The organism is Thiobacillus thioparus DSM 505, assembly GCF_000373385.1.
Lineage (GTDB): Bacteria > Pseudomonadota > Gammaproteobacteria > Burkholderiales > Thiobacillaceae > Thiobacillus > Thiobacillus thioparus.
The window spans coordinates 849892-965234 of record NZ_KB891316.1; the positions used below are offsets into that span (position 1 = coordinate 849892).

106 protein-coding genes (2 of these 106 only partly in view) are annotated in these 115343 nt (G+C 63.4%); 61 read left to right on the plus strand and 45 right to left on the minus strand.

Annotation, left to right across the window (positions count from 1 at the left end; translation table 11 throughout):
* The 4 genes from dapF to B058_RS17235 form a co-directional block, all read left to right on the plus strand.
* Nucleotides 1-241: the end of a diaminopimelate epimerase gene (gene dapF, locus B058_RS0104355; RefSeq protein WP_018507259.1), read on the plus strand. 608 nt of this gene lie to the left of the window's left edge; 241 of the gene's 849 nt are visible here — the last part of the coding sequence; its start codon lies off the left edge, out of view; its stop codon occupies nt 239-241.
* Between the two features lie 5 nt (nt 242-246).
* On the plus strand, nt 247-903 hold the full coding sequence (locus B058_RS0104360; RefSeq protein WP_026240632.1) for a DUF484 family protein: 657 nt from the start codon (nt 247-249) through the stop codon (nt 901-903).
* Nucleotides 900-1790 (plus strand): tyrosine recombinase XerC, encoded by an 891-nt coding sequence (xerC, locus tag B058_RS0104365; protein ID WP_018507261.1) that lies wholly within the window; start codon nt 900-902, stop codon nt 1788-1790. Before B058_RS0104360 ends, xerC begins: the two co-directional genes overlap by 4 nt.
* A gap of 92 nt (nt 1791-1882) precedes the next feature.
* The gene (locus B058_RS17235; RefSeq protein ID WP_018507262.1) at nt 1883-4702 is read left to right on the plus strand and encodes an EAL domain-containing protein; all 2820 of its coding nucleotides are present in this window, start codon (nt 1883-1885) and stop codon (nt 4700-4702) included.
* A gap of 54 nt (nt 4703-4756) precedes the next feature.
* Here B058_RS17235 and B058_RS0104375 read toward each other — a convergent pair whose 3' ends face one another.
* From B058_RS0104375 to B058_RS0104385, 3 genes are read right to left on the minus strand one after another with little or no spacing between them, the layout of a single operon-like run.
* Nucleotides 4757-5305, minus strand: a complete 549-nt coding sequence (locus B058_RS0104375; RefSeq protein WP_018507263.1) for a hypothetical protein — start codon at nt 5303-5305, stop codon at nt 4757-4759.
* Between the two features lie 26 nt (nt 5306-5331).
* Entirely contained in the window at nt 5332-8400 is a 3069-nt protein-coding gene (locus tag B058_RS0104380; protein ID WP_018507264.1) for an efflux RND transporter permease subunit, read from the minus strand.
* Nucleotides 8397-9473 carry an efflux RND transporter periplasmic adaptor subunit gene (locus B058_RS0104385; RefSeq protein ID WP_018507265.1) on the minus strand — a complete coding sequence of 359 codons (1077 nt, stop codon included), beginning with the start codon at nt 9471-9473 and terminating at the stop codon, nt 8397-8399. The genes B058_RS0104380 and B058_RS0104385 overlap by 4 nt, the downstream gene beginning before the upstream one ends.
* A 190-nt stretch (nt 9474-9663) precedes the next feature.
* Between B058_RS0104385 and dksA the strand changes: the two genes are divergently transcribed.
* The 14 genes from dksA (at nt 9664) to B058_RS0104455 (ending at nt 22402) form a co-directional block, all read left to right on the plus strand.
* The gene (gene dksA, locus B058_RS0104390; RefSeq protein WP_018507266.1) at nt 9664-10083 is read left to right on the plus strand and encodes an RNA polymerase-binding protein DksA; all 420 of its coding nucleotides are present in this window, start codon (nt 9664-9666) and stop codon (nt 10081-10083) included.
* Between the two features lie 87 nt (nt 10084-10170).
* Nucleotides 10171-10602 carry a Fur family transcriptional regulator gene (locus B058_RS0104395; protein WP_018507267.1) on the plus strand — a complete coding sequence of 144 codons (432 nt, stop codon included), beginning with the start codon at nt 10171-10173 and terminating at the stop codon, nt 10600-10602.
* 177 nt (nt 10603-10779) lie between these two features.
* Nucleotides 10780-11844, plus strand: a complete 1065-nt coding sequence (locus B058_RS0104400) for a CobW family GTP-binding protein (RefSeq protein WP_018507268.1) — start codon at nt 10780-10782, stop codon at nt 11842-11844.
* Entirely contained in the window at nt 11841-12080 is a 240-nt protein-coding gene (gene yidD, locus B058_RS0104405) for a membrane protein insertion efficiency factor YidD (RefSeq protein WP_018507269.1), read from the plus strand. The genes B058_RS0104400 and yidD overlap by 4 nt, the downstream gene beginning before the upstream one ends.
* 10 nt (nt 12081-12090) lie before the next feature.
* The gene (locus B058_RS0104410) at nt 12091-12387 is read left to right on the plus strand and encodes a hypothetical protein (RefSeq protein ID WP_018507270.1); all 297 of its coding nucleotides are present in this window, start codon (nt 12091-12093) and stop codon (nt 12385-12387) included.
* A 62-nt stretch (nt 12388-12449) separates the two neighbouring features.
* The gene (locus tag B058_RS0104415) at nt 12450-13796 is read left to right on the plus strand and encodes a TonB-dependent receptor (protein ID WP_018507271.1); all 1347 of its coding nucleotides are present in this window, start codon (nt 12450-12452) and stop codon (nt 13794-13796) included.
* 11 nt (nt 13797-13807) lie between these two features.
* A complete protein-coding gene (locus B058_RS0104420; RefSeq protein ID WP_018507272.1) occupies nt 13808-14707 on the plus strand; it encodes a metal ABC transporter substrate-binding protein in 900 nt (299 codons plus the stop codon).
* On the plus strand, nt 14704-15489 hold the full coding sequence (locus tag B058_RS16440) for a metal ABC transporter permease (protein WP_018507273.1): 786 nt from the start codon (nt 14704-14706) through the stop codon (nt 15487-15489). Before B058_RS0104420 ends, B058_RS16440 begins: the two co-directional genes overlap by 4 nt.
* 24 nt (nt 15490-15513) lie before the next feature.
* Nucleotides 15514-16626 carry an STAS domain-containing protein gene (locus B058_RS0104430; protein WP_018507274.1) on the plus strand — a complete coding sequence of 371 codons (1113 nt, stop codon included), beginning with the start codon at nt 15514-15516 and terminating at the stop codon, nt 16624-16626.
* 149 nt (nt 16627-16775) lie between these two features.
* A complete protein-coding gene (hslV, locus tag B058_RS0104435; RefSeq protein ID WP_018507275.1) occupies nt 16776-17309 on the plus strand; it encodes an ATP-dependent protease subunit HslV in 534 nt (177 codons plus the stop codon).
* A 43-nt stretch (nt 17310-17352) separates the two neighbouring features.
* Nucleotides 17353-18675 (plus strand): ATP-dependent protease ATPase subunit HslU, encoded by a 1323-nt coding sequence (gene hslU / locus B058_RS0104440; RefSeq protein ID WP_018507276.1) that lies wholly within the window; start codon nt 17353-17355, stop codon nt 18673-18675.
* Nucleotides 18676-18730: 55 nt separating this feature from the next.
* Nucleotides 18731-19264 carry a TIGR00645 family protein gene (locus B058_RS0104445; RefSeq protein ID WP_018507277.1) on the plus strand — a complete coding sequence of 178 codons (534 nt, stop codon included), beginning with the start codon at nt 18731-18733 and terminating at the stop codon, nt 19262-19264.
* 132 nt (nt 19265-19396) lie between these two features.
* On the plus strand, nt 19397-21229 hold the full coding sequence (locus B058_RS0104450) for a tetratricopeptide repeat protein (RefSeq protein ID WP_018507278.1): 1833 nt from the start codon (nt 19397-19399) through the stop codon (nt 21227-21229).
* 120 nt (nt 21230-21349) lie between these two features.
* Nucleotides 21350-22402 carry an Sfum_1244 family protein gene (locus B058_RS0104455; protein ID WP_018507279.1) on the plus strand — a complete coding sequence of 351 codons (1053 nt, stop codon included), beginning with the start codon at nt 21350-21352 and terminating at the stop codon, nt 22400-22402.
* Between the two features lie 46 nt (nt 22403-22448).
* Here B058_RS0104455 and B058_RS18315 read toward each other — a convergent pair whose 3' ends face one another.
* From B058_RS18315 to B058_RS0104490, 7 genes are all read right to left on the minus strand, one after another.
* On the minus strand, nt 22449-28556 hold the full coding sequence (locus B058_RS18315) for an Hpt domain-containing protein (RefSeq protein WP_018507280.1): 6108 nt from the start codon (nt 28554-28556) through the stop codon (nt 22449-22451).
* A gap of 69 nt (nt 28557-28625) precedes the next feature.
* Entirely contained in the window at nt 28626-30728 is a 2103-nt protein-coding gene (locus B058_RS0104465; protein ID WP_245539247.1) for a methyl-accepting chemotaxis protein, read from the minus strand.
* Nucleotides 30729-30788: 60 nt separating this feature from the next.
* Nucleotides 30789-31310 carry a chemotaxis protein CheW gene (locus B058_RS0104470; RefSeq protein WP_018507282.1) on the minus strand — a complete coding sequence of 174 codons (522 nt, stop codon included), beginning with the start codon at nt 31308-31310 and terminating at the stop codon, nt 30789-30791.
* A gap of 10 nt (nt 31311-31320) precedes the next feature.
* Nucleotides 31321-31686 carry a response regulator transcription factor gene (locus tag B058_RS0104475; protein ID WP_018507283.1) on the minus strand — a complete coding sequence of 122 codons (366 nt, stop codon included), beginning with the start codon at nt 31684-31686 and terminating at the stop codon, nt 31321-31323.
* Nucleotides 31687-31707: 21 nt separating this feature from the next.
* Nucleotides 31708-32121 carry a response regulator gene (locus tag B058_RS0104480; protein ID WP_018507284.1) on the minus strand — a complete coding sequence of 138 codons (414 nt, stop codon included), beginning with the start codon at nt 32119-32121 and terminating at the stop codon, nt 31708-31710.
* Nucleotides 32122-32271: 150 nt separating this feature from the next.
* Nucleotides 32272-33162, minus strand: coding sequence for a hypothetical protein (locus tag B058_RS0104485; protein WP_245539248.1), 891 nt, complete (start codon nt 33160-33162; stop codon nt 32272-32274).
* Nucleotides 33163-33339: 177 nt separating this feature from the next.
* On the minus strand, nt 33340-33522 hold the full coding sequence (locus tag B058_RS0104490) for a rubredoxin (protein ID WP_018507286.1): 183 nt from the start codon (nt 33520-33522) through the stop codon (nt 33340-33342).
* Nucleotides 33523-33818: 296 nt separating this feature from the next.
* On the opposite strand from B058_RS0104490, the gene thiD reads away from it, so the two are divergent.
* From thiD to B058_RS0104510, 4 genes are read left to right on the plus strand one after another with little or no spacing between them, the layout of a single operon-like run.
* Entirely contained in the window at nt 33819-34661 is an 843-nt protein-coding gene (gene thiD / locus B058_RS0104495) for a bifunctional hydroxymethylpyrimidine kinase/phosphomethylpyrimidine kinase (protein ID WP_018507287.1), read from the plus strand.
* An 8-nt stretch (nt 34662-34669) separates the two neighbouring features.
* Entirely contained in the window at nt 34670-35305 is a 636-nt protein-coding gene (gene thiE / locus B058_RS0104500) for a thiamine phosphate synthase (protein ID WP_018507288.1), read from the plus strand.
* A gap of 22 nt (nt 35306-35327) precedes the next feature.
* Complete coding sequence (gene hemL / locus B058_RS0104505) at nt 35328-36605, plus strand: glutamate-1-semialdehyde 2,1-aminomutase (protein WP_018507289.1); 1278 nt, start codon at nt 35328-35330, stop codon at nt 36603-36605.
* The gene (locus tag B058_RS0104510) at nt 36602-37669 is read left to right on the plus strand and encodes a hypothetical protein (protein WP_018507290.1); all 1068 of its coding nucleotides are present in this window, start codon (nt 36602-36604) and stop codon (nt 37667-37669) included. Before hemL ends, B058_RS0104510 begins: the two co-directional genes overlap by 4 nt.
* Nucleotides 37670-37719: 50 nt before the next feature.
* Here the strand turns inward: B058_RS0104510 and B058_RS0104515 are convergent, their stop codons facing one another.
* The gene (locus tag B058_RS0104515) at nt 37720-40023 is read right to left on the minus strand and encodes a protein-disulfide reductase DsbD (protein ID WP_026240636.1); all 2304 of its coding nucleotides are present in this window, start codon (nt 40021-40023) and stop codon (nt 37720-37722) included.
* Nucleotides 40016-40339, minus strand: coding sequence for a divalent-cation tolerance protein CutA (cutA, locus tag B058_RS0104520; RefSeq protein ID WP_026240637.1), 324 nt, complete (start codon nt 40337-40339; stop codon nt 40016-40018). The genes B058_RS0104515 and cutA overlap by 8 nt, the downstream gene beginning before the upstream one ends.
* A 3-nt stretch (nt 40340-40342) precedes the next feature.
* Here cutA and B058_RS0104525 point away from each other — a divergent pair, with 3 nt between their 5' ends.
* Nucleotides 40343-40750, plus strand: coding sequence for an FxsA family protein (locus B058_RS0104525; protein WP_018507293.1), 408 nt, complete (start codon nt 40343-40345; stop codon nt 40748-40750).
* A 10-nt stretch (nt 40751-40760) separates the two neighbouring features.
* On the opposite strand, the gene B058_RS0104530 is transcribed toward B058_RS0104525, so the two are convergent.
* Nucleotides 40761-41648: an SDR family oxidoreductase gene (locus tag B058_RS0104530; RefSeq protein ID WP_018507294.1), complete on the minus strand. Its 888-nt coding sequence runs from the start codon at nt 41646-41648 to the stop codon at nt 40761-40763.
* Nucleotides 41649-41742: 94 nt separating this feature from the next.
* Between B058_RS0104530 and B058_RS0104535 the strand changes: the two genes are divergently transcribed.
* Nucleotides 41743-42780, plus strand: coding sequence for a CDP-6-deoxy-delta-3,4-glucoseen reductase (locus B058_RS0104535; RefSeq protein ID WP_018507295.1), 1038 nt, complete (start codon nt 41743-41745; stop codon nt 42778-42780).
* A gap of 76 nt (nt 42781-42856) precedes the next feature.
* Here B058_RS0104535 and B058_RS0104540 read toward each other — a convergent pair whose 3' ends face one another.
* The 5 genes from B058_RS0104540 to hemC all read right to left on the minus strand — a co-directional run bounded on the left by B058_RS0104540 (nt 42857) and on the right by hemC (nt 47367).
* Entirely contained in the window at nt 42857-43378 is a 522-nt protein-coding gene (locus tag B058_RS0104540; protein ID WP_018507296.1) for a DUF302 domain-containing protein, read from the minus strand.
* A 93-nt stretch (nt 43379-43471) separates the two neighbouring features.
* Nucleotides 43472-44644 carry a heme biosynthesis protein HemY gene (locus B058_RS0104545; RefSeq protein WP_018507297.1) on the minus strand — a complete coding sequence of 391 codons (1173 nt, stop codon included), beginning with the start codon at nt 44642-44644 and terminating at the stop codon, nt 43472-43474.
* The gene (locus tag B058_RS0104550) at nt 44644-45672 is read right to left on the minus strand and encodes a uroporphyrinogen-III C-methyltransferase (protein ID WP_018507298.1); all 1029 of its coding nucleotides are present in this window, start codon (nt 45670-45672) and stop codon (nt 44644-44646) included. Before B058_RS0104550 ends, B058_RS0104545 begins: the two co-directional genes overlap by 1 nt.
* Nucleotides 45665-46447: a uroporphyrinogen-III synthase gene (locus tag B058_RS0104555; RefSeq protein ID WP_018507299.1), complete on the minus strand. Its 783-nt coding sequence runs from the start codon at nt 46445-46447 to the stop codon at nt 45665-45667. Before B058_RS0104555 ends, B058_RS0104550 begins: the two co-directional genes overlap by 8 nt.
* On the minus strand, nt 46444-47367 hold the full coding sequence (hemC, locus tag B058_RS0104560) for a hydroxymethylbilane synthase (RefSeq protein ID WP_018507300.1): 924 nt from the start codon (nt 47365-47367) through the stop codon (nt 46444-46446). The genes B058_RS0104555 and hemC overlap by 4 nt, the downstream gene beginning before the upstream one ends.
* Nucleotides 47368-47448: 81 nt before the next feature.
* On the opposite strand from hemC, the gene B058_RS0104565 reads away from it, so the two are divergent.
* From B058_RS0104565 to B058_RS0104585, 5 genes are all read left to right on the plus strand, one after another.
* The gene (locus B058_RS0104565; protein WP_018507301.1) at nt 47449-47940 is read left to right on the plus strand and encodes a SoxW family protein; all 492 of its coding nucleotides are present in this window, start codon (nt 47449-47451) and stop codon (nt 47938-47940) included.
* Between the two features lie 104 nt (nt 47941-48044).
* Complete coding sequence (locus tag B058_RS0104570) at nt 48045-48686, plus strand: response regulator (RefSeq protein ID WP_018507302.1); 642 nt, start codon at nt 48045-48047, stop codon at nt 48684-48686.
* Nucleotides 48683-50599, plus strand: coding sequence for an ATP-binding response regulator (locus tag B058_RS0104575; protein WP_018507303.1), 1917 nt, complete (start codon nt 48683-48685; stop codon nt 50597-50599). The genes B058_RS0104570 and B058_RS0104575 overlap by 4 nt, the downstream gene beginning before the upstream one ends.
* Nucleotides 50600-50640: 41 nt before the next feature.
* Nucleotides 50641-52041, plus strand: coding sequence for a UDP-N-acetylmuramate:L-alanyl-gamma-D-glutamyl-meso-diaminopimelate ligase (gene mpl, locus B058_RS0104580; protein ID WP_018507304.1), 1401 nt, complete (start codon nt 50641-50643; stop codon nt 52039-52041).
* Between the two features lie 362 nt (nt 52042-52403).
* Nucleotides 52404-52856 carry a hypothetical protein gene (locus tag B058_RS0104585; RefSeq protein WP_157265507.1) on the plus strand — a complete coding sequence of 151 codons (453 nt, stop codon included), beginning with the start codon at nt 52404-52406 and terminating at the stop codon, nt 52854-52856.
* A 388-nt stretch (nt 52857-53244) separates the two neighbouring features.
* On the opposite strand, the gene B058_RS0104590 is transcribed toward B058_RS0104585, so the two are convergent.
* Nucleotides 53245-54144: a LysR family transcriptional regulator gene (locus B058_RS0104590; protein WP_018507306.1), complete on the minus strand. Its 900-nt coding sequence runs from the start codon at nt 54142-54144 to the stop codon at nt 53245-53247.
* A 111-nt stretch (nt 54145-54255) separates the two neighbouring features.
* On the opposite strand from B058_RS0104590, the gene B058_RS0104595 reads away from it, so the two are divergent.
* From B058_RS0104595 to B058_RS0104640, 10 genes are all read left to right on the plus strand, one after another.
* Entirely contained in the window at nt 54256-55200 is a 945-nt protein-coding gene (locus B058_RS0104595; protein ID WP_018507307.1) for a DMT family transporter, read from the plus strand.
* Nucleotides 55201-55362: 162 nt separating this feature from the next.
* Nucleotides 55363-58029: a putative bifunctional diguanylate cyclase/phosphodiesterase gene (locus tag B058_RS0104600; protein ID WP_018507308.1), complete on the plus strand. Its 2667-nt coding sequence runs from the start codon at nt 55363-55365 to the stop codon at nt 58027-58029.
* 73 nt (nt 58030-58102) lie between these two features.
* Nucleotides 58103-58435, plus strand: a complete 333-nt coding sequence (locus B058_RS0104605) for a hypothetical protein (protein WP_018507309.1) — start codon at nt 58103-58105, stop codon at nt 58433-58435.
* Nucleotides 58432-58821: a DUF302 domain-containing protein gene (locus tag B058_RS0104610; protein ID WP_018507310.1), complete on the plus strand. Its 390-nt coding sequence runs from the start codon at nt 58432-58434 to the stop codon at nt 58819-58821. Before B058_RS0104605 ends, B058_RS0104610 begins: the two co-directional genes overlap by 4 nt.
* Nucleotides 58818-59030, plus strand: a complete 213-nt coding sequence (locus B058_RS16445) for a rubredoxin (RefSeq protein WP_018507311.1) — start codon at nt 58818-58820, stop codon at nt 59028-59030. The genes B058_RS0104610 and B058_RS16445 overlap by 4 nt, the downstream gene beginning before the upstream one ends.
* Before the next feature lie 53 nt (nt 59031-59083).
* Nucleotides 59084-59641 (plus strand): YqiA/YcfP family alpha/beta fold hydrolase, encoded by a 558-nt coding sequence (locus tag B058_RS0104620; protein WP_018507312.1) that lies wholly within the window; start codon nt 59084-59086, stop codon nt 59639-59641.
* 6 nt (nt 59642-59647) lie between these two features.
* Entirely contained in the window at nt 59648-61516 is a 1869-nt protein-coding gene (locus B058_RS0104625) for a ribonuclease catalytic domain-containing protein (RefSeq protein WP_018507313.1), read from the plus strand.
* Nucleotides 61517-61608: 92 nt separating this feature from the next.
* On the plus strand, nt 61609-62445 hold the full coding sequence (locus tag B058_RS0104630; RefSeq protein WP_018507314.1) for an energy transducer TonB: 837 nt from the start codon (nt 61609-61611) through the stop codon (nt 62443-62445).
* A gap of 184 nt (nt 62446-62629) precedes the next feature.
* Nucleotides 62630-63325, plus strand: a complete 696-nt coding sequence (locus tag B058_RS0104635) for a PEP-CTERM sorting domain-containing protein (protein ID WP_018507315.1) — start codon at nt 62630-62632, stop codon at nt 63323-63325.
* Between the two features lie 161 nt (nt 63326-63486).
* A complete protein-coding gene (locus tag B058_RS0104640; protein WP_018507316.1) occupies nt 63487-64500 on the plus strand; it encodes a class 1 fructose-bisphosphatase in 1014 nt (337 codons plus the stop codon).
* A 189-nt stretch (nt 64501-64689) separates the two neighbouring features.
* On the opposite strand, the gene B058_RS0104645 is transcribed toward B058_RS0104640, so the two are convergent.
* The 3 genes from B058_RS0104645 to B058_RS0104655 all read right to left on the minus strand — a co-directional run bounded on the left by B058_RS0104645 (nt 64690) and on the right by B058_RS0104655 (nt 71385).
* Nucleotides 64690-66795 (minus strand): putative bifunctional diguanylate cyclase/phosphodiesterase, encoded by a 2106-nt coding sequence (locus B058_RS0104645; RefSeq protein ID WP_018507317.1) that lies wholly within the window; start codon nt 66793-66795, stop codon nt 64690-64692.
* Between the two features lie 183 nt (nt 66796-66978).
* Nucleotides 66979-70173 carry an efflux RND transporter permease subunit gene (locus tag B058_RS0104650; protein ID WP_018507318.1) on the minus strand — a complete coding sequence of 1065 codons (3195 nt, stop codon included), beginning with the start codon at nt 70171-70173 and terminating at the stop codon, nt 66979-66981.
* Nucleotides 70174-70182: 9 nt separating this feature from the next.
* Nucleotides 70183-71385 (minus strand): efflux RND transporter periplasmic adaptor subunit, encoded by a 1203-nt coding sequence (locus tag B058_RS0104655; protein WP_040723294.1) that lies wholly within the window; start codon nt 71383-71385, stop codon nt 70183-70185.
* A 96-nt stretch (nt 71386-71481) separates the two neighbouring features.
* On the opposite strand from B058_RS0104655, the gene B058_RS16450 reads away from it, so the two are divergent.
* Nucleotides 71482-72126 (plus strand): TetR family transcriptional regulator, encoded by a 645-nt coding sequence (locus B058_RS16450; RefSeq protein WP_018507320.1) that lies wholly within the window; start codon nt 71482-71484, stop codon nt 72124-72126.
* Here B058_RS16450 and B058_RS0104665 read toward each other — a convergent pair.
* Nucleotides 72123-73559: a cryptochrome/photolyase family protein gene (locus tag B058_RS0104665; RefSeq protein WP_018507321.1), complete on the minus strand. Its 1437-nt coding sequence runs from the start codon at nt 73557-73559 to the stop codon at nt 72123-72125. The genes B058_RS16450 and B058_RS0104665 overlap by 4 nt on opposite strands.
* An 87-nt stretch (nt 73560-73646) precedes the next feature.
* Between B058_RS0104665 and B058_RS0104670 the strand changes: the two genes are divergently transcribed.
* From B058_RS0104670 to lnt, 6 genes are read left to right on the plus strand one after another with little or no spacing between them, the layout of a single operon-like run.
* A complete protein-coding gene (locus B058_RS0104670; RefSeq protein WP_026240640.1) occupies nt 73647-74204 on the plus strand; it encodes a YqgE/AlgH family protein in 558 nt (185 codons plus the stop codon).
* The gene (gene ruvX, locus B058_RS0104675) at nt 74201-74638 is read left to right on the plus strand and encodes a Holliday junction resolvase RuvX (RefSeq protein ID WP_018507323.1); all 438 of its coding nucleotides are present in this window, start codon (nt 74201-74203) and stop codon (nt 74636-74638) included. Before B058_RS0104670 ends, ruvX begins: the two co-directional genes overlap by 4 nt.
* Nucleotides 74619-75113 (plus strand): bifunctional pyr operon transcriptional regulator/uracil phosphoribosyltransferase PyrR, encoded by a 495-nt coding sequence (gene pyrR / locus B058_RS0104680; RefSeq protein ID WP_018507324.1) that lies wholly within the window; start codon nt 74619-74621, stop codon nt 75111-75113. Before ruvX ends, pyrR begins: the two co-directional genes overlap by 20 nt.
* The gene (locus tag B058_RS0104685; protein WP_018507325.1) at nt 75110-76063 is read left to right on the plus strand and encodes an aspartate carbamoyltransferase catalytic subunit; all 954 of its coding nucleotides are present in this window, start codon (nt 75110-75112) and stop codon (nt 76061-76063) included. The genes pyrR and B058_RS0104685 overlap by 4 nt, the downstream gene beginning before the upstream one ends.
* Complete coding sequence (locus B058_RS0104690) at nt 76060-77340, plus strand: dihydroorotase (protein ID WP_018507326.1); 1281 nt, start codon at nt 76060-76062, stop codon at nt 77338-77340. Before B058_RS0104685 ends, B058_RS0104690 begins: the two co-directional genes overlap by 4 nt.
* A gap of 14 nt (nt 77341-77354) precedes the next feature.
* Nucleotides 77355-78878 (plus strand): apolipoprotein N-acyltransferase, encoded by a 1524-nt coding sequence (gene lnt, locus B058_RS0104695; protein WP_018507327.1) that lies wholly within the window; start codon nt 77355-77357, stop codon nt 78876-78878.
* 55 nt (nt 78879-78933) lie between these two features.
* Here lnt and B058_RS0104700 read toward each other — a convergent pair whose 3' ends face one another.
* The 3 genes from B058_RS0104700 to coaBC form a co-directional block, all read right to left on the minus strand.
* Nucleotides 78934-80382: a GGDEF domain-containing protein gene (locus B058_RS0104700; protein WP_026240641.1), complete on the minus strand. Its 1449-nt coding sequence runs from the start codon at nt 80380-80382 to the stop codon at nt 78934-78936.
* Between the two features lie 180 nt (nt 80383-80562).
* Complete coding sequence (gene dut, locus B058_RS0104705; RefSeq protein ID WP_018507329.1) at nt 80563-81003, minus strand: dUTP diphosphatase; 441 nt, start codon at nt 81001-81003, stop codon at nt 80563-80565.
* A 22-nt stretch (nt 81004-81025) separates the two neighbouring features.
* The gene (coaBC, locus tag B058_RS0104710; RefSeq protein WP_018507330.1) at nt 81026-82231 is read right to left on the minus strand and encodes a bifunctional phosphopantothenoylcysteine decarboxylase/phosphopantothenate--cysteine ligase CoaBC; all 1206 of its coding nucleotides are present in this window, start codon (nt 82229-82231) and stop codon (nt 81026-81028) included.
* Nucleotides 82232-82264: 33 nt separating this feature from the next.
* On the opposite strand from coaBC, the gene radC reads away from it, so the two are divergent.
* The 3 genes from radC (at nt 82265) to rpmG (ending at nt 83464) form a co-directional block, all read left to right on the plus strand.
* The gene (radC, locus tag B058_RS0104715) at nt 82265-82939 is read left to right on the plus strand and encodes a RadC family protein (RefSeq protein ID WP_018507331.1); all 675 of its coding nucleotides are present in this window, start codon (nt 82265-82267) and stop codon (nt 82937-82939) included.
* Between the two features lie 109 nt (nt 82940-83048).
* Nucleotides 83049-83285, plus strand: coding sequence for a 50S ribosomal protein L28 (rpmB, locus tag B058_RS0104720; RefSeq protein WP_018507332.1), 237 nt, complete (start codon nt 83049-83051; stop codon nt 83283-83285).
* Nucleotides 83286-83296: 11 nt separating this feature from the next.
* Entirely contained in the window at nt 83297-83464 is a 168-nt protein-coding gene (rpmG, locus tag B058_RS0104725) for a 50S ribosomal protein L33 (protein WP_018507333.1), read from the plus strand.
* 89 nt (nt 83465-83553) lie between these two features.
* Here the strand turns inward: rpmG and B058_RS0104730 are convergent, their stop codons facing one another.
* The 10 genes from B058_RS0104730 to htpX all read right to left on the minus strand — a co-directional run bounded on the left by B058_RS0104730 (nt 83554) and on the right by htpX (nt 94372).
* On the minus strand, nt 83554-84726 hold the full coding sequence (locus B058_RS0104730; RefSeq protein ID WP_026240643.1) for a DesA family fatty acid desaturase: 1173 nt from the start codon (nt 84724-84726) through the stop codon (nt 83554-83556).
* A gap of 61 nt (nt 84727-84787) precedes the next feature.
* Nucleotides 84788-86077, minus strand: coding sequence for a mechanosensitive ion channel family protein (locus B058_RS0104735; protein ID WP_018507335.1), 1290 nt, complete (start codon nt 86075-86077; stop codon nt 84788-84790).
* An 85-nt stretch (nt 86078-86162) separates the two neighbouring features.
* Nucleotides 86163-87374, minus strand: coding sequence for an OmpP1/FadL family transporter (locus tag B058_RS0104740; protein ID WP_040723298.1), 1212 nt, complete (start codon nt 87372-87374; stop codon nt 86163-86165).
* Nucleotides 87375-87403: 29 nt separating this feature from the next.
* Complete coding sequence (locus B058_RS0104745; protein ID WP_018507337.1) at nt 87404-89218, minus strand: AMP-dependent synthetase/ligase; 1815 nt, start codon at nt 89216-89218, stop codon at nt 87404-87406.
* Nucleotides 89219-89278: 60 nt separating this feature from the next.
* A complete protein-coding gene (locus tag B058_RS0104750) occupies nt 89279-90526 on the minus strand; it encodes an RsmB/NOP family class I SAM-dependent RNA methyltransferase (RefSeq protein WP_051082042.1) in 1248 nt (415 codons plus the stop codon).
* 51 nt (nt 90527-90577) lie between these two features.
* Nucleotides 90578-90880: a hypothetical protein gene (locus B058_RS0104755; protein WP_018507339.1), complete on the minus strand. Its 303-nt coding sequence runs from the start codon at nt 90878-90880 to the stop codon at nt 90578-90580.
* Entirely contained in the window at nt 90877-91305 is a 429-nt protein-coding gene (locus tag B058_RS0104760; protein ID WP_018507340.1) for a phosphate-starvation-inducible protein PsiE, read from the minus strand. The genes B058_RS0104755 and B058_RS0104760 overlap by 4 nt, the downstream gene beginning before the upstream one ends.
* A 39-nt stretch (nt 91306-91344) precedes the next feature.
* Nucleotides 91345-92361, minus strand: coding sequence for an AI-2E family transporter (locus B058_RS0104765; protein ID WP_018507341.1), 1017 nt, complete (start codon nt 92359-92361; stop codon nt 91345-91347).
* A 141-nt stretch (nt 92362-92502) separates the two neighbouring features.
* Complete coding sequence (locus B058_RS0104770) at nt 92503-93471, minus strand: TerC family protein (RefSeq protein WP_018507342.1); 969 nt, start codon at nt 93469-93471, stop codon at nt 92503-92505.
* Between the two features lie 25 nt (nt 93472-93496).
* Nucleotides 93497-94372, minus strand: coding sequence for a protease HtpX (gene htpX / locus B058_RS0104775; RefSeq protein ID WP_026240646.1), 876 nt, complete (start codon nt 94370-94372; stop codon nt 93497-93499).
* A 139-nt stretch (nt 94373-94511) separates the two neighbouring features.
* Here htpX and nhaR point away from each other — a divergent pair, with 139 nt between their 5' ends.
* Complete coding sequence (gene nhaR, locus B058_RS0104780; RefSeq protein WP_018507344.1) at nt 94512-95414, plus strand: transcriptional activator NhaR; 903 nt, start codon at nt 94512-94514, stop codon at nt 95412-95414.
* On the opposite strand, the gene B058_RS16455 is transcribed toward nhaR, so the two are convergent.
* Nucleotides 95411-95845, minus strand: coding sequence for a putative toxin-antitoxin system toxin component, PIN family (locus B058_RS16455; RefSeq protein WP_040723301.1), 435 nt, complete (start codon nt 95843-95845; stop codon nt 95411-95413). The two genes, nhaR and B058_RS16455, sit on opposite strands and share 4 nt — an antisense overlap.
* Nucleotides 95838-96209 (minus strand): thioredoxin family protein, encoded by a 372-nt coding sequence (locus B058_RS0104790; protein WP_018507346.1) that lies wholly within the window; start codon nt 96207-96209, stop codon nt 95838-95840. The genes B058_RS16455 and B058_RS0104790 overlap by 8 nt, the downstream gene beginning before the upstream one ends.
* 143 nt (nt 96210-96352) lie before the next feature.
* Here B058_RS0104790 and B058_RS0104795 point away from each other — a divergent pair, with 143 nt between their 5' ends.
* Nucleotides 96353-96781 (plus strand): hypothetical protein, encoded by a 429-nt coding sequence (locus B058_RS0104795; protein ID WP_018507347.1) that lies wholly within the window; start codon nt 96353-96355, stop codon nt 96779-96781.
* A gap of 25 nt (nt 96782-96806) precedes the next feature.
* Here the strand turns inward: B058_RS0104795 and B058_RS0104800 are convergent, their stop codons facing one another.
* The gene (locus tag B058_RS0104800) at nt 96807-98078 is read right to left on the minus strand and encodes an NAD(P)/FAD-dependent oxidoreductase (protein ID WP_018507348.1); all 1272 of its coding nucleotides are present in this window, start codon (nt 98076-98078) and stop codon (nt 96807-96809) included.
* A gap of 394 nt (nt 98079-98472) precedes the next feature.
* On the opposite strand from B058_RS0104800, the gene B058_RS0104805 reads away from it, so the two are divergent.
* Both B058_RS0104805 and B058_RS0104810 read left to right on the plus strand, forming a co-directional pair.
* Entirely contained in the window at nt 98473-100221 is a 1749-nt protein-coding gene (locus tag B058_RS0104805; RefSeq protein ID WP_088178096.1) for a SulP family inorganic anion transporter, read from the plus strand.
* Nucleotides 100218-100778: an LbetaH domain-containing protein gene (locus tag B058_RS0104810; protein WP_018507350.1), complete on the plus strand. Its 561-nt coding sequence runs from the start codon at nt 100218-100220 to the stop codon at nt 100776-100778. Before B058_RS0104805 ends, B058_RS0104810 begins: the two co-directional genes overlap by 4 nt.
* A 25-nt stretch (nt 100779-100803) precedes the next feature.
* On the opposite strand, the gene B058_RS0104815 is transcribed toward B058_RS0104810, so the two are convergent.
* Nucleotides 100804-101001 (minus strand): hypothetical protein, encoded by a 198-nt coding sequence (locus B058_RS0104815; protein ID WP_018507351.1) that lies wholly within the window; start codon nt 100999-101001, stop codon nt 100804-100806.
* Between the two features lie 100 nt (nt 101002-101101).
* Between B058_RS0104815 and hyfB the strand changes: the two genes are divergently transcribed.
* The 6 genes from hyfB to B058_RS0104845 are packed head-to-tail and all read left to right on the plus strand — an operon-like array spanning nt 101102 to nt 108311.
* Nucleotides 101102-103114, plus strand: coding sequence for a hydrogenase 4 subunit B (gene hyfB / locus B058_RS0104820; protein WP_026240648.1), 2013 nt, complete (start codon nt 101102-101104; stop codon nt 103112-103114).
* The gene (locus B058_RS0104825; RefSeq protein WP_018507353.1) at nt 103111-104055 is read left to right on the plus strand and encodes a respiratory chain complex I subunit 1 family protein; all 945 of its coding nucleotides are present in this window, start codon (nt 103111-103113) and stop codon (nt 104053-104055) included. The genes hyfB and B058_RS0104825 overlap by 4 nt, the downstream gene beginning before the upstream one ends.
* 48 nt (nt 104056-104103) lie before the next feature.
* Nucleotides 104104-104769: a hypothetical protein gene (locus tag B058_RS0104830; protein WP_018507354.1), complete on the plus strand. Its 666-nt coding sequence runs from the start codon at nt 104104-104106 to the stop codon at nt 104767-104769.
* A gap of 3 nt (nt 104770-104772) precedes the next feature.
* On the plus strand, nt 104773-106224 hold the full coding sequence (locus B058_RS0104835; RefSeq protein WP_018507355.1) for a hydrogenase 4 subunit F: 1452 nt from the start codon (nt 104773-104775) through the stop codon (nt 106222-106224).
* 1 nt (nt 106225) lies between these two features.
* Nucleotides 106226-107776 carry a hydrogenase large subunit gene (locus B058_RS0104840; protein WP_018507356.1) on the plus strand — a complete coding sequence of 517 codons (1551 nt, stop codon included), beginning with the start codon at nt 106226-106228 and terminating at the stop codon, nt 107774-107776.
* Nucleotide 107777: 1 nt separating this feature from the next.
* A complete protein-coding gene (locus B058_RS0104845; protein ID WP_018507357.1) occupies nt 107778-108311 on the plus strand; it encodes an NADH-quinone oxidoreductase subunit B family protein in 534 nt (177 codons plus the stop codon).
* Nucleotides 108312-108410: 99 nt separating this feature from the next.
* On the opposite strand, the gene B058_RS0104850 is transcribed toward B058_RS0104845, so the two are convergent.
* Nucleotides 108411-109514, minus strand: coding sequence for a spermine/spermidine synthase domain-containing protein (locus B058_RS0104850; protein WP_245539249.1), 1104 nt, complete (start codon nt 109512-109514; stop codon nt 108411-108413).
* Nucleotides 109515-109714: 200 nt separating this feature from the next.
* On the opposite strand from B058_RS0104850, the gene B058_RS0104855 reads away from it, so the two are divergent.
* Nucleotides 109715-109921 carry a hypothetical protein gene (locus B058_RS0104855; RefSeq protein ID WP_026240649.1) on the plus strand — a complete coding sequence of 69 codons (207 nt, stop codon included), beginning with the start codon at nt 109715-109717 and terminating at the stop codon, nt 109919-109921.
* Between the two features lie 34 nt (nt 109922-109955).
* Nucleotides 109956-110261 carry a DUF167 domain-containing protein gene (locus B058_RS0104860; protein ID WP_018507360.1) on the plus strand — a complete coding sequence of 102 codons (306 nt, stop codon included), beginning with the start codon at nt 109956-109958 and terminating at the stop codon, nt 110259-110261.
* Between the two features lie 45 nt (nt 110262-110306).
* Here the strand turns inward: B058_RS0104860 and B058_RS0104865 are convergent, their stop codons facing one another.
* From B058_RS0104865 to B058_RS0104880, 4 genes are all read right to left on the minus strand, one after another.
* On the minus strand, nt 110307-112664 hold the full coding sequence (locus B058_RS0104865; protein ID WP_018507361.1) for a nitric oxide reductase activation protein NorD: 2358 nt from the start codon (nt 112662-112664) through the stop codon (nt 110307-110309).
* A 93-nt stretch (nt 112665-112757) separates the two neighbouring features.
* On the minus strand, nt 112758-113561 hold the full coding sequence (locus B058_RS0104870; protein WP_018507362.1) for a CbbQ/NirQ/NorQ/GpvN family protein: 804 nt from the start codon (nt 113559-113561) through the stop codon (nt 112758-112760).
* Between the two features lie 156 nt (nt 113562-113717).
* Nucleotides 113718-114074, minus strand: coding sequence for a ribulose bisphosphate carboxylase small subunit (locus tag B058_RS0104875; RefSeq protein WP_026240650.1), 357 nt, complete (start codon nt 114072-114074; stop codon nt 113718-113720).
* A gap of 63 nt (nt 114075-114137) precedes the next feature.
* Nucleotides 114138-115343 carry the 3' portion of a form I ribulose bisphosphate carboxylase large subunit gene (locus tag B058_RS0104880; protein WP_018507364.1) on the minus strand. The gene runs 216 nt beyond the window's last position, so the window shows 1206 of its 1422 coding nt (coding positions 217-1422); its start codon lies beyond the right edge, outside the window; it ends in the stop codon at nt 114138-114140.

Genomic DNA, 115343 nt, shown 5'->3' on the forward strand with positions numbered 1-115343 from the left:
GGTGCTGACGCCGCACGACATTCGCCTGCGCGTGTACGAGCGCGGCGCCGGCGAAACGCTGGCCTGCGGCACCGGCGCCTGCGCCGCAGCAGTCGCCGGCATCCGCCAAGACTGGCTGAAAAGCCCGGTCAGCGTGCATACCCGCGGCGGCGATCTCGTCATCGAATGGGCGGGCAAGGACCAGCCGGTCTATATGACCGGCCCGGCCGTAACAGTATTTGAAGGGGAGATCGAACTCTAATGGATATGCAACCCGAACACATCGCCGAGTTCCTCACCCGGCATCCGAATTTCTTCAACGACTTCCCCACCCTGCTGGCGGAGCTGCATATCCCGCATCCGCATGGCACTCACGCCGTGTCGATGAGCGAACGCCAGCTGATCGCGATGCGCGACAAGGTGCGCATGCTGGAAAACAAGCTCGCCGAACTCATTCAATTCGGCGAGGAAAACGACGGCATCTCCGACAAGCTGCATGCGCTGACCCTGGCGCTGCTGGCGGCACGCACGCCCGAGGACATCCTCGCGGCGCTGAACCTGCATCTGCGGGAAGGCTTCGCGGTACCGCACCATGCAGTGCGGGTGTGGAACCTGCCGGCCGACAGCGTGCCCGGCCTCACCGATCCGGTATCGGACACCGCGCGCGCAAGCATCGAATCGATGAGGCAACCGATCTGCGGTCCGCTTGCCGTCGATGACGCCAGCGACTGGTTCGGCGAGGTGTCGCCGCATCTGCGTGCGTTTGCCTGCATTCCGCTGCGGCCGGCCGCAGCGGCCGCCCCCATCGGCCTGCTTGTTCTGGCCTCCGAGGAAGCCAAGCGTTTCTACGCCGGCATGGGCACGCTCTACCTCGAACGGCTGGGCCAGCTGGTCGGTGCCGCGCTGGTGCGGATGCAGGATTGAACGCAGTCACGTCCTATCTGCAATACATCGCCGCCGAACGGCGGCTGTCGTCGCATACGGTCGCGGCCTATCAACGCGACCTGGCGAATCTTTCCAGCCTGACCGCGGGCAAGCCGCTTGAAACGCTCGATGTAAGCGATATCCGCGGCGCCATCGTCAAGCTGCGCAGCCAGAACCTGGCCGCCGCCAGCGTGGCGCGGCAGCTGTCCAGCTGGCGCGGCTTCTATACCTTCGCCTGCCGCCGGCTCGGCTATGCGAACAACCCATGCACCGGCCTGCACCCGCCCAAAGCAGCCAAGGCCCTGCCGCACATCCTGTCGCCCGACGCCTGCACGCAGCTGCTCGACGGCGGCCTGCCCGCCGAATCCGACGATGCCCTGCTGGCGCGCGATCGCGCCATGTTCGAATTGTTCTATTCGTCCGGCCTGCGCCTGTCGGAACTGGTCGGGCTCGATCTCCATGACGTCAATCTGCACGCGGGCGAGGCGCAGGTCACCGGCAAGGGCAACAAGACTCGCATCGTACCGGTTGGGCACCAGGCCCTGGCCGCCATTGCCGCCTGGCTGCCGCACCGGCAGTCCCTTGCGCAGGCCGATGCCGCCGCCCTGTTCATCAACCGGCGCGGTACCCGCCTGACCCCGCGCAGCGTGCAATTGCGGCTCAACCGCTGGGCGCAATTGGCCGGGCTGAGCCAGCGCGTCCACCCGCACATGCTGCGCCACGCATTTGCCACCCATGTACTGCAATCGTCGGGCGACCTGCGTGCCGTACAGGAAATGCTCGGCCACGCCAGCATCAGCACCACTCAGGTCTACACCCATCTCGACTGGCAGCACCTCGCCAAGGTGTACGACCAGGCGCACCCGCGCGCGCGCAGGAAAAGCTGACCTCCTCGCCAATAATGTAAGTATTCACATACCCTGAAGCGCACGCATCTGGTTTGGCTTCAGAAAGCAGTCATACGGCCGATTCCTTCCGTATGTCTCGCCGCCTCTCGCCTCCGCTCGCCCGCTTCGTGAACGCCTTGCGTCCGGCCCGCCTCAGCACTCAAGGTCGCGTGCTGGGGGCGGCCCTGCTCGTCATGCTGATGGTGTCCGTGCTGGCCGGGCAACAGGCGCTGCATATCGTCCGCCAGGATGCCGACGCCGCCTTGCGTGTGCAGGCAACCGCACAGCTTGCCGCGCTGTCGCAGGCGGTCGCAGATCCGGCCATCTGGCAGGATTACCTTGCCGTGCGAACGCGATTGCGGATCCCCATCGATCAGGGGAACTTGCAGCACGTGGAATACGTCGCGCCGGATGGCCGCGTCATCCGCGAACAAGCCAGCCCGCCCACAGTTGATCGCCCCGACTGGTTCGCCCGGCTGACCCGCCTGGCCCTCCCCGTCATGCAGGAAGACCTGATCATCCAGGGCACCTACTACGGTCATCTGCGCATCCAGCCTTCCGCCCACGCATATGAAGATTTCCTGTGGCATCTCGGGACCCGGCTGTTCATTCTGTTCAGCCTCGCGATGGGTCTGCTCGGCTGGCTGATCCATGCCATGCTGCGGATCAACCTGAAGGACCTGACCCGATTGAGCGCAACCGCCCACCAGATCGAGTCCGGAGACTACAGCGTGCGCATTCCCGTCCGTGCCAGCAGCCCGCCCGAGTTGCAGGAATCCACACGCGCTTTCAATTACATGAGCGCGGCCCTGGAACGGCTGCTTACCGATCTCGGCGAGCAGCAGAAGGCGCTCGACAGCGCGGCCAGCGTGTCCGAATCGGATCTCGCCGGCAACATCACGTTCGCCAACGACCTGTTCTGCATCCTCAGCGGCTACACGCGCGAAGAACTGATCGGCCAGAATCACCGTATCCTCAATTCGGGCTGTCACGCTCCCGTATTTTTTACCCGTCTGTGGAAAACCATCACGAACGGCCGGACCTGGCGCGGAGAAATCTGCAATCGCGCCAAGGATGGGCGATTGTTCTGGACCGCCACGACCATCATTCCGATCAAGGGCGACGACGACCTGCCGCAGAAGTACCTGTCGATCCGCTTCGACATCACGCAGCGCAAGATCGACGAGACGGCACTCAGCAACGAGAAGGAACGCTGGCAGGTCACGCTGCAATCGATCAACGATGCCGTCATCGTCACCAATCCGCACAATCAGGTGACCTATCTCAACCCGGCTGCCGAAAGCCTGCTCGGCCTCGCCCTCGAGGATGCGCAACTGAATTTGTTGAGCGAGGTGATCCAGTTCGATCGGGTGAACGGCGACGAGGACGCGCCGGCCTGCTTCCTGTCTTCGACGGCAGCGTTGCACGGCCAGACCGGATCGGCCGAATTGCATACCCGCTATGGCCAGCGCCTGGCTATCAGCTACAGTTGCGCGCCGCTGACCGACCAGGGCGGCCTGGGTGCCGTCTACGTGCTGCGCGACGAAACCGAGAAGAAGGAACTGCTCGACAACCTGCGTGAGATGGCCTTCCACGACACGCTGACCACCTTGCCGAATCGCCGCGCGGTGGAAGGGCGTCTGGCCCGTGCGCTACGCACCGCGCGCGATCTCGGGCAGCAGCATGCGTTCTGCTATATCGACCTCGACCAGTTCAAGCTGGTGAACGACACCTGCGGCCATTCGGTCGGCGATTCCCTGCTGATGGACATTGCCCAGACCATGAAAGCCGCCCTGCCCGCACATGCCTACCTGGGCCGTCTGGGCGGGGACGAATTCGGCCTCATCCTGTTCGACACCCGGCCCGACGAGGCAAACCGGATCTGCCGTCAGCTGGTGCAGCGCATCCGCGACTTCCGCTTCGAACACAAGGGGCGGCGCTTCACCCTTGGCGCCTGCGCCGGCGTCGCCCCCATCACCCAGGCCGCGACCACGGCCGGCGACCTCATGATCCAGGCCGACATGGCGTGCTACCGCGCCAAGTCGGAGGGAAGCGGACGCGTCATGCTGTACGAGGCGGACGAGGTCGGATTCCGCCGCCTTGAAACGGAAATGGGCTGGGCGGCCGATTTTGCCCAGGCGCTGGACGCCAACCAGTTCCTGCCCTATCGCCAGTTGATCCGGCCGACGTCGCGCGGCGGCCAGCCGCACTACGAAGTACTGATCCGCTGGCAGCGCGATGGTGTGGTCGAAGGACCGGCCAAGCTGCTGCCTGCCCTCGAACGTTACGGACAGGCGCCCATCCTCGACCGCTGGATGCTGGAAGCCGTGGTGTCCTACCTGGCGGCGCAGCCTGACGACAATGCGGTGTATTTCATCAACCTCTCGGGCAAGACCGTTGCCGACGAATCCTTCCTCGGCGTGGTCTGCCACATGCTCGATCACTATGGCGTGGAAGGCTCGCGCCTCGGGTTCGAAGTGACGGAAACCGCTGCAGTGGTCAATCTCGGCGACGCTCAGCGCCTGATTCACGGCCTGCGCGAACGCGGCTGCCAGTTCGCACTGGACGATTTTGGGCGTGACGCCTCCTCGTTCTTCTATCTCAAGCACCTGCCCGCCGATTTCCTCAAGATCGACGGCGCCTTCGTGCGCGGCATGCTGGACGACCGGCGCGACCAGGCCATCGTCCGCTCGATCGCCCAGCTGGCACGCGATTTCGGCATGCATTCGGTGGCCGAGCAGGTGGAAGACGCCGATATGGCGGCACTGCTCGAAGACATGGGCGTGGATTACCTGCAGGGCTATCACATCCACCGTCCGGAAGCCTTCCCCTACTGGCAGCCGGTCACCAACACACTGACGGCGGCGGGCGGGTATGCCGTACGCCCTCCCCATCTGACGCTGATCAAATAGGGCCGCGCCTGTCGGTACGCGCGGCGCATCAGTCGCCTGCTGGGAACTCCGCCGTTACAGCATCGCCTTCGGCGGGATCAGGGTGATCCAGTCGCCCAGCGCCGCCCGGATTTCGCTCAGCCCAAGGTGCCGCATCAACAGCGGGTTGCCAGGGACCATCTGGTTCCACGCACAGGTCATGCCACGCAGATTCGGCTGCGCGGGATCGTGCAGCCGGAACTCCGTCTTGTAATAGAGAGGGGTCACGTCGCCGTCATCATCGTCCACATACCGGGCCTTCATCAGCGGCGACTTCGCCGCTGCATAGAAATCCACACTGCGCGTCACCCGCCATATCTGGAAACGTCCCGGTTTGAGCGTCTGCGGCGTGTCGCGCACCGTATTCAGTTCCACCACGCAATACGGATCGAACTCCTGCACGCCGTTGCGCGGCACGACCTGGCCATACTGCAGACGAACCGTGGCCGAGCCGGGCGGGATCGTCAGGGGCTGGTTGAGCTGCGCCAGCCATCCTGGGGGATAGGCGTAGTAGGGCGAAGCCGGGTCGGGCGATTCAAGGCTGGCGCACCCCGCCAGCAGCAATGCGAATACGATCATTTTCATGATGGTCTCCTTGCACGTTTTGTACCTTAGCCCGGTTTTACCCTAAACCAAGCCGCATACAGGGCAGGCAGAAAGAACAGCGTGAGGAAGGTCGCCGCGATCAGCCCGCCCATGACCGATACAGCCATGGGGCCCCAGAAAATCGAGCGCGACAGCGGGATCATCGCCAGCACCGCGGCGGCGGCGGTGAGGCTGATCGGCCGCATCCGTCGCACCGTGGATTCGACGATTGCATCCCACTGCGACAGGCCACGGGCGACGTCCTGCTGGATCTGGTCGACCAGGATCACCGAATTGCGCATGATCATGCCGGACAGCGAGATGATGCCCAGCAAGGCCACGAAGCCCATCGGCTGGCCGGTCACCAGCAGCGCGACCGCCACACCGATGATGCCGAGCGGCGCGGTCAGCACCACCAGCAGGGCGCGCGCGACATTGCCGAGTTGCAGCATCAGCAGGGTCAGCGTGGTGACCACGATCAACGGCCACGAGGCGGCGATGGCGGCATTGGCCTTGGCGCTGCTTTCCACCGGGCCGCCGATTTCCAGCCGGAAACCGGGCGGCAGCTGCGCCTTGAACCGGGCCACCTGCGGCGCGATCGATTCGATGATCGTCGCCGGCTGCGTGTTGCCCACCGGATCGCCGCGCACCGAAATCGTCGGCAGGCGGTCGCGCCGCCAGATCACGCCGTCCTCGAATACCGGCTTGAAGGTGGCGATCTGCCCCAGGGTCACGCTCTGGCCGCCGAAGCTGCCGACCGGCAGCGATTTCAGCGCATCGACGTCGCGATGTTCCTTGCGCGGGATGCGCAATTCGACGTCGATCAGCTGATCGTCCTCCCGGAACTGGGTAACCGTCGTTCCCGACAACTCCAGCGCCAGCAGGCGGCCGACCGCATCCGAGCTGAGGCCGAGCGCCTTGATCTTGTCCTGGTCGAGCTGGACCTTGATCGCCAGCGACTGTTCGTTCCAGTCCAGGTTCACGGCCGTCACCTGCGGCTGGGCCGCGACGATTCTGCGCAGTTTCTCGGCTTCGATCTTGAGCCGCGGGATGTCGGCGCCGGACAACCGGTACTGCACGGGGTAGCCGGCGGGCGGTCCGTATTCGAAACGCACGGCGCGTCCGCGCACGTTGGGGAAGTCGGTCTCGAACAGCCGACGGATACGCGCAAGTTCGCGTTCCCGCGCCGGCACGTCCTTCGCTATCACCACCAGCTGCGCAAAATTGCGGTTGTTCAGCCGCTGGTCCAGCGCCAGCACAAAACGCGGCGCGCCCTGGCCGATGTAGTCGAGCACGTGGGCGACATCCTTGTCCTGCCGCAGCAGGGTTTCGAGCCTGACCGCCTGGGCGCGCGTGGCATCGATGGACGCGCCTTCCGGCAGCCACATTTCGACCAGGATTTCCAGCCGGTCGGACTGCGGGAAGAACTGTTTCTCGACCCGCTGCATCGCGACGAGCCCGACGACCAGCGCCGCCACCGTCAGCGCAATCACGCTGCGTCGATGGGTGAGGCACCCGTTCACCATGGCACGGAAACGCCGGTAAAACGGCGTGAGATACGCCGCATTCTCGTCCGTCACGTGGCGAGCCGGTTTCAGCAGGACATGCCCCAGATAAGGCGTCACCACGACCGCCACCAGCCAGGAGGACAGCAACGCGATCGTCGTCACCGCGAAGATGGCGAAAGTGTATTCGCCAACCATCGACTTGGCCAGCGCGATCGGCAGAAACGCGGTGGCGGTCAACAAGGTGCCGGTCAGCATGGGGAACGCGGTCGAATGGAAGGCGTAGGTGGCCGCCTCGAAGCGATTCCAGCCGGCCTCCAGCTTGTGCGCCATCATTTCCACCGCGATGATGGCATCGTCCACCAGCAAGCCGAGGGCGATGATGAGCGCCCCGGTGGAGATGCGATGCAGGTCGATGTCGAACAGCCACATCGTGGTGAAGGTGATCGCCAGCACCACCGGAATGGATAGCGTCACCACCAGGCCGGCACGCCACTTGAGCGCCAGGAAGGTCACCGCCAGCACGATGGCGACGGCTTCGAAGAAACTCTGCATGAAGAGCCGGACCGCGTGGCTGACGATGCTGGGCTGGTCGTGGATCCGCTGGATCTCCATGCCCACCGGCAGCGTCTTCTGCAAGTCCGCCATGGCGGCGGCCACGGCGCGTCCCATCGCCACCACATCGCCGCCGTCGGCCAGCGACACCCCAAGCAGCACCGCAGGCTCGCCTTGCGAACGAATTTCGGCGGTGGGCGGATCTTCGTAGCGCCGCGTCACGCTGGCGACATCGCCCAGCCGGATGCTGCGCGTGCCGATCCGAATGGTTGTCTCGCGCACGCCCTCGACGTCGGAATAGGGCCCCGACACGCGCATCGGGATCGACAGGGTCTCGTTCTCGATCCGCCCATTCGCCACGACGCCGTTCTGCTCCTGCACGGCCTGCATGATCTGCTGCGGCGTGAGGCCGAGCGTGGCGAGCTTTTGCGCAGGAATCTCGACGTAGATTTTTTCCGGGACGATGCCGAACAGCTCGACCTTGCCCACATTGGGCAGGCGGCGGACCTCGCGCTGCGCATCCTCGGCGACGCGGCGCAGATCGGACCGGCTGAAGCCGTCGCCGGTGAAGGCATAGATCGAGCCGAAGGTGTCGCCGAACTCGTCGTTGAAGAAGGGCCCCTGCACACCGGCCGGGAGCGTTGTCTTCAGGTCACCGATCTTCTTGCGGACCTGATACCACGCTTCGGCCACGTCGCGCCCCCGCACCGTTTCCTTGAGATTGACGAAAAGCGCGGTCTCGCCCGCCTTGGCGTAACTCTGCACGTAATCGAGTTCGGGCATTTCCTGCAGCTTCTTCTCGATCCGCTCGGTCAGCTGTTCCGACACCTCCTGCGCGGTCGCTCCCGGCCATTGCGCCTGGATCAGCATGGTCTTGAAGGTGAACGGCGGATCTTCGGCCTGCCCCAACTGGAAATAAGACCGTACACCGACCAGCAGGATCAGCACGATGAAAAAGCGCACCAGCGCCGGATGCTCGATCGCCCAGCGCGACAGGTTGCCGCGCCCAGGTACGAAACGGGGAGCGTCGCTCATGGGCGGCCGGGGTCGGCCAGACGCACCTGCTGGCCGGGCGCCAGCTTGTGCACGCCTGCCGTCACCACCCACTCGCCGGCAGCCAGCCCCGACACGATGGCCGCGCGTTCGCCATTCAACTCGCCGATCTGCACGCTGCGCGCCGCCACTTTGCGGGTCTGGGGATTCACCACCCACACCTGTGGCTTGCCGTCGATCCGGAACAAGGCCGATTGCGCCACCGACAGGCTCGACACCGATTCGCTGCCGACCTCGACCGTGGCCGTCATGCCCAGTTTCACGGCTGCATCGGGATGCAGCAGGCTGACACGGGCACTGTAAGTACGGCTGCCCGCGTCGGCCACCGGCGACACTTCGCGCAGGCGGCCGGCATAGTCCCGCCCCGGCACAGACCACAGGCGGATGCGCAGGTTGTGCGCAGCGCGCAATGCATCGAGCGCATTTTCCGGCACGTCGATGCGAACTTCGCGCTCACCGTCGCGCGCCAGTTGCGCCACAGGCTGGCCAGCCGCCACCACCTGCCCCACCTCGAACGAAATGGCCGTCACCACGCCGGCATGCGGCGCAGTCAGCCGGGTATAGGCCTGCTGGTTGTCCTGGCGGGCCGCTTCCGCCCGCAACTGGCGGGCCTGCGCCGCGGCTGCCTCGGCAGTGGTCCGGCGGCGATCCAGTTCGGCCTGGGAAATGAAATTCTGCGCGCGCAGCTCGGTAAAGCGCTGCAAGTCCTGGCGCGCCAGCCGGGCCTCGGCCTCGGCGGCCGTCAGCTGCGCGTGTGCCGCGTGCGACGCCAGCACATAGTCGTTGGGGTCGAGCGTGGCGATGACCTGCCCCGCCTTGACCTGGCTGCCGACCTCCGCCTTGCGGGTGTCGACCCGTCCCGCCACGCGAAACGCCAGATCGGTTTCGTAGCGCGCACGTACCTCTCCCGCGTAGCGCGTGCCCTGCTGGGCAGCGTGCATCCCCACCCGCTCCGCGCGTACCGGACGAATATCCTCGGGCGCCGCCTGCGGCGCGTCGCGTCCGCACGCGGCCAGCAGGAGCAGAAAGACAGTCACCGGAAGGAAGAGATTCATGCCAGGATTATCGCCTATCGTCCCGGGTTCGGTCTGCCTGGTCTCCAGCGCATCAAGATCACCTGATGACACCGGCAGCCATGACGGAGTTATGATGCGGGTCGCGCATCTGCCACAGCCGGATCCATTTCGGTTGCCCGGGCTCATGCCCGGCCGCATTTTTCAACCATCCTAGACGCCTGGAGTTCCGATGACCACCTCGTCCAAACCCCTTACCGAAGCCGCCCTGCTGAAGATGCCGGCTTCCGCCTACATGAACGCGGCCCAGCTCACGTTTTTTCGCACCCGCCTCGAAACGCTGCGCGACGAGATGCTCAGCAATGCTGCCGACACCGGCGAGCACCTGAAGGAAAACGAGAATTTTGCCGATCCCAACGACCGTGCCACCGTGGAAGAAGAGCACATGCTGGAACAGCGCGTGCGCGACCGTGAGCGCAAACTGCTGAAAAAGATCAATTCCGCCCTGGCACGCATCGACAGCGGCGAATACGGCTGGTGCCTGGAAACCGGCGACCCCATCGGGCTGCCCCGTCTGCTTGCCCGCCCCACCGCCGAATATTCGATCGAGGCGCAGGAACGCCACGAGAAGAAGGAGCGGCTGCACGCCTGATCCGGCCCCTTCCTGCACGAAGGGGTTTTTCAGGGGCCCGAATGCAACTCGGTTGCATTCGGGCCCCACGTCCCCTAGAATCGCTCCATGAATTCCGCTTCGCACCACGACAACGCCGTCCGGCTGATCCGGGAATGCGGCGCAAGCGCGACCGCCGCCCGCGTCCAGGTGCTGCAATTGCTTCTGGCGGCCAACACGACGGTATCCCACCAGGCCCTGATGCAGGCGGCCACGGACGAAGCACAGCCGCTCGACAAGGTCACCCTGTATCGCGTGCTCGACTGGCTGGTTGCGCAAGGCCTGGCGCACAGCGTGACCGGCCAGGATCGCGTTCGCCGCTTCGGTGTCGCGCACGTCCACCACGGTCATGCGCATTTCGAATGCGACGCCTGCGGGCGCCTCTTCTGCCTGGCGGACCGCCCGAGCGCACAACCTCGAACCCCGCCCGGATTCGAGGCACGCCACATCGACGTTACCGTACACGGACGCTGTGCGGATTGTGCGCACGCTGTCGTTTGAATCATGCAGCCATTTCCTAGCTTCGGCCGTGGCCATGCTCGCGTCTGATTCCCCTCTGCCGATCACGCTGCTCACCGGCTTTGGCTTCGGCCGCCGTTACACGGCTTCACGTCGGCTACGCCGACATGAACCTGCACCGAAACCTGTTGCCCATCCGTTGCCAGGGTCAGTGCCGCCATGAAGCCTGACCTACCGATTCCCGTCACGCTGCTCACCGGTTTTCTGGGCAGTGGCAAGACCACGGTGCTGAACCATCTGGTGCGCACGCTGCCGCGCACGGCCATTCTCATGAACGAGTTCGGCGAAGTCGCGCTCGATCACCAGTTGCTGCAAGAAATGGACGGGCCGATGGCACTGCTGTCGGGCGGCTGCGTGTGCTGCACGATTTCCGGCAGCCTGTCGCCGACACTGAAAAACTTGTGGATGGCCCGGCAGAAGGGCGACATTCCGGCATTCGAACGCGTCATCATCGAAACCACTGGCATCGCCGACCCGGCCCCTGTGCTCGACAACCTGCTGCACGACAACTGGGTCCGCGCACGCTTCCGCCTGGACGGCGTGGTGACCACGGTCGACGCGCTGTTCGGCATGAATCAGCTGGATGAGCACTTCGAGGCCGTCAAACAGGTGGCGGTGGCCGACCGGCTGCTGCTCACCAAGACCGACCTCGCGCCTGCCGACACGGTCGTCGCCCTGCGCGAACGCCTTGCCGCGCTCAACCCGGCGGCCGACATCGTGGCCGTGACGCATGGCGAGCTCGACCCCACCGCGATCCAGAACCTGGGATTGTGGAATGCCGAGACCCGGTCGCCGGAAGCCATGCGCTGGCTGAAGCCGCAACGCTATCAGCCCGCCAGCGCCAGCCCGCTTGCCGGAAAGGCGCGGCCCGATCTGCACGACACGCGCATCCAGGCGTTTTCGGTGGTGATCGACGCACCGCTCGACCGCTACGGGCTGCAATCAGCCCTCGGCATGCTGACCTCGTTTCGCGCCGAAAACCTGCTGCGCTTCAAGGCCATCGTGAACCTGAAGGATGAACCGCTGCCGGTGGTGCTGCACGGCGTCCAGCATGTGCTGTATCCCGAGGTCCGGCTCGACACCTGGCCGGATGACGACCATCGCAGCCGCTTCGTCTTCATCGTGCGCGACCTCGAACCCGAATTCGTCGCCAAGCTCCTGGCCGATTTCAGTGGCGCGACACACCGTCACGCCGAACCGGCCATGCCGGTATCGTCTTCATGAACCTGGCTCAGAAAATTCTCGTCGGCGCGATTCGCGCCTACCAGCTGGCACTTTCGCCCTGGCTGGGCCGGCAATGCCGTTACCTGCCGACCTGCGCGGAATACGGCAAGGAAGCCATCGAAAAACACGGGGCGCTCAAAGGCAGTTGGCTGGCCGCGAAACGCATCGGCCGCTGCCGCCCCGGCTGCGATCACGGCTATGATCCGGTCCCGCCCGTCGATCCGCCGAGACGTTAGAATTCGTCCCATGCCGTCGCGCCGCCTGCTCTCCTGGCTGTTCGCCCTGACCCTGCTGTTCGGTCAGGCGGCCGCGTTCGCGCATGCGCTGACCCATTTGCGTACGCACGATACGGGCCTGCCCGACAAGGTCTGCGAAGTCTGCCTCGCGCAGGCCCAACTGGGCACCGCCCTGCCGCCCAGCCTGGTCGTCATGGCGCCGGCGCCGGGCGAATACGCGTATGCGCCCGGCGTAACGTTCCAGTGCGCCGATCTTGCCCCCCGCCCTGCGTGCGCCCGCGCGCCCCCCGCTCCGCCCAACGCCTGAGTTCTTTCGAAGCCTGCGCCGCCGCGTGCGCAGGCGCTCATCTCACGTTGACGGAGTCAAACATGTTACGTCCCGCCCTCCTGGCGGCCGCGCTGGCGGCCGCCTGTCCGGCCCATGCCGACGATGCCGACCTCGCCGCCCTGCGCGCCGAAGTCCAGAAAATGAAGACCGATTACGAAACACGCATCCAGACGCTGGAAGCGCGGCTCGCCCGTGCCGAAGCGTCCGCTGCCACCCATGCCGCTCCGCCCGCCGCCCCTGTGCAAGACACGGCCAGTGCGGCACCCAGCAACCCAGGCGCCTTCAATCCCGAAATCTCGCTCATCCTGCAGGGCGGCTATGCCCATCTGAAGGATCTCCCCGCACGCCGTATCACGGGTTTCCTGCCTGACGGTGCGGCGCCCGGCACCTCGCGCGGCTTCTCGGTCGACGACAGCGAACTGGTCCTGGCCTCCAATATCGATCCGTATTTCCGCGGCTATTTCAACGCCACGCTGAACGACGGCACCGTCGGCGTGGAAGAGGCCTGGTTCCAGACCCTGGCGCTGGGCCAGGGCCTGACCGTGAAGGGCGGCCGCTTCCGCTCCGGCATCGGCTACCAGAACGAACAACACCCGCATGCTTGGGATTTCGCCACCAACAACCTGATGTACGAAGCCCTGTTCGGCGAAGGCTACGGCAACGACGGCCTGCAGCTGCGGTGGGTGGCGCCGACCGATCTCTTCACCGAACTGGGCGCCGAAATCGGGCGCGGGGCGAACTTTCCCGGCACCGACCGCAACACAAACGGCATCGGCAACTACGCGCTGTATGGCCACATCGGCGGAGATGTGGGCGATTCGCACAGTTGGCGCGGCGGCGTGTCGTATCTGTCGACGCGCGCGGCCGAACGCAGCAGCACACTCACGGACTTCGCCGGCACCGACGTGACCACCGCCTTCACCGGCAACAGCAAGACCTGGCTGGCGGATTTCGTCTGGAAATGGGCGCCGCGTGGCAACACCACCATCAACAACTTCAAGTTCGCTGCCGAGGCATTCCGGCGCGAAGAAAGCGGTAGCCTGGACTGTACGGGTGGCATGTGCGGAGCCAGTCTTGGCACGTACCAGGCCACCCAGTACGGCGGCTATGCGCAAGGCGTGTACCAGTTCATGCCGCGTTGGCGCGCCGGTTACCGCTACGACCTGCTCGACCCCGGTTCGCAGGACTTCGGCCTCAACAACGCCAATCTGCCACGCAGCGATTACAAGCCCACCCGCCATTCGCTGATGGTCGACTACTCGCCCTCGGAGTTCTCTCGCTGGCGCCTGCAGTACACGAAAGACAAGGCCGCTGAAGGACAGGACGAGAACCAGTGGTACGTGCAGTACATCTTCAGCCTCGGCACGCATGGCGCGCACTCTTTTTAAAGGAACTCCCGATGAAAGCATTCCGTTTATTCGCCTTCCTCGTCGCGGCCTGGCCGGTCTTCGCCCATGCCGCGCTCAATGTCTTTGCCTGCGAGCCTGAATGGGGCGCACTGGCCACCGAGCTCGGCGGCGACGCCGTCAAGGTCTATACCGCCACCACGGCCTTCCAGGACCCGCACCACATCGAGGCGCGTCCCAGCCTGATCGCGCAGATGCGCCGCGCCGACCTGGCGGTCTGTACCGGTGCCGAACTCGAGATCGGTTGGCTGCCGGTGCTGCTGCGGCAGGCCGGCAACGCCGCGATCCAGCCGGGCCAGCCGGGCTATTTCGAGGCAGCGCGACAGGTCGCGCTGCTGGAAAAGCCGGCCGTCCTCGACCGCGCCCAAGGCGACATCCACGCCGCGGGCAATCCGCATATCCAGACCGATCCGCGCAACATCGCACGCGTGGCACAGGCCCTCGGCGCACGCCTGGCCGAGATCGATCCGGCCCACGCCGCCGCGTACAAGACGCGGCTGGCGGATTTCAATACGCGCTGGAATACGGCAATGGCCCGCTGGCAAGCGCAGGCCGCCCCGCTGAAGGGCATGCCCATCGCCGTGCAGCACGAGGGCTTCCCCTATCTGGAGAACTGGCTAGGGCTGAAACAGGTGGCCGTACTGGAACCCAAGCCCGGTGTCGCACCTTCGCTCGGCCATCTGGCCGAAATCGTCGCGCAGCTGAAAACCACCCCCGCCAAGCTCGTCATTCGGGCCGCCTACCAGGATCCGCGCCCGTCGGAATGGCTGGCCGAACACGCCGGCATCCCTGCGGTCGCGATGCCGTTCACTGTCGGCGGATCGGACCGGGCCCGCGACCTGTTCGGCCTGTTCGACGATAGCGTCGCGCAACTGCTGAAGGTGGCACGATGAACTGGGCCGCACTCGATCCCGGGCTGCTCGGCTGGCCGTTCGTCGCCGGCCTGCTCGTCCTGGCCACGCATGTCCCCTTGGGGCGGCGGGTCCTGGCGCGCGGGATCATCTTCCTCGATCTCGCCATTGCCCAGATCGCCGTGCTCGGCGTCATCGTCGCCCACACCCTGGGTTGGGAAACCCAGGGCTGGCAGACCCAGCTGGCGGCGGCGACAGCAGCACTGGCCGGCGCCGCGTTTCTGGCATGGTGCGAATCGCGCTGGCCCGATATCCAGGAAGCGCTGATCGGCTCGTCTTTCGCCGTCGCGGCGAGCCTGGCCGTGCTGCTGCTGTCGGGCGATCCGCATGGCGGTGAGCACCTGAACGAGCTGCTGGCCGGGCAGATCCTCTGGGTCGGACCGTTCCAGCTGGCCCAGATCGCAGTGGTCTATGCATTGCTGCTCGGTTTCTGGCGGTTGCGGGGCATCCGTCTCGGACGGATGGGCTTTTACCTGATCTTTGCGCTCGCCATCACCGCCTCGGTGCAGCTCGTCGGCGTCTACCTGGTATTTGCCAGCCTGATCCTGCCCGCCCTGGCGGTGCGCGGCTGGCCGCCACGGGCGGGATTGCTGATCGGCTGGGGGCTGGGGGCGTTGGCCTACGCTGCAGGACTGGCGGCGTCGGCGCTCTTCGACTGGCCCGCCGGTCCGGCGATCGTCATGGCACTTGCCGCGGTTGCCTTGCTTGGCGGCGGGTTATTGCGGTTGCCGGGACGGGGCGACAGCGCTAGTATCCATCACTGACTCTGACCCGCGCACGCATACTCTGTGGCTCTTCCGTTTTTCAAAAAAGGCAAGGACAAGGCGCCCGCGCCCAAGCAGGCGCCTGTCTCCGCGCCTGTCGAATCGCATCCCACCGAAACCTTGCTGACCATGGACATGGGGGCCAGCGGCATCGTGGTGGAGGAATCCAGCGGTGCGCCCCAATCGCCGGTGGACGAAGCGGCCATCCTGTATGCAAGCGGCCAAGCCGACATGGCGGAGCGTCTGTTAAAGGACATCCTGGGCGGCGGCGATCGCCGCGCCTGGCACATGCTGTTCGATCTTTACTGCATCCAGCGCCGCGAGAAGGAGTTCGAACAACTGGCGCTCGATTATGCGATGCGCTTCGAAACCTCGCCCCCTGTCTGGCAGAAAATGGGGAACAACGGCGCAGCCGGCGCGCCCCAGCAGGCCGAAGCGGCCAGCCTGGAACTGCCTGGACTGCTCGACAAGAAAGCGACGGCCGCCCTGCGCGAAGGCATCGCCGGCACCGACAAGAAGGCCGTGGTGCGGATCGATTTTTCCCGCATCGAGATGGTCGACGAAAGCGGTGCGGACGAATGCGCCCATATATTAAGCGCGGCCCGCAAGGCCAAGCGCAAACTCCAGGTCAGCGGCGTCGACCGCCTGATCGCCCTGCTGCAGGATCTCAATCGCGCCACCCACAGCCGCGCCGTGCACTGGCTGTTGCTGCTGGAGCTCTACCAGATACTCGGCCGGCAGGACAATTTCGAAGACCTGGCCGTCGACTATGCCGTCCGCTTCGAGGTCTCGCCGCCATCCTGGAGCGAAGTACAGGCAGCCGAGGTGGTCCAGGCCAAACCTGCCGAACCGGCAGATGACGCGCTGCGGCTAGCCGGCGAGATCACCCCGGCCAACGACAGCGCCCTGCAGCAGTTCGGCAGCTATGCCGCCACGCATAACGACGTGCTGGTCGACCTGACCCAGGTGACCCGGGTCGACTACGGCAGCGTCAGCCAGTTCATCAGCGTACTGATGCAATGCCTGGGCAGCGGCAAGGCCATCACCCTGCGCGGCCACAATGCACTCATCCATGAACTTTTCCGCGTCATGGGCATCGATCAGCTGGCGCAGCTCATTCCGCACCACCCGGACTGACTCCCTTCCGCTGGTGCAGGCTGTCGACCCCTGCCCACGTATAATTTCCGGCACTTGAACCGAGCCGCGAAAGACGCCACCCCGGACACCGTTATCCATCCGCTTGCGTCTTCCACGGTTTACCGCCTTTTTCAGGAAGCATCCCGCACATGGAACAGTATCGCGGCACCACCATCCTCTCCGTTCGCCGGGGCGCCGAAGTCGCCCTAGGCGGAGACGGCCAGGTCACGCTTGGCAACATCGTCATCAAGTCCACCGCACGCAAGATACGGCGGCTATACCAGGACAAAGTGCTGGCCGGGTTCGCCGGCGGCACCGCCGATGCCTTTACCCTGTTCGAGCGTTTCGAGGCCAAGCTCGACAAGCATTCCGGGCACCTGCTGCGCAGTGCGGTCGAGCTCGCCAAGGACTGGCGCACCGACCGCATGCTGCGCCGGCTGGAGGCCATGCTGGCGGTGGCCGACCGCGAGCACTCGCTCATCATCACCGGCAACGGCGACGTACTGGAGCCCGAACTCGGTATCGCCGCCATCGGCTCCGGCGGCGCCTTCGCCCAGTCCGCCGCAGTGGCGCTGCTGCAGAACACCGACCTGCCACCGCTTGAAATCGTCAAAAAGAGCCTCACCATAGCGGGCGACATCTGCATTTATTCGAACCAGAATCACGTGATCGAAACCCTGTGAGCCCGATTTCCGCTCACCGTTCACCGCTAACCGCTCACCTTTCATGACTCCCAAAGAAATCGTCCACGAACTCGATAAGCACATCGTCGGCCAGGCTGCGGCCAAACGCGCGGTGGCGGTCGCCCTGCGCAACCGCTGGCGGCGCCAGCAGGTCGACGAACCGCTCCGCCAGGAAATCACGCCGAAGAACATCCTCATGATCGGCCCGACCGGTGTCGGCAAGACCGAGATCGCGCGCCGTCTGGCACGGCTCGCCAACGCGCCCTTCATCAAGATCGAGGCAACCAAGTTCACCGAGGTCGGCTATGTCGGCCGCGACGTCGACACCATCATCCGCGACCTGATGGAAACCGCAGTCAAGCAGATGCGCGAACAAGCTACGTCCAAGGTACAGTTCCGCGCCGAGGAAGCCGCCGAGGAACGCATCCTCGACGCGCTGCTGCCGCCGCCAAGGAGCGTCGGCTTCAATGAGCCCGAACCACCACGCGAGGAAGGCGCGGCGCGCCAGCGCTTCCGCAAAATGCTGCGCGAAGGCCAGCTCGACGACAAGGAAATCGAGATCGAAGTCGCCGCGGCCAACCCCAGCATGGAAATCTTCACTCCGCCGGGGATGGAAGACCTCTCGCAGCAACTACAGGGCATGTTTGCCAATCTCGGACAAAACCGTCGGCAGAGCCGCAAGCTGAAAGTGCGCGAAGCCATGAAACTCCTGACCGAAGAAGAGGCCGGACGGTTGATCAACGACGAGGAAACCAAGCAGCAGGCGCTCGAAGCGGTCGAGCAGCACGGTATCGTGTTCCTCGACGAGATCGACAAGATCGCCACCCGCAGCGACGCCCACGGCAGCGACGTGTCGCGCCAGGGCGTGCAACGCGACCTGCTACCGCTGATCGAGGGCACCACGGTCTCGACCAAATACGGCATGGTGAAGACCGACCATATCCTGTTCATCGCCAGCGGCGCGTTCCACCTGTCCAAGCCGTCCGACCTCATCCCCGAGCTGCAGGGACGGTTGCCGATCCGCGTCGAGCTGCAGGCGCTGTCGGTGGAGGACTTCGAACGCATCCTGACCGCCACCGATGCCTGCCTGACCCGGCAATACGAAGCCCTGCTGGCGACCGAAGGCGTGACACTCAAGTTCACCGACGACGGCATCCGTCGCATCGCGGAAATCGCCTTCGAGGTGAACGAGCGCACCGAGAACATTGGCGCCCGCCGCCTGCACACGGTGATGGAAAAGCTGCTTGAGGATATTTCCTTCGACGCCGGCAGCACCACGGGCGAATACGTGGTCGACGCCAATGCCGTCACCGCACGGCTTGCCGCCCTGGCCGCGCGCGAGGACCTCGCGCGCTATGTCCTGTAGCGCGTTGTGAATTCACGCACTATTCCTTAGAACTCTGCAACAACACTCTGCACGCATGGACCCAGAAATCATCCAACCCGTTGCGACACGCAACAAGCTCCTCTCCACCATCCTGTTCGGCAGCCGCTGGCTGCAAGTGCCGCTCTACCTCGGACTGATCGGTGCACAGCTCGTCTACGTCGTGCATTTCATGGTCGAACTGGAACATCTTGTCGTCGGCACCTTCACGCTGACCGAAGAGAAGATCATGCTCATCGTGCTGGGCCTGATCGACGTGGTGATGATCTCCAACCTCCTTATCATGGTCATCGTCGGCGGTTACGAAACCTTCGTCTCCCGCCTCAATCTCGAAGGCCATCCCGACGAACCCGAGTGGCTGTCGCACGTCAACGCCAATGTGCTGAAAGTCAAACTTGCCACCGCCATCATCGGCATCTCGTCGATCCATCTGCTGAAGACCTTCATCAACGCCCCCAACCTGGATGACAAGGTGCTGCTATGGCAGACCGTCATCCACATGGCGTTCATCGTGTCGGCGGTGTCGATCGCATATATCGACAAACTGATGCCGCAGACGGCAAGGCATTGACCGGGGGGACACGGCAGCGCCGGCAGGACCTGATGCCGCCGCTAATGCCTCCATCGACATTACTTATTTGGCTGTCCACTCCCGCAGGCGGAAAATCACCCGGTTAAGTTACGTTTATCTGGAGACACCCCCATGGCCACCCGCGACACCCTCACCCCCAAAGAAGCCCAATGCAGCGGCGGCGCCGATTACGCGGCGCTCGCGCTGGAAGCCCTGCAGGAACCGGCCGATGCTGCCTACGCCAAGGAGCTGATGGACCGCGTGGCGGACGATTGCCAGTTCACCAAGGACCTGGCGGCCTGCGCCATCGTCTACAAGGCGCTGGGCGAGCAAGGCCGCGCCGAGGAACTGCTGCAGACTGCCGAGGATTACTGCATGAGCGGTGAAGAGCAGATCGCGCTGGCCGAGGCCAAGTTCAAGGTGCTGGGCGACAAGGCGGCCGCGGTGGGCGCATATGAGAAGGCGCTGAAGGAAACCAACAACCTCGACCCGCTGATCGACCTGGCGAAGAACGTGATGCACGTCATTGCCGACGGCGCGTTTGCCAAGAAGATACTGGAAAAGGCCGAAGCGAAAATTTCCCGCGCGGTCGAATACAGCAAACTGGCGGCGGCCTCGGCCGAGCATCTGCTCGACAAGGATTACGCCGCGGCGATCTTCAACAAGGCCGGCGAGAAGCTTTCCAGCGTGCCCGACCTGCTGTCGCTGGCCGGCGAGGTCACCAAGACGCTGGGCGACCCGGCGCGCGCCAAGGCCTTGTACGAGCGCGCCCTGGCCGGCGCCACCGACTTCAGTGCCGCCAAGACGCTGATCGAGTCGGCCAAGCAGGCGGGCGACACTGCATTCATGCAGTCTGCCCTGAAAAAAGCGGGGGACCTGGCGAGCGCCACCGGCGACTACATCGAGCTCGCCGAAGGCCTGGCCGGCGTGGGCGACAAGCCGGGGGCGGCGGCCCTGCTCGACAAGGCCGAAGACGCCGTGGCCGGACTGGACGAAATGCAGAAGCTGGTGACCGCGGTGGAAGCGCATCTGGCCGACGACACCGAACGCCTCGCCCGTGTAAAAATCAAGCTGGAGAAGCGCCAGGCCAACCACGCACGCTATATGGAGTTCCAGCAGCTGGAAAAGGAGGCCGTCAGCGTCAAGCAATTCCTCGCCCTGGCCGACCGCGTGCGGCTGGAACTGGAAGACCCGTTCTACGCCGCCAAGCTGATCGAGTCGGCCGAAACCCTGCTTGACGGTACCGGCTACCAGTTCTCGCGCTACAAACCCATCATGCTGGCGGTGGACAAGAATCTGGATGACACCGACTGGCTCTCCCGCCTGCTCGACCGCGCCGCGGAAAATGCCACCGATTTCATCGCGTTCAAGGATCTGGTGGCCACCGCCGCGCATCTGCAACACCGCGAACTGGGCGTCTCCAAAGCCCGCGCCTACCTCGCCGCGCGCGAAACCGCGCTGGCAGCCGACCCGAATGCCACGGTCTACGACACAGCAAAACTCGCCGAAGCAAGCTTCGCCGCAACGCAGGATGCAACCGAAGCAGGCCGTCTGCTCGAGGCCGCGCGCGCCCAGGCCAAGGACCACTTTGCACTCACCCACATCGGCCGCTTGTATGCGTCCATGGGCAACAGCGCCCGGGCCGATGAACTCTATGCGGCCGCCGCGGCCGCCTGCCCGAATGGCGACGCCTGCATCCAGTTCATCGATCGCCTGAAGGGATTCGCGCTCCCGGCCGAGACGTTGAAAAAATGGTACGCCCAATGCGGTGCCCACTTGAGCAAGCCTGCCGACAAGCTGCGCTGGGCCGAAGGCATCGCCGACGCGCTCAACGACAAGACCTGGGCAACCGAGGTGTATGGCCAGCTTGCGGGACAATTCAGCGGTGCCGATGCCGCGCGCTTCGAGCTTTCCCGCCGTTCGCGCGCCGACCTGAATTTCTTCGGCACCACCCGCCGTCACTAAGCTGCCGTCCGGCCGATGGGATGGCCGCGCCGACAGCCCGCAATACCCCTGGAAACAGCCCGGTTACACGGGCTGTTTTTATTTGTACACTCCAGATAAAGCTGTCTTCAGGAGTGCGTGATGCTTGAACTTTCTGCTCTCATCGACACGGTGCAAAAGAATTGCACCATCGCCGACGCCCGCCACGCGCGCGACATGACGATGTGTACTTTCCTGCTGGAAATGCGCGAGTACTATCGCTGGGAAATGGAGATCCCCTATGGCGCGCGCCTTCCCAAGGACGAACTCGGGGACTGGCTGAACGCACGCGAAAGCCTGTGGGACACGGTGGAAGAGGAGGATTTCGCGCCCCTGCCGTTGAACGAAGCCGGCATCGACCCCTTCGAGGCCGACGACATCAACCGTGCGCTGATCCCGCAGGGGTTGGTCTACAGCAGTGGGCTGGGGCACTTCCGCAAACCGCACTTCGTGCTGGCCGAACTCAAGCGCGCCGAAATGCGTGACGGCGTACAGGTGCTAGTGGCCGGCTGCGAATATGCACGCGACCTGATCGCGCCGCCTGCCGCCATGCGCGACGGCGCCATCTTCCTGCGCATGGACGCGGTACGCCGCCTGCTGTGGAACAAGTACGAAGAATGGCAGTGGAAGGAAAAGGACACGGCGCTGGGCCGCGCGTTTGCCCACTACGACTTCGAACGCGACATCGATCGCGGCCTCGATCGCATGGCCGAAGCGGAGAGCGAGGCGATGATCCTTCACGAGATCGGCGAGGCCCGTGCAGAAACGCTGCTGGGCGAGGACTGGAATGCGATGCTCGGCCACCTCAATTCCCGGCATGCCGAGCTGCTGGCGCGCGCGGTGCGCGACCATCTGGCCGACTGCCTGATCACGCTGCCGACGCTGCTCGAACGCGAAGCCGTCGGTTCGCTGCATTTCTACCTGGCGAATCTGTCCGGGCTGCGCCGCGCCCTGTTCCCGGCACTCCCGCAGGCATACGACGCCTGGCTCGGCAGCGGCGACACCGCCCGCCTGACTTCTGTGGTAAAGGCGGCCGAATCCCACTGGCTGGATGCTGCCCGCCTGCTGACGACGACCTACCATCGCGATCCGGCGCAAGCCAACGCGCAACTCAACGCGCTGGCCAGTGGCGATCTCGCCGGCCTCCGGCTCTAGACGAAAAAAACGGGCGCCAGGCGCGCCCGTTTCTACCACCCCGCTTTTATGCCAGCACCGCGGCTTCCTGGCCCAGTTGTTCGGCAATGGAATCGAGCAACTGCTGTTCCTGGTATGGCTTGCCCAGATACACGTTGACGCCGATTTCCATCGCATGGTTGCGGTGCTTGTCCGCCGTGCGCGAGGTGATCATGATGATCGGCACCGTCTTCAAACGTGCGTCGCTGCGCATCACGCGGGCCAATTCAAACCCGTCCATGCGCGGCATTTCGACGTCGAGCAACACCACATCGGGAATCAGGTCGTGCATTTTTTCCAGCGCGTCGACGCCATCCTTCGCGCTATCGACGCGGAAGCCTTCGCGGGTGAGCAGGCGGGTCGTGATCTTGCGCACAGTGAGCGAATCGTCGACCACGAGCACCAGCGGTGGCTGCAGTGCGGCGCTGACTTCGGCCGTCTCGGCGGGTACCGTACGCTCCACGGCGGTACGCGGCAAGCTGGCCCAACGCAATGCCAGCGGCACCGGGTTGAGGATCAGGATCACGCGTCCGTCGCCGCGTACCGTGGCGCCTGCGACGCCAGTGATGCGCGCCATCTGCGGGCCGATGTTCTTGACGACGATTTCGCGCGTGCCCTCGATCGCATCGAGCAGCACGGCTGCCTGGCTGGAGCCACTTTTCAGCAACACTACCGGATTGTAGCGCTGCACATCGTGCACCGCCTCGGTATCACCCAGCAGATGCGGCAGGTAGGAGAACGGATAACGCGCACCGCGCCACGTCAGTTCGCCGGCCGCCATGGCCTGCTCCAACTCATGCGGCTTCAGTTCCAGCACCTGCTGCACCAAGGGTGCCGGCAGCGCGTAATCGTGCTTGGCGGCCTGGATCATCACCGCCTGGGTCATCGCCAGGGTGAGCGGCAGATAGATGTTGAAAGCGGTACCCGCGCCAGTCGTGGAGGTGATGTCGATGCGCCCCCCCAGCGCGGAAATTTCGCTCTTGACGACATCCATGCCGACGCCGCGCCCGGCAACCTGGCTGACAGTTTCGGCGGTGGAGAAGCCGGCGGCAAAAATCATCTGTGCCAGCAGCGATTCGGTTGGCTCGACGCCCGGCAACAGCAGGCCGTTGGCCTCCGCCTTTTCTCGGATACGCGCATAGTTGAGGCCGGCGCCGTCGTCCTTCACGGTCAGCATCATTTCGTTGCCGGACTGGCGCGCCGACAGCACGATCTCGCCAAACTCGGCCTTGCCTGCCGCCCGGCGCACCTCGGGGTCTTCAATACCATGTGCCAGTGCATTGCGCAGCAAGTGTTCCAGCGGCGCAGTCACCTTCTCCAGCACCGAGCGGTCGATCTCGAGTTCGCCGCCCTGGATGTCGAGCTGGGCGCGCTTGTCGACATCGCGCGCGGTCTGGCGCACGGTCCGATACAGGCGCTCGGCCACCGAATACAGCGGCACCATGCGGACTCGCAGCAGATCCTGCTGCAGTTCGCGGTTCAGCCGCGTCTGCTGGATCAGCGCAGCATCCGCCTCGCCCAGGCGGGCCAGCAGGATATGTTGCACCGTGGAGATGTCGTTCACGCTTTCGGCCAGGAAACGGGTGACTTCCTGGAAACGGGTGAAACGGTCGAACTCCAGCGGGTCGAATTCGTCGGCCGCGCCCTGCGTCTGGAAGGTCGCCTGCATCTGCGACTCGGCCTGGATCTCGACTTCGCGGATGTGCCCGCGCAGGCGCACCAGCGCTTCCGACAATTCGTTGACGTGACGCTTGAACGCAAACACTTCGCTTTCGATGCGTGAACGGGCGATCGCCACTTCGCCGGCCTGGTTGACCATGCGATCGACCCAGTCGGCCCGCACACGCAGCGTCAGGGCATTGCTTTCACGCGTGACCGGTGTCGCAGGCGCAAGCGGATCGGCTGTCGCGGCAGCTGCAGGTTCGGCACGACCCAGCACCGGTTCGACCGGCGCTTCCAATGGGACTTGCGCGTCCTCGAGCGTCGGCGCAAGGTCGCCCTGTTTCAGATGTTCCACGGCATCGGCGAGCCGGTCGAGCTGGGCTTCCAGCGTATCGAACACGTCGTGGCTTGCTGCCAGATGGCCTTCGATCACGGCGATCACGCGCGATTCCATTACGTGGGTCAGTTCGCCCAGACGCATCGCACCGACCATGCGCGCACTGCCCTTGATGGTATGCAGATTGCGACGGAGCGCGTCGCGCGGGCCTGTTCCGGCGGGTGCCTCTTTCCATGCGCGGAGTTGCGCGCTGGTATCCGGCACCAGCGTATCGGCTTCCTCGAGGAAGATCGGCAATAGCTGCTGGTCGATTTCATCGGCCACTTCGCGCCGTTCGAATACGGGTGCCGGTGCGGTATGTTTGATGTCGGGGATCAGCGCGCTGATATCCGGCAGGACCGGCGCCGTTTCGGCTTGCGTGGTGACGCTCGGCTCGACAGCGCGCTCCGACTCGGCTGGCGCTTCCTGTGCCTGGATCTCGGCGGACGGTACGCCCATCTCGCCCGTTTCATCATGGACTGGAGCGGGCGTCGCGTCGGGCACCCACGATGTCTGTTCATCCTCCAGTTCGCCCAGCGTTGCGATCAGGTCGTCTGCCGCGTCGGGCAGGTGTCCTTTCTCGATGCTTGCGATCATCTCGTGCAGGCGCGCAACGGTATCCTGGACCAGGGAGAGATGCGAAGACGGCATGGGCACATGCACGAAGCGGTTCCAATACTGCTCGAAGGCATGCGACAGGTCCGACAGGGCGGTGATGCCGGCAGTCCCCGCAATGCCGCCCAGAGTATGGATCGCGCGGCGTGCATGCTCGCTGACCGAACTGTGGGCAGCTTCGGCGTGGCGCTCGGCCTCTTCCGTCAGTACGGCCAGTCGCTGATGGGCTTCGGCCATGAAAATTTCATAAAGACCAATGGAGAGACAAACCGGCCCGATGCAGATCTCGTCCGGAACGGGCGGCTCCGCAGGGATCGCCTCATCGAGCGGATCGGAATGCTCTGGTGCCACGACAGCCGGTTCTTCCTGGGTAGGCGGCTCGATGTCGTACACCACTATGGGAGCAATCGCATATTCGATGATCGCGCCAACGTCCAGCACAGGCAGTTCAGCACGGACCGCTTCGGCTTCAGGCGGAACATCGCCCACCGTGATCGATGCGGCATCGGCATGCGCTTCGCAGCCTACCTGTTCGACCAACTCGACCGCAGTTTCAGCGGCGGCAGCCCCGGCATCACCCGTCGCATCATTTTCCAGTGCGGTGACAGCGCCTTCTTGCTCGACCGCTGACAAGGCCAGCCAATCGCTTTCCGCTTCGGCATCGGCCACAACGTCAATCTCGATTGCGGCCACCGCCTCGCCTTCCGGCATGGCTGCCGCTTCCGTTTCCCCTACCGTCCCGGTTTCAGCCAACGGCTCGGCTTCTGCAACCATTTCAGACCAGTCCGGCGCATTCGCAACCGGCACTTCGACAACCTGCTCGGCCGGTGCAGCAGCTGGAACTGGCGCCACATCCAGAGCTTGTCCCTGTGCTACACGATCGACCGCCGCCAGCAAGGCTGGAACTGGCAAGCTCGCAGGCTGATGGCTCTGTAGGGCGTTCACCCAGTCCTGGAATACCCTGCGTGCACGTCCCACCAGACGCAATAAGTCGCCACTGACGGGCTTGTTCTCGGCCAGCCAGCCGTTCATCAACTGCTCGTGACGCCATGCGGTTTCGCCCAGTTCGTCCAGACCCACCATGCGTCCACTGCCTTTCAGCGTGTGAAAGCCACGGCGGATGATGGTCAGGGCAGCCTGGTCGTCGGGATTGGCCTGACAGGCTTCGCTGGCCTCACCCATGGCCGCCAGCACTTCATTGGCTTCCTCCAGGAAGATTTCCAGCAGTTCCGCCTCGGATCCTTCGGGAACCGTAACGTGAAGCAGGGTTTCGGCAAACGCATCGTCGCCAGACAAACCGGCCACCGCCGCTGATGCTGCCTCGATTGCAGCCACGGCCAGCGGCTCTGCCGTCTCGATGATTACGCCGTATGCGGACACGGCTGTTTCGTCGGCTTGCGCCTCGACCGGCACGCCACTGTCGAACGCTTCGTCTGCACGCAACTCGAATGCCGGCAGGGTCGATTCGGTCTCGTCTTCAGGCACCACGGACATGTCGACCGCAACCCGTTCGGGCAGCGGCAGGCCGGTCAGGGCGGCCACATCGGCATCGAGTTCCAGCGGAGCTTCCGCGGCATCGCGACAGGCATCGAGTGCGGCGCGCGTCTGCTGTTTCAGTGCGGCATCGTCGATCAACTCGGCGTCGCGACTGAGCTCAGTCAGGGCATCAAGGAATTTTTTTTTTGTGGCGTCGTCGGATTGATCGCGCCACGCCAGATAGTTTTCCTGTACTTCGGTCTTGCGGGCGGGCAGGCCCGATTCGACGGTGTCGTCGAACGCGCTGTCGTCGGCGCTGTCGGCATCGATCACGCCGAACTCGATCAGCACGGGTCGCAGGATTCTGGCAGCGTCGGCGCGGCCAGCGCAGTAGGATTCGATATACAGTCCGAGGCTGGAGAACGCATCGGCCAGACGTTGCTGGATCGCATCGTCCGGGTAGCCTTCCTCGGCGAAGGTTTGTACCGTCGCGGTCGCCGCACCCAGCAGACTGGCAGCGTCGGGCAATTCCAGCATGGTCAACGCACCCTGCGCCTGCTGCGCCAGCGCGGGCAAACCCGCCAACGCCTCGCGTTCGCCCGCGTCGCGGAAGAAGGCATCCAGTGCTTCTTCCATCTGCTTCAGGTTCTGGCCGACTTCCTGCGCCATATGTACCAGCATGTCGCGCTCGGCTTCGCGCTGACTGGTGGCATCCACGACAACGGCCGGCATCTCCCTGCCTTCGATCAAGGCACGCAGGCGAGCCTGCTGGCCTTCCGCACGCACCGCAAAGTCGCTGTGCAGGACGTCCTCCTGATCGACGGCGTTCTGCATAAAGAGCAGCGTGGCTGCGACTTCCAGATCCATCTGTTCGCGTGCGTCGCCCTCGCGGGTGACCCGTGCGGCAGCCGCGGCAGCCAATTCCTCCAGCAGGGGTTTCAGCTTGCTGGCTTCCAGCGCCTGCGCCTGTGGCAGCATGCGCTCCAGGTGTGTCTGGAACTGCGGCAACTGGCCGGCGTCGCCTTCCACATAGGCATGCCAGCTATCGCGTGCCGCCTTGAGGCTTGTCTGCAGGGCATCCAGGACCGGACGCATGCGTGCCAGCGCCTCGGGGTCGAGCATGCCGCGGCCGGGCAGGTAGCGATCGAGGCCGAACGTCGCCCGGACTTCGGCAGCGCGCCCATCCAGGGTCTGACTTTTTGCCACGAAAAACAAGGCATCGCGCAGCAGGCGTTCGGCCACCTGCGGCGAGCCTTCCATCAGGCGGCGCATCTGCAGATCGACCCGGGCCAGCAACTGTTTGACATGAAAATCGGCCTCGACCCCGTGCGCAAGCAGGCTGTCGACAAACCCGACGCAGGCCCACCAGAAGGTTTGCGATGCTTGCGACGGTGCAATGCGCTCGATCGCGGCCAACGCATCGCGCATCCGTTTCAATCCCTGTTCGGCCTCGACATTGCGCAGAAAGGCCAGCAGGCCGCGTTGGAACAGGCCGCGCGCGGCCTTGACCTCCGCAGTCAGCGCCTCCTGCGTCATGGCATCGTTGGCCGCCTTGCCTTGCGCCCGCGTGCGCAAATCAGGGAAAAACAGTTCGCCTTCGAATACCCGCTCCGCGCCTTGCAGCTCGCGTAGACGTTTGTAGAGGGGAAACAGCGCCAGCTCGCCGCTGCCGCGTCCGTCGGCCAGATCCTTGACCCAGCGCTGCAGGCCTTCGATGGCGTTGCGCAAGGCACGCAGCACGTCGTCGCTCGGCTGCAGACGGTTCTCATTGACAGCGCCCAGCGCGGATTCGAGCGCGCTCGCCAGCGTGGCCGCGCCTTCGAGGCCCACCATACGGAGCGCCCCGGTCACCTGGTGCGCATCGTCGGCCGCCAGGCGCAGGGCATTGGTGAGATCGGCATCCACGCTGTAGGCCTGCACGCGCCCAAGGGCGGCTTGCAGGGCGGCGTCGATGTCTCCGCGCACCCAGTTCAACGGTCCGGTATCGTAATCGAGTAAGGCGCTCATGGTGTGTGTTCCTGACGTTGTATGCTTGGCCTGGGGTCGCTGACCGCTTGTCTACGCGTTCAGCCCGCTTCAGGCGAGCTTGAAGCCTGCAACCGAGTTCTTGAGATCCTGGGCCAGCTGCTTCATGCCGCCGATCGACTCGGCGGTCTGTTGCGTGCCGCTGCTGGTCTGCGCCGAAATGGACTTGATGTCCTGCATGGTTTCTGCCACCTTGGCGGTCGATTCGGCCTGGCTCTGGGTGGCCGAGGAGATGTCGGCGATCAGGCCGGCCAGTTTCTTCGACACGTCGCCGATCTCGGCCAGCGTCTGACCTGCGGCATCGGACAGCTTGGCACCCTCGACCACGCCTTGGGTCGACACTTCCATCGCCGCCACCGTATCGTGGGTGTCGGATTGAATGGTCTTCACGATCGCGGCAATCTGCTTGGTCGCATCGGCGGAACGTTCCGCCAGCCGCTGCACCTCTTCCGCAACCACCGAGAAACCGCGGCCGGCTTCGCCCGCGGACGCGGCCTGGATGGCGGCGTTGAGTGCCAGCACGTTGGTCTGTTCGGTAATGTCGGAAATCAGTTCGACGATTTCACCGATCTCCTGCGAGGATTCGCCGAGACGCTTGATTCGCTTCGAGGTTTCCTGAATCTGTTCGCGCAGGCCGTTCATACTGGCGATGGCGTTGGCCACCGCCTGCTGGCCCTTCTCGGCGGCGGCCAGCGACTGTTCGGCCACCCGGGCTGACTCGGCGGCATTGCCCGACACCTGTTGCACGGACTGCGCCAGGCTCACCACCGCGGCCGAGGTTCCCTCGATTTCCACGGTCTGTCGGCGCGCCGCCTGCTGCAACGAATCGGACACCTGGCCCGCCTGGCTGGCGGCCTGGTCCATCTGTTGCGCGGCATTGTTGATCCCGCGCACCAGGGTACGCAATTCCTCGACCGTGTAGTTGATCGAGTCGGCCACCGCACCGGTAATGTCTTCGGTCACGCTGGCGTTGATGGTGAGGTTGCCTTCGGCCAGTTCACCCAGTTCGTCCATCAGCCGCAGAATCGCCTCCTGGTTGCGGCCGTTCTCTTCTTCGCTTCTGCGCGCCCGCGACTTGGTCTCGTTGATGTTGACCAACCCCAACATCACCAGCGAGCCGATCGCCAGCAGGCCGAACAGGGCGGCCAGCAGATAGCCGGCACCCCCGACGGACTGATAGTCCTTCGACAGCTGATCGGTGTTCGCCAACAGCGTGTCGCTGCCGGTGAACAGGTTCTTGGCCGACACCTTGGCCTGCAGCAGCGGCTGCGTATTGGCCAGCACCGCGCCCACCACCTCGACCATGTCGCCCATGTTGCTACCAAGGTCCTCCAGCGTCGCCATGCTGTTCTCGTTGCGGCTTGCCCCGCCAGCCATCAATGCCTGCACGGTATCGCGGAACGACGTCGTGTCTTTCTCCAACTGCATCACCACAGCGGGGTCGATCAGTTCGGCCGACAGCAGCAGGTTGGCGTTTTTCGGCAGACGCTGGCTCAACATGACCAGATGGTTGGCACGCGATACTTCGCGCACGCCAGCACCGGAATCGGCCAGCTGGCTGGCAAGCTGCTCGGCCACTTCCTGCAAGTCGACGCTCAGGTCGTTAATGCGTTTGATATTGACGCTCATCGCCACCAGGTTCTTCTGCTGCGCCAGGATCTGCGCGACCTGTGGATTGAACGTCTTCCATTGCGCCTCGATCTTCTCCAGCGTCGCGCGCGCCGCACCAGTGGATGCAGGCACGGCATCGTCGCCTTCGCTCAAGCCCTTCAGCGTCGCCTCGAACGAGGCTTTCCCCGCCGCCAGCTTCTTGAAGGCTGCGGCATTACCCAGGACAGACTGCTGGGCGGTCAGCGGCAGGCGCTGCGACAACACTTTCAACTCGCCCGCGCGCGTTTCATAACCGGTGCGGTTGTCGAGCTGAAGGGAACTGTAGATGGTGAAGCCGGCCGCCAGCAGCAGGGAGATGATCAAGGTGCCGCCGGTATAGAGGTATTGCTTCTCGACTGGCAAGCTGCCGATCAGGGGCGCCTTGCCGGGCTCCTTGTCAGCCAGCTTGCGCACGGTCTGCATGATCAGGGTGGTGTGTTCGGTTCCGGCCCTGCCCGTCATGCGGCCCGCCAGCCCCTTGAGGCCATTCATCGTGATTGCCATGTTCATCGCTCCAGTCCTTCCACTTGTATCGGCGCCTGTGCGCCCGGTTTTAATGATCAATCAATTGCCGATCGGCGCTTCGACCTTGAGGAACTCGGTATTGCCGAGCAATTGCCCGAAGTCCATGTCGCACCAGTCGGCTCCTGCCTCGTCCGCATAGTGGCGCGCGACCCATGGATGCGCTGCGCGTGCACTGCTCGGCTGGTAACGGTTGATGTTCTTCAGCCCCAGGGTGTTGCGCACCAGCAAGGCCGCATTGACACCAAAATCGTGATGCGGGATCAGCAGGCGGCAATCGGCGTGATCGGGTGTCACACCCTGCCCCATGAAATCGGCAAAGTCGCTCACGGCGAACAGGTTGCCGCGGATGTTGGCGACGCCGCGAAACCATCGGCACGCACCAGGAACCTTGACGATGGGCGGAACCGGGATCACTTCCTCCGTATCGGACAGGCTCACCAGCCAATTCACGTCGCCCACGCGAAAACCCAGCCGGGAGCCGGAATTGTCGCGGCTGGCCGCCGCCTGCAACTGCTGCGAAAGCTGGGTCTGAAATTCACGCAGATTGAATTTCTTGGCCATGGCGGTGTGCTCAGCCCAAAGCCTTGATTTGCGACAGCAGGTCTTCCGGCTTCACGGGCTTCACCAGGTAGGCTTTCGCGCCCTGGCGCATGCCCCACACCTTGTCGGTTTCCTGGCCCTTGGTGGTGCACATGATGACCGGGATATGCTTGGTCGCATCTTCCTTGGTAATCATGCGGGTCGCCTGATAGCCGTTCATGCCGGGCATGACGACATCCATCACGATCAGGTCGGGCAGGGTCTGTTTGGCTTGGGCGACAGCTTCCTCGCCGCTTTCGGCCATACTGACCAGATAGCCGTTCTTGACCAGCAACTCGGACAGGAAAAAACGCTCGGTGGGAGAGTCATCCACAACCAGAATTCGGCTGATCGCCATATCTATGCTCCTAGAAGAAAATTAAGCGCCTGCGCACGTGTGCTCGCGCACCGCCGTCAGCAACGTGTCCTTGGTAAACGGTTTGGTCAGGTATTCATCGGATCCCACCATGCGGCCGCGTGCCCGGTCGAACAGCCCGTCCTTGGAGGACAGCATGATGACGGGCGTGGTGCGGTACTTGGCATTGCGCTTGATCAGCGAACAGGTCTGGTAGCCGTCGAGTCGCGGCATCATGATGTCGACAAACACCACGTCCGGCTCGTGGTCGGTGATCTTGGCCAGCGCGTCAAAACCGTCCTGCGCCAGGATGACTTCGCAGCCCGCCTGATTCAGAAAGATTTCCGCGCTGCGGCGTATGGTATTGCTGTCATCGATGACCATCACCTTGACGCCTTTCAATGCTTCATTGTCCACACGTTTCTCCAGCAGGGTCATCGAGGGAACGGCACGTGCCACCCCCCCTGTGTGGTAAACATTACGGCACCGGTTCGGGCTTCTTTAGTGCATGGGCGCCGCAGGAAACGATCGGCAGCAAAAAGGGCGTTGCAACGCAACGCCCTTTTTTAATACCCTGGAATCAAATCCTTACTGCTGCCAAGCTTCCCCGCTGGACTTTTTCTCAACCCCGGCCACCGTGCCCATGGTTTCGAGAATGGTGTTGGGCAGGGAGGAAATCCGCATGAACTGCCCCATCCCGACATCCGGGAACGCCAGCGCGATACGGAAGCGGCCATGCGGCGACTCCACCTCCTTGTCGACCACATAAATCTCGTAGGGCAGGCCGGCGATATTGTTCTGCATGTCGATTTTCTTGATCCAGTCGCCGTCGCTGTTCTCGCCATCGTTCATCGCCACGCCAAATACGGCCAGCTTGCGGCTGGGCATCACGACCTCGTAGATTTTGGCGGTCTTGCCCGCGCCTTTGGCCAGATTGTCGCGTACGGTCTTCAGCGCCTCGGCAAAGCTGCCATATTCGGCCAGCTTGTTCTTCGGGGAATCCAGGCGTTCCATGCCGATCATGTAACGATAGTTGGCCAGATTGCCAGCCGATTCGTCACCGCCCAGACCCTTGCCGGCGCCCAGCGCATCCTGCAGGCGCGCCTGCAGGGCCTTGACCGCATCTTCCTTCTTGGTGAAGGCCTTGCGGAAATAGGCGCGATACCAATAGTCGGGATTGGTGTACGCCACACTGCCGTCCGCAGCCACTCCCACGCGGATCGCCGCACCCAGGATGGCATTCCCTCCTACCGACCCCACTTCGTCGAGCATGGCCTCGTCAGTGGCGATGACCACGCCATATCCCGCCAGGGTTTTGGGGAAATACTTGCCAACCACCTTGAAACCGCCGGCCTTGAGCTTGGACTCGACCGCCGTCGCTGCCGCCTGCACGTTCCCCCCCTTTACCGAATCGCCTTGGAGATAGGGGGAAATCGCCCATACGCTTGTTGAGAAAACAAACAGAACCCACGTTGTCATCCACCGCATCATCATTATCGTCTCCTGATTTATATGTACCCCGATTTTTTGTCTTACCGTACCATTGACAGGGGCGCCATATGGTATCCCACTACGTCCGTAGTGAGATTCGATAGGCCAACGTACTATCGCCCATCCCGGCGCTTTACTTGAGCGGACAGATGACGAATCCGACTTTTAAAACGCCACCATCTCGAAATCTTCCTTGCGCGCACCGCAATCCGGGCATGTCCAGTTGATCGGTACATCTTCCCAGCGCGTGCCGGGCGGAATCCCATCCTCGGGCGCACCGGTTTCCTCGTGGTAGATGTAGCCGCAGATCAGGCACATCCAGCTTTTGTATTCAGGGGTTTCGGACATGAGGTAGAGCCTATTCCAGTAGAAATCATGCCCCGCGCCGGCTGCCTGCGGGATGCAGTGCAAGGCGCGGGGGGCGAAGTGAGGTCATTCTCCACGAGTCACCCGCAACACCGCAATGCACCCGGAGGGCATAAACGCCCGCCGGCAACCGGCCCTTCGGGTTGAGATCAGGATCGGCGTCTGCGGCGCTTGGCACCCATCCGATCCTGGTCTCAACGCGGGACATGATTTCTGCTGGAATAGGCTCTTGGAGGGAATCAGCTAAAATTGGGGATTGATTTTAAAGCTGTGACGCCATGCCGCCTATTTTCGCTCCCAAGCCCACGCCGCCGCTGGTGCTCAGCTTCGCCGCGTCCGACCCGACCGGCGGCGCAGGCATCCAGGCCGACCTGCTGACGCTGGCCAGCATGGGCTGCCATCCGCTGTCGGTGATCACCGCGCTCACGGTGCAGGACACCGCCGGCGTCGACGAGATCCTGGTGATCGACGCCGAGTGGGTGGCCGACCAGGCGCGCATGCTGCTGGAAGACGTCCCGGTGGCCGCGTTCAAGCTCGGCATGCTGGGAAGCGCCGAATCGATCGCGGTGATCGCCGAAATCCTCGCCGACTATCCGGATATTCCGGTCATCCTCGATCCGGTGCTGGCTTCCGGGCGCGGCGACGAACTCGCCAACGACGACATGATCGCCGCCATGCGCGACCTGCTGATCCCGCAGACCAGCATCCTCACCCCCAACAGCCACGAGGCCCGGCGGCTGGCACTGTTCGAGTCGGACGAGGATGATCTGGATCTCGCCGCCTGCGCCAAGCATCTGACCGATCTTGGCTGCGAGTATGTCCTCGTCACTGGCACCCACGAGGCCACCCCGCGCGTGCTGAACAGCCTGTACGACGCCGCCGGCCACGTGCAGACCGATGCCTGGGACCGCCTGCCCGGCAGCTATCACGGTTCAGGCTGCACGCTTGCCTCGGCCATCGCCGCCGCCCTGGCCTACGGCCAGGATGTCCCGCAGGCTGTACGCGACGCACAGAACTTCACCTATGAATCCCTGAAAGCTGCGTTCCGGCCCGGCATGGGCCAATACATCCCCGAGCGTTTCTTCTGGGCGCAGGATGGGCAGGCCGAAGGCAATGCCTGATTCTTGTCATGCGTGAGTTTCCGGGCGGCGTATACGCCCTCACCTCAGAAACTGCCGACACCGAGCAGCTGTTGGCGCAGGTCGAGGCAGCGCTGGCCGGCGGCGTCGCTGCGGTGCAGTACCGCGACAAATCGGGTGACGTCGCCCGCCGCCACGAACAGGCCAGCGAACTGGTCGCGCTGTGCCACCGTTTCGGCGTGCCGCTGATCGTCAACGACGACCTGCGGCTGGCCGATCTGACCGACGCCGACGGGGTGCATCTGGGGCGTGACGACGGCAGCCTGCGCGAGGCGCGCATCATCCTCGGCAAGGACAAATTCATCGGCGCCTCCTGCTACCAGAGCCTCGAACTGGCACTGGCGGCCCAGGCCGCAGGCGCCGACTACGTGGCCTTCGGCAGCTTCTTTGCGTCGCCCACCAAGCCGGCCGCGCCGCGCGCCGACCTCAACCTGCTGCGCGAGGCGGCGCCGGTGATCCAGGTTCCACTGGTCGCCATCGGCGGCATCACGCTGGCCAACGCGCCACAGCTGCTCGCCGCCGGCGCCGACAGTCTGGCCGTGCTCTCGGCCCTGTTCGACGCTCCCAACATCCAAGCCGCTGCGCACAACCTCAATCAATTATTCGAAACCGAATCCGAAGAGTGAACGCCCAACGATGAAAACAGCCATGACCCGTAACGAACAGCTATTCGAACAATCGCAGAAAGTCATCCCCGGCGGGGTGAACTCGCCGGTGCGTGCCTTCAAGAGCGTCGGCGGCACCCCGGTGTTCTTCAGCCGCGCCAAGGGCTCGCGCGTGTGGGACGCCGACGGCCGCGAATACATCGACTATGTCGGCTCGTGGGGCCCGGCCATCCTCGGCCACGCCCATCCCGGCACGGTGAAGGCGGTGCAGGACGCTGCTGCCAACGGCCTGTCGTTCGGCGCGCCGTCCGAGGCCGAACTCACCATTGCAAAGCGCATCGTCGAACTCGTGCCGAGCATCGAGAAGGTGCGCCTGGTGTCGTCCGGTACCGAAGCGACCATGAGTGCGATCCGTCTGGCGCGCGGCTTCACCGGCCGCAGCAAGTTCATCAAGTTCGAAGGCTGCTACCACGGTCACGCCGATTTCCTGCTGGTGAAGGCCGGCTCCGGTGCGCTCACCTTCGGCAATCCCACTTCGGCCGGGGTGCCGCCGGAAGTCGCGGCGCAGACGATCGTGCTGGATTACAACGACGTCGCCGGACTCGAACGCACCTTCGCCGAGATCGGCAGGGAGATTGCGTGCATCATCGTCGAGCCCTTCGCCGGCAACATGAACCTGGTCAAGCCGACCGCCGAATTCATGGCGGCGATGCGCCGCCTGTGCGATCAACATGGCGCCCTGCTGATTTTCGACGAGGTGATGACCGGTTTCCGCGTCGACCTCGGCTGCGCGCAGAAGCTGCTCGGCATCAAGCCGGATCTGACCACGCTCGGCAAGGTCATCGGCGGTGGCATGCCGGTAGGGGCCTTCGGCGGCCGTGCCGACGTGATGGACGCGCTGGCTCCTAGCGGCCCGGTGTATCAGGCGGGCACGTTGTCGGGCAATCCGGTGGCGGTGGCGGCAGGCCTCGCGACGCTTGCCGCGATTTCCGAGCCCGGCTTCTACGCAACGCTCACAGCCCGCACCGAAAAACTGGTGAAGGGCCTGACCGCCACGGCTAAAGACGCTGGTATCGCCTTCTGCGCCGACTCGATCGGCGGCATGTTCGGCCTGTATTTCGCAGCGAAGCCGCCGGCGAGCTTTGCCGAGGTGATGCAGGGTGACAAGGAGAAATTCAACCGCTTCTTCCACGCCATGCTCGACCACGGCATTTATCTTGCGCCCTCGGCGTTCGAAGCCGGCTTCGTCTCGGCCGCGCATACGGACGCAGACATCGATGCCACCATCGCGGCCGCGCGTGAGGTATTCAAGGCACTATGAACGACGAGTTGTCCCCCGAAGACGAACTGCGCCTCAACGTTCTCTTCAATACCGAGCTCAAGGCCGTCCGCATCGACGAATCGAACATGACGCTGTGGGCGCTGACGCCGCAAGGCGAAGCCAGCGTGCCGTTGAAACCCAACGAGCGTTCCGACCGTTACCTGAAGCGGGTGCGCGAACTGCTGTCCGGCCATGCGCTCGGCTCGCCCGGCGGTTACCCGGTGCACCTCACCCGCTGGACCCGCCAGTCGCAGGCCGGGCTGTCGACCCAGCACCTGGCGCAACTGCTGTTGATTGCCGAAGAAGAGGCGGTGGTCGCGGTGGTGCACTCGCCCGCGCTCACCGACGAACTGGCGCGCTACGCCTGGTGGTGCATGCCGACCATCGAAAACGCCAGGCTGATGCTGATGCGCGATGTGGTGTGTACAGGCAGCATGGGCCGCACGCTGGCCGAGTTCCTGGTCGAGCACCTCGCCTTCCTGCACGAGGACGACGTCGGCATTCTCGACACCGTCGCGGTGATGCTGTACTCCGGCGTGCTCACTGACGCCGAACGGCTGTCGATCTGGAAACGCGGCAACAGCCGCAACTCCTATTACGTGGCCTTTCTCGAACTGCAGCCCGACACACTGCCGAGCCCGCGCCCTGCGCGGGCCGACCACGCCAACGTGCCGCAGCTCGCCAGCAATCCCTACTGCACGATGCTGGAGAAAGCGCTCTCTGGACAAGGCCAGACCTTCCTCGCCACCACCGCGACCATCCTCGATCGTCCGGAAATCCAGGAAGTGGTGAACCACACGCTGAATGCGCTGTCCGGCTGGTGCGCGCCGCTGCGCCAGACGGACGAGGCCTCGCGTGCCGTCGCACGCGCCGCACTGCTCGCTGCCGCGCCGCAATTCGAAACGGACTGCGCGGCGCTGGACGCGCTGGCTGCGGTGGATGCCGACACCGTTCGGCCGATCTTTCTCAAGACGACCGCCATCGGCTCGCTGATGCGGCGCAAGATCCAGCCTGTCGTCACGTCTTTGCTCGACGCCATCGCGGTATTGCGGCGCCAGCCATAAAGCGAGAAGCCCTGCGGGCGCAAGCTCGCAGGGCTCCAGGGCTGGCAACCTTACTGGCCGAGTGCCGAGTTGATACTGGCGAGAAACTTGTCCGCCTTTTCGAAACCGATCACCTTGTAATCCGACTGCGCGCCTGTGCCGTCCCAGAAAATGAGGCCGGGCGGCCCGAACAGGTTGAAGCGTTTCAGCAAGGCCTTGTCGGCATCGGTGTTGGCCGTGACGTCGACCTGCAGCAGGACCATCTTGTGCAGGCGGGCCTGCACCTTGGGGTCACTGAAGGTCAGATGTTCCATTTCCTTGCACGACACGCACCAGTCCGCATAGAAATCGAGCATGACCGCACGGCCCTCGGCCTTGGCTGCGGCCAGTCGGGCATCGAGCTCCGCGACGCTCTTTACTCTCTCGAACGCCAGCCCCTCCTGCTCGGCCGCCATCGCAACGCCGCCCGCGCCTCCTTTGAAGACGCTGCCCTTGTAGATCTCGAGCGGCTGCAACAGGTCGCGGCTGCCCGCCAACATGCCGAGAATGATCGACAGCCCGCCGACCAGCAGCACCACGCCAAATCCCTTCCACAAACGCTTCCAACCCGAGGCCTTCTCCGGCAGCGGATCGAGCGCATGCAGGTAGATCGCGGACGCGATCAGCAGCACGGCCCACAGCAGCATGTTGATCCAGGCGGGGATGATGGGCGAAATGAGATAAATGGCGATCGCCAGCATCATCACGCCGAAGAAATACTTCACCGCGTTCATCCAGCCGCCGGCACGCGGCAGCAGCGCTCCCGCCGACAGGCCCACCAGCAGCAAGGGTACCCCCATGCCCAGCGCCAGCACGAACAGCGCGACGCCGCCCAGTGTGGTATTGCCGGTCTGCGCGATGAAGGCGAGCGCGGCGGCGAGCGGCGGCGCGACGCAGGGGCCGACGATCACGGCCGACAGTGCGCCCATGACGAAGACGCCGACAAAGTTGCCGCCTTTCATCTTGTTGGAGGCGTCGGAGAACTTGCTCTGGATGAAGCTCGGCAGTTGAAGCTCGAAGAAGCCGAACATCGACAGCGCCAGCAGGACGAAGATGCCGGCGCCGATGCCGAGTGCCCACGGGTTCTGCAGGGCGTTCGACAGCAGCGTGCCGGACAGCGCCGCCGCCACGCCGGCCAGCGCGTAGGTGATGGCCATGCCCAGCACGTAGGCGAGCGAAAGCAGGAAGCCGCTGGCCTTGGTCAGTTCCTTGTTCTGTCCGGCGATGATGCCCGAGAGGATCGGGATCATCGGGAACACGCACGGCGTCAGCGCCAGCAGCAGGCCGAATCCGAAGAAGGTGGCGACGACCGCCCAGAAGCTGCCGCCCTTCAGCACGCGCTCGATCTTCGAGGTATCGGATTCGCTGGCTGCAGGCTTCGCGGCATCCGGGGTGGCGGATGCAGCCGCCCCGCTCGCCCCAGCCCCTGCGACACTGCCGCCGGCCGTCAGGGAAAAGTCGTGCTTGATCGGCGGATAACAGACGCCGACCGCCTCATTGCAGCCCTGCCAGGTTGCGGCCAGCACCAGGGTTTCGTTGCCGGCCAGCGCACGCGACAGCGCAAGGCTGGCGGAAAAATTATGGTGATACACCTCGGTGCGGCCGAAGCTCGGGTCGTCCTTGATGTCGCCCGCAGGCGTGTCGACACGCGTGATCTTGATGTCGGCCGGCGATTTGACGACGAAGGCGAGCTTGTCGCGGTACAGGTAGGTGTTGGCTGTCGGCGCATAGTCCAGCTTGACCGTCTGCGCATCCGGCATGGCCGCCTTGACCAGGAAAGCCTCGTCCGGCGGCAGGAGTTGCGGCATGCCGGTATCGCCGCCCAGGCTGCGCAACCGATCCAGCGCGGAGGGCGCGGAAGCAGCCGCACTGGCCGCAGGCAGGGCTACCGCAGCGGCGACGGCAGCAGGCAGCTTGATCGTGACGCTTTCGCTTTGCGGGGTGTAACAGAGACCGGCATCCGCGCAGCCCTGCGACACCGTTTTCAGGGTCACCGACGTGACACCCGCTGCACGCTGGACCGGCAATGCGATCCGCACATCCTTGCGGTAGGTCTCGACCGTGCCGAAGTTCTCGTCGTGCTTCACCTTGCCGGCCGGCCGTTGCGGCGTGCCCAGCGTGGCGCCGTCGACCTCGAACTTGAACTTGTCGCGATACATGTAGTAGCCGTCGGCGATCTGCCAGCGCGCTTCCAGCGTATTGGCGTCCAGCGCGCGTGCCGAGAACTTGAACGCCGCCTCGGGGTCAAGAAAATCTTCGGCGTGGGCCACTGGAAAATGCCCAAGCGCACCCCCAAGTGCAAACAGTGCGCTCAGCAAACGAATCCACTTAATCATGCTTTTCAGTCTCCTTGGCCACCCAGTCGAGGTAAGCGGGCAGGCCATGTGTTATCGGTACGGCAATCAGTTCAGGTACGTCGTAGGGGTGGTGCGCGCGGACGATCGACTCGACCAGCGGGTAGTGTGCCGCGGTAGTTTTGATCAGCAGCGGGATTTCGTCGGCCGTTTCCACCGCTCCCCGCCAACGGTAGATGGAGCGGCACGCCGTCAAAACGTTCACGCATGCCGCCGCGCGGCTTTCGATCAATGCGTGCGCCAGTTTCTCGGCATTCGCAACATCGGGTACATTCGTCAAGATTAACAAAGGTTCCATGTCATGCGCTTTGGTTGGATTGTGCTACTGCTCCTATCGTTTCCGGTTCTGGAGGCCATCGGTATTTTCTGGGTGGCCCATGCCCTCGGCAGCTGGGTGCTGCTGTGGCTGCTGCTGGCGGCCGTTGCCGGCATCATGCTGATTCGCATCGAACGCGCCGTCTGGGGGCCGCGTCTGCTGTTTTCGCTGCAGTCGGGCGCGCAGCCCCTGGCCTCTCTCTTCGCCAGCGGCCGTATTCTCCTCGCGGGCGGCCTGCTTGTCTTCCCCGGCTTCATCAGCGATGCCATCGCACTCGTGCTGCTGCTGATCCCGGGCACCTGGACCGGCCGCAAGGCGGACCCGATGCGCCCGGCAAACGACGATGTGCTGGAAGGCGAGTTCAAGCGGGAGCCGGACGACCTGCTGCGCTGAACCGGATCGTTCAAAACAGCTTCATCTGGCCGCGTGTCTGCCGGATTTCGCGCAACAGGTCGTCCGAAGTCGGATAACGATATTTCAGCCGCAGTTCGTGCGTGGTGCGCACGTTCGACAACTGGCGCGACTCGCGCAGAAACGACAACAGCGCTTCGGACAGCACTTTTTCCGCTTCGGCCCGATTCACCCGCGGGGGACGCGGCAGGCCAAAGGCGTCGGCACAGCTGTCGAACCAGTCTCCCATCTTCAGCGGATGCGCGTCGACCGCATGATAGACGCGCTGCGCGCGTCCCCGGAACAACGCCGCCCACGCCAGGCGCGCCAGGTCGTCGGCGTGGATATGGTTGGTATAGCTGTCGTCGCGGGAAATCAGCGCGGGCGTGCCGCGCTTGATACGTTCGAGCGGCAGACGGTCGGCGGCGTAGATGCCCGGTGCGCGCAGAATGCTCACCTGCACCCCCAAGGCCTCGCCCCAGATGCGCAACTGGCGCTCGGCATCCACCCGCCGCACGGCGCGGCCGTTCACCGGCGCCACCGGACGCGTTTCGCTGACCCAGTTGCCGCCGCAATCGCCATACACGCCGCTGGTGCTGATGTACACCAGCGCACCCGGCTTGCCCCGCCGGGCCAATGCATGCAGCAGCCGGGCCGTGCGCGGATCGGTCGTGCCTTCATTGGGCGGCGGCGCAAAATGGAATACGCCGTCGACGCGCGGCAGGCGCTTCAACGTGGCAGGCGCATCGAGATCGCCGATATAGGGCGTCACCCCCAGTGCGCGCAACACGGCGGCACGCTCGGGCCGGCGGATCATGCCGATGAAGTCGGCCTGGCCAGCGTAGCGCGCCACCAGCCGTTCCGCGACGTCACCGAATCCTACGATCAAGATCTTTTTCATTGCCTCCGCCTGTAACCCTTGCGCTCCAAGGGTGAAAACCCCGTCCACTCGGGCGATAATCCGCCGGTTTATCCCTGCATTTTAAGCGCACATCATGCCGTACCAGGTCACCGTCCAGCCCAGTGGGCACCAATTCGCCGTCAACGACGATGAAACCATCCTCGAAGCCGCCCTGCGCGAGGGGTTCTCGCTGCCTTATGGCTGCCGCAACGGCGCCTGTGGCGCCTGCAAGGGCAAGGTTCTGTCTGGCCAGATCGATTATGGCGTGCATTCCGCCAACGCACTGAAAGAGGAAGAAAAAACGCAGGGGCGCGCCTTGTTCTGCCGTGCCAAACCGCTGAGCGACATGGTCATCGAGGCCAAGGAAGTCGGCGCCGCCAAGGACATTATGGTGAAAACCCTGCCGTGCCGGGTGGAAAAGCTGGAGAAGCGGGCCGACGATGTGATGGTAGTGAAAATCAAGCTGCCGGCCAACGAACGCCTGCAGTTTCTCGCTGGGCAGTACATCGACTTCCAGCTGAAGGACGGCAAGACGCGCAGCTATTCGCTCGCCAACCCGCCGCACGACGATGCGCTGCTGGAACTGCACATCCGCCACGTACCGGGCGGCCTGTTCAGCGGCCAGGTGTTCACCACCCTGAAGGAACGCGACATCCTGCGCCTGAAAGGCCCGCTCGGCAGTTTCTTCATCCGCGAGGACTCCGACAAGCCGATGATCTTCATCGCCGGCGGCACCGGCTTTGCACCGATCAAGGGCATGCTGGAACACGCCTTTGCCGAACATACCGACCGCGAACTGGTGCTGTATTGGGGCGTGCGTTCGCGGAAGGACCTGTACATGGCCGAATTGCCCCAGCAATGGCTGGCCGAGCGGCCGAACTTCAGTTTCATCCCGGTGCTGTCCAACCCGCAGCCTGACGATCAATGGCAGGGGCGGACTGGCTACGTGCACGAAGCCGTGCTGGCCGATTTTTCCGATCTGTCGGGCTACCAGGTGTATGCCTGCGGCGCGCCCGTCATGGTGGACAATGCGCGCGACAGTTTCGTGAAGACCCGCAAGCTACCCGAGGACGAATTCTTCGCCGACGCCTTCGTCTACGCGGCCGACACGGAAACGGCTGCCGCACAATAAAAAAGCCCGCTTAGCGGGCATGTCGGTTCAAGCGTCTTACGATTTAAGGTCGGCGTTCCCTCGACTCGAGACCGGCTTACAAATCCCCGTGGGCGCCCGCCTGCATGATCTCGATCAGCCCTTCGCGCACTTTCTTGATGCGCGCAGTCAATTCCTGTTGCAGATTCTTTTCCTTCGCCACCAGATCAACATTGATGTCCGGCATAATCAGCCAGCCCTTGCCGTCGGCATCTTCGATCATCGAGATACGGCACGGCATGTAGATGGCAAAGTCCATGCTCATGTCGATCAGTTCCTTGGCCGTGACCGCGTCGCAGAACTGGAAAATGGTGATGGTGCGCTGCGGCTTGCCCGTCACCGCTTCCACCTGCTTGGACAACGGCAGTTCCGCGACCAGCTTCAGATTCAGCGCGTTGGCCCGCAGGCGCATCGATTGGGCCGCATCGTCGAGGCTGACGCCAGGGTCGATGGCCACCTTGTAGACGCCGGCAGTCTGGCTCGACTGCTGGGCCTTGGGCGCGGCAGCCCAGCTGGCGGGCGCAGACAATACCAGGCTGCCCAGCACAATCCCGAACACAGCAAAAAAGGTACGGCGCATGGGATACTCCTTCCAAATATTAGAAAAATCTAATGGTACACGCTGCACAGGATGGCAACCCCGTACAAACGTGCCAGTCGCCTACTCTAAATTCTATTGCGCACGGCACAATGCCAGTGCTTTCTGATAATGCAGACAGGCTTCGCCGGGTTGACCGCTCTGGTTCTTGAGCTCGGCCATGCGGATATGGCCGTCGGCGCTGGCGGCAATGGCGAGGCTAGCCTCCAGATAGCTCTGCGCCTTGCCCCATAGCTGCTGCACGCTGCACAGCTGCGTCAGCGTCAGCAGCAACTGCGCATCGCGCGGCTGCGCATGCAGCCATTTTTCGGCCTGCTCGATCTGCCGGGTCGGGCTGCTGCCGCGCACTTCGCCGTAAAGGGCCACCAACTCCTCGTTCCACTCGCGCCCCAGCGCGGTCTCCAGCACATCGAGCGCGGTATCGTGGCCGCCGCGCTGCATGAAGGCACGCGCGCCGGCACGCGCCACCCAGGGGTCGGCCTTGAAATCGGCCGGGATTTTCTTCCAGTATTCCAGCAGCCCGCGATCGTCCTCGGCACGGCGCTTGAGATTCTCGGCGTACACCATGCGCCGGCTCTGCGCGGCAACGCCCGGCTCCAGCGCATTGCTGCGGATCAGCGCGTCGAGCAGACGCTCGGCTTCGTCCCACTGCCCCGTCATCTGCCTCGCCTTGAGTTCGAGCCGCAACAGCGCGGTGTGCTGTGGGGCGATTTCCTTCGCCCGGTTGATCGCCACCAGCGCCGCCGTGGCGTCCTTGGCGTCGAGGCGCGCCTCGGCTTCGAACAGCTGCGCCGCGAGCTCGGCGCCGTGTTCGGTGGCTTCCTGTATATGCCGCTCGCGCTGCGCGATCGCCCGCATTTCCTGTGCCGCACGGGCCGCGAGCACGCGCGCCAGGCCGATCCTGGGCTCGTCGCCCAGCCATTGCCCCAGGGATTGCTCGGCATCCTGGTAGCGATATTCGGCATACGCCCGCAGGCCGCCGACGAAATTCTCGTCGCGCTTGCGGGCGGCGCGGCGCTCGCGCTGTTCGCGCACGATACCGGGCAGGTTGAGGGTCAGCATCGCCAGCCGCAGCAGCACGATGCCGCCGACCACCATCCCGACCACCGCCAGCACGAATCCGATGAAGGATATTTCCATCCGCCACGGCGGATAGACCAGCACCACGTAGCCCGGGTCGTAACGCCCCGCCATCGCCAGGGCGACCGCCAGCACGGCAACGATGAGCAGCGAGATCAGCCAGCGCATCACAGATTCCCCTTGTAGGCATCGAGGGCGGCCAGGCTGGCGTCGATGCCGGGCAGCTTGATGGCAATCTGCAGGCTGGAGAGGCGCTTGACCTCCTTGATGGCGTCGACGACCCCGGCATCGCGCGTATTGAAATAGCGTTCAAGCATGAGCAGCACCGCGCGCAGGTCCGCACGGAATGCCGCCTGATCCTGCGACAACAGCGCCAACCGCGCCGACAGCAGGCGCAGGCGCAGATTCTCGCGCAGGAAGTAAGCCTGGTCGGGAGGGAGCAGCACTGTTTCGTTGCCTTCCACGCGGCGGATCTGCACCAGATGCTTCAGCTCCGCCCACAGCTCCTGGCCGAAGTTGGCCGCCCGCACGCTGCGCGGCGCGGGCACCGCCTCGGAAGCCTGCGCGCTGGCCAGCGGCCAGTCCATATGGTGTGCCACCAAGGCCTCGATGCGTGCGCTCATTCCCACTTCGTCAACCGACGGCGCCGCGCGCAGGTTGGCCAGATCCGAGGCAATGGCACGGCGCAACGCGGTGAACTGCGGTTTGTTCAGACGCTGCAGACGGGTATCGGCGCCCTCCAGTGCGATGATCGCCGCCTTTACATTGCCCGCCAGCTGCAACTGCTGCGCAGCGGTCAGCAACACCTGTTCGATTTCGGCCAGCGTCCACTGGTCGCGGCCCTGCGCCAGATCCTTGTACAGGGACTCGAGCGCCAGTTGCTGTTGCTGCGAGGTCGCCATCTGGCTTTCGATATGCGAGACCTTTTCGCTGACCTGGCGCATCGCGTCGTCGGCATTGCGCGCCAGCAGACGGGATTCGTTCACATCCTTGCCCGATTCGGCCAGACGACGGCCCAACTCGGTCTTCAGGTCGCGGATGCGTTCGCGGCTGTCGGACCACGACCACCCTGCCGCAGCCAGCGCCAGCACGGACACCAGCATGGCAATGAGTGGCAGTGCATGCATGCGCGGCTGCGGCGTTGCCACCGGCGTGGCAACAGGCGGTATGGAGGAGGTTTCGGGCGTGTCATTCATGTTTGGAGCCTGTCTTATTCCTGAACCAGTTAACCAGACCATCCAGCAGGCCTGCGTCACCACCCGGAGTGGCGACGACGTGCGCAATGCCGAAGCGGCGAGCCGCATCGGCGATTTTCTCATGCGGGACGAAAAGCGGGGTGGCCGCCAGCAGAGGCGCACCCGGCTCGCCCAGCAGCGTCGCCAGATTGTGCAACGTCTCCGCGCTGGCAACCGTCACAGCATCGATGCCGCCTGCCTGCCAGCGCGCCAGCAGGGACGCGGGGTCGGCGTGGGGACACGTGCGCCGGTAGCACTCCATGAATCGCACGTCGGCACCGCGCGCGCGCAGCGTGTCGGCCATCAGCGCGCGGCCGCCGACCCCGCGCACGATCACCACCTGCCTGCCCGCCACCGCCTGCAATTGCGGCAATGCCAGCACGGCCTCGCTGTCCTGGCCGTCCGGCGTGATGACGCCTTCGACACCCTGTTCCACCAACGCGCGCGCAGTGCCGGGACCGACCGCAAAAATTCGGAGCGTGTCAGGCAAGTCGCCGCGTGCACGGATCGCCGCCATGCCGAACTGTGCGGCATTGGGACTGATGAAAATCGCAATGTCAGCCCCGGCCAGATACGCGAGCGCCTCCGCCAGCCGATCCGTCGCAACCGGCTCGATGCCTAGCGCGGGGAACACAAAAGCTTCCCCGCCCGCTGCCGCAACCTTCTGTGCCAATGCAGTTGCCTGATGGGCTGGCCGGGTCACCAGCACGGTGCGGCCGGCCAAAGGCTGCGTCATGCGGCCGGCAAGGCGTCGAGAATGGCGCGCGCGCCCTGCGCCAGCAGCTTGTCGGCCAGCGTCTGGCCGACCGCCTCGGGATCGGCCGCATCGCCTTCGGCACGATCCTGGATGAAACCGCTGCCGTCCGGATTCGCCACGAAGCCGTTCAACACCAGCCGTCCCGCCTGTAGCACCGCGTGCGCCCCCAGCGGTACCTGGCAGCTGCCGCCGAGCACGCGGCTGACCTGGCGCTCGGCGCGCACGCAGGCGGCGGTCTCAGGATGGTTCAATGCAGTCAGCATGGCCGCCACGTCGCCATTGCCGCTTCGAATCTCGATGCCGAGCGCACCCTGGCCGGCGGCGGGAATGCTGTCTTCCACGGAAAGCAGGCTCTTGATGCGGTCGCCCAGCCCGAGCCGCTTGAGGCCGGCCGCGGCCAGCAGGATCGCGTCGAACTGGCCGTCGTCGAGTTTCTTCAAGCGGGTGCCGACGTTGCCGCGCAGCGGCTTTACCGCCAGGTGCGGGTAGCGCGCACGCAACTGCGCTTCGCGGCGCAGGCTGGAGGTGCCAACCACACTGCCGGGCGGCAGCTCGGACAGGCGTTCATAGCGGTTCGACACGAAGGCGTCGCGCGGATCTTCGCGCTCGCCGATCACGGCGAGTGCGAAACCCGGCGGCAGTTCCATCGGCACGTCCTTCATCGAATGCACCGCCAGATCGGCCTCGCCGGCCTCCAGCGCAACCTCGAGCTCCTTGACGAACAGGCCCTTGCCGCCGATCTTGGATAGCGTGACGTCGAGGATCTGGTCGCCGCGCGTGGTCATGCCCAGGATATTCACCGTGCAACCGGGGTGCAGCGCGCGCAGGCGATCGCGAACATGCTCGGCCTGCCACATGGCAAGTGCACTTTCACGGGAAGCAATGGTCAGGGTATGCATGGCGGTAGGAATAAACTGTTTGATTTGGCAAATGATGGCGCGATACTGGCGATTATGACGTACCCGAAACCACCCGCAGGAATGGCGACAATCGCACGACAGATCGCAGCCTGGGCCCTGATTTTAGCATGGGGCCTGGCGCTGTCCGGCGCTGCCCGCGCGGCAGACAGCCTGGTCCATGCCAAGGATTTCCAGGCCGACGCACGCACGGCCGCCAAGCGGCAGGTGCCCGTCCTGGTCGTCTTCACCACACCGCACTGCCCGTATTGCGAACGCGTCAAGCATGACTACCTGATCCCCATGCACAAGGACCCGGCCTACCGCAAGCGCGTCATCATCCGCGAGGTCACCATCGGCACCACCGACCCCATGACCGACTTTGACGGCACGCCCACCACCGAAGGCGCTTTTGCTGCCGCGCACAAGATATTCATGGTGCCCACCGTCCAGGTCTTCGACACCCAGGGCAACGGGGTCGGCGACCCCATCGTCGGCCTGCTGATCCCCGACTACTACTTCGGCTACCTGGAAAACGCCATTGACGCAGGCGTGAGCAAAGTACGCGGCAAATAATTGCGGCGCAGCCGGCATGGCCCGCCGATCGGTCGCGCCCCCGCGCGCATCGATTCTTCGAGCTTGGCAGGCTGCTAGAATCCCGCCATGCAGGACGTGCAGACATGAAAACCCTTCTGGCCGACGATCATCCGCTGATGCGCGAGGGCGTGCGACAGGTGTTATCGCAACTGGAACCGCCGGTCGAGATCATCGACGCCCACGATTACCCCAGCCTGTTCGCACAGACCGCGCTGCATACTGATCTCGATCTGGCGCTGGTGGATCTGAACATGCCCGGCTTCGTCGGCATGCAAGGAATCACGCAGTATCGCAGCCGTTTCCCCGACATTCCCCTGGTGGTCCTGTCCGCCTCCGAGTCGCCGCACGACATCCGCAATGCGCTGGAAGCCGGCGCGCTCGGCTACATTCCCAAGGCCGCGCCCACCGCCGTGATGCTGTCCGCGCTGCGGCAGGTGCTGGCGGGCAACATCTTCGTGCCGGCCTGCCTAGGCGACGGTAACAGCGGACTGCATATGGTGGCGCCGGCCGATTTCGAGGCCCTGCAGCATAGCGGGTTGACTGCGCGCCAGCTCGAGGTGGCGCGCCTGTTGGCGCAAGGCTGCGCCAACAAGGCCATCGCCGGCATGCTGGCGATGTCGGAAAGCACGGTGAAAGTCCACATCGCGGCGATTTTTCGCGCCCTAGACGTGACCAATCGAACCGAGGCCGTGCTCGCCATTCAGCGCTTGACCCATAATTCGTGACCTCGCCGCGCGCCTGGCTCCGCCGCCTGTCGCCTTCCAGCATCCGCAGCCGGATGCTGATGATCGCCCTGCTGCCTGCACTGCTCGCCGAATTCAGCATGGTGGCCTACTTCACCACGCAAGCGCTGGCCACGGCCGAAAAAGCCCTCCATGCGCGAGCCACCAGTTCGGTCCGCCATCTCGCCGACGCCTTGCCCTACGCGCTGATCAGCGGCGACATGGCCCTGGCCCGCCACCTGCTCGAGACCGAAGCCCGCAACAACCAGCTGGCGTTTGCCCGCATCACCGACCTCCATGGTCGTACGCTGGCGAGTACCAGCGACACCTTGGACGCCGGACAGTTTGCCGAGCGCTACCGGCAGCGCGCCAGCATTTTCCTGCCCAGCACCGTGGTCCAGGACAACGCGCTGTTTCCGGCCGACCCGGCCGCCGCCAGCGACCTGCTGGGCGAAGTGGAAGTCAGCGTCAAGCTCGACCAGATCGCCGCGTTCAAGCGCAACTCCCTGATCCATGCCGTCCTTCTGATGCTGCTGGCCCTGGCGCTGACCGGCGCGCTGGCCTGGCGGCTGTCCAACCGGCTGGCCAGCCAGCTGCAACATGTCGGCCGCGTGGTGGGGCTGCTCGCCTGCGACGATCTCTCGGTGCGCACCCACTTGCCGCCCGAAGGCGAAGTCGGCGCCCTCGCCGCCGGTGTGAACAACATGGCCGAGGCCTTGCAGACGCACCGCGGCGAACTGGAACGGCGCATCCGCGAAGCCACCGCCGATCTCGCCGCCAAGAAAGACATGGCTGAACGCGCCAACCAGGCCAAGTCGCGCTTCTTCGCCGCGGCCAGCCACGACCTGCGGCAGCCGCTGCACGCCCTGTCGCTGTTCGTCGCTGCGCTGAAGGCCCGCAACCAGCAACCCGAGGCGCAAACCCTGATCGATAACATCGAAGCCTCCACCGCAGCCATGGAACTGCTGTTCAATGCGCTGCTCGACATTTCGCGGCTCGACGCCGGCACCATCGAAACGCACCCGGTGCATTTTCCGCTGCAGAAGATGTTCGTCGAACTCGAACAACAGTTCGGTGCGCTGGCGGCGGAGAAGCAGTTGCGCCTGCGTTTCCGTCCGTGCGACGTTACCCTGTACAGCGACCCGCTACTGCTCGAGCGCATCCTCGTCAACCTGATCGCCAACGCCATCCGCTACACCGACGACGGCGGCATCCTGGTGGCCTGCCGACAGCGCGGCAACGTGGTGCGCATCAGCGTGATCGACACCGGACGCGGCATCCCGCCCGACCAGCAGGAGAGCGTATTCCAGGAATTCGTCCAGCTGCACAACCCGGCCCGCGACCGCAGCAAGGGCCTCGGACTCGGACTCGCCATCGTGTCGCGCCTCGGTCGGCTGCTGGGGCACCGGGTGGACCTGCTCTCGCGTCCGGGGCACGGCTCGGTATTCAGCATCGACGTGCCCAGTGGCGAAACGCGCCTGATCCTGCCGCCCACCCCCACGCATTCGCCCGGCTCCATCCCGGCCGACGCGCTGGTACTGCTGGTGGACGACGAAAGCGCCATCCTGCGCGGCATGGCCGAACTGTTCGACAACTGGCAGATCGACCTGGTCACCGCCCACAGCGCCGACGAGGCCGAGCACTGGCTCACCAGCCTCGACCGCGTGCCCGACGTCATCGTGTCGGACTACCGCCTGCCCGACGACATCGACGGCATCGAGGTCATCGTCCGCCTGCGGCAGAAATTCGGCCACGACATTCCGGCCATCCTGGTCACCGGCGACACTGCACCCGACACCATCCTGCGCATCAGCCAGGCCGGCTTCCCCCTGCTGCACAAACCGCTGCGTCCCGCCAAACTGCGCGCCCTGCTGACCCACCTGATCCAGCAGGCACGGGCCACCGCCATGGGATAATCCGTCTACAGCCTACCGCTCACTACTCACCACTCACCACCATGCACATCCACATCCTCGGTATCTGCGGCACCTTCATGGGCGGCATCGCCGCCATCGCCCGCGCAGCCGGCCACACGGTCACCGGCTGCGACGCCAATGTCTACCCGCCCATGTCCGACCAGCTGCGCGCGCTCGGCATCGACCTCATCGAAGGCTTTGATGCCAGCCAGGCCGACCTCAAGGCCGACATCTTCGTCGTCGGCAACGTCGTCACTCGCGGCAACCCCTTGATGGAAGCCATCCTCGAACGCGGCCTTGCGTATACCTCCGGCCCGCAATGGCTGGCCGACAACGTCCTGCGCGACAAATGGGTGCTCGCCGTCGCCGGCACCCACGGCAAGACCACCACCTCCGCCATGCTCGCGTGGATCCTAGACGACGCCCGCATGCGCCCCGGCTTTCTCATCGGCGGCGTGCCGCAGAATTTCGAAGTCTCCGCGCGGCTGACCGACACGCCCTTCTTCGTCATCGAGGCCGACGAATACGACACCGCCTTCTTCGACAAACGCTCCAAGTTCGTCCACTACCGTCCGCGCACCGTCATCCTCAACAACCTCGAATACGACCACGCCGACATCTTCCCCGACCTCGCCGCCATCGAGACCCAGTTCCACCATCTGGTACGCACCGTCCCCGGCAACGGCCTCATCGTCGCCAACGGCACCGACGCCAACCTCGAGCGCGTGCTCACGCGCGGCTGCTGGACCCCGGTCGAGCAATTCGGTGGCACGGATGGCTGGAGCGCCGGCGAACCCGACGCCAACGGCCACTTCGACGTCCTCTTCAACGGCACGCTGCAGGGCCGCGTGAAGTGGGAGCTGATCGGCGAACACAACCGCATGAACGCACTCGCGGCGATTGCCGCCGCACGCCACGCCGGCGTGCCCGCCGCCACCGCGATCGACGCCTTGAGCCGTTTCGAGAACGTCAAGCGCCGCATGGAAATCCGCGGCGCCGTGCACGGCATCACCGTCTACGACGACTTCGCCCACCATCCCACCGCCATCGCCACCACCGTCGAAGGCCTGCGGGCCAAGATCGGCAAGAGCCGCATCCTCGCCGTACTGGAGCCGCGTTCCAACACCATGAAGCTCGGCGTGATGAAAGCCCAACTACCCGACAGCCTCGTCGAGGCCGACCAGGTCTACTGCTACGGCGCCAACCTCGGCTGGGACCCTGCCGAGGCGTTGGCCCCATTGGGCGACAAGGCGCGCGTGTTCGACAACCTGGATAAATTGGTGAGCCAGCTGGTCGCCGATGCCCGTCCTGGCGACCATGTGCTGATGATGAGCAACGGGGGGTTCGGCGGCATTCACGCCAAGCTGCTGGATGCGCTGCATCATCACTATCACGAGGATATTGTGTTGACGCCTATGCATCGGTATGGGGGGTATGCGTAAGTAAGGGACAGTTGCCGTTCGCCCTGAGCTTGTCGAAGGGCATGCTTGAAGTAGCTGGGTTCTTTGCAGGACTGCTGACCGTTGGCCGGGGGTAGCCCGGCAGCTAGTCACTTTTCTTGTCTCGCCAAGAAAAGTAACCAAAAGAAGGCGACCCCGACAGTCCCGAATTCCCGAAGATCAAGCGCGTCGGGTGGGCGGCAAAGAACTCGCCCCGCTTGTGCTGGACTGAATTGATTTTTGTGAGCGGGGCTCAAACACCTTTGCCGCTGATCCGCCCGACACGCTTGATCTTCGGCGGGGCTGTGAGGGGAGGAAAGTCAAAACCAGGACAGTGGTGACCAGATGCTTGTGGTTACCTATTTTTGGCCCCACGCGAGCTGCTGATCGTTGGCAAGGACACCCGCAATGCACCAGAAGAGGATCCAGTCATGGGAATTATTATCGGTCCGTTGTTTCTTATCTATCTCGCCACGGCGATCACCTGTTTGCTGGTTCTGTTCCAAGGAACAAAGAATTCGGTTATCGGAATAAGGGAGTGGGGCTCAGCTATTGCCCTATTGCTAGCAATATTGGGCGGCGCCTTTGCGATATGGAAACTTTCGATCGCTTCGCTATGGTTTGCCGATGCCTTTTGGCTATGCTTTGCTGTCCTGCCCATAGTTCAATTATCGATTACAGGCATTGTCATGCGTTTTCAGGACAGTCCTTCTCTGAGATTTCGATTTAATGCTGTAGTCATTTTGCTTGCCGTGTCGATTTCCCCCTTCATTATCTATTGGTTGGCCGCGAAGCAACGGGGATTTAGCATGCACTAGCCGAAGGGCATTGCGCCGGATGGCGGGCACAAGCACGCAAGCCACCCAGTCACCACCGCCCTGGTTTTGACTTTTCCCCCTCACAGCCCCGCCGGAAATCGAGCCTGCCGGGCGGATCAGCGGCGAAGGTGTCTGAGCCCCGCCCACAAAAAACAAAATTAAAATAGCCAGGCGGGGCGAGTTCTTCGCCGCCGGCTCGGCAGGCTCGATTTCCGGGAATTCGGGGATGTCGGGGTGCCCTTCTTTTGGTTACTTTTCTTGGGCAAGCAAGAAAAGTAACTTGCCGCCGGGCAACCCCCGGCCAACGGTCCGCAGTCCTGCAAAGAGCCCAGCTACAGCGTACACGCCCTTCGACAAGCCCAGTACAAACGGCCCCGAGACCAGCGTCCTAAGCGGCCTCCCCCAACGCCCCCACCAGATAATCAATAAACACCCGCACCTTCGGACTCAGATGCCGATTCGACGGATACACCGCATAAATCCGCGCATCCTGCCCAGGCAGAAAATCCGCCAGAATCTCCACCAGCCGCCCCGCCCGAATATCCGGCTCCAGCCGGTAACTCGAACCCAGAATGATCCCCAGCCCCGCCATCGCAGCCCGCCGCAGGGCGTCGATATTGTTGGTGGAAAAATTGCCAGCCACCGGCACATTGAGGGGGCGGCCCTCGCTCACGAACGCCCAGCGGGTGTCGCCCGTCTCGTCGCTGCGCAGGTAACACAGGCAGTTGTGGTCGGCGAGGTCTTCCGGCCGTTGCGGCGTGCCGCGGCGTTCGAGATAGACGGGCGCAGCGCAGAGCATCTGGCGCACCGCAGTCAGGGACCGCGCCACCAGCAGTTCGCCGGGCTGGGCGGTAAGGCGCAGGGCGAGGTCGTAGCCGCTGTCGACCATATCCACCACCCGGTCGTCGCACACCAGTTCCACGCTCACTTCGGGGTAGCGCGCCAGGAAGCCCGGCAGCAGCGGGGCGATGCGCAGGCTGCCGAAGCCGACGGTCGCGCTGACGCGCAAGTGGCCGCGCGGTGCTTCATGCAGTCGGCTGACCGCGCGTTCGGCGGCGTCGGCCTCTTCGAGCATACGCACGCAATGCGCGTAGAACGCCGTGCCGGCTTCGGTCAGGCCGAGGCGGCGCGTGGTGCGCTGCAGCAGCCGCGCATCCAGCGATTTTTCCAGGCGCGCCACCTGCTTGCTGATGGCCGGCGCCGATACGCCCAGCTTGCGCGCGGTTTCCGAAAAGGACTGGTTCTGGACCACAAGGGTGAAGATGCGGGCAGCTTCCAGGTCGAGCATGGCAGACACTATTGTTAACCACAGGGAAACAATCATATGCCTTCCGGGGGGATTTTTAACAAGACTCGAATGGCTACGCTACGCACATCGCATTGCTGCAAGGAGATCACGATGTCCCGCGCTTCGCTTTTCCAGGCCATGGGCCTGCTGCTGCTTGCCGCCGTCTCCTGGGGCGGCATGTTCCAGGTCGCCAAGCCCTTGCTGCCGCAGATCGACGCGTTCCATATGACCGCCATCCGCTATGGGGGCGCCGCCTTTCTCTTCGCCGGCTTGCTGGCCTACCGCGAAGGGCGGGGCGCCTTCAGGTTCGAGGGTCGCGGCATGCTGCTCTGGCTATATGGCAGCCTGGGCTTTGCCGGCTTCAACCTGCTCGCGTTCACTGGTCTGGCGCACAGCCGACCCGAGCACGCTGCGGTCATCATGGCGCTGATGCCCTTGATGACCGCCCTCGTGAACTGGGGCATGCGCGGTACCCGCCCGGCCTCGCACACGCTGATCGCCATCGCCATCGCCTTGACCGGCGTGGTGCTGGTGGTGAGCAACGGCCATCTGTCCGCGCTGTCTGCCTCGAGCCAGGTCGACGGTGACCTGCTGCTGTTGCTCGGTGCACTGTGCTGGGTGTTCTACACCCTTGGGGCCGCACGCTTCACGCACTGGTCGCCGTTGCGCTACACCACGCTGACCTGTCTGCTGGGTGTGCTGAGCATCTTTGCCGCGACTGGGGCGATGACACATCTGGGCCACATTCATCCGCCCTCCATGGCGGCCGTGCAGGACGGACTATGGGCACTGGCCTACATGGTGGTGATCGGCGCGGTGATCGCCGTGCTGAGCTGGAACGCCGGCATCCGGAAGCTGGGCGCACTCAACGGCGTGCTGTTCATCAACTTCGTTCCGGTATCCGCGTTCGTCATCGGGGTCATCCTCGGCCATCGTTTCGGGCTTGCCGAACTGGCAGGCGCTGCGTTTGTCATCCTGGCACTGATATTCAACAGCCTGCTGAGCCAGCGCGCCAGTACCCGTGTGGCGGTGAACGCGATGGCGATGGCACGCTGACGCACTGGCTATCATTGCGTACGGCCACTAGAGTGGCCGTACGCCCTTTCAACCTTCTCCCGGAATGCGTGGTAAGTTGTCGATCTGTAACAGCATCCACGATATCAATACCTTGCGCACGCACGCCCCGGCATGCGCGACGCGAGATCGGGGGGAACGTATTTGGATCGGCAATTCGAAAGTCACCGCATCGGCCTCATAGGCGGCCTCATCCTGATTGTCCTGACGCTCGCCGCCGGCCTCGCCGTGTATGCCTTGATGCAGCGACAGGCGGAGTCCATCCTCGTCAAAAGCCTGGCCGCCGCCCTGCAGAACGACCGCCGCCTGTTCGAAAGCGAGATCAGCGCCAGCGTGGCCAATGCGCTGGCCGTTTCCACCCGCCCTTTCGTGATCCACAACCTGCAGATGCTGAAGGCGAAGCCGGACAATGACACCAGCCGACAAGCCCTCCAGCAGATTGCGGACTCCTTCCTGCCGATCGGATTCGCCAGCGTCTCCTTTCATGACAGCCACGGCCAGACGATCGTGCGTGCAGGCCACCCGTCGAAAAGCCCGGCGCTCAGCGTGCTCCTCCATACGCAGGCCGAATCACATCTGCTGTGGGATGGGCAACTGATCCTGCGGGTCGACCGCGAGGTCATGGACGAAACGGGCCACCTCATCGGCACGGCACGGACCGAATCCACCCTGCCGAGACTGACGGATGCCATCGCCGAGGCAGGGGTGCTTGGGAAAACCGTGGAACTCGCCCTGTGCGCCCCGCTGGAAAAGGACATGCAATGTTTCCCGCTCACCCGGTCGCAACATGTGTTCGCGCGCCTGGCCCGCACGATAGGCGGGCAACCGCTGCCCATGAGCCATGCACTGGATGGGGGAACCGGCACGGTATTCACGCAGGATTACCGCCACGAGAACGTGATTGCCGCCTACACCCCGCTGGGCCGCCTGGGGCCCGGCATGGTATTGAAGATCGACCAGGCCGAACTGTTCGGCCCCGTCAGACAACAACTCCAAATCATCATTCCGCTACTGGCCGTACTGGTCGTGACCGGCGTTCTCCTGCTGTACGGACTGGTGACGCCGCTCGTGCGCAAGCTCGTCCTCTCCAAACGGGAGACCGCGGAGATCAACGCAAGGTTGCGCGATGTGGAGGAGCGCTGGCGCTTCGCGCTGGATAGCACGGGAGCCGGAGTATGGGACCTGGACATTCCGGCCAACCGGATTCTGCTTTCAAGCCGCAGCAAGGCCATGCTGGGTTTTGCCGACGATGAGATCGGCCCCCGCATGGACGACTGGCTGCAGCGTGTTCACCCGGACGACCTGCCCGGCCTGATGGCCACACGGCAACCGCTGCTTGATGGCAGCCGCGACACCTTCACCCACGAACATCGCAAACGCTGCAAGGACGGCAGCTGGAAATGGGTCCAGACGCATGGCATGGTGGTCACCCGCGATTCGGCCCGTGTTCCCACGCGGCTGATCGGAACCTACCTAGATGTCAGCGAGCGCAGGCAGGCTGAGGAAACCATCCAGCGCCAGGCCAACTTCGATCCGCTGACGCAACTGCCCAACCGGCGGCTGTTCCTCGACCGCCTGGGCCAGGAAATCATCAAGTCCCAGCGTGCCGATTTTTTCCTGGCGCTCCTGCTGGTCGATCTCGACGAGTTCAAGGAGGTCAACGACACACTGGGGCACGACGTAGGCGATATCCTGCTGCAGGAGGCGGCCCGGCGTATCCGCAGTTGCATTCGCGATGCCGACACGGTCGCGCGCCTGGGCGGCGACGAGTTCACGGTCATTCTGGCCGGCCTGTCGGATCGTACCCATATCGAGGACATCGCCCAGAAAATCATCGGGCGCATGGCCGAGCCCTTTCGCCTTGGCGACGAAGTGGTCTATGTCACGGCCAGTATCGGCATCACCGTGTATCCGGGCGACGCCGACGATATCGACACCCTGCTGAAGCATGCCGACCAGGCCATGTATGCCGCCAAAAAACATGGACGCAATCGCTTTTTCTATTTCACGGCGTCGCTGCAGGAAGCCGCCCAGACTCGCCTGAAACTGTCCCGCGACCTGCGCGAAGCGGTCGCAGCCGGGCAATTCGTCGCCCATTTCCAGCCGATCGTCAATCTGTCCACCGGCCGCATCCACAAGGCCGAAGCGCTGCTGCGATGGCGGCACCCCTCGCGCGGGCTGGTCAATCCGATGGATTTCATTCCGCTCGCCGAAGAAACCGGGCTCATCAACGAAATCGGCGAATGGGTCCTCATGGAGTCGGCGCGGCGCGCGCAGGCATGGCGCCATGAATTCGGCGACGACTTCCAGATCAGCATCAACATGTCGCCCGTGCAATTCCGGGCGGAAGGACGCCCGCGCACCCGGGCATGGTTACGGCATCTGCAGGATATCGGACTGCCGGGCACGAATCTTACGATCGAGATCACGGAAAACCTGTTGCTCAATGCGCATGCCGACGTCACCGAGCAGTTGCTGGCGTTTCGCGACGCCGGCATCCAGATCGCCATCGACGATTTCGGGACGGGCTATTCCACGCTGTCCTATCTCAAGCAGTTTCCCATCGATTATCTGAAGATCGACCGGTCGTTCGTACGCGACATCGAAACGGACCCGAACGACATGGCTTTATCGAGGGCGATCATCGTCATGGCGCACGAACTGGGGCTGAAGGTCATCGCGGAAGGGGTGGAAACTGCCGGGCAGCGCGCCCTGCTGGCCGCGGCAGGGTGCGATTACGCGCAAGGGTATCTCTACGCCGGGAAACCGCTGCCGCCGGATGAGTTCGAGACCTGGCTGCGGCGCAAGTAACGGGCCAGTACATCGGGTACGACAGGGATTTCCCGTCAACGCCTTTCGCCTACCAGTTCCATGACGTGTTCCGGTGCGACGCGCCGGCAGCTGGCACCCGCACGAACTCGACGCCGCGACTTACGATCTGGCCGAACGCATCGACCGCGACGGCAGCGCGCCGCACGTGAAGGAAACGCTGCAACTGCGGCTGGCCGGCAGCGAGTTGAGCCTGAAGGCCGCCAACGCGGCGATGCTGCATCTGGGCGCCAAGGGCTATTTGTCGAATAATGCGGCACAGCGCAGATTGCGCGAGGCCTACTTCATCGCCATCGTCACCCCGGCGATCAAGCACCTGCGCAAGGAGCTGCATGAGTTCGACAGCCACGCCTGCGCACGGGCGCAGGATGAAAGAGAGGTCGCATGATCCGTTTTGCCGTATCGCTATCAGTGGACGAAGCCGCAGGGAAACTGATCGCCGCCATCGCTGCCTATCCGATGGGTCTGGTCGGCCACGCCAACGGCCAGGCCAATTGCGCAAAAAAGGGGATCGATGTGCCGGCCGACCAGATCCTCGAGGTGTTTCGTCCCGACTATGCCGCCAAGATCTGGGCGGCGGAAAAGGCGGCGGGCATTGATATCCCGCTGCGCATCCACCTGTACGAGGCCGGCGGCCGCACCTGGGTCGCGCACCGCCCGGCCACCGAAGTCTTCAAGCCCTACGTCAACCCGCAGCTCGATGGTCTGGGCGGCGAGCTCGACGCCATCTTCAATCACCTGCTGGCCACGCTCGATCCGTGGAAATTGCCATGATGAATCTCTCTGCTGCTGTCTCTGCCCCCGAATCCGTCCCCGCCTTCCGCAAGTGGACCTGCGCCGTCTGCGACTATGTCTATGACGAGGCGCTCGGCGACCCTGACCACGGCCTGGCACCGGGCACCCGCTACGAAGCCATCCCAGACGACTGGAACTGCCCCGACTGCGGCGTGACCAAGGCGGATTTCTACTGCTTCGACGATTAGGGCCCATTCACACTTAATTTCTGGAATGGGAGCCGCCCCGGTAAAATCCGGGGATGATTGTCTATCTCCACGGCTTCAACTCCTCTCCCGCATCCGGCAAGGCCCGGCAGCTGGGCGAGCACATGGCTCGTCTCGGAGGGCAGGCCGATTACTATTGCCCGGCGCTCGCCAACAGCCCGCGCGCGGCCATTGCCCAAGTCGAGGCCGAACTGGCGCGACGCCACCCTGAATCCGTCACCTTGGTCGGCAGTTCGCTGGGCGGCTTCTATGCCACCCACCTGGCCGAGCGGCACGGCTGGAAAGCGGTGCTGGTGAACCCCGCCGTGCACGCGCACACGCTGCTGCGCGCCGCACTCGGTCCGCAGACCAACTGGCACAGCGGCGAGACATGGGAACTTACCGAGGCGCACCTGGCCGAACTCGCGGCACTCGACGTCCCCGCCATCTCGCAACCCGAGCGCTATCTGCTGCTGGCGCAGACCGGCGACGAGGTGCTCGACTACCGCGACGCCGTCGCTTATTACACAGGCGCCACGCAGATCATCGAAGACGGCGGCGACCACGGTTTTGCCGGGTTCGAACGCCACTTCCAAACCATCCTGGATTTCTGATTTTCCATGCATCTCATCTTTGAAGAGGACGGCCATTTCAAGGCCGGCTCCATCCTGTCCGAAACCGACGCCACGGCGCAGGTGGAGGCGGCCTCGGGCAAGCGCAGCAAGATCAAGACGGCCAATATCCTGCTGCGCTTCGCCGCGCCGGCGCCGGCCGAGGTGATGGCCGAGGCCGAAACGCTGGCCCAGGATCTCGACGCCGACTTCCTGTGGGAAGCAGCCGGCACCGAGGAATTCGGTTTCGAACAACTGGCGCAGGAGTACTACGGCCACACGCCGCGACCGGCCGAATCGGTCGCGCTGCTGCTGAAGCTGCACGCGTCGCCGATTTATTTCCACAAGAAGGGCAAGGGACGCTACCGCCCGGCACCGGCCGAAACGCTGGCAGCGGCCAAGGCCGGTCTGGAGAAGAAACGCCTCGCGGCGGAACGGCAAGCGCATCTGGCCACCGAGCTTGCGGCCTTCCGCCTGCCGCCCGAATACGTCTCGCTGATCCCGCGCATCCTCATCGCGCCGGACAAGAACACGCTGGAATACAAGGCGCTGGAAGACGCGGCAACGGTCACCGGGCTGTCGCAATTGAGACTCATCGAACGCTGCGGTGCGATCCCGTCGACGCTCGACTTCCACATGGCGACCTTCCTGCTGGAATATTTTCCGCGCGGCACCGGTTTCGCCCCGGTCACCGAGCCGATGGATCCCCCCGAGCTGCCCAGGAGCGCCGTGCGCGCGTTCTCGATGGACGACGAGGCGACCACCGAGATCGACGATGCGCTGTCGGTCGAATGGCGCGACGACGGCAGCGTCCGCGTCGGCATCCATATCGCCGCGCCGGCGCTCGGTATCGCGCCGGGCTCCGAGCTCGATAAGGTGGCGCGCGAGCGGCTCTCCACCGTGTACTACCCCGGCGACAAGATCACCATGCTGCCCGAGGCGCTGATCCACCATTACACGCTGGGCGAGACCCACGACTGTCCGGCGCTGTCGCTGTATGTCGACGTGGCATCCGATTTACGGGTCCTGGCCACCGAAACCAAGCTGGAGATGGTGCACATCGCCGACAACCTGCGCCACGAGACGCTGGAGGTGCTGTTCAACGACGAGACCCTGCGCAACCCGGACGTACCCGATTACCCCTACCGCCGCGAACTCGAATGGCTGCGCGATTTTGCCGCGGTGTTGGAAGCCGGGCGCGGCAAGGCCGACACGGTCGACCGCGTCGACTACAACTTCAAGGTCGACAATGACCGCATCAGCATCGTGCCGCGCAAGCGCGGCAGCCCGATCGACAAGGTGGTGTCGGAGCTGATGATCTTCGCCAATGCGCACTGGGGCGGCTGGCTGGCGGAAAAGCGCGTGCCCGGCATCTACCGCGCGCAGGCCAACGGCAAGACGCGCATGACGACGTCGCCCGACCCGCACGTCGGCCTCGGCGTCGACCAGTATGCGTGGTCGTCGTCACCGCTGCGGCGCTACGTCGATTTGGTCAACCAGCGCCAGTTGATCAGCATCGTGCAAGGGACCGATCCGGTGTATCCCCCAAGGAGCGAGCAACTGTTCTCGACCGTACGCGACTTCGAGCTGGCGTACGACGCCTACAATGAATTCCAGCGGCGGCTGGAGCGTTACTGGATGCTGCGCTGGCTGATCCAGGAAAACATCCATGAAGTCACCGCCAGCGTGATCCGCGAAGATCTGGTTAGCTTCGACACCCTGCCGATGGTGACACGCGCACCCTCAGTGATGGGTGTTGCACCCGGATCGAAAGTTCGGCTGGCCATTTCCAGCATCGACCTGCTGGACATCAGCTTTCATGCCGAGTACCTGGAGACGATGGCACCGCCGCCTGACAGCGCCGCCGTCGTTCCGTAGAATCCAGCTTGTCCGATCATTTCGAGTCCATGGTGTCTTCTGCTCCTGCTCCGTCTCCCGCTCTCGCCGCGCCCTCCAAGCAGGGCACGCGCATGGCGTTGGCCTTGCTGGCGTCGGCGGCGGTGCATGGCATGGTGCTCTCGACCCAGTTCGTGCATGTCAATCCGCACTTGTTCGAGGATCCCAATCTGCCGATGGAGGTGGTGCTGGTCAACGCCAAAAGCGTGGACTCCCCGCTCAATCCCGACGCACTGGCACAAGTGAACCTGGCGGGGGGTGGCAACACCGATGAAGACCGCCGGCTGAAAAGCCCGCTTCCTGCCAGCGCCAGAACCCAGACCGGGACCGAGGAGGCCGCCTTGCAGGCGAAGGTGGCCTCCCTCGAACAGCAGGCCAAAACCCTGTTGAGCCAACTGAAACCCGACGCCCAACTGCACACTCCGCCGCCAGTCGAACCCCCCGTTCCCGTTCAGCCCACCGTCGACGCCAGCCAACTCAACGAACAGGCACGCGAAATGGCACAACTGCAGGCGCGCATCTCGCAGCAATGGGACGAATACCAGAAACGTCCCAAGCGCGCCTTTGTCGGCGCCAATGTGCGCGAATACGCGTTTGCGCGTTATGTGGAGGACTGGGTCACCAAGGTCGAGCGCATCGGCAACGTCAATTACCCGGAAGCCGCACGCCGCCAGGGTATCTACGGCAGCCTGCGGCTGACCGTATCGATTTATGCCAACGGCCGCATCGAGACCGTCGACATTGACCGCTCATCCGGCTCCAAGATCCTCGACGCCGCCGCGATCAGGATCGTCGAACTCGCTGCCCCCTACGCGCCCTTTCCAGACGATATGCGAAAAAAGGCCGACATCCTGTCGATCACCCGCACCTGGACCTTCACCCGCTCCGACCAACTCGTCGGGACTGACTGAATCCCGTCATTGCCGCCATGTGTAGGGCCGGGCGCCGCGGCACACCTGTCTTGCACACCCATAAAAATCAAATACCAATCAACAGCTTACAGATAGCATACCTCACAAGGCATGCATATTGCTCCATTCAGGCAAAGCTGGCTGCAGGGCCCATCCCTGGCCGCGCCGAATGACAGGAGCAGACATGACCCCATTCAATCGATTTGCCGCCATCCTGAGTATTGCCCTGGTTTCCGCCCAGGCGCACGCCGTAGACGTTTCCTTCACCTCGGGCGCCGGGCTCGCCCAGAGCTATGGCAATACCTACACCACCACGGTGGCTGGCCTGACGATCTCGGCCAGCGCCTGGTCGAGCACGGCACGCGCCAACCAGTTCGAACAGGCGGCCTTGACCCTCACGCCGGGTTTCGGCCTGGGCGTATGCAGCAGCCAGGAGAAAGCCGCCTGCACGGCCAAGAATTTTGCCGACGCGCTGGGCAACAAGGGCGCCGACGATCTGGTCCTCTTCACGTTCTCCAACGCGGTCAACCTGCAGTCCCTGTCCATGCTCCAGTTCGGCGGCGATTCCGATCTCAGCATCTGGGCCGGCGCAGGCGCCTTCAGCCCGGCCGGACTGAAGGCCAGTCTGATTGGCACGGCGACCTTGTACGACAATACCGACAACGTGAACACCGTCAAAACCGTCAGCCTCGCCAGTTTCACCGGAAGCTACGACTGGATAGCGGTAGCTGCCCGGATCGGCCAGAACAACGACTTTGCCAAGCTGCAATCCCTGACGATCAATCCCGTGGCCCAGCCGGTACCGGATGCCGCCACCTGGATGACGATGCTGGCCGGCCTGGGTCTGATCGGCTTTCGCGTCAGCCGGCGCCAAGCCTGAACTTCAGGTCGCACTCGACAACAACCCGCCTCCAGGCGGGTTTTTTTCATGTCCCGGGGAAACGCTTCGTCAGTCTGCCAGGGATATTTGATATCTTTATCACGTGATAAAATGTTTGATTGTTCTAATATTTTCATTTAATTCCGCTTCTGGAGACCGTCATGCACACCGGCACCACCCTTACCCAGTTCATCATTGAAGAACAGCGCCGCACCGCCGGCGCCACCGGCGATTTCACCTCGCTCCTGAACGACGTCGTCACCGCCTGCAAGGCGATCTCCAACGCCGTCAACAAGGGTGCGCTGCTGGGCGTGATGGGCTCGCTCGATTCCGAGAACGTGCAGGGCGAGACGCAGAAGAAGCTCGACGTCATCACCAACGAGATCATGATCCGCTCCAATGAGTGGGCAGGCCACCTGGCCGGCATGGCGTCCGAGGAGATGGACGAGGTGTATGCCATTCCCAGCCAGTACCCGCTGGGCAAGTACCTGCTGGTGTTCGATCCGCTCGACGGCTCGTCCAACGTCGACGTCAACATCTCGGTCGGCACCATCTTCTCGATCCTCAAGGCCCCGGTCGCCGGCCGCGCCGCCAAGATGGAAGACTTCCTGCAGACCGGTACCCAGCAGGTGTGCGCCGGCTACGCGATCTACGGCTCCTCGACCATGCTGGTGCTGACCTTCGGCCACGGCACCAACGGCTTCACGCTCGACCGTGACGTCGGCGAGTTCGTGCTGACCCACCCCAACATGAAGATTCCCACCGAGACCAAGGAATTCGCGATTAACGCATCCAACATGCGTTTCTGGGAAAAGCCGGTGCAGCGCTACGTCGACGAGTGCCTCGCCGGCAAGACCGGCCCGCGCGGCAAGGACTTCAACATGCGCTGGGTCGCCTCGATGGTCGCCGAAGTGCACCGCATCCTCACCCGCGGCGGCATCTTCATGTACCCCAAGGACACCAAGGACCCGTCAAAGGCCGGCAAGCTGCGCCTGCTTTACGAGGCCAACCCGATGGCCTTCATCGTCGAACAAGCCGGCGGCGCCGCCACCACCGGTTACCAGCGCATCCTCGATCTGGCGCCCGAAGGCCTGCACCAGCGCGTGCCGGTGATTCTGGGCTCCAAGAGCGAAGTGGACACCGTGACCGGCTACCATCACGAAAAGGCCGCGTGAGCGTGGTGGTTGCCGCTTTAGCGTCTTTAGTGCGTGGTTGTTGCCGACTTGTCGGCTTTACAACCACGGCCTCCCCCTTGCGGGGGCAAGCACGGCCTACCCTTTACAGGTAGAGCTAACCAGACGCGGCGAGAACGCCGAATGAAAAAGCCGGGCATTGCCCGGTTTTTTCATTCAGTGCAGCAAATTCTATGCAGCCACCCGCCGCAAGCCGGCCCGCATCAACTTGATGCACTCATCCGGCGGCAATGGACGGCTGAAGAAATAGCCTTGGGCCTGATCGCAATGATGGGTCCGCAGATAAGCCAGCTGCGCGTCAGTTTCGACGCCTTCCGCAACCACGGTCAGGCCGAGGCTGCCGGCCAGCGCGATGATGGTGCGCACGATGGCGGTGTCGTTTTCGTCACCGGGAATGTCGCGTATGAACGAACGGTCTATCTTCAGGCAGTGGATGGGAAAGCTCTTCAGATAGCTGAGCGAGGAATACCCGGTACCGAAATCGTCCACGGCGATACGGAGACCCAGCCGCTCCAGTTCGGTCAGCACGGTAGCCGCGGTCGCCAGATTGTCCATGATCGACGATTCGGTGATTTCCAGTTCCAGGTCGCCCGCCGCCAGCCCGGTGTCGTGCAGAGCGGCGCTGACCTCCTCCGCCAGATCCTTCTGGCGAAACTGGCGGGTCGACAGGTTGACCGCCATGGTGCCGGCCAGCAGGCCCGCATCCTGCCAGGCGCGCATTTGACGACAGGCCTCGCGCACCACCCAGTCGCCGATCGGCAGGATGAGGCCGGTGTGCTCGGCCACCGGAATGAATTCATCGGGGCTGACCATGCCCAGTTCCGCCGATTGCCAGCGCAACAGCGCCTCCCACCCCATCAGGCGGCCTGTCCGGATTTCCAGCTTGGGCTGGTAGTGCAGGGCCAGTTCCTTATGCTCCAGCGCCTGCTTGAGGCGCGTTTCAAGCAGCACTCGGCGCTGGATTTCTTCGGACAGATCGCGGCTGAACACTCGGAAGCAATTGCGGCCGGCCGATTTGGCGCGATGCAGGGCCAGATCGGCATAGCGCATCAGAACGCTGGCCGACTCACCGTCGGCCGGATAACTGACGATACCGATGCTGACGCCGATCCCCAGGCGGTCATTGCCGATATCGAATTCCCGCCCCATGGCGTCCAGCAGGGTCTGCCCCACCTGCTTGGCCTGTTCGGCGGAAGTGTTTTCCAACAGGATCACGAATTCGTCGCCGCTGAAACGGGCCAGGTAGGCAGGGAGAGGCAGGCTCGTCCGGATACGCTCGGCAACCGCCACCAGCAGCAGGTCGCCGTATTCGTGGCCCAGCGTGTCGTTCACGTTCTGGAAATGGTCGAGATCCAGCAACATCACAGTACAAGGTGCTGCCTCATTGCAAGTGAGGAGGGACTGGTTGAGCCGTTCGCCGAATGCGGTCCGGTTCGGCAATCCGGTCAGGTCATCATGCGTGAGCATATGGCGCATCTGGCGGAACGGGCGGCTCACCGCTTCGGCATAGATCGCGCGATAGAGAAAATAATAGGCAAACACCTTGTAGGTATGTCCCAGCAGGTTGGCCGTGCTGCTCACCTGCACATACACGACGAAGAACAGCTCGGCCGCCGCCATCAGCAGCAGGGCCAGCATCAGGCTCTCGAAATCGCAGTGGGTGATGCGCGTGCGACGCAGGTACAGCAGGACGGCAATCGCAAGGTAAAGGCCGAACACACCCCATTCGAGCGCCACTTTGAGCGGGGTCAATCCCTCGCCCATGACATACATCGCGGGAATGGCGTGGGGCGATGCCAGCAGCCCGTATGACAGGCTCCCCAGTATCAGCAGGACAACCATCCAGCCGTAGCGGCTGGCGGGGACACGCGTGGCAGGGGTTTCCGGAAGCAGCACATACGCCAGCAGCCCGATCCCGGCCGCCAGGCGGCCGCACAGCCAGAACAGGATGGCTTTGTGGGGGGAATTCGGACTGACCAGGTCCGGCATGCCGATATAGGACAGGAAATGAAGGGTGTCGAACAACGCCACCGCAAGGAACGCGCAGCCCAATGCCACGGAACGGATCGAGCGCAAGGTTTCCTGTACGCCGTGGCCGGTAAAGAAAACCAGCGCGGCCACGATGACGGCAAAGATTTCCATCATCGAATGGACCGCCAGGAAAGCCGGGGCCGAGAGCGTCAGTTGATTGGCTGGAAATGCCTGCCACAGCAGCAAGGGGATGCTCGCGGACAGCAGCAGTATGCCGGCGAGGCGGTGTGTGTCTTGTCCTGACATTAAAGCAGGCGATCCTCTCTTGACTGGAGGGTTGCACAATTAACCATACTACCGACGCAAGTATTTCGGTTTTACCGGCCGAGGTCAACGCCCGCATGTGCACTGCCGGCCAACCGGGCGCGTTTCGATTGTCTTATGGGTATTGCCTGCCGGCCCACGGCGAGTCGCGGTAGGCCGGCGGCTTTACGGTGCTTCCGGTGGTTTCGAAACCGGCGACGGATGGTGGGAGGGCATATGGACGTTGTCGTAGCGCGTGGCATGCGGATGCGCATCGATCTCTTCCGCCTTGGCTTGTAGCCGCCTGTCGGACACCCAGTGGAAAAAGAGCGGGATGAAGAACACCGCGAGGAAAGTAGCGGCCAGCATCCCGCCGACGACGCCCGTACCGACTGCATGGCGTGCACCGGCCCCCGCGCCGGTCGAAATCGCCAGCGGCAGCACGCCGAGAATGAAGGCGAGTGAGGTCATCAGGATGGGACGGAAACGTAGGCGGGCAGCTTCGAGCGCGGCTGAAACACTGGAGTAGCCCTCCTGTTTTTTCAGCACGGCGAACTCGACGATCAGGATCGCGTTCTTCGCCGCAAGTCCCAGCAAGGTCACCAGACCGATCTGGAAATACACGTCGTTGGACAGTCCGCGCAGCCACACCGCCGCCAGCGCGCCGAAGGTGCCGAAGGGCAGCGCCATCAGAACGGCAAACGGCAGCGTCCATTTCTCATACTGCGCCGCAAGAATGAGGAACACCATCAGTACCGCCAAACCCAGCGCGATGCCCGATGTCCCGCTCGAACGCTTCTCCTGGAACGAGGCGCCGGTCCATTCGTAGCTGAAGTCGGGGGGCAGTACTTTTTTCGCTATTTCGTCGATGATGGCTAGCGACTGGCCCGAACTGACCCCGGGCACCGCGCTGCCCATGATCTTGACCGCCTGAGAATTGTTGTAACGGTCGAGTGTTTCCGGACCGGACGAAAAGCTGATTTTGGCCAGGGCCGACATCGGCACCATCTCGCCGGACGCGTTGGGCACGAACAGCGCCGACACGTCCTGCGGCGTCTTCCGCGCGTCCGGCTCGGCCGCCATCAACACCTGCCAGGTGCGCCCATACTTGTTGAAATCGTTGACGTAATACGAACCGAGCGTGGCCGACAAGGTCGTGAACACGTCATCGATCTTGACGCCCAGCATCTTGGCCTTTTCGCGGTCGACGTCGACATACAGCTGCGGCACGTGCGGTCGCCACAGTGTCAGCACCTGCGCGAGCCGCTTGTCCTGGCGCGCAGCGGCGAGAAAGGCATCGGCGACCTGCGACAGTTTCTGCGGGCCGCCCTCGCCCTTGTTCTGGATGTAGAACTCGAACCCGCCGGCATTGCCCAGGCCGAAGATCGGCGGCGGCGCGAAGGCCAGCACCAGTGCCTCACGGATACCCGACGTCGCACCCATCATTTCGCCGACCATCTGCTGGATGGTCTTCTTGCGCTCGTCCCAATGGCGCGCAGCGACGAAGATGGTCGCCGCACTGTTGCGGAAGCCGCCGCCGAGAAAGTCGAGCCCGGCGAAGGCGACCACGTGCTGGACGGCCGGGTCCTTGCGCACGATCGCATCGACCTGCTTGACCACCGCCTCAGTACGCGACAACGCCGAACCATCCGGCAGGTAAACCGCGCTGATGTAATAGCCCTGGTCCTCGTCCGGCACCAGGCTGCCAGGCGTGAATTTCCACAAGGTGACGGCGGCGGCGATCATCAGGAGGTAAATCGAGAGCGCGACGAGCGAGCGTCGCATGAGGAATTTCACCCCGCCCTGGTAATGCCGGGTCATGCCCGCGAAGCCCCGGTTGAACGCGCGGAAAAAGCGTCCCGGCTCGTGCGGCTTCTCGCCCTTGAGCAGCGCCACGCAGAGCGCCGGCGTGAGGGTCAGCGCAACGAGGCCGGAAATCACCACCGAAATCGCAATCGTCGCCGCAAACTGCCGGTACAACTCACCGGTCAGGCCGCCGAGAAAGGCGATGGGAACGAACACCGCGCACAGCACCAGCACGATCGCGATCACCGGGCCGGTGACCTCGCGCATCGCCAGCAGCGCCGCTTCGCGTGGGGTCTTCTTGTGCTCGTGGATGATGCGCTCGATGTTTTCCAGCACCACAATGGCATCGTCGACCACAATGCCGATGGCGAGCACCATGCCGAACAGCGTCAGCGTATTGATCGAGTAGCCGAGCAACAGCAAGCCGACGAAGGTGCCCAACAGCGACACAGGCACGGCGAGGACAGGGATGAGCGTTGCGCGCCAGTTCTGCAGGAAGACGAACACCACCAGCACAACCAGCAGAATGGCTTCGCCCAGGGTTTTCACCACTTCGCGGATCGACACCTCGACAAAGCGTGTGGTGTCATAGGGCACGGCATAGTCGAGGCCGGGCGGGAATGTCTTTTTCAGTTCCTCGACCGTGCGGATCACTTCGTCGCCCACCTTGAGTGCATTGGCGCCAGGCTGCAAGAAGATGCCCACCAGCGTCGCGGGTTTTCCATTGTAGAGCCCCGCAAAGTCGTAATCCTTGGAACCGAGCTCGACCCGCGCGACATCTTTCAGGTACAGCACCGAGCCGTCGGCATTCGCGCGTACGACGATATTCTCGAATTCCTTGGGATCGGCGAGCCGCCCCTTGGCGGTGAGCGAATACACCAACGCCTGCCCGTTGTCGACTGGCGGCTGGCCGATCTTGCCGGGTGCGAACTGTGCGTTCTGCTCGTTGATCGCGCGAGTGAGATCGGCCACGGTCACACCCAGCTGGGCCATGCGGTCGGGCTTGAGCCAGATGCGCATGGCGTAGTCCTTGGCACCGAATATCTGCACATTGGTCGTGCCGGGAATACGCTTCAGGCGGTCCAGCACAGAGAGCGTGACGTAGTTGCTGGTGTACAGATCGTCGTAGCGGCCATCGGGCGACAGGAAGGCGAGCACCTGCAGGAAGGCGGACGAGCCTTTCTCCACTGTCACGCCCTGGCGGCGCACTTCTTCCGGCAGCCGTGCCTCGGCCTGCTTGACCCGGTTGTTGACGTTGAGCGCGGCCTTGTCGACGTCGGAGCCGATCTCGAACGTCACCTGGATTTCCAGGACGCCGTTCGAGGCCGAGGTCGAGCTCATGTACATCATGTCCTCGATGCCGTTGATCGCGTTTTCCAGCGGCGCCGCGACGGTCTGTTCCAGAACCGTGGCCGAAGCGCCCGGGTAGACCGCACGTACCGTGACCACCGGCGGCGCGATCTCGGGGTACTGCGCAATCGGCAGCACGCGCATCGCCAGCAGCCCGGCGAGCACGATCAGGATGGAGATCACAACCGAAAAAATCGGCCGGTCGATGAAGAAGCGCGAGAACATGAGCGTTCCTTATGGTTTCGTGGCGGCGGGCGGCACAGCCGCAGCCTTCGGGTCAGTCCCGGCTTCAGAGGGCGCGACGGGCATGCCCGGGAAGAAGATCCGTGCCATGCCATCGACCACGACCTTGTCGCCGGACTTCAGGCCGCTTTTGATCACCCAGCGGCCAGCCCCCTTGCCTGGCTCGCCGCCGCCTATCCACGCGCCGACCTCGACCGGGTGGGGCAACGCGACGATCATCCCCTTCTCGCCGGGCGTGGCCACATAGACAAACTTGCCGGTCGGGCCATCCTGCACCGCGGGCTGAGGCACGGTAATCGCATCGGGCAGCTGCCCGCCTTCGACGACCACCCGCACAAATTGCCCAGGTTTCAAGACGCCGTCGGCATTGGCAAACTCGGCCCGCATATCGAACGCGCCGGTTTGCGAATTCGCCTTGTAATCGCTGAAGTTGAGCGTTCCGGTGGCCGCGATCCGCGTCCCGTCGGCAAGCACGAGACGAACGTATTGCCGGCCTTGTTCCAGCGTCCCTTCGGCACGCTGTTTCTCCAGCGCCAGGCGTGCGTCCTCGCCGATCGAGAAGCGCGCATAGATGGGAGTGATCTGCGCCAACGTGGTGAGCGCGGGCCCCGTGGGGCTCACCAGCGCACCTTCGACCTGGAGCGCGCGACCCATTACGCCCGCGAGGGGGGCGCGAATGTCGGTGTAGCCGAGGCTGATGCGCGCATCGGCCAGATTCGCCTCAGCCGTGCGCACCCCCGCTTCGGCCACTGCGAGCGCAGTCTGTGTGGTATCCAGCGCGCGCGTACTGACGAAACCTTGCGCCGCGAGCGCGCGATTGCGGTCCAGTTCCAGCTTGGCTTCTGCGAGCAATGCCTGCCGGTTGGCGAGTTCGGCATTCGCCGCGCGAACCTGAGCGGCAAAGCTGGCGGCGTCGAGCTTGTACAACTGGGCACCCGCCTTGACCGGCGCGCCTTCCTGAAAATAGCGATGCTCGATAACAGCTGCGACGCGCGGCCGGATCTCCACTTCCCGCGAAGCTTCCAGTCGCCCGACATATTCGAAGTTGATCGGCACCACTTGCGGCGTCACCGCTTCCACTGTCACCTGCGCTGGGGGCGGTGCGCCGCCGCCCTGTTGTGCCGTTTCATGTTGTCCGCACGCTGTGAGCACAGCGCTCAAGCCCACAACCACTACCCCGGAAAATCGGTGCATGGTGCCCCCTGAAATTATTTATACCTCGCCATCATAAAAGCATACATGCATGAATGTAAATTGCGGGCTCTGGTCATTTGTTGGACAATTCTGCGTATGGTCAAAAAAACCCGTGTAGAAGCGCTCGCCACCCGTCAAGCCCTGCTTGCCGCCGCGCTTCAGGTATTTCGCGAACGCGGCGTCACACGCACGCGACTCTCCGACGTCGCCGAGCGGGCCGGGGTGACACGGGGAGCCATCTACTGGCACTTCAAGGACAAGGCCGAATTGTTTCAGGCCGTCTGCGAGCGCGGCACCCTGCCGGTGGAAGCGCTCCTGGCCCAGGCCAGCCAGAATGCACAGCGCGACCCGCTGGCCATGGTCCGCCAGCTTGCCCTGATGGCACTCACCCAATTGGCCCAGCATGCCGACACCCAGGCAATGTTCGACGTGATCTTCCACAAATGCGAGTTCACTGCGGAGCTGGCGCCAGTGGTGGCAAAAAACGATGCCGATCGCGCCGCCTGCCTATCGCAGGTGCAGCAACTCTTCGACCAGGCCGTTGCCTGCGGCCAATTGCCGCCCACCACCGACACCTTTCTGGCAACTCAGGGCCTGCATGCCTACATGGTCGGCCTGATGCATGAATGGGTGTTGAATCCCGAGAGCTACGACCTCGCCGTGTGCGCCGAGCCGCTGATAGACTGCTATCTGGCCGGACTGGCCACGCGTCCGCCCATCTGCCGGCCGAACGCCGGCTAGACCGAACGCGCCGGCCGAATGGCCTTGAACAGCGCCAACGCCTGCGCGCGCTGGAACGCATGTTCGACGATGGGCGCAGGATAGGTCTGACCGACGATCACGCCAAGGCGCATCTGTTCGCTGACCGGCAGCCGCCACGGTGCATGGATGAACTTTTCCGGCACCCGGGCGAGTTCGGGCACGTAACGGCGGATGAACACGCCTTGCGGGTCGAATTTCTCGGATTGCGCCAGCGGATTGAAGATGCGGAACCAAGGTTGGGCATCGCAGCCGACCGAGGCCGCCCATTGCCAGCCCCCGCTGTTGGCGGCGAGATCGTAATCGATCAGCCTGTCGGCGAAGTAACGCTCGCCGAGCCGCCAGTCGACCAGCAGATCCTTGGTCAGGAACGAGGCCGTGACCATGCGCAGCCGGTTATGCATGTAGCCGGTCTGATTGAGCTGGCGCATTGCCGCGTCTATCAGTGGATAACCCGTACGCGCCTCGCACCAGGCTGCAAAATGCCCCGGCGGATTCGGCCAAGGCAGCGCGTCATAGTGCGGCTTGAAGGCATGGCCCTGAGCGACGTCAGGCCGGTACCAGAGGATCTGGTGGTAGAAATCGCGCCAGATCAGCTCGGACAGCCAGGTCTGCGCCCCATGTCCACCCTGCCGCCAGGCCGCAGCGGCAAGCTGGCGGATGGACACCGTGCCGAAGCGCAGATGCGCCGACAGATACGACGGCCCCTTGAGTGCAGGAAAATCGCGCGTGGCCTGATAACGGTCGATCCGCTGCAGAAAATCCCCGAACAATTGCGCGCCGCCCGACATGCCTGTCGGGAACCCGAGCTCGCGCAGATTGGTGGGGGCGAACCCCATTTCCTGCAAGGTGGGAACCGGTGTCGACAATGCGGACAGTTGGCCGGCATACGCTTCAACCGGGTAGGCTTGCAAATGAGAGGGCGTCAGTTTTTTCAGCCAGGCATTCTTGTAGGGAGTAAAGACGCTGTAAGGGGTACCACTGGCTGTAAGCACTTCCCCACGTTCGAAGATGACCGCATCCTTGTCGTGATGGACGGCCATGCCCTGCGCATGCAGGGCGGTTTCGACAGCCGCGTCGCGCGCCAGGGCGGCCGGGTCGTCATCGTGATTGAAGAACACGGCATCGACCCCGAGTTCGGCTGCCAGTCGAACGATCTCGTCGCGGGCCACGCCATGCCGCACGATAAGTCCACCACCCCGGGCCTGCAGGGCGTGCTGCAACTCGGTGACGCTGGCATGGATGAACTCGAGCCGCCGATCGGCCGGGCCGGGGAGCGCATCCAGGATGTCGCGGTCGAATACGAACACACAGGCCACCTGCCGGGCGCACTGGAGCGCGTGACAAAGCGCAGCGTGATCGAAATCCCGCAGGTCGCGGCGAAACCACACCAGGGCGTGGGCATATTCAGGCATGGGACGAGATGGTCGCTATAGTGGAAAGGCAAGTTGAAAAAAGTGGTGCTTGCCGGATTTGAGGCAGATTACAATGGGAACGCAACCATGGATACCGTCAACCTGACCCACAACTTCCTGATCGCCATGCCCGGCATGGTCGACCCCAATTTCAACGGCACCTTGACCTATATCTGCGATCACAGCGACCAGGGCGCGCTCGGCGTGGTGGTCAATCGACCGATCGACCTGGATCTGTCGGCCCTGTTCGAGCAGATCGGGCTGTCGCTGCCGGAGCGCCTGCATCACAACGCCGTGTACTTCGGCGGTCCGGTGCAGACCGAGCGTGGATTCGTACTGCACACGCCGCCGCTCACCTTCAGCTCCACACTCACCGTCAACGACGCGGTCAGCCTCACCACCTCGAAGGACGTGCTCGAAGCCGTGAGCCAGGGGGCGGGACCGGAAAAATTCATGGTATCGCTGGGCTATGCGGGCTGGTCGGCCGGCCAGCTGGAAGACGAGATCAAGCAGAATGCATGGCTGTCGGTGGCAGCCGATCCGCAGGTGATTTTCGACCTGGCCCCGGAAGAACGTCTGCCTGCCGCGATGAAGCTGCTGGGCATCGACTTCGCCAGCCTGTCAGAAGAAGCCGGGCACGCTTGAATCCGGAGCATACCCACGGCACGGTGCTGGCCCTCGATCTGGGTCTGAAACGTACCGGCGTGGCCTCGGGCGATCTGTCGATCGGGATCGCGCATCCACTCACTGTCATTCAGGCCGACTCGACCGATGCCCGGCTCACCGCCATCGGCAAGCTCATGACCGAATGGCAGCCGGTTTTGCTGGTACTGGGTCTACCCACCCACGCCGACGGCAGCGAACATGACATGACACGGGTGGCGAGAAACTTTGCGCGCAAATTAGAATCCCGTTTCAATCTCCCGGTTTTTCTGGTGGACGAGCGCCACACCAGCACGGAAGCCGAATCCGAGCTCCATGCGCGCGGCATCCACGGCAAGAAGAACAAGGCGCTGACGGACGCCGTCGCCGCTCAACTCATACTGCAAGGGTTTTTCGATGCACGCCTCACTGCCTGATGCCAACACACTGATCGCGCGGCTCGCCGATGCCATCGCCCCCACCCTCACGCCCGACACGCTGATCGTCGGCATCCATACCGGCGGCGTATGGGTGGCAGAGCGCCTGCACGGGTTGCTGCAGTGCGCCCAACCGCTCGGCACGCTCGATATTTCGTTCTACCGTGACGATTTTTCGCGCATCGGCCTGCACCCGCAGGTCAAGCCCTCCAACCTGCCCTTCGATCTCGAAGGCCGCGCCATCCTGCTGGTCGACGACGTGCTGCACACCGGACGCACCGTGCGCGCGGCGATGAACGAACTGTTCGATTACGGCCGTCCGGCATCGATCCGGCTGGCTGTCCTGGTCGATCGCGGCGGCCACGAGTTGCCGATCCGCCCGGATTTCGCCGGCCTGACGATCACCGTGCCCGACCACCAGAACATCAACCTTTCCCGCCTCGACGATGGCCATCTGACGCTCACGCTTGCATGAACCTACAACTCACTGAAGACGGCAGGCTGCGGCACCTGCTGACCCTCGACGGCCTGCCGCGCGCCATCATCATGCAAATCCTCGATACCGCCGAGTCCTTCATGGACGTGGGTGAACGCGAGGTGAAGAAAGTCCCGCTGCTGCGTGGCAAATCGATCTTCAATCTGTTCTTCGAACCCTCGACACGCACCCGCACCACCTTTGAAATCGCCGCCAAGCGCCTGTCCGCCGACGTCGTCAACCTCAACATCGCGACCTCCAGCCAGACCAAGGGCGAAGCGATTCTCGACACCGTCGACAACCTTGCCGCCATGCACGCCGACATGTTCATCGTGCGCCACTCGCAATCAGGGGCGGCGCACTTCATCGCGCAACATGTGGCGCCGCACATCTCGGTGGTAAATGCGGGCGACGGCCGTCACGCGCACCCCACGCAGGGCTTGCTCGACATGTTCACCATCCGTCGCTACAAGGGCGAGTTCCACAACCTGACCGTGGCCATCGTCGGCGACGTGCTGCATTCGCGCGTGGCGCGGTCGCAGATCCATGCGCTGACCACACTGGGTGTGCCGGAAGTCCGCGTCATCGGCCCAAAAACCCTGTTGCCTACCGGGGTCGAACAGATGGGCGTCAAGGTGTTCCACGATATGGAAGATGGCCTCGCCGGCTGCGACGTGGTCATCATGTTGCGCCTGCAGAACGAGCGCATGAAAGGTGCGCGCCTGCCCAGCGCGCAGGAATATTTCAAGTTTTTTGGCCTGACGCCGGAAAAACTCGCGCTCGCCAAGCCAGATGCCATCGTGATGCATCCTGGCCCGATGAATCGCGGAGTCGAGATCGCGTCCGAAGTCGCCGACGGCCCACAGTCGGTGATCCTGCCGCAGGTAACCTATGGCATCGCGGTACGCATGGCGGTGATGGCAATGCTGGCTGGGACGGGGAACGCATGAAGATTCATATCAAGAACGGTCGTGTGATCGACCCGATGAGCGAACGCGACGAGATCGCCGACATATTCATTGCGGCAGGCAAGATCGTTGCCATCGGCCAGGGACCCGCCGACTTCCACGCCAACCGCACGCTCGATGCCAGCGGCCTGATCGTCTGCCCCGGCCTGGTCGACCTGTCGGTCAGGCTGCGCGAACCCGGCTTCGAATACAAGGCCACGCTCGAATCGGAAATGCTCGCCGCCGCCGCGGGCGGGATCACTTCGCTCGCCTGTCCGCCCGACACCGACCCGCCGCTGGATGAGCCGGGGCTGGTGGAGATGCTCAAATTCCGGGCACGGAATCTTCCTGGACCGCGCGTATACCCGATCGGTGCGATGACGCAGAAGCTCGAAGGCCAGATGCTCACCGAGATGGCCGAATTGACCGAGGCCGGCTGCCGCGCCTTCACTCAGGCCGATGCGCCGCTGACCGACACGCTGGTCTTGCTGCGCGCCATGGAATACGCCGCCACCTTCGGCTTCAGCCTGTGGCTGCGGCCGCAGGACGTGACACTGGCGCGCGGTGGCGTCGCACACGACGGGGCCGTGGCGACGCGCCTCGGGCTGCCCGGCATCCCGGCGCTGGCCGAAACGGTGGCGCTGGCAACCATACTGCAACTGGCGCGCGAAACCGGCGCACGTATCCACCTTGCCCGTTTGTCAACCCGCGAGAGTATTGCCATGGTGCGCGCCGCCAAGGCGCAGGGCCTCGCCGTGACCTGCGATGTGGCCTGCACGCATGTGCATCTATCGGAAAACGACCTCATCAGTTTCGACTCGCATCTGCATCTGGTGCCGCCGCTCAGAAGCCTGCGCGACCGCGATGCCATCCGCGAAGCCCTGCGAGATGGCTCCATCGACGCCCTGTGCTCCGACCATACCCCAGTCGACGAGGATGAAAAGCAAGTGCCCTTCGGCGAGTCGGCCCCGGGCGCCTCGGGCGTCGAACTGCTGTTGCCGCTGACGTTGAAATGGGCACGCGAGATGGGCGTACCGCTGATGCGGGCGCTTGACCTGATTTCCTGGAAGCCGTCACAAATTCTCGGCGTATCCGGCGGCAACCTGTCGGTCGGTGGTTACGCCGACCTCTGCATATTCGACGAGTCCGCCGAATGGATCGTGACGCCCAAAACCCTGGCCAGCCAGGGCGACAACACCCCTTTCCTCGATCATCCGATGCAGGGCCGGGTACGCTACACAGTGATCGACGGCCATATCGACTTTGAAGCACCCCGCTAGCCGCGGCGACCTGTATGGCGGATAAGCGTTCCGCCATGCGCCGCCCCTCCTTCCTGCCGCTGCTTCTCAGCCTGCTAGCCGGCGCGACGGCCGTCGCCGGATTCGCGCCGTTTGAATTCTGGCCCTTGCCCATCCTGAGCCTGGCCGTGCTGTTCGCGCAACTGTCGCGCACTCCGTCCAGGCGGACCGGATTTCTGATCGGCCTGGCCTGGGGGATGGGGTTTTTCCTTGCCGGCGTGAGCTGGGTATTTGTCAGCCTGTGGGTATACGGCGGCATGTCCATGTGGCTGGCCGGGCTCGCCACTTTTTTGTTCTGCGCATTCCTCGCGCTGTTTCCGGCGACAGTCGGCGCACTGCAGGCCGGGTGGCGTCACACACCTGCGCTCAGGACCGTGCTGCTGCTTCCGCTTGCCTGGAGCGTGACGGAATGGAGTCGCAGCTGGATATTCACCGGCTTCCCCTGGCTGGTTGCGGGTTACTCGCAAGTGCCCAATGGCCCGTTGGCCGGTTATGCCCCCCTCGTCGGCGTGTACGGCATCTCGTTTCTGCTGGCGCTGATCGCAGGCCTGCTGGCATGGAGTATGACGCCGCGCACCTCGCCGGTGTCACGCGTCTGGGCGGCGGCGGCCATCGTGGCGCTGGGGGTCGGTGGTCAGGCCTTGCGCGGCATTCAATGGACCACGCCTGACGGCGCGCCGACGTCGGTGGCGCTACTGCAAGGCAATATCCCCCAGGATATGAAGTGGCAACCCGACAAAACCCGCGCCACGCTGGACAGCTACGCGCGCATGGCCGCAGCCTCGCCCGCGCGCCTGATCGTATTGCCGGAAACGGCGCTGCCGCTGTTCGAGTCCGCGCTCCCGGACGCCTATCGCGACAAGTTGGCCGCGCTCGGCCGGCATAACGGCGGCGACGTGCTGGCCGGTCTGCCGACGGGCTCGCTCGATGGTGCCTACTACAACAGCGTCGTCAGTTTCGGCAGCGCGCCTAGCCAGCGTTACAGCAAGGTGCACCTGGTGCCATTCGGCGAATACATCCCGCTGAAGAAGGTATGGGGGTGGGTCATCGAGGTCCTGCACATCCCGCTCTCCGATTTCGCACGCGGCGCCATCGACCAGCGCCCGCTCGCCATCGGTGGCCAGCGAGTGGCCGCCGACATCTGCTACGAGGACGTGTTCGGTGAGGAAATCATCCGCCAACTGCCGGAAGCGAGTGTGCTGGTCAACGTCAGCAACCTGGCCTGGTTCGGCGATTCGCTGGCACCCTGGCAGCACGCGCAGATGTCGCAGATGCGGGCATTGGAAACCGGGCGCATGATGCTACGCGCGACCAACACCGGCCTCACCGCAATCATCGATGCGAAAGGCCGGGTGCTGGCCAGCCTGCCGCTTTTCACTGCAGGCAGCCTCGCCGGCGCAATTCAGGGCTACGCCGGCAGCACGCCGTATGTGCGCTGGGGCAATACGCCGGTACTGGCGCTGTGGGGGATATTGGGGATCGTCCTGCTGGCGGCCGCACTCTACCCGCGAGCACCCTGAAGGGCATAAAGGGCAGGCCGTGGCTGTATAGCCGCTAAAACGGCAACAGCCACGCTCAGGCGGCGGCCCTGACCCGCGTGGCGTTACGGCCGCCGCGCTTGGCTTCCAGCAGTGCAGCATCGGCGCGTGCCAGCGCCTCGTTTTCCTCGCGGTCATCACGGCTGAATTCGGACATGCCGCCGCTCCACGACAGCTTCTGCGTCACGCCCGGAATGAGCTCGACGCTTTCCGGCATCTTGGCGCGCAGGCGCTCCGCCAGTTCCTGTGCCCGATCAAGCGGCGTGTAGGGGAATACCACGCAGAATTCATCGCCGCCCAGGCGAGCGATGAAATCGCTATTGCGCAGGCAGGCCTTCAGCGCATTGCCGAACTTGATGATGAGCTGATCGCCCGCCTCGTGGCCGAAGGTATCGTTGACCTGCTTGAAATTATCGATGTCGAGAATCAACAGGCTGTGGGTCCAGCCGTCCTTCAGCGTGCCAAACAACTCCTTTTGCTTCTCGTCGAAGCTGCGTCGGTTGTTCACCTTGGACAAATGGTCGATCCGAGCCTGCGAGGAGACTTCCTTCTGTTTACCCAGCATGACCTTGCCCAGTTTCAGCATGGTCTCGAGCGGTGTCTGGAACTCCGCCAGGCTGACCGGATAATCGGCGCGCAACCGCTGCTGGCGGAGGTCATTGGTGAATTTCACCAGCATGCGCAGATTGTCGGCAACCCGGTTACGGACCGCCAGAATGGTGGCCGCCACCAGGATGGCGATGACCAGACTGGCCACCAGCCAGCCCAGCAGGTAGGGCGCGACGCTCTCGACCACCGGCGTGATCGGACGCCATACGGCAATCTGCCAGGGCGTGCCTGCCAGCGCGATGAGGGTGGGACGGACGTTCCGCTTGATCGCCTGGTTGCCGCGTCGCATCAGCACCATGGCGGAATCGCCACCCCCGCTTTGCTGCAATTCGGCATAGGCGGCGGCGTCCGGCAATGGCAGGGTATCAAACAGAGCCTGCAACTGCGGCACGCTCTGCTCGACGATGACATAGCCGAGCCGCTTGCCGTCGGCCCCCGTTACCGGATGCGAGAGCGAGAGGTTGAAGGTGGCGGTGGCGGTCGCCCCGCTACTGCCACGCCCAGCGTTGGCCAACAGCTTCCGCGTGTCGCCCGGCAGGAAGCCAGGCAGCAACTGGCGCTGGCCTTCCGTGACGAACAGCACAGTCGCATCCTGGTTTAGCGCCTGCAGGTTGGCTGCCTGTGCCTGACACACGTCCGGCGACACGCTGGCAAAACACGCCAGTGTCTGCGGATGCGCCGCGATCCGTGCGGCACTGCGCTTCATGGCATCGGCAAGAAACTCGATCTGCGCCGCCATCACCGGCTTGCCCAGTTCCTCAGGCGCCGTTTGTGCCTGCGGCCGCGTCAGAAAAATCACGGATGTGACGAGCCCGGCCAGCAGCACCAACGCTGCAGCCAGGATTAGGCCAAACCGCGATATCGACGTATGGGGCATGACTGCGCCAGCCGGCTCTCCAACCTCTTAGTATTTGTTTCTCCGCAATGACAGGCGCCCAGATTCCAGGCAACCCGCCGACATGGTCTTGATGCAGCAAATTCCATGCCCTGATGTGCACGCACCCGGCAGGCCCGCCTGCCGGGTGCGTCTTTTACCGATATGTAAAAATTTCCGACACTACTGTCGGCCAGTGCTGCCGAATCCGCCCTCGCCGCGCTCGCTGCTTGAAAACGCTTCCACCACGTTGAATTCGGCCTGCATGACCGGGACGATGACGAGCTGGGCTAACCGTTCCATTGGCGTCAGTTCGAACGCCTGTTGCCCGCGATTCCAGGCGGACACCATGAGCTGGCCTTGGTAATCGGAGTCAATCAGCCCCACCAGGTTGCCCAGCACGATGCCATGCTTGTGGCCCAAACCGGAGCGCGGCAGGATCAGCGCGGCATAACCCGGATCGGCCAGATGGATCGCCATGCCGGTCGGAATCAGCTGGGTTTCGCCTGGCGCCAGTACGATTGGACCATCGATACAGGCACGCAAATCGAGTCCGGCAGCACCCGGCGTAGCGTAATGCGGCAGCTGATCGCGCAGGCGAGCGTCGAGAATCTTCACATCCATCTTCATTTTCGTCGGAATTTCGTCAGTTGAGCAGGGTTGCGAGATGGCGAACCAGATGGCGCGCCTGGGAGAGTTTGTCGGCACGCGAGAGCGGATGCCGGCCTTGATCGTCGAACAACACCAACTCGGCGCTGTCCTGGCCGAGCGTGTCCTGCGCCAGGTTGCCGACCAGCAGCGGTAGTTTCTTTTTCAGGCGCTTGGCCTCGGCATGTTCGGCCAGGCGTTCGGTCTCGGCGGCGAACCCCACGCAGAACGGCGCGTCGGGCAAGGCGGCGACTTCAGTCAGGATGTCGGGGTTGGCCACCAGATTCAGGGTCAGGCCCGCGGCACTTTTCTTGATCTTCTGCGATGCCGCCGCATCCACCCGGTAATCGGCCACGGCTGCCACCGCAATGAATACGTCGCTCGGCAATTCGCGCAGGACGGCATCGCGCATTTCGGCTGCGCTTTGCACATCGACCCGACGCACGCCTGCCGGTATGGCAAGGCAGGTCGGGCCCGAGACCAGGCACACCTCGGCGCCCGCCTCGGCCGCGGCCCGGGCAACCGCGTAGCCCATCTTGCCGGAACTCAGGTTGGTCAGGCCCCGCACCGGATCGATCGCCTCGAAGGTGGGGCCGGCTGTGATCACGACCCGCTTGCCCGCCAGCACGCCCTTTCCCAGCAGGCCGTGCAACGCGACTTCGATGTCGGCCGGCTCCAGCATGCGTCCAAGACCGGTTTCGCCACAGGCCTGTTCGCCCGCAGCCGGCCCCAACACCTGCACGCTGTCATCGCGCAATTGCGCAAGATTGCGCTGGGTCGCAGCCGCCGCCCACATTTCGCGGTTCATCGCCGGCGCCACGGCCAGATTGCAGGTGCGCGCCAGGCACAGCGTCGTCAAGAGATCGTCGGCGCGGCCGTGCGCGAGCTTCGCCAGGAAATCGGCCGAGGCCGGCGCCACCAGAATCAAGTCGGCGTCACGCGACAGGTGAATGTGCGCCATGCCGTCGCCGCTGGCGGTGTCCCACAGGGACGCCAGAACCGGCCGGCCGGAGAGCGCCTGAAAGGTCAGCGGCGTGACGAACTGCTGCGCGGCAGCAGTCATCGCCACCTGCACCTCGGCGCCCGCCTTGACCAGCAGGCGACACAACTCGGCTGCCTTGTAGGCCGCGATGCCGCCGGTCACCCCCAGAATGATTTTCTTGCCTGCCAGCGACACGGTCTCGATTCCCTGTCCGCTTTCCATGAAAATGGCACATTCTACGGGAGGGGAAGGGTCATGGCGATTCGGGACTGGCCGGAAGACGCGCGTCCGCGCGAGAAACTGCTGAAGCAGGGCGCCACGGCCCTGACCGATGCCGAACTGGTCGCGGTTTTTCTGCGCACGGGCGTCGTCGGCAAAAGCGCGGTCGACCTCGGGCGAGAACTAATCGAACGCTTCGGTGGGTTGGGCGGCCTGTGTCGCGCCGACAGAAAATCCGCCTGCGAAGCCCCAGGCGTCGGTGAAGCCAAATATGCGCTGCTGCAGGCCGTGATGGAAATGGCGCGGCGCACCCTGGCCGAAGACATGCAGGCAGGTGACGCGCTCTCGTCTCCTGGCGCAGTACGCGACTACTTGCGACTGATCCTGCGCGGCAAGGAGTACGAAGTGTTCTGCTGCGTGTTCCTCGACGCGCAGAACCGGGTGATCGCGGTGGAAGAACTGTTCCGCGGGACGCTGACGCAAACCAGTGTCTATCCGCGCGAGATCATCAAGCGCGCACTTTCGCACAATGCCGCGGCGCTGATCCTGGCGCACAACCATCCCAGCGGCGTGGCCGAACCCAGTCCGGCCGACCGCAGCCTCACCCGGAAACTGGCGGACGCACTGGCCCTGGTGGACGTCCGCGTACTTGATCACTTCATCGTGGCGGGCACGTCTTCCCTGTCTTTCATGGAATCGGGCCAACTTTGAGGGGACGCCGGACTTGCCTCGTACTTGCGAGCTGTGATATAAATCGCGGTTCTCGGGTTAACCCATATTGTTAACCCCACCGGTTAACCCTCAATTCTGGAGCAGCGTCATGGCTCGCGTATGTATCGTTACGGGCAAGAAGCCCATGGTCGGGAACAACGTTTCCCACGCCAACAATAAAACCAAGCGTCGTTTTCTGCCCAACCTGCAATACCGCCGGTTCTGGGTCGAGAGCGAGAACCGCTGGGTTCGTCTGCGTTTGTCCAATGCTGCCCTGCGCACCATCGACAAGAACGGCATCGAGTCCGTTCTTGCTGATCTCCGCGCCCGCGGCGAAGCGGTTTAAGGAGAACGATCATGGCTAAAGGCGGACGCGAAAAGATCAAGCTGGAGTCCAGTGCGGGCACCGGCCACTTCTACACCACCACCAAGAACAAGAAGACCATGCCCGAGAAAATGGAGATCAGCAAGTTCGATCCCAAGGCTCGCAAGCATGTGATGTACAAGGAAACCAAGCTGAAGTAATTCAGTCTCGGTCGCCAATAAAAAACCCGCCGATCGGCGGGTTTTTTATTGGCGACCGACGGGATGGCCCGCAGGCCACCCGTTCGGCATCAGGCATAACAGCGCAGGCGTACCGAGAAATCCTTCAGCGACTGGATGCCGCTTTCTTCGGCGCGTTTGCACCAAGCCTGCAATTGGTCGAGCAGCTGCTCGCGGCTGGCGGTGGAACGACCCCAGATGGCGGCGAGTTCCTGGCGCATGCGGTAGACCGTTTGCAGGCGTTCGCTCTTGCCCAACAGCGTGTCGAGTTCGGCCTTGTCGGATGCAGCCAGTTCGGCCGGCTCCTTGTGCAGCCAGCGGCGGAAGCTGTCGAAGTTCCAGTTCTGCGGCAGATTCGCGCCGGCCTTCAGCTTGGCGATCTCGGCCTTGCTGTCCGCGCGCACGCTTTTCACGAAGCGTGTCATCACGTCGTAGCGATGGGTGATGACGGCCTGCAGGGTGTCCAGGTCGCACAGCGGCTTGGCCGGCAGCCATTTCACCGTCGGCGCCACCTTGCGGATGGTGGCGAGGCCCACATAGGACATCAGCTTGATGTAGAGCCAGCCGATGTCGAACTCGTACCATTTGTTCGACAACCGCGCCGACGTGCCGTAGGCGTGATGGTTGTTGTGCAATTCCTCGCCGCCGATCAGGATGCCCCACGGCACGATGTTGGTGCTGGCATCCTCGCTGGCGAAGTTGCGGTAGCCCCAGTAGTGGCCGATGCCGTTGATGATGCCGGCGGCGGTGATCGGGATCCATGCCATTTGCACGGCCCAGATGGTCAGGCCGAGGGGACCGAAGAGCGCGAGGTTGATGGCCATCATCGACCAGATGCCTGCGGCCGAATGGCGGCTGTAGACATTGCGCTCCATCCAGTCGTCGGGCGTGCCATGGCCGTATTTTTCAAGCGTCTCGGCCACCTTGGCTTCGGCGCGATACAACTCGGAGCCTTCCCAGAAGACTTTCTTGATGCCGCGCGTCTGCGGGCTGTGGGGATCATCGGGTGTTTCGCACTTGGCGTGGTGCTTGCGGTGGATGGCGACCCATTCCTTGGTGACCATGCCGGTGGTCATCCACAACCAGAAGCGGAAGAAGTGGCTGACGATGGGGTGCAGATCGACGGCGCGGTGCGCCTGCGAGCGGTGCAGAAAAATGGTGACAGCGGCGATGGTGATGTGCGTCAGGCCGAGCGCGACCAGCACATATCCCCACCAGGGTAAATCCAACAAGCCTAATTGCATGGTTCAGAGTTCCAAAAAAGGACAATAGCATCCTGTAATTTACGGACAAACCCCATAAAAATCAAGGATTATTATCAATAGGAGAGGGGGAAGCCATATGAACAACGCGTTGCGGAAAGGGGATCTCGATGCCGGCAGCCTTGAAACGTCGCCAGATCGCCCAGTTGATGTCCGAACGCAGATTGTTCTGTCCCTCGCTGGGGTCGCGTATCCATACAGCCAGTTCCAGAAGAATGCCATTATCGGCAAACTCTTTCAGAAACACCCTGGGCGGGCTGTCCGGCTCATCGTGCACCACCCGGATATGACTGTTCGCCGCCTCCAGCATCAAGGCCTCGGCCTGCTCCAGATCGGTATCGTAGGATACTTGGATCGGCAATGCGATCCGCACGTTGGGTTTGGACAGCGAATGGTTGACGACCGTCTGGGTGATCAGCGTTTCGTTGGGGACGATGGTTTCGGTGCCATCGAGCGCCCGCAACAGCGTATAGCGCGTATTGATCTGGCTGACCTGGCCATATTTGTTGTCGACCGTCACCAGATCGCCGATGCGTACCGAACGGTCAAGCAGGATGATGAATCCGGAAATGTAATTGCTGGCGACTTTCTGCAAACCGAAGCCGATCCCCACGCCAAGCGCCCCGCCAAACACCGACAGCACCGTGAGATCGATCCCTACTGCCGGCAAGGCCACCAGCACGGCCAGAATCAGCAGCACGGTACGCGCAGCTTTCGACAAGGCCATGCGCAACGACAGATTCATCTGCGTGATGCCCATCAGGCGGTTCTCGACGAGACGCGCCAGCGTCAGCGCAATGATGAGCGCCGCTACGATGACCGCCGCAGCCTGGAACAGCAGCCACAGCGAGAAGCGATGGTCGCCCGACTGGAACGAGAGCGCCTCCATGGCCGCATGGATGCGCGGCAGCAGGCCGGTGATATGCAGTGCGAACGCGCTCCAGATCAGCCAGGCGGCCGTACGCTCCCACAGCTTGAGCGATTCGCGCGGCTTGAGCGCATAACGCAACGCATAGATCACCAGCCGCACGCCCGCCAGAGCCAGCAACAGCGGCACGGCCAGGTTCAGCAGGTGGGTATTGGCCAGCCAGTGATGGGCCAGGTCGCGCCCGAGCAGCAACACCAGCAGCATGAAGAGCGGAAACCCCACCCTGCGTAAGCCGGCGTGCCAGACAGTATTGGTTTTCGCGAGAAAGGGGGCGATCAAGCGCATCACACCCCAAGCCACGAGGGCGCACGCCGCCAGCACGCCCACCTGCCACAGCAGATCGACGTTCTTGCTGTCGTCGATCAGGCGTGTCAGAAGGTTGTCAAAGGGGACGGGCTGATTCAAAGGTGTCGTACGGGAACAAGGTGAACCGGATTATAGCGGCCTGCGCGCGCCCCCAAGCAGACGCCCATACGGACGCAGTCTCCGCTTAGAAGTTGTGGGTAAACTGCGCCGACAGGATGTCGACGGCGCCTTCGTAGGTTCCGCTGAGCGTCACGCCGCTTTCCGTCTTGTTGATGCGCGTATCCCGGATGAAGAGGTGGGCGTATCCGAAGTCGAGCGTGCTCCGGTCAGACACGTGATACTGCCCGCCGAACGCGATCCAGGTGCGGTCGCCGTCAGGAATGCGCGCCGTGCGGTAGGCATCGGACACGGGCGTCTGGTCGTAGGCCACGCCACCGCGCAAGATTACCTTGTCATTGAGGTGGTAATTGGCGCCCAGCGAATAACGGTAGGTATCGTCCCAGTTTTCGGTAGTCAATCCGAGCGTCGAACCATTGTTGCGCACGATGCGCAATTCCTTGAAATCGCTCCAGCCGGTCCAGGTGACGTCGGCCAGCAGATCCCACTGCGTGTTCAGCTTGTGAAACAAGCTCAGGGAAGCCGAATCCGGCAGGGTGAGATCGGCCGTCACCCCACCGTTCGACGCCGCCGCCGCACTGAATGTGGCATCGCCTTCCAGGGTGTGATCGACTTCCGAGCGGTAAGCCAGACCAATCCGGGTCGCCTCGCCCGGTTGCCACAGCACGCCCAGATTAAATCCCCAGCCATAGTCGTCACCGCGGACTTTGACCGTGCCCGGCGCACCAGCGAAGTTAGTCAGCGTCGCCTCCGCATACTGGATGCTCAGCCCGGCGCCCAACGACAGCGACTCGCTCGCCTTCCAGGCAATCGAGGGATTGAGGTTGACCGTCTTGAGTTCGGACTTGATCGCCTCGGTACGCCCTTTCCAGGTGCTGTCATATTCGGTCTTCAGGCCGAACGGCGCATTCATCCCGATTCCGAGATGCACATCCGGCGTCAGGCGAAAGGCGAAGTAGGCATTGGGCACGAAGGCAAGATCGCCAGCATCGCCGCCATTGCCGCCCCCGATCGCAGGGCTGACGGTTCCGTTGAACCTGGCCTGCGGCTTGATGAGATGACCGGCCAACACAAGCTGCCGGTCGGGCAGCAGCGTCATACCCGCCGGATTGAAAAATATCGTGCTGGCATCCTGCGCACTGGCGGCCTGGCCGGCATAGGCATTGCCGAGGCCGCTGGCGTTCTGTTCGACCAAGGCAAAGCCGGCCGCCTGGCTCAGGTCGGCGAATCCGGCCAGTGCCAGGCCGAGCATCAGTTGTTTACGAGGAAACGAAGGCATGAAGTATCTCCCTAATCGGTTTTATGTGGTCAGCGTGCGAAATCAGCATACATGGCCTCGACCGCTGCACGGTAACGGTCGAGCACCTGGTTGCGTTTGATTTTGAGGGTGGGGGTCAGGAGGCCGTCCTCCAGCGTCCATGGCTTGAGCTCGGGATGCAGCCGGCGAATCTGGGCATAGCCGGGAAAATGCTTGAGATGGTGCGCCACGCGGTGGGTCAGCGCCTTCATCACCTTGGGATCGCGCAAAGCCCCGGGATGGCGGGGATCGACGTTGAGATGCGCGGCAAATTCCTGCCAATGTTCCTCGTTGAGCACAGTCAGCGCAGCCAGATAGGGTTTGCCTTCGCCAACGACCATCACCTGTTCGAACAGCGGGTCGAGCAGAATGGCGGATTCCATGTCGGTCGGCGGCACCTTCTCGCCGTTGTTGAGCACGATGATGTCCTTGATGCGCCCGGTGATGTGGTAGTGGCCCCATGCATCCATCGTGGCCTGATCGCCGCTATGCAGCCAGCCCTCGCTGTCGATCATGGCACGGGTGGCGGCCTCGTCCTGCCAGTAGCCGCGCATGACGCAGCGGCTGCGTGTGAGCAGCTCGTCATTGTCGCCGATCTTCACCTCAATGCCCGGCAGCGGCGGGCCGATGCTGGACGGAATGTTGGACTCTGGACGGTTGACGCATACCACGGGGCTGGTTTCGGTCAGTCCGTAGCCTTGGATGATCGGCACGCCCAGGCCAACGAACGTGCGCGCGATCTCCGGCGAGAGTGCGGCCCCCCCCGAAATCGCCAACCGTAGCCGGCCACCCAACTTTTCCGTGACATTGCCCGCTACCCGTCTGTCGAGCACCGGCCACAGCAACTGTTCCGGGCTCCATCGCGCACGTCCCTGACTGCACTCGAAGCGGCGCCAACCGACCCGCACCGCCAGCCTGAACACCAGCCTGGCCAGGATCCCCTTCTTCTCCAGGCTGTCCTGGATGCGCCCATACACGCGCTCGTAGATACGCGGCACCGAAATCAGCACGGTAGGGCGAATGGCCAGCAGATCCTGTGCCAGTTGGGCGATGGAGCGCGCATAGACGACTTCTGCACCGACGAGCATCGGCAGATAGTAGCCGCCAGTGCGCTCCAGCGTGTGCGACATGGGCAGAAAGGACAGAAACACCTCGTGCGGGTCGAAATCGGCGCACTGCGAGGCATAGAACGCGTTCCACAACAGATTGTCGTGCGTCAGCATCACGCCCTTGGGGCGCCCCGTGGTGCCCGAGGTGTAGACAATGCTGACCAGCAGGTCGGGGGTAAGATGACGTTCGGGCACCGGGGTGCCCGCTGCGGCAGCCAGCCAGTCGGCCGCCACCACGAAACGCGTGCTCCAGTCCACCAGGCCGCCTTCCGGCGCAGTCAGGCTGACGATGTGCTGCAGGGTCGTGGCCGACCCGGCGATTTCGGCCAGTTTCTTGTGCTGGAACTTGCCTTCGACCAGCAGCAGCCTGGTGCCGGAATGATTGAGGATGTAGGCGGCGCTCTCCGGGCGGTCATCGAGATACAAAGGCACCGTGACCAGGCCCAGCGCCAGTGCGGCCTGGTCGAAAATCACCCATTCGACGCTGTTTCTCAGCATCACTGCTACGCGGTCGCCGGGAACCAGCCCCTCTTTCGTCAGCGCAGCCTGCCAGCGCGCCACCTCGGCCGCCACCTGCACCCAGGTGAAGCTTACCCAGGCATTGCGCACCTCGTCGAACTGGCGGTAGGCCACCTGATCCGGCGTTGCCGCGACGCGCGCACGGAACAGGCCGCACAAGGTGCCAAGCGTATCGGGATGGAAGGGCAAATCTGCCATGTCAGCTTATTCGAACGGCCGGGGGGAACGCCGCATTGATAACTGCAAAGCCCGGGTGGGTCAAGCAGTGGCCTTGGTCAGAACGGCAGCGAAGAAACCGTCTGTTCCGTGCACGGCAGGCGACAGCTTCAGCATGGCGCCCGTATCGAGATCGATCTTGTTCTGCGCCAGCAGTTCATTGACCGGCAACAGGACAAATCCGCCTTCCGCCAGCAGCGTCTCGACGATGACCTCGTTTTCCTCCGGCAACAGGCTACACGTGGCATAGACCAACCGGCCCTCCGGTTTCAGCAGCTTCGCCGCTGCGCGCAGGATGGCCGCCTGCTTCCGGGTCAGTTCCACCACACTCTCGGGCGACTGGCGGAATTTCAGATCGGGGTTGCGGCGCAGGGTGCCGAGGCCGGAACACGGTGCGTCGACCAGCACGCGATCGAGCTTGCCTGCCAGCCGTTTCACCCGCGTATCGTTTTCCGACGCGATCAGCTGCGGCATCACGTTGGACAGGCCCGAACGCGCCAGCCGCGGCTTCAGGTTGGCGAGCCGCCTTTCCGCCACGTCGAACGCGTACAAACGGCCGGTCGAGGCCATCATAGCGCCGATCGCGAGCGTCTTGCCGCCTGCACCGGCACAGAAATCGCATACCATCTCGCCGCGCCGCGCCCCTAGCAACAAGGCCAGTAATTGGCTGCCCTCGTCCTGCACTTCCAGGCTGCCGTCGAGAAACAGCGGATGGCGATTGATCGCCGGATGATCCTTGAAGCGGATGCCCCACGGCGAATACGGTGTCGCCTCGACCTTGAAGCCAGCCTCGCGCAACTGAGCCAGTACGGCGTCGCGGCCGGCCTTGTGGGCGTTGACCCGCACGTCGAGCGGCGCCGGCTGCTGCAGGGCACGGCCAAGCGCAAGGATGTCAGCATCATCCATCGTCGCCTGCAGTTTCTCGACTACCCAATCGGGCAACTCCGCATTCATCGCCAGCGGCAAGCCGTCAGTTTTGGCGTTGCGAATGTGATCGATCAATTCGGGCTTGGCGAATTTCTCCAGCGTCGCCCCGCTCATGCCGCGCATCTTGATCAGCCAGGCGATGATCAGCGTGCGCGGATTGGCCGCGGGCACCACCACCGACAGATAGCGATAGCGCCGCAATACGCCGAATACGGCTTCGGCCACGAACGCACGGTCATGCGAGCCGAGTTTCTTGTGCTCGCGAAAAAACGCCGACAATACGGCATCGGCCGGGCGATTGAAATCCAGCACCAGATCGAGCGCCTGGGTGGCAAGTTGCAACAACGGGGGGGTCAGTTCCATCAGGGGGGCGGCAGGCAGGTTGGCAGGCGGCAGGATCATTCCCGCCGGGGTTTACTCGTCTTCGCCGAGCTCGGGATCCCAGCCCATTTCACGCGCGCGTTCCGTGGCCATCTTGTACAGGGTGGTGTGGCGCTCACGCAGATCGGGCGGCAGGCGGCTGGGCAGATTGCCGTACTTGTCCCACTCGGCCTCGATTTTTTCCGTCAAGGCCTGCATTTGCCCCAGTTGCCAGCCGGCGCAATCCTCGCTCTCGGGGATGAAGCCGAACAGCCAGCCGTCGAGCACGACGCGCGCCAGCATGGTGACGCCGTGCTTGTCGTTGTAGAAGCCGGCATAGGTCATTTTGGTATTCATGGTTGCGACTCTCTGTCCTTTGGATTTTCGTCATACGGGAAACGGATATGACCATAACGAATCACCAGCACGGAAACGGCCAGCAACAGCATCGCAGCAGTCACGCCGAGCATCCGCCATGCATCGAGGCTTTTCATGTCGAGCACGAGATAACGTGCCAGCGCCACAATGGCGATGTAAATGGGAAAGCGCACCGGCAGCTGGCCGGAACGGAAATACACCCCCACCATGGCGAGGACTTCCAGATACAGGAACAGCAGCAGCAGGTCGCCCAGCGCCACCGTTCGGGCCGCGATCATGGCATTGACCTCGAACACGCCAGCGACCAGCGTGGCAAGCGTGATGACGATGAGGCCGATGGCCTCGAACACACCCAGCACGTTGAGTGCCAGACGCGCGAATAACCGGTCTTTGGCGGGATTCATGGGCGTTACGATCAAGTGACTGGCAAGGATACCTCAACCTCAATCCGGACGCGCATGTCCCAGCCATTCACGCCAGATCCCGACCGTTACCGCAAGCAGCACAGGGCCCAGGAACAGCCCGATCAAGCCGAAGGCATGAAGTCCGCCCAACACGCCCAGAAAGACCAGCAGGAACGGGATCTGCGTCGGGCCACTGATGACGAGCGGACGGATCAGATTGTCGATCCAGCTCACCACCAGCGCCCCCCACAGGAACAGGCCCAGCGCCGCACCGGTCTCGCCGTTGGCCAGGAGGGTCAGGGACAGCCCGATCCAGACCACCGGGCCGACGAAAGGAATCAGCGACACCAGGGCGGTGATCACCCCCCACAGCGCGGGCGCGGCGAGCCCCGCCACCCAGTAACCGAGGCCGGCAAGCGTACCCTGTGCCAGCGCTGTCAGCACGATACCAAACACCACGGCCCGCACGGTCACGCCGACCGCCTGGATGTAGCCGCGCGCCGCCTCGCCCAGCCAGCGCGTGGCCACGCCGCGAAACTGCGCCAGCACGCTGACGCCGTGTCGGTACAGGAAGAACAGCGCGAACACCGCCAGACCGAATTTCGCCACATTGCGGCCGACACCGCCTACCAGGGATCTCAACGCGACCGAATTGGTCAGGCCCAGCGCATCAAACTGCGCATGTACCCATGCCGGATCGGCCTGGACGCGCTGGTACTGCTCGACCAGCCACGTCCCGCCCGGCCAGCTTCGCACCCCGGCGGGCAAGGGCGGAAGCCCATGAACGGCGAACTGCTTGAGCGTCGCCGAGGCCGCCACCACATCGGCCGCCACCGTGAACATCACCCACACCAGCGGCAGCAGCAGGGCCGCCGTCACCCCCAGTGTCATCAGCAGCGCGGCGAGATTGTCGCGTCCGGGCATCCGGCGGCATACCCACTGATGGAGCGGCCAGGTCACGTACGCGAGGATCCCCGCCCAGGCCAGGGCAGCGAGAAAAGGCGACAACACCCAGATCGTCAGCCCGAATATGGCGACCAGGAATGCAAATCCCACGATCCGTCGAGCCAGGGGAGAATCGGTATAAGTCGGCATAGTTGCCCTTTAGCCTTGATACCTTCAAGGGTACTTCAGTGCGCTCCGGAACCAGGGGTCAAAACAGGCAACGAAGGCATGCTGCACGTTCGTTGCCCGGCTTCAGCCCGGGGCAGTTGGTTTTCGCGTCACCCATAGGCTGGCAAACATGAAGCTGGCGATGATGAGGCCCACGATGCCGAGCGACAGGGCCACCGGGATTTTATAGACATCGACGATCAGCATCTTGGTCCCCACGAACACCAGCACCATGGCCAAACCATATTTAAGCAGATGGAAGCGGTCCGCCATGCCGGCCAGCATGAAATACATCGCTCGCAATCCCAGGATAGCGAAGATGTTGGAAGTGAACACGATGAAAGGGTCGGTGGTGATGGCAAATATCGCCGGGATCGAATCGACCGCGAAAATCACGTCGGAAATCTCGATCATGACGAGCACGAGGAACAGCGGGGTGAACAGCCGCACCCCGTTTTCGCGCACCCAGAATTTCTCGCCGCGATAGTCCGCCGTCAACCGCACGTGCCGCTTGATCCAGTTGAGCAGCGGGTTGCCGGCCAGATCCGGCTCGACCTCGGCGAACATCAGCATCTTGATGCCGGTGACGACGAGGAAGGCACCGAACACATAGAGGATCCAGTGGAACTCCTGCACCAGCCAGGCACCCGCCAGGATCATCACGGCGCGCATCACGATCGCGCCGATCACGCCGTAGATCAGCACGCGCCTCTGGTATTCCGCCGGCACCGCGAAGAAGCCGAAGATCATCAGGAAGACGAAGATGTTATCGACCGCGAGCGATTTCTCGATCAGATAGCCGGTCAGGAACTCCATCGCCTTGGCATCGGCCACTACGCTGCCGTGCACGCCCTTGAGATACCACCACAGACCAAGATTGAACAGCATGGCGAGCGAGACCCACACGAACGACCAGGCCGCCGCCTCTCTGAAACCGACCTTGTGCGCCTTGTTGCCGCCGACCAGAAACAGATCGACGGCCAGCATCGCCAGCACGAAACCGACAAACGCTGCCCACATCCAGGGTTCACCGATCGTCAGCGCAGTATCCATGATTTGTCCTCAGGCCCCAGGAGCTTTACTGCACCGCTCGCAATGCGGCGATACGCTCTTCCAACGGCGGATGGGTCATGAACAGGCGCTTCCAGCCCTGAGGGCTGCCGCCGGCGATACCGAAGGCCGCCATCTTGTCGGGCAGCGGGTGCGGATGCAGTCCGTTGAGGCGTTCCAGGGCTGCGATCATGGCACCACGCCCGGCCAGGCTGGCGCCGCCACGGTCGGCACGGAATTCGCGCTGGCGCGAGAACCACATGACGATGATCGACGCGAGGATGCCGAGCACCAGTTCGGCCACGATCATGGTGACGAAGAATGCAGGGCCATGGCCTTCCTCGTTCTTGAACACGACGCGGTCGACCGTATGGCCGATCACGCGCGACAGGAACATCACAAAGGTGTTGACCACGCCCTGGATCAGCGCCAGCGTCACCATGTCGCCGTTTGCGACGTGCGCAATCTCATGCCCCAGCACCGCCTCGGCTTCTTCGCGCGTCATCTGCTGCAGCAGGCCGGAGGACACGGCAACCAGCGAGCTGTTCCGGGTCATGCCGGTGGCGAAGGCGTTGACGTCGGGTGCATCGTAGATGCCGACTTCCGGCATCTTGATCCCTGCGTCCGTCGAATATTTGCGGATGGTTTCCATGAGCCAGAACTCGGTCGAGTTCGACGGCGTTTCGATCACTCGCACGCCCATCGATTTCTTCGCCATCCACTTGGAGATCGCCAACGAGATGAACGAACCGCCGAAGCCCATCACGGCGGCAAAGATCAGCAGCGAACCCAGGTTCAGCCCGTTTGCGGTGAGATAGGGTTCGACACCCAGGATGCGCATGGTGAACGACAGCACCAGCACGATCGCCAGGTTGGTGGCGAGGAATAAGACAATACGCTTCATGATGTTCTCCATTAATCCCTGCCCGGTCGGACTGAGGGCCATTGCATGACACACAAGTAGAGAATATAGATAGAAGATGAACAATAAAATTCGATTTTTATAATGATATCGTTCGCTTTTATCGAACTATTTCGACGCCATGCTCAATTACAAGCATCTGTACTATTTCCGTACTGTCGCCAACGCAGGCGCGCTCAACCGGGCCGCCGAGAAGCTGCATCTGACACCGCAGACATTGTCCGGACAGATCAGCGCCTTCGAGGAACGCCTGGGCGTGGCGCTGTTCCGGCGCAGCGGACGGCGGCTGGAACTGACCGATGCCGGACGCACCGCGCTGGTCTACGCGGATGACATTTTCCAGGTCGGCGCCGAACTGGAAGACGCCCTGCAAAACCGTCTCGCACCTCGCGCTCATCCGTTCCGGGTGGGCATCGCAGACGCCGTTCCCAAGGTGATCGCCTACCAGTTGCTGGCCCCTGCGCTGGCACTGGCCGAGCCGGTCAAGCTGGTGTGCCGCGAAGACCGGCTGGAACAACTAGCCGCCGAACTGTCCATCCACCGGCTCGACATGGTGCTGGCCGACCGCCCTCTTCCCGCCACGATGGATATCAAGGGCTACAGCCATCCACTGGGCGAATGCGGCATCGCCTTTGTGGCCGCACGGAGCATAGGCAATGTATTGGAACAGGCGTTTCCGGCTAACCTGCACGGCCTGCCGCTTCTGATCCCGGGCGAAGACAGTGCACTGCGCGTGCCGCTATTGCGCTGGCTCGAGCGCAAGGGCATCCAACCCACCATCGTCGGCGAATTCGGCGACAGCGCACTGATGAGCGCCTTCGGCCAGGCGGGGGCCGGCGTATTCCCGGTCCCGCTCACGACGGTTCAGGACGTGATGCGGCAATACGACGTAAGCGAGCTGGGACGGACGCATGAGATACGCGAACGTTTTTTTGCCATTTCGGTGGAGCGGCGGCTGAGTCATCCAGCCGTACTGGCGGTCAGCGAAGCGGCGCGACAGCGGTTCCGGCCGCAGGGCGATTAAGCGGATACATCCCTCAGCCAACGTACCGCTTCCTCCGGGAGCATGATCCGAAAACGCGACGCACAGCGGCGACGCAAACGAAGCACCGCGCGATCCTTGCTGACCAGTCCCTGCGCATGGGCCGTGGCGGCCAACTCGATGAACTTCTGGTCGTCGGGATCACGACAACGCGGCAGGTCTGCGACGACAGTCGCCGGCTCCAACACGGCCAGCGCTTGATAGCGCGCGCACAGCGCCACCTGACGCGCCGAATCCAGTCCAAACGCCGGATACGCCAGTACGCGCCGCCACTCGTCGAGCGTCGCGCTCGTCACCACGCAGCGTACGCGCCCCGCTTCCAGCGCATGCAGCAGGGGACGCGCCACCGCATCGCCATAATGCAACAGATCGAGCACCACATTGGTGTCGAGCACAATGCGTATGTCACTCAATATCGGTGTGCTCGGCGATGAATTCGCGCACCCAGTGCTCGGGATGGGCACTGGAGAAACGCCCGACGATCTCGCCCTTGACGAACAGCAGGACGGTGGGGAAACCGCGCAAGGCATAGCGTCCGGCAAGCTTCATGTTGGCGCCTTCGTCGACTTCGACCTTGGCCATGTGGATCTTGCCGGCGTGGTGCGCGACGACACGCTCGAGCACGGGTGTCAGCGCACGGCAAGGCGGGCACCAGTCGGCCCAGAAATCGACCAGGATGGGAAGTGTATGCGAGGCTTCGATCACGTCGTGATCGAAATGCTCCAGATGGGTATCGAAAATCAGGCCCGGGCCGGGGGCAGGAGTGGAATCGTTCATGGTGATTGCAGTCGAGATGTCTGATCCCTATTTTGCCTCAAGGGCGCATGATTCCCGCAGACACGCGTCATGCCTTGTCCCCACACAGGCACGTGTGCAAAAAATGCTTAACCAACCGGGAGCAGGACTGCTAACGTAATGCCATGGACGAACGTTTTTATCGTGAACAGGAAATCGCGCGCTGGCCGGCATTTCTTCCCGCCGCCACCTACAACCTTGCGCACACTCTGCTGGCACGGGCCGGAAAATGTCTGTTCGTGCCGATTCGCAGCCTGCAGTACATGGCAGTGCTGGATGCGGAGGAGTTCATTTTCGTCGACAGCCAGAACAAGGCCTGGGTCGAGTTGGCCTGGCAGCACTTCCATCCCCAGGCGCGCGCATCGCTGGACGAGCGCGTGCCGTTCGAGGTAGTGCATTACCTTCCCCAGGCGGCGGAAACCATGAAACGCCTCCCGGGAGAATTCCACCAGGCCCTGCTGTTGCTCGCCGAGCGCCAAAAACCGGATGCGCCTGCCACTGTGATCGCGCTACAACCCGGGGACAGAAAACCTCACGACGACACGCCAATCTGACGCGCCGCCGAGCGCGGCGTTTGTCTCACTCCTTGAGTTTCGAAATTCCCAATGCGCGCAGCGTGAGGTTTTCGTAGAAGGGCCCGACATTTCCCTTCTTGATCTTGCGCAGGAAATACTTCTCGAACGCAATCTTGGCCAGGTGCACCCACTTGCCTTCGGAGAACCAGTTGACGTTGCGCGGCGGAATCTGCGGCAGCGCCACGAACGCAATGCCGGTGTCGCCAAAGTCGGCCAGGCAGACTGCGTTCCAGGTGGCCTTCTCGGTAGGTTCCTTGCCGTCCAGCAGCGAGCGGATGTTGTGCGCGGTGGCCGTCACCATGGATTCGATCATGTAGCCGGTCTTGGGCACGCCGACCGGCAGCGGAGTGGCTTCGACCGGGGGAATGGCGACGCATACGCCGACGGAGAAGACGTTCTTGAAGGTGGGGTTGCGCTGGTACGGGTCGATGACGATGAAGCCTCGCGGATTGGTCAATCCTTCGATGCCGAGGACGGCGTCCACGCCTTTGAAGGCAGGCAGCATCATGGAGTACTTGAACGGCAGCTCGTGCTGTTTCTTCTCGCTGCCGTCCTCGTTCACCTCGGTGACGAACATCTTGCCGGCTTCGACCCTGGTGACCTTGGCGTTGCAGATCCATTTGACGTGCTTGTCGCGGAAGGCCGATTCGATCATGCCCTTGGAGTCGCCCACGCCGCCGAGGCCGAGATGGCCGATGTAGGGTTCGGCGGTGACGAAGGTGATGGGTACCTTGTCGCGCAGCTTGCGGCGGCGCAGGTCGGTTTCCATGATCATGGCGAATTCGTAGGCGGGGCCGTAGCACGAGGCGCCCTGGACGGCGCCGACGACGATGGGACCGGGGTCTTTGACGAAGGCCTGCCAGTTGTCGTTGGAGGTGACGGCGTGGTCGACGTGGCAGACGGACTGGGTGTGGCCGTTGGGGCCCAGACCTTCGATCTCGTCGAAAGCCAGTTTGGGGCCGGTGGCGATGACGAGATAGTCGTAGTCGATGCTGCGGCCGTCTTCGAGTTCGATGCGGTTTTCGGCGGGGTGGACACGTTTCGCGGCGACGGGGATGAAGTCGATCTTCTTCTTGCTGAGAATGGGTTCGATCGGCAGCTCGATGTCCGCGCGGGTGCGCCAGTTGACCGCCACCCAGGGGTTGGAGGGAACGAAATGGAAGGTGGGGGTGTTGGAGATGACGGTGACGCGGTCTTCGGCGCGCGCATTCTCCCGCATCTCGAACGCCATCGGCATCCCGCCTATCCCGGCTCCCAAAATCACGATGTGGGCCATTTTCTATCTCCTGATGGTTGTGGTTGCACAGTTAACTTCTTTTTTATACGTCAACTGACCGAGTTCGCAATCAGAATCGGTTCACCGCTCAAGTAAGCAGCCCTACGCGGGTTGGCTGCATCGCGGCTTACATGGCTTTTCTCAGTCGATGACCGGACCGACAAAGGACATCAACGCGAGCGGTTGAAAACCGGTCACATCCCGCTGGCACGGGGCAAAATGGCAGCATGGCCGCGCCTCCCCGGCAATGCGCATGCAGGCGTCCAGTTAGCCCTGCATGCGCCCTGAAATGCCAAAACCGCTGTGTCATACCCGCCTAATGCTTTAAAATGCGCCCACTATGCAAAAAACACTTTCCAAACTCTCCCCCGTCTGTCCTCTCTGGGTTTACAGGATGCTCCCTTTTCTTCGCTGGTGGCCTTCGGTCAACGGCAGTACGACCCGCGACGATGCGATGGCGGGACTGACCGGCGCCCTGATCGTGCTGCCCCAGGGCGTGGCCTTCGCCACCATTGCCGGCATGCCGCCCGAATACGGCCTTTACGCGGCGATGATGCCGGCCATCATCGCCGCGCTGTTCGGCTCGTCATGGCATCTCGTGTCCGGGCCCACCACCGCCATTTCGATCGCCGTGTTTGCGTCGGTCAGCCCGTTTGCCCATCCCGGCACACCCGAATTCATCAGTCTGGTGCTGACCCTGACCTTCATGACCGGGGTCTTCCAGCTCATTCTTGGCTTGGCGCGCATGGGCGTGCTCGTCAACTTCATTTCCCATACGGTCGTGATCGGCTTTACTGCCGGCGCGGCCATGCTCATCGCAGGCAGCCAGATCAAGAACTTCTTTGGGGTCAGTATCCCGCGCGGCACGCCGTTCTTTGAGATCCTGTCCTTGTTCGTCCAGCACCTTCAGGACATCAACCCATACGTCACGGCGGTATCCGTCATCACGCTTGCCTCGGGCATCCTGGTCAAGCGCTTCATGCCCAAGTTCCCCTACATGATCGCCGCCATGCTGGTCGGCAGCTTTGCGGCGCTGTTCTTGAACGCACGTTACGGCGTGGAGGTCACCCACATCAAAACGGTCGGCGCCCTGCCGTCCGGCCTGCCACCGCTGTCGTCGCCCGACTTCTCCTTTGGCGCGCTGAACCAGATGCTGTTCCCGTCCCTGATCATCACCATGCTGGCCCTGACGGAAGCAGTATCCATCTCGCGTGCCGTCGCCACGAAATCCGGGCAACACATCGACGGCAACCAGGAATTCGTCGGCCAAGGCCTGTCCAACGTGATCGGCAGCTTCTTCTCCAGCTACGCGGCGAGCGGATCGTTCAACCGCAGCGGGGTCAATTACGCGGCAGGTGCGCGCACCCCCCTGGCCGCCGTGTTCGCGTCGGTATTCCTGCTGATCATCCTGTTGCTGGTTGCGCCGCTGGCCGCCTACCTGCCCGACGCCGCAATGGCCGGGATCCTGTTTCTGGTGGCCTGGAGCCTGATCGATTTCCACCATATCAGCCTGCTGCCCAAGATCAGCCGGCAGGAAACCTTCGTCCTGTGGGTGACGCTCATCGGCACGCTGGTCGATCTGGAGAAGGGTATCTTCTTCGGCATCGCCCTGTCGCTGGTGTTCTACCTGTATCGCACCTCACGGCCCGCGCTCGAACCCGTGCTGCCCGATCCCGATCCGGCAAGCTACCATTACACGCCCCTCGATGGCCGGTCAGAGTGTCCGCAGATGAAAATGATGCGGATCAATGGCTCGATCTTCTTCGGCGCGGTCGCCCATCTGCAACAGCAATTGCAGGAAATCGAAGAATCGGAACCCGAGCGCAAGCATCTGGTCGTAATGGCCAGCGGCATCAATTTCGTCGATCTGGCCGGAGCCGAGTTCCTGGCCGAGGCTGCACGCCAGCGGCGGAAAATGGGCGGAACCCTGTCTTTTTACCGCATGAAGAACAGCCTGGCCGACACGCTGAAACGCGGCCATTTCATGGATGACGTCGGTGAAGAAAATCTGTTCCCGGCCAAAACCCGCCCTGCCGAGATTCTGTATCCGAAGCTCGACAACGAGATTTGCCGGAATTGCACCGTACGCGCCTTCCCCATCTGTCATCAACGCTTACCCAACGGAGAACCTCGCTCATCATGATCCGCAGAAACCCGTCCGGACATTTACCCGTCGTACATGACACCGCGTTTGTCGATCCCACCGCCATCCTGTGCGGCAAGATCATCGTAGAAGAAAACGTGTTTATCGGCCCCTATGCGGTCATCCGCGCTGACGAGGTGGACGACAACGGCGAGATGGAGCCCATCGTCATCGGCGCCCATTCCAATATCCAGGACGGCGTGGTCATCCACTGCAAGGCGGGCGGCGGCGTCACCATCGGGCGAAGCACCTCCATCGCGCACCGTTCGATCGTGCATGGCCCCTGCACCGTGGGCGATAACGTTTTCGTCGGCTTCAACTCGGTGCTGTTCAACTGCATCGTGTCCGACGGCTCGGTCGTCCGCCACAACTCGGTGGTGGAAGGCTGCACCGTGCCGCCGGGCTTCTACATCCCTTCCACCGCCAACATCCACTCCGATGCCGACCTGGCGACGATCGAGCGCGTATCGCCGCAGGCCGCCGACTTTTCGGAAAGCGTGGCGCAGGCCAACCATGAGCTGGTCAAAGGCTACAAGCGCATCCGCAACGAATTCTGAGTTTGGGAAGATGTCCCCCCGGACATCATTCCTCGTCCCGTGGCGCCGCAGCGGTCAGCCACTTGGGTAATTCCCTTCCGCCCGCATTGTCGATGATGTATTGACGGATCAATCGCCGCACGACCTGTGACGGCGTCAGGTCGCGCTGCACGCAGATTTCTTCGAACAGTTTCTTTTTCCTGGGATCGATCAGAACGGTGAGCCGGGCTGTACGGTTTTCCATGGCGACAGAATGACGACTTGATATGTTAATCAGATTAACATTGTAGTTGATTTGGTTTGTCAATAGAATCAAATCTGGCTCGGCTACGCGCGTACGTTCAATGTCACATTTGGCATCCCTTGACGCTCATGTCCTCGATTTGGCTTGGGCCGGGGTGCTTTACTGGTTGGGATTGGGTTTTTCAGCGCTACTGCTGCACCGCCGGCACGGCCTGCTCACCCGACTGGTCTTTCCCCTCGGCGCCTTGGGCGCATTGTTCATGGCAGGCATCGGCGTCGCCGGGCTGCTGCAGCCCGCCTCGTCCATGGTGCTGCCCATCGGCCTGCCCGACCTGCCGTTCCATCTGCGGCTGGACGCCTTGTCTGCCTTCTTCATGGTGTTGCTGGGCGGCGCCGCATTCGGCATCACCGTGTATGCCTGCGGCTATTTCAGAAACATGGCTGCGGGTCCGCTCGCCCTGCTCGCCCTCTGGTACCACCTGTTCCTGGCCGGGATGGTCACGGTGCTGCTGGCCGACGATGCCTACGCGTTCATGGTGGCTTGGGAGGTGATGGCCCTGTCGTCCTACTTCCTCGTCACCACCGACCACAAGATTCCCGAAATTCGCCGCGCCGGGTTTCTCTATCTGCTGATCGCGCACATCGGCGCAGTGGCCCTGCTGCTCACCTTCGGCGTGCTGCAGGGCGGCCATGGGGACTACACCTTCAACACCATGCGCCTGGCGGAGATGACGCCGTTCTGGTCCTCGGCAGCATTCCTGCTGGCACTGTTCGGTTTCGGCGCCAAGGCGGGCTTGGTGCCGATACACGTGTGGCTGCCGGAGGCCCACCCCGCTGCGCCGTCGCCGGTATCGGCCCTGATGTCGGGCGTGATGCTGAAGACCACCATCTACGGCTTGCTGCGCATCACTTTCGATCTGCTCAAAATACAGCTCGGCTGGTGGGGCACGCTGGCATTGGCGCTGGGCCTGGTGACCGCACTGTATGGCGTGATCTTCGCTGCCGTGCAGTCGGACATGAAACGCCTCCTGGCCTGGTCCTCGATCGAGAACATCGGCGTGATCATCGCCGCCTTCGGCCTGACGCTGATTTTTCACACCGACGGCAAGGGCGCTCTGGCCGCACTGACGTTGACCGCCCTGCTGTACCACGCCCTCAACCACGCGTTCTTCAAGGGCTTGCTGTTCGTGGGCACGGGCTCCGTGCTGCATGCCACCGGCGAGCGGCGCATGGGCCATCTGGGCGGGCTGATGCGCTATATGCCATGGACGGCCTGGCTCACCCTGATCGGCGCGCTGGCCATCGCGGGTCTGCCGCCGCTCAATGGCTTCGTCTCGGAGTGGCTGTTGTTGCAGGCTTTCCTGTTGACGCCGGGACTCACTCAGCCCTACCTCAACATGGTGATTCCGGTGGCGGCAGCCACCGTGGCGCTCGCCTCTGCGCTCGCAGCCTACGTGATGGTGAAATTTTATGGCGTCATCTTCCTCGGACAGCCCCGCGATCCGGGACTGCAACATGCGCACGAGGCAAGCTGGCCGGAACGCCTGGGCATGCTGTGGCTGGCGGGCGCTTGCATCCTGCTGGGCCTGTTTCCCACGCTGGTCATCCAGCGGCTGGAACCGGTCGTGCTGATGCTGACCGGACAACGCCTGCCCGGCATCAGCAATTGGCTGTTGCTGACGCCGGTTTCGGCCGAGCGGGCAAGTTATGCGCCGCTGATTTTCTTGGCGGGCGTCACGGCGGTGGTGGCGCTCACTTATCTGTGGGTACGCCGCGTCTATCACGGCAGGGTACGCCGCAGCGAACCGTGGGATTGCGGCTATCCGGAACAGGATGCGCGCATGCAGGACAGTGCCGAAGGCTTCGGCCAGCCGATCCGGCAGATCTTCGAGGTCTTCATGCGGGTGGAACGCGAAACCCCCGACCCCTTCGACCGCCACCCGCATTACCGCGGCGACAGCCGCGACAAGCTCTGGCTGCTGATCTACCAGCCCATCGCCGACCTGACTGCGTGGTTGTCGATGCAGGCCGCACGCCTGCAACATGGCCGCATCCAGTGGTACCTGGTCTACAGCTTCGTCACCCTGATCGTCCTCCTGGTCTTCACACGATGAGCACCGGCATCCTCCTGCAAGTCGCCCAGACCCTGTTTGCCATCCTGCTGGCGCCCTTGCTGATGGGCTGGGTCAACCAGTGCCGCGCCTGGCTGCAGGGGCGCAGCGCGCCGCCCATCACCCAACCCTATCGCACCCTGCGCAAGCTGTTCCACAAGGACGCCGTCATCGCGCACAATGCCTCGCCGCTGTTCCGCTTCGCGCCCTACATGAAGTTTGCCTGCATGGCGCTGGCAGCCGGCATCGTACCGACGATCGCCAATGATCTGCCCTTCTCGCCGGCAGCGGACGTCATTGCCCTGGTGGGCATCTTCGCGCTGGCACGGGTATTCCTGGCGCTGGCGGCCATGGACATCGGCACCCCGTTCGGCACCCTCGGCGCGCGCCGCGAAATGCTGGTGTCATTCCTGGCCGAACCTGCACTGCTCATGGTGTTCTTCACCGCCAGCCTGATTTCCCAGTCCACCGAACTCCCCATCATCGTCGCCACCCTGGCGCACAAGGCCTTCGCCATCCACCCCAGCCTGGCGTTCGCGGCAGTGGCGTTCTGGATGATCTCGGTGGCGGAGAACGCGCGCATCCCCGTGGACAACCCCAGTACCCACCTTGAATTGACGATGATCCACGAGGCCATGATCCTGGAGTATTCCGCCCGCCATCTCGCCCTGATCGAATGGGCGGTGGCATTGAAACTGTTCACCTATTCCGCGCTGGGCATCGCGCTGTTCCTGCCCTGGGGCATCGCCCCCCAGGGCGATATCGCCGCCCTGCCTTTGGCGCTGGCCGCCATCGTGGCGAAGCTTGCTGTCGGCGGCGCCGCACTGTCGCTCATGGAAGCCGTCTCCGCCAAGGTGCGCCTGTTCCGCGTGCCGGAGTTTCTCGGCACGGCCTTCCTGTTGGCGGTACTGGGCATGCTGATCCATTTCCTGCTGGAGGTGTGAGATGGAGCCGAACGCAATTCGCGCATTGAACGTCGGACGTCGAGCATCATGACGGCACTGCCCTACCACCTGCAGATCGTCAACCTGCTTGCGGCCCTGCTGCTGCTGATCTCGTTCGCCATGCTGTCGCAGCGTCGCGTCATCGGCCTGGTGACCCTGTTCGCCTGGCAGGGTGCCGCCTTGGCCTTGTCCACGGCCATCGTCGCCTGGTCCACCGGCCAGCACCATCTGTATTACTCGGCGGCCATGACCCTGGGCCTCAAGGTGATCGCCATGCCCTGGTACTTCTACCGCCTGGTGAAAAAACTGGACGTGAACCGGGTCGTGGAGCCGATGATCAACATCCCGACCACCATGCTGATCGGCATCGTGCTGGTGATCTTCGCCTTCAACCTGGCGCTGCCCATCTCGGAAATGTCCGGCACGGTGACGCGCTCGACCCTGGGCATCGCCATGGCCTGCGTGCTGCTCGCCTTCCTCATGATGATCACGCGTACCAAGGCCATCCCGCAGGTGATCGGTTTCCTGTCCATGGAGAACGGCCTGTTCTTCGCCGCCACCAGCGCGACCTACGGCATGCCTCTTGTTGTGGAACTGGGCGTGGCCCTGGACGTGCTGGTTGGCGTATTCGTGCTCGGCATCTTCATCTTTCAGATCCGCGAGACGTTCGATTCGCTGGATCTGAAGCACATGGAAAAGCTCAAGGAAAAATAAGTCATGGAACTTTTCTGGCTACTCGGCATTCCGTTGACAGGCGGTATTTTCCTGGCGCTGTGGGGTTACCGGCGCCATGCGCCGGAGATCAACGCGCTCTTCAGCCTGCTCACGCTGGCGGTGGCGGCACTACTGACTGTGCACATCGTCGAAACCGGCCCGATGATGGTGGCAAACGGCTGGTTCTTCATCGATTCGTTCAATGTGTTTCTGGTCGCGCTGACCGCCTTCGTCGCCTTTACCACCGCGCTGTTCTCGCGCCCCTACATGCGTATCGAGCAGGAGCACGGCCGGCTCAACGCCACGCGCCTGCGCCTGTATCACAGCAGCTACCAGATTTTCATCGGTGCCATGCTGCTGGCGCTGACCACCAACAACATGGGCATCCTGTGGGTGGCAATGGAGGCCGCGACGCTCGCCACCGTGCTGCTGGTTTCGCTGTACCGCACCCCGGCCTCGCTGGAAGCGGCCTGGAAATATTTCATCCTGTGCGGCGTGGGCATCGCGCTGGCGCTGTTCGGCACCATCCTGCTTTATTTTGCAGCGGAGAAAGTTCTGGGCCCGGGCGGCAATGCGCTGTTGTGGACGCACCTGAACGATGTGAAGGCGCAGCTCGAACCCACAGTGCTGTCGCTGGCCTTCGTCTTCCTGCTGGTCGGCTACGGGACGAAAGTAGGCCTGGCGCCTCTGCACAGCTGGCTGCCGGATGCCCATGCCGAGGGCCCGACGCCGGTGTCCGCCGTGCTCTCCGGACTGCTTCTCAATGTCGCGCTGTATGCGGTGATGCGCTCCAAGGTGCTGGTGGACGGCGCACTCGGCAATGACATGGCGGGGGCGCTGATGATGGGTTTCGGTTTGCTTTCCGTCGTACTGGCGGCATTCCTGATCGTACGTCAGACCGACGTCAAGCGCATGTTCGCCTACTCTTCCATCGAACACATGGGGCTGATCACGTTCGCTTTCGGCATGGGCGGCGCAGTGGCAAACTTTGCCGGGCTGCTGCACATGACCATGCACTCGCTCACCAAGTCCGCCATCTTCTTTGCCGTCGGCCACGCCACGCAAAAAACCGGCACGCAATTGATGGATGACATCCGCGGCCTCATCAAGACCAACCCCACCCTCGGCTGGGGCCTGATGCTCGGTACCGTCGCCATCCTCGGCATGCCGCCGTTCGGCGTGTTCGCCAGCGAATTCCTCATCATCACCACCGCCATGCACGAGCATCCCTGGGCCACGCCCTTCCTGCTGCTGGCGCTGGGCGTGGCCTTCGCAGCCATCTTCGGCAAGGTGCAGCCCATGGTGTTCGGCGAGACCGAGCTGCCGAAGCTGCCCTACCAGCCTGCGCAGACGCCGGTGTTCCTGCATCTGGGCCTGGTGTTGATGCTGGGCCTGTTCATTCCGCCGTATCTCGCCGCCTGGTACAAGCAGGCGGCCCAGTTGCTGGGAGGCTGAGATGAAGATCGGCGATCACGAGTGGCGCCTCGACCCCATCGGTCCGCATATCTGGCGCGGGCGCGTGGAAACCGGGCAATTGCTCGCGCTGTCGCGTGCGGTCAAGGATGAAGGCGGACAGCTCGTCGCGCTGTGGGGCTCGGACGACCGCCACCTGAACGGTGGCTTCGGCATTCATGTCGCCCTGCTCACCGGCTTGGGGTTGGCCTGGGTGAGTTGCGCCTTGCCGACGGAGCTGCCCGCCTATCCCGATCTCGCGCATATCTTCCCGCAGGCCGACCGCATGCAGCGCGCGGCCTTCGACCTGCTTGGCATCACGGCCACCGACGCAGTGGACGAGCGCAAATGGCTGCGCCACAACGCCTGGGCCGCAGACGAATTCCCCCTGCGCAAGGATTTCTCGCCGCTCACTGCTCACCGCTTACCGCTCCCGGAAGTCGACGCCTATCCCTTCATCCGCGTGCAAGGCGACGGCGTGCACGAAATCGCGGTCGGCCCCATCCACGCCGGTACCATCGAACCGGGGCATTTCCGCTTCTCCATCATTGGCGACCGCATCCTCAAGCTGGAAGCGCGCCTGGGCTATACCCACAAGGGCATCGAGAAACGTTTCGAGGGCATGGATATCGCCACAGGCGCCAGGCTTGCCGGACGTGTGTCCGGCGATTCGCACAGCGCCTATGCCTGGGCCTATTGCATGGCCGTCGAGATGGCGACCGCCAGCGCCGTGCCCGAGCGGGCGTTGTGGCTGCGCGCCCTGTTCCTGGAAATCGAGCGCATCGCCAACCATCTGGGCGATCTCGGTTACCTGGGCAACGACGTGGCGCTCGCGTTCGGCTTCGTGCAGTTCTGGCGTCTGAAGGAAGACTGGCTGCGAATGAGCGCAAAGCTGTTCGGCCACCGTTATCTGTTCGATCGCATCACGCCGGGCGGCGTGGCTACGGATATCGACGCCGCGGGGCAAGCCGAGCTCGACGCCCTGGCCAGCCGCATCGAGATCGAAGTGCGCGAACTCAAGGCCATCTACGACGAGCATGCCACCTTGCAGGACCGCTTCGCCGATACCGGCATCTGCAAACCCGAGCTGGCTGCGCAGTTGGGCCTGACCGGGCTGGCCGGCCGCGCCAGCGCCCAGGCCTGGGATGCGCGTACGCAATTTCCGCAGGCCCCCTACGATCAGCTGGATGTGAACATGGCGACCCAGCGCCGGGGCGATGTGCTGGCGCGCGCGGAAGTGCGCTTTGCCGAAGTATACGAATCCCTGCGATTGATCCGCGGCATCCTCAAGCGCCTGCCGGCGGGCGGCATACACGCACCGCTCCAGCCGGTGCAGGCTGTATGCGAAGGCCTGGGTTGGGTGGAAAGTTGGCGCGGCGAGGTGGTGGTGGCAGTACGAATTGCGGCCGACGGCACGCTCGACCGCGTGCATCCGCACGATCCGTCCTGGCAGAACTGGCCGCTGGTGGAAGTGGGTGTGCTGGACAACATCGTGGCCGACTTCCCGCTCATCAACAAATCCTTCAACCTCTCCTACAGCGGACCGGATTTATAAGATGGCTTCGTACCTGATCCTCCAGAAGATCCTCAAGACCGGCTTCGTCTCCGAACCGGCGCCCCAGGCCGACCCCGCACTGCGCACGCGCGAGCAGGCGCTGCATGCGGTAATCCTCAAGGTGTTCGGCCAGGCGGTGGCGATCCGCCACGTCGACGCCGGTTCCTGCAACGGCTGCGAACTGGAAATCCATTCGCTCAACGGTCCGCACTACAACATCGATGGTCTGGGGGTGAAATTTTCCGCCAGTCCCCGGCATGTCGACGTACTGCTGGTGACCGGCCCGGTTTCGCGCCACATGGAAGCCGCGTTGAAGCGCGCCTATGAAGCCATACCGGACCCCAAGTGGGTGGTGGCCATGGGCGAGTGCGCCTGCACCGGCGGGATGTTCGGCGAGAGCTATGCGTCGTGCGGAAAAATATCCAATGTCATCCCCGTCGACGTCGAAGTGCCAGGCTGCCCACCCACCCCGACTGCGTTGCTGCAAGGCATTCTGGCTGCCGTCAGCAAGGGGGCGCCCAACGCGGACGATTAGCAGAAGCTCCACACGTCCGGTAGAGGCAGGTAACACCGCGGAACCCACATCGTGCCGCCCCATCCTGGCGGCGCCTCGCACGACCATCCTGTCTAGTGTCTAGGCTTTGGGTTTCCTGCCGGGGCTGGCGGCCGGGATATATCCCGAGATCCGATACAGCATTCCTTCGCTTTTCTTGCCCTTGATGAAGCGCGTGGAGTGGCACGCGATGACGTCCCCTTTTTTCGATAATTCGGCCAGATGAAGCCGTACGTCTTCCAGCGGGATTCGTGTCGCCGCGGCGATCTCCGCGTCGAACTGCTCGCCGCGGCTTTTCAGGTATTGATGGATTTTTTGCATATCAGACGCACCTGATTTCATGAGTGACGAGGCCTTAGAGCATGCAGCCTGCTTTGCCCAGGGCAATTCAGCCCCTTCGCGCAAGCTGGTAACGATTGCTGAAAAGTCGAGTGGAATCCGATCGGCAAGCGCACTCGTCCGTTTTTCCAGCTGTCCCCAATCGAGAGAACAATCCGACCCGGCACATGCAAAGGCAATATGGTTGTCGCCGCCGGGGACCGTCCCCAAATGCACGTGCCCTTCGAAGATTTCGTTCAACAAGGCCAGGTGCCTGGACCAGTATTTCCGAGGCCCGGCAAAGTTGGCGACAAGCAGGCCACCTGGACGGAGCCGGTTCCGCGCCGCCCGATAGAAAGCGCGGCTGAGAAACGTCGGGGCGATGCCTCGGGCGTCGAAGCCATCCAGCAGCAGCACATCGGTATCGCCTTCAGCCATGGGCAGGTACGCGGCGGCATCGGCCTGGACGATCGCCAGGCGCTCATCGTCGGGTACGCCGAACGCCTGGCGCAATGCGATGACGTCGGGGTTCACCTCGACCACGGTCAGGCGTGCACGGGGCAGGTGGCGATGGCAGAACTTGGCCAGCGACCCGCCACCCAATCCGACCATCAATACATGGTCCGGATTCGGCGCGAACAGCAGAAAAGCCATCATCTTGCGGGTATAGGCGATATCCAGGGCGAAAGGGTCATCGATGCGCATGGAACTCTGGATGAAATCCAGATTGAACAGCAGTTGCCGCGTCTCGCCGTCGTCGATGATAAAAGGCCTGGCATAGCGCCCGTCCAGAATCTGTTCGTAAAGTCTCACAGGATCGCTCTGCGGCGGCTCAAGCACGCACACCTTGACCGGGGCGCCCGCCACCTTGCCAGGCAACTCCAGCAACGGGGGGCGACTCATGGAGACAGCGATGGCGGAATGGGACACGTGTGACGAAGGCCTATAAACATGTCTGCCAATTAAGCATGGCAAAAGTGCGACTGATCAAATCACATCATTAAATGACATTCTCATGATAATACAATTATCATATTATCCCTACCCTGCCCATCTCGAGTCCCACCATGGAAAACCGTACCGCCAGGATGACCATCCTGATCGATCCGCTCAAAAAGCAAATCTTCGAGGACATCTGTACACGGCAAGACCTCACGTCGTCGCAAGTCATCCGCAAGCTGATGCGCCAGTACATCATCGATCATTCGGGTTCGCGAGAGCTGCCCGAATGGTTGACCGGGCATGCCGCCAAGGCGGGAAACCCATCGAAGTGAACCTGCGCAAGGGCGGCAGGCCGGACAGCACGCAATGACTGCAAAGCAGTCGTTCTTTTATTGGGAAGGCGAAACGCTGGTGCTCAATGTCCTGGGCAGCCCCCGTTCGAAACGGGATGCCATCGGCAAACCCAAGGGCCACCAACTCAGAATCAGCGTCACCGAAGTCCCGCGCGCAGGCAGGGCAACGGATCACATGGTGCGATTCCTGGCCGGGGAATTCGGTGTAGCCGCCGCCGACATCGAAGTCGTTTTCGGTCGCATGAATGTGAACAAGCAACTGCGCATCCACTCTCCCGCGCGCCTGCCTTCCATCATTGCCCGGCCGGAAGTGTGCTGAAATCACCTGCGGACATGTCCGCAGGTGATTTCAGGGTTTCTGGCTTTAGCGCGTCAGACCGGCGTACAGCATCGGCAACTTCTCGGGCAGCCGCTGAACGTGGTCGACCACCATGTAGTTCTTCTGCCCGAAGATGCGCGACACGTAGTTGTCGGCGCGCGGGTCGAGGCTCATGCAGTAGGTCGTCACGCCGTTGCGGGCGACTTCCTCCACCGCCTTCTTGGTGTCGTAGCGCAGGTACTGCGGATCGCGTACGTCGATGTCGGCCGGCTCGCCGTCGGTGATGACGATCAGCAGCTTCTTCGCCGAGCGCTGCAGTTTCAGGTGATGGCCGGCGTGGCGGATCGCCGCGCCCATGCGGGTCGACAGCTGGCCGGTCATGCCGGCGAGCTTGGCCTTCGGCCCCTCGTCCCAGTGCTGGTCGAAGTCCTTGAAGCGGTAGTACTCGACATCGTGGCGGCCGTCCGAACAGAAACCATGGATCGCAAAGGGGTCGCCGACCTTGTTGATCGCGTCGGCCAGGAGCACGCAGGCCTGGCGCGTGAGATCCAGCACCGAGTACTCCTGATCCTGCACCGTCTCGTTGGTCGACTCCGACAGGTCCAGCAGCACCAGGATCGAGAAATCGCGCGTCTTGCGCACGCTGCGCATCATGATGCGCGGGTCGGGCTGGTTGCCGAGACGGATGTCGATGAAGCTGGCGATCGCCGCGTTGATGTCGATCTCGTCGCCGTCCTCCAGCTTGCGGATGCGCTGCACGCCCTGCGGCTGCATCGCGTCGAGCAGGAATTTCATGCGGTGGATTTCGCGCTTGTACGTGGATGTGATGTCGTCGATCACCTGCAGATCACCCGACTTGGCGCGCTTCTCCAGCACGGTCGCCCAGGCCGGACGCTCCAGCTGGATCTGGTAGTCCCACTCCGAATAGTGGAAGGGGTCGGACGCCGGCTCCTTGCCTTCCATCTCGTTGAAGCTCTTGCCGTGACTCTCGTCGCCGATGTTCTCGTAGGGGAAGAGCTCCGTGCTCAGCACCCAGATCTCCCCGGCATCGTCGCCCGCAGTTTCAACGTCGATCGCGTTGACCATCTCCATCACGCTGACGTTCTTGCGAACCTGCTTGACGCTCTCGTAACCGGCGCCCGCTGCCTTGTCGAAATCAAATTCCTCGAATTCCCAGAAGTAGCGGTTGTCGTCGCGGTAGGGCGCGGCGAGGATGTCGGTGCGCGGGTTGAACGGGATTCTTTTCTCGGTCAGATTGTGCGCGAGCTGGACGCCGATTTCCCACGAAACCTGGTTGTCGCCGAGGCGGTCCTGCGCGGCGGCAAACAGTGCGCGGCCCTCGGCGACCCACGGGTCGTTATCCTGGTAGGTTTCGTCCAGCAGCGCGCGGGCCAGGCGGTTGAGATAATCGCCGACGCTTGCATTCATTTCCGGCGTGGCGACATGCAGCCGGCTCCAGAGCTGCTTCAGGCCGGGGAAACGACGGATCGACAGCGCTTCCACCCGCGCGTCCTCGATGACGGAAATCACCGCCATCTGCATCGGGTTCAGCGCTTCGGCTGAAATCGGCTCCTTCGTTTCCACCACATGCGCGGCGCAGTGCGCGGCCGTGGCGCGATAGAGCTCGAGGCCCGACACCGGCTCCTGCCCTTCGATCGCGAAGTCATCGACGGCGTCGGGCACGTGTAGCAGATAGTCGGCGATGTAGGGTCGGTAGCCCTCGCGCGACTCGAAGTCGCCCGAGGTCGGCCGCATGAAAAAGTCGCGTGCCCACAGCGCCCTTAAATACATGTTGATGCGGCGCTGCACGTCGACCAGCAGCGTGCCCTTGCGCTCCTTCTGCAGCATCGCCAGCGACTCTTTCGACTCGAGGCTGAAGTACCTGATCTGCTCTTCGTAGTTGGTGCGATGCGCGTGCGCGCCCCACAGCGCCCAGCGGCGCAGGCCGCCCAACGTCAGATGCTGGAACAGTACTTCGAGCTTGTCGAGCATCGGCCGCACGCCGCGCGGCGCCTGCGCGATCAAAGTGTTGATGAATTGCAGGTACTTGAGGAAGAGGTCGGCGTCGCCGAGCCGGCTGGCGGCGGTCGGCGCGCTGGCAAGCAGCAGCTCGATCACCGCGCCCGAGGTTTTCGACGCCAGCATCAGCGCGGTGGTGGCGAGGTCGGCCACCACACCCTCACCCACTTCCTTGGCCACCAATGGCGCCTGCTCGATCCAGGTTTCGACCAGATCGTCGCCTCGTCCCAGCCCGCGGATGGCCGACACGCCCTTCAGATAGTTGTCCAGCCCGCGCGGCGAGAACACCTTGGTGGCCTCGTGCCAGGTCGCATTCAACGTATCGCGCGTATGCGGCGACAGGTCTTCCAGCAGTTCAGCGTAGTCTTCGAGTTTGATCGACATAGTGAGCGAGCTGTAAACGGTTAGCCGTGAGCGGTAGGGGCTGGCAGCGCAAGCGGTTCTCCCGCTCACTGCTCACCGCTTGCCGCTTACGAATCAGAAGAACGTGGACACCGCCGCGTCAAGCGCGTCGCGCATGTCGGGATCGTCGGTGATCGGGCGGACCAGGGCGACGCGGCAGGCGGCCAGCGGGTTGACGCCCTTGGCGATCAGCGAACCTGCATAGATCAGCATGCGGGTCGACAGGCCTTCATCGAGGCCGTGGCCCTTGAGGTTGCGGCTGCGCTCGGCAATCGACACCAGCTTGCCGGCGACGTCGGCGTTAACGCCGGACTCGTGCGTGACGATCTCGGTCTCGATGCCGTGCTCCGGATACGTGAAGTCGAGGCCGCCGAAGCGCTGCTTGGTCGATTGCTTCAGATCCTTCATCAGACTCTGGTAGCCGGGGTTGTAGGAAATCACAATCTGGAAATCGGGGTGGGCGTGCACCAGCTCGCCCTTCTTTTCCAGCGGCAGCACGCGACGGTTGTCGGTCAGCGGGTGGATCACCACGGTGGTGTCCTGGCGCGCTTCGACGACTTCGTCCAGGTAGCAGATCGCGCCATGGCGGGCGGCGATGGCGAGGGGCCCGTCCTGCCACTCGGTGCCGGAGGCGGACAGCAGGAAGCGGCCAACCAGGTCGGACGCCGTCATGTCCTCGTTGCACGCCACGGTGATCAGCGGCTTGCCAAGCTTGTAGGCCATATATTCGACGAAGCGCGTCTTGCCGCAACCGGTGGGACCCTTGAGCATCATCGGCATGCGCACCGAATAGGCGGCCTCGTACAATTCAACTTCGTCCGCGACCGGGCGGTAATAGGGTTCCTGGGTAATGCGGTACTGGTCGACGATATTGCTCATGACGGCTCCATGTAAGGGGATCGCAAATACGCAGGCCGCTCAGTGTGCAGCCTGGGGATTTGCGACAGATAAAAAGCCCCCGGGCACCGACCCTGCGCCCACTTCAGGGCTTCGGGATCGGGCAGCGGGGGCCGGGTGTGACAGCCTTGCCGCCGCTTAAACGGTCTTGCCGCGGAAGATCACCATCGACGCGCCCTGGCTTTGCGAGAAGTTGTCGTAGCCAATCAGACGGACGTGGTTGTTGGGGTTGGCCTTGTGGCAGGCTTCAGCTTCAGCCAGCACGCGAGAGACGTCGGTTTCACCGAACATCGGCAGCTTCCACATGTACCAGTAGGAGTCCATCATGTGCTCGGGCTCGGTGTGCTCGATGGCCGGGTTCCAGCCTTTTTTCACCAGGTACTCGACCTGCTTCTTGATGTTGTCCGCAGTCATGGCGGGCAGGTAGGAGAAGGTCTCGAATTTGCGGCTGGCGGGATCGCTCAGGCGGCTTTTGTAATCCATCACTTCAGACATGTCATTTCCTTTCGGTTTGGCTTCCACGAAGTTCATGCGGCATGAACTTCGTGGATAAACGTTTTACTTGTGGGCGACGTCCAGCTTGTCGACGGTGTCGAACTCGAACTTGATCTCTTTCCACGTTTCCATGGCGATCTTCAGTTCGGGGCTGTGCGCGGCGGCAGCGGTCAGGATGTCCTTGCCTTCCTTCTCGATCTGACGGCCCTGGTTGCGGGCTTCCACACAGGCTTCCAGCGCGACGCGGTTGGCGGCGGCGCCGGCGGCGTTGCCCCAGGGGTGGCCGAGCGTACCGCCACCGAACTGCAGTACGGAGTCGTCACCGAAGATGGAGACCAGTGCAGGCATGTGCCACACGTGGATGCCGCCGGATGCAACCGGGATCACGCCGGGCATGGAACCCCAGTCCTGGTCGAAGAACAGGCCGCGCGAACGGTCTTCGGCGATGAATCCGTCACGCATGGTGTCGATCCAGCCCAGGGTCGCTTCGCGGTCGCCTTCGAGCTTGCCCACGACGGTGCCGGAGTGCAGGTGGTCACCACCCGACAGACGCAGCACCTTGGTCAGCACGCGGAAGTGGATACCGTGGTGCGGGTTGCGGTCGAGCACGGCGTGCATGGCGCGGTGGATGTGCAGCAGCATGCCATTGTTGCGACACCAGTTGGCCAGACCCGTGTTGGCAGTCAGACCACCGGTCAGGTAGTCGTGCATGATGATCGGGGCGCCGATTTCCTTGGCGTACTCCGCGCGCTTGTACATCTCCTCCGGGGTCGGAGCAGTGACGTTCAGATAATGGCCCTTGCGCTCGCCGGTCTCGCGCTCGGCCTTCAGGGTCGCTTCGTGCACGAAGGAGAAGCGGTCACGCCAGCGCATGAAGGGCTGGCTGTTGACGTTCTCGTCGTCCTTGGTGAAGTCCAGACCGCCGCGCAGGCACTCGTACACGGCGCGGCCGTAGTTCTTGGCGGACAGACCCAGTTTCGGCTTGATGGTGCAGCCCAGCAGCGGACGGCCGTACTTGTTCATGCGGTCGCGTTCGACCTGGATGCCGGCGGGCGGGCCACCACAGGTCTTGACGTAGGCGATCGGGAAGCGAATGTCTTCCAGACGCAGGGCGCGCAGGGCCTTGAAGCCGAACACGTTGCCGACCAGCGAGGTCAGCACGTTGACGACCGAGCCTTCTTCGAACAGGTCGATCGGGTAAGCCACGAATGCATAGAAGCAGGTGTCGTCACCGGGCACGTCTTCGATGCGGTAGGCGCGACCCTTGTA

Excerpts from the sequence above, each read along its gene's own strand:
- B058_RS0104360 (WP_026240632.1), top strand. The coding sequence starts at position 247 with ATGCAACCCGAACACATCGCCGAGTTCCTCACCCGGCATCCGAATTTC.
- B058_RS17235 (WP_018507262.1), top strand. The coding sequence starts at position 1,883 with ATGTCTCGCCGCCTCTCGCCTCCGCTCGCCCGCTTCGTGAACGCCTTG.
- B058_RS0104375 (WP_018507263.1), bottom strand. The coding sequence starts at position 5,305 with ATGAAAATGATCGTATTCGCATTGCTGCTGGCGGGGTGCGCCAGCCTT.
- B058_RS0104380 (WP_018507264.1), bottom strand. The coding sequence starts at position 8,400 with ATGAGCGACGCTCCCCGTTTCGTACCTGGGCGCGGCAACCTGTCGCGC.
- B058_RS0104385 (WP_018507265.1), bottom strand. The coding sequence starts at position 9,473 with ATGAATCTCTTCCTTCCGGTGACTGTCTTTCTGCTCCTGCTGGCCGCG.
- dksA (WP_018507266.1), top strand. The coding sequence starts at position 9,664 with ATGACCACCTCGTCCAAACCCCTTACCGAAGCCGCCCTGCTGAAGATG.
- B058_RS0104395 (WP_018507267.1), top strand. The coding sequence starts at position 10,171 with ATGAATTCCGCTTCGCACCACGACAACGCCGTCCGGCTGATCCGGGAA.
- B058_RS0104400 (WP_018507268.1), top strand. The coding sequence starts at position 10,780 with ATGAAGCCTGACCTACCGATTCCCGTCACGCTGCTCACCGGTTTTCTG.
- yidD (WP_018507269.1), top strand. The coding sequence starts at position 11,841 with ATGAACCTGGCTCAGAAAATTCTCGTCGGCGCGATTCGCGCCTACCAG.
- B058_RS0104410 (WP_018507270.1), top strand. The coding sequence starts at position 12,091 with ATGCCGTCGCGCCGCCTGCTCTCCTGGCTGTTCGCCCTGACCCTGCTG.
- B058_RS0104415 (WP_018507271.1), top strand. The coding sequence starts at position 12,450 with ATGTTACGTCCCGCCCTCCTGGCGGCCGCGCTGGCGGCCGCCTGTCCG.
- B058_RS0104420 (WP_018507272.1), top strand. The coding sequence starts at position 13,808 with ATGAAAGCATTCCGTTTATTCGCCTTCCTCGTCGCGGCCTGGCCGGTC.
- B058_RS16440 (WP_018507273.1), top strand. The coding sequence starts at position 14,704 with ATGAACTGGGCCGCACTCGATCCCGGGCTGCTCGGCTGGCCGTTCGTC.
- hslV (WP_018507275.1), top strand. The coding sequence starts at position 16,776 with ATGGAACAGTATCGCGGCACCACCATCCTCTCCGTTCGCCGGGGCGCC.
- hslU (WP_018507276.1), top strand. The coding sequence starts at position 17,353 with ATGACTCCCAAAGAAATCGTCCACGAACTCGATAAGCACATCGTCGGC.
- B058_RS0104445 (WP_018507277.1), top strand. The coding sequence starts at position 18,731 with ATGGACCCAGAAATCATCCAACCCGTTGCGACACGCAACAAGCTCCTC.
- B058_RS0104450 (WP_018507278.1), top strand. The coding sequence starts at position 19,397 with ATGGCCACCCGCGACACCCTCACCCCCAAAGAAGCCCAATGCAGCGGC.
- B058_RS0104455 (WP_018507279.1), top strand. The coding sequence starts at position 21,350 with ATGCTTGAACTTTCTGCTCTCATCGACACGGTGCAAAAGAATTGCACC.
- B058_RS18315 (WP_018507280.1), bottom strand. The coding sequence starts at position 28,556 with ATGAGCGCCTTACTCGATTACGATACCGGACCGTTGAACTGGGTGCGC.
- B058_RS0104465 (WP_245539247.1), bottom strand. The coding sequence starts at position 30,728 with ATGGCAATCACGATGAATGGCCTCAAGGGGCTGGCGGGCCGCATGACG.
- B058_RS0104470 (WP_018507282.1), bottom strand. The coding sequence starts at position 31,310 with ATGGCCAAGAAATTCAATCTGCGTGAATTTCAGACCCAGCTTTCGCAG.
- B058_RS0104475 (WP_018507283.1), bottom strand. The coding sequence starts at position 31,686 with ATGGCGATCAGCCGAATTCTGGTTGTGGATGACTCTCCCACCGAGCGT.
- B058_RS0104480 (WP_018507284.1), bottom strand. The coding sequence starts at position 32,121 with ATGACCCTGCTGGAGAAACGTGTGGACAATGAAGCATTGAAAGGCGTC.
- B058_RS0104485 (WP_245539248.1), bottom strand. The coding sequence starts at position 33,162 with ATGACAACGTGGGTTCTGTTTGTTTTCTCAACAAGCGTATGGGCGATT.
- B058_RS0104490 (WP_018507286.1), bottom strand. The coding sequence starts at position 33,522 with ATGTCCGAAACCCCTGAATACAAAAGCTGGATGTGCCTGATCTGCGGC.
- thiD (WP_018507287.1), top strand. The coding sequence starts at position 33,819 with ATGCCGCCTATTTTCGCTCCCAAGCCCACGCCGCCGCTGGTGCTCAGC.
- thiE (WP_018507288.1), top strand. The coding sequence starts at position 34,670 with ATGCGTGAGTTTCCGGGCGGCGTATACGCCCTCACCTCAGAAACTGCC.
- hemL (WP_018507289.1), top strand. The coding sequence starts at position 35,328 with ATGACCCGTAACGAACAGCTATTCGAACAATCGCAGAAAGTCATCCCC.
- B058_RS0104510 (WP_018507290.1), top strand. The coding sequence starts at position 36,602 with ATGAACGACGAGTTGTCCCCCGAAGACGAACTGCGCCTCAACGTTCTC.
- B058_RS0104515 (WP_026240636.1), bottom strand. The coding sequence starts at position 40,023 with ATGATTAAGTGGATTCGTTTGCTGAGCGCACTGTTTGCACTTGGGGGT.
- cutA (WP_026240637.1), bottom strand. The coding sequence starts at position 40,339 with ATGGAACCTTTGTTAATCTTGACGAATGTACCCGATGTTGCGAATGCC.
- B058_RS0104525 (WP_018507293.1), top strand. The coding sequence starts at position 40,343 with ATGCGCTTTGGTTGGATTGTGCTACTGCTCCTATCGTTTCCGGTTCTG.
- B058_RS0104530 (WP_018507294.1), bottom strand. The coding sequence starts at position 41,648 with ATGAAAAAGATCTTGATCGTAGGATTCGGTGACGTCGCGGAACGGCTG.
- B058_RS0104535 (WP_018507295.1), top strand. The coding sequence starts at position 41,743 with ATGCCGTACCAGGTCACCGTCCAGCCCAGTGGGCACCAATTCGCCGTC.
- B058_RS0104540 (WP_018507296.1), bottom strand. The coding sequence starts at position 43,378 with ATGCGCCGTACCTTTTTTGCTGTGTTCGGGATTGTGCTGGGCAGCCTG.
- B058_RS0104545 (WP_018507297.1), bottom strand. The coding sequence starts at position 44,644 with ATGCGCTGGCTGATCTCGCTGCTCATCGTTGCCGTGCTGGCGGTCGCC.
- B058_RS0104550 (WP_018507298.1), bottom strand. The coding sequence starts at position 45,672 with ATGAATGACACGCCCGAAACCTCCTCCATACCGCCTGTTGCCACGCCG.
- B058_RS0104555 (WP_018507299.1), bottom strand. The coding sequence starts at position 46,447 with ATGACGCAGCCTTTGGCCGGCCGCACCGTGCTGGTGACCCGGCCAGCC.
- hemC (WP_018507300.1), bottom strand. The coding sequence starts at position 47,367 with ATGCATACCCTGACCATTGCTTCCCGTGAAAGTGCACTTGCCATGTGG.
- B058_RS0104565 (WP_018507301.1), top strand. The coding sequence starts at position 47,449 with ATGGCGACAATCGCACGACAGATCGCAGCCTGGGCCCTGATTTTAGCA.
- B058_RS0104570 (WP_018507302.1), top strand. The coding sequence starts at position 48,045 with ATGAAAACCCTTCTGGCCGACGATCATCCGCTGATGCGCGAGGGCGTG.
- mpl (WP_018507304.1), top strand. The coding sequence starts at position 50,641 with ATGCACATCCACATCCTCGGTATCTGCGGCACCTTCATGGGCGGCATC.
- B058_RS0104590 (WP_018507306.1), bottom strand. The coding sequence starts at position 54,144 with ATGCTCGACCTGGAAGCTGCCCGCATCTTCACCCTTGTGGTCCAGAAC.
- B058_RS0104595 (WP_018507307.1), top strand. The coding sequence starts at position 54,256 with ATGTCCCGCGCTTCGCTTTTCCAGGCCATGGGCCTGCTGCTGCTTGCC.
- B058_RS0104610 (WP_018507310.1), top strand. The coding sequence starts at position 58,432 with ATGATCCGTTTTGCCGTATCGCTATCAGTGGACGAAGCCGCAGGGAAA.
- B058_RS16445 (WP_018507311.1), top strand. The coding sequence starts at position 58,818 with ATGATGAATCTCTCTGCTGCTGTCTCTGCCCCCGAATCCGTCCCCGCC.
- B058_RS0104620 (WP_018507312.1), top strand. The coding sequence starts at position 59,084 with ATGATTGTCTATCTCCACGGCTTCAACTCCTCTCCCGCATCCGGCAAG.
- B058_RS0104625 (WP_018507313.1), top strand. The coding sequence starts at position 59,648 with ATGCATCTCATCTTTGAAGAGGACGGCCATTTCAAGGCCGGCTCCATC.
- B058_RS0104630 (WP_018507314.1), top strand. The coding sequence starts at position 61,609 with ATGGCGTTGGCCTTGCTGGCGTCGGCGGCGGTGCATGGCATGGTGCTC.
- B058_RS0104635 (WP_018507315.1), top strand. The coding sequence starts at position 62,630 with ATGACCCCATTCAATCGATTTGCCGCCATCCTGAGTATTGCCCTGGTT.
- B058_RS0104640 (WP_018507316.1), top strand. The coding sequence starts at position 63,487 with ATGCACACCGGCACCACCCTTACCCAGTTCATCATTGAAGAACAGCGC.
- B058_RS0104645 (WP_018507317.1), bottom strand. The coding sequence starts at position 66,795 with ATGTCAGGACAAGACACACACCGCCTCGCCGGCATACTGCTGCTGTCC.
- B058_RS0104650 (WP_018507318.1), bottom strand. The coding sequence starts at position 70,173 with ATGTTCTCGCGCTTCTTCATCGACCGGCCGATTTTTTCGGTTGTGATC.
- B058_RS0104655 (WP_040723294.1), bottom strand. The coding sequence starts at position 71,385 with ATGCACCGATTTTCCGGGGTAGTGGTTGTGGGCTTGAGCGCTGTGCTC.
- B058_RS16450 (WP_018507320.1), top strand. The coding sequence starts at position 71,482 with ATGGTCAAAAAAACCCGTGTAGAAGCGCTCGCCACCCGTCAAGCCCTG.
- B058_RS0104665 (WP_018507321.1), bottom strand. The coding sequence starts at position 73,559 with ATGCCTGAATATGCCCACGCCCTGGTGTGGTTTCGCCGCGACCTGCGG.
- B058_RS0104670 (WP_026240640.1), top strand. The coding sequence starts at position 73,647 with ATGGATACCGTCAACCTGACCCACAACTTCCTGATCGCCATGCCCGGC.
- pyrR (WP_018507324.1), top strand. The coding sequence starts at position 74,619 with ATGCACGCCTCACTGCCTGATGCCAACACACTGATCGCGCGGCTCGCC.
- B058_RS0104685 (WP_018507325.1), top strand. The coding sequence starts at position 75,110 with ATGAACCTACAACTCACTGAAGACGGCAGGCTGCGGCACCTGCTGACC.
- B058_RS0104690 (WP_018507326.1), top strand. The coding sequence starts at position 76,060 with ATGAAGATTCATATCAAGAACGGTCGTGTGATCGACCCGATGAGCGAA.
- lnt (WP_018507327.1), top strand. The coding sequence starts at position 77,355 with ATGGCGGATAAGCGTTCCGCCATGCGCCGCCCCTCCTTCCTGCCGCTG.
- B058_RS0104700 (WP_026240641.1), bottom strand. The coding sequence starts at position 80,382 with ATGCCCCATACGTCGATATCGCGGTTTGGCCTAATCCTGGCTGCAGCG.
- dut (WP_018507329.1), bottom strand. The coding sequence starts at position 81,003 with ATGGATGTGAAGATTCTCGACGCTCGCCTGCGCGATCAGCTGCCGCAT.
- coaBC (WP_018507330.1), bottom strand. The coding sequence starts at position 82,231 with ATGGAAAGCGGACAGGGAATCGAGACCGTGTCGCTGGCAGGCAAGAAA.
- radC (WP_018507331.1), top strand. The coding sequence starts at position 82,265 with ATGGCGATTCGGGACTGGCCGGAAGACGCGCGTCCGCGCGAGAAACTG.
- rpmB (WP_018507332.1), top strand. The coding sequence starts at position 83,049 with ATGGCTCGCGTATGTATCGTTACGGGCAAGAAGCCCATGGTCGGGAAC.
- rpmG (WP_018507333.1), top strand. The coding sequence starts at position 83,297 with ATGGCTAAAGGCGGACGCGAAAAGATCAAGCTGGAGTCCAGTGCGGGC.
- B058_RS0104730 (WP_026240643.1), bottom strand. The coding sequence starts at position 84,726 with ATGCAATTAGGCTTGTTGGATTTACCCTGGTGGGGATATGTGCTGGTC.
- B058_RS0104740 (WP_040723298.1), bottom strand. The coding sequence starts at position 87,374 with ATGCCTTCGTTTCCTCGTAAACAACTGATGCTCGGCCTGGCACTGGCC.
- B058_RS0104745 (WP_018507337.1), bottom strand. The coding sequence starts at position 89,218 with ATGGCAGATTTGCCCTTCCATCCCGATACGCTTGGCACCTTGTGCGGC.
- B058_RS0104750 (WP_051082042.1), bottom strand. The coding sequence starts at position 90,526 with ATGGAACTGACCCCCCCGTTGTTGCAACTTGCCACCCAGGCGCTCGAT.
- B058_RS0104755 (WP_018507339.1), bottom strand. The coding sequence starts at position 90,880 with ATGAATACCAAAATGACCTATGCCGGCTTCTACAACGACAAGCACGGC.
- B058_RS0104760 (WP_018507340.1), bottom strand. The coding sequence starts at position 91,305 with ATGAATCCCGCCAAAGACCGGTTATTCGCGCGTCTGGCACTCAACGTG.
- B058_RS0104770 (WP_018507342.1), bottom strand. The coding sequence starts at position 93,471 with ATGGATACTGCGCTGACGATCGGTGAACCCTGGATGTGGGCAGCGTTT.
- htpX (WP_026240646.1), bottom strand. The coding sequence starts at position 94,372 with ATGAAGCGTATTGTCTTATTCCTCGCCACCAACCTGGCGATCGTGCTG.
- nhaR (WP_018507344.1), top strand. The coding sequence starts at position 94,512 with ATGCTCAATTACAAGCATCTGTACTATTTCCGTACTGTCGCCAACGCA.
- B058_RS0104790 (WP_018507346.1), bottom strand. The coding sequence starts at position 96,209 with ATGAACGATTCCACTCCTGCCCCCGGCCCGGGCCTGATTTTCGATACC.
- B058_RS0104795 (WP_018507347.1), top strand. The coding sequence starts at position 96,353 with ATGGACGAACGTTTTTATCGTGAACAGGAAATCGCGCGCTGGCCGGCA.
- B058_RS0104800 (WP_018507348.1), bottom strand. The coding sequence starts at position 98,078 with ATGGCCCACATCGTGATTTTGGGAGCCGGGATAGGCGGGATGCCGATG.
- B058_RS0104805 (WP_088178096.1), top strand. The coding sequence starts at position 98,473 with ATGCTCCCTTTTCTTCGCTGGTGGCCTTCGGTCAACGGCAGTACGACC.
- B058_RS0104810 (WP_018507350.1), top strand. The coding sequence starts at position 100,218 with ATGATCCGCAGAAACCCGTCCGGACATTTACCCGTCGTACATGACACC.
- B058_RS0104815 (WP_018507351.1), bottom strand. The coding sequence starts at position 101,001 with ATGGAAAACCGTACAGCCCGGCTCACCGTTCTGATCGATCCCAGGAAA.
- hyfB (WP_026240648.1), top strand. The coding sequence starts at position 101,102 with ATGTCACATTTGGCATCCCTTGACGCTCATGTCCTCGATTTGGCTTGG.
- B058_RS0104825 (WP_018507353.1), top strand. The coding sequence starts at position 103,111 with ATGAGCACCGGCATCCTCCTGCAAGTCGCCCAGACCCTGTTTGCCATC.
- B058_RS0104830 (WP_018507354.1), top strand. The coding sequence starts at position 104,104 with ATGACGGCACTGCCCTACCACCTGCAGATCGTCAACCTGCTTGCGGCC.
- B058_RS0104835 (WP_018507355.1), top strand. The coding sequence starts at position 104,773 with ATGGAACTTTTCTGGCTACTCGGCATTCCGTTGACAGGCGGTATTTTC.
- B058_RS0104840 (WP_018507356.1), top strand. The coding sequence starts at position 106,226 with ATGAAGATCGGCGATCACGAGTGGCGCCTCGACCCCATCGGTCCGCAT.
- B058_RS0104845 (WP_018507357.1), top strand. The coding sequence starts at position 107,778 with ATGGCTTCGTACCTGATCCTCCAGAAGATCCTCAAGACCGGCTTCGTC.
- B058_RS0104855 (WP_026240649.1), top strand. The coding sequence starts at position 109,715 with ATGGAAAACCGTACCGCCAGGATGACCATCCTGATCGATCCGCTCAAA.
- B058_RS0104860 (WP_018507360.1), top strand. The coding sequence starts at position 109,956 with ATGACTGCAAAGCAGTCGTTCTTTTATTGGGAAGGCGAAACGCTGGTG.
- B058_RS0104865 (WP_018507361.1), bottom strand. The coding sequence starts at position 112,664 with ATGTCGATCAAACTCGAAGACTACGCTGAACTGCTGGAAGACCTGTCG.
- B058_RS0104870 (WP_018507362.1), bottom strand. The coding sequence starts at position 113,561 with ATGAGCAATATCGTCGACCAGTACCGCATTACCCAGGAACCCTATTAC.
- B058_RS0104875 (WP_026240650.1), bottom strand. The coding sequence starts at position 114,074 with ATGTCTGAAGTGATGGATTACAAAAGCCGCCTGAGCGATCCCGCCAGC.